This is a genomic window from Kitasatospora brasiliensis (assembly GCF_032654805.1).
GTDB classification, from domain to species: Bacteria; Actinomycetota; Actinomycetes; order Streptomycetales; family Streptomycetaceae; genus Kitasatospora; species Kitasatospora brasiliensis.
In genome coordinates this window covers 167,054-281,703 of the sequence record NZ_JAUOOW010000006.1, presented here as the reverse complement: position 1 = coordinate 281,703, position 114,650 = coordinate 167,054, and the positions used below count along the sequence as shown (strand labels likewise).

Sequence of the window (114,650 nt, the reverse complement as noted above, 5' to 3'; positions counted from 1 at the left end):
CCAGGAGGAGCCGCGGTACCCGACGTACGGCCCGGCGTACGGGATGCACCGGCTCACCGACCTCTCCGACTACCTGCGCGACGTCCTCGGCGCCCTCGGCCGGCAGGGGCTGGGCGTCCTCCAGATCCACCCCGAGTACTCCCAGGGCCAGTTCGAGGTCTCGGTCGCCGCCGAAGGCCCGATCGCCGCCGCCGACACCTCCGTCCTGGTCCGGCACACCGTCCGCGCCGTCTCCGCCCGGCACGGCCTGCGGGTCTCCTTCGCCCCGGTGGTCGAGGCCGGCGGCGTCGGCAACGGCGGGCACCTGCACCTCAGCCTCTGGCGCGACGGGCGCAACCTCGGCCACGGCGGTCCCGGCCCGCACGGTCTGACCGCCGAGGCCGAGGGCTTCCTCGCCGGGGTGCTCGACGCGCTGCCCGAACTGCTGGTGCTGGGCTGCTCCAGCCCTGCCGGGTACCTGCGGCTGGTGCCCTCGCACTGGGCCGGCGCCTACCAGTGCTGGGGCCTGGAGAACCGGGAGGCCGCGCTGCGCCTGGTGACCGGCTCCACCGGGGAGCGGGCCGCCGCCGCCAACGCCGAGGTCAAGTGCTTCGACGCGAGCGCCAATCCGTACCTGGCGGTCGGCGGGGTGATCGCGGCCGGTCTCGCCGGACTGGACCAACGCCGAGCGCTGCCACCGGAGTTCACCGGGGATCCGGCGGCGGCCGAGCCGGGCACGGTGCCCCGGCTGCCGGCGAGCCCGGCCGAGGCGATCGCCGCGTACGAGCGCTCCGGGGTGCTGCGCGAGGCGCTCGGCGAGCCGCTGTACCAGGCGGTGCTGGCGGTGCGCCGGGCGGAGGAGGAGCAGTACGCGGCCGTCACGCCCGAGGAGCTGGTCGCGGCCACCCGCTGGCGGTACTGAGCGGTGGCCCGGCCGGAGGGGCCCGGGGCGGCCTGGCAGGAGGGGGCGGGGCTGGTCGACCACCACTGCCACAGCGTGGTGGCGGCCGAGCTGACCGATGAGGCCCTGGCCGGGCTGCTCACGGAGTCCGACCGTCCGCCGGCGCCCGGCTGCTCGCCCTTCGACAGCGCGCTGGGCCTGGCGGTGCGGCGCTGGTGCCCGCCCGTGCTCGGCCTACCGGCGCACGCCCCGGCCGCCGACTACCTGGCCCGCCGACGGGAGTTGGGCGCGGCCGAGGCCACCCGGCGGCTGCTGGCGGCGGCCGGGCTGGACACCTGCCTGGTGGACACCGGGCTGACCGCCGCCGCGGGCTACGGGCTGCTGCCGCCGGCCGAACTCGCCGAGGCCGCCGGGGCGTCGGTGCGCGAGGTGGTCCGGCTGGAGTGGGTGGCGGAGGCGGTGACGGCCGGCGCCGAGGCCTGGCCGCGGGCCGTCGCGCAGGCGCTCGCCTCGGCCGCCGCCGGGGCCGTCGCGGTCAAGTCGGTGCTCGCCTACCGGCACGGCCTGGCCGTCCCCGCCGAACGCCCCACCGGTGCGGCCGTGGTGGCCGCGGCCGGTGCCCATCTGCGGGGCGGGAGCGGCCGGTTGACCGACCCGGTGCTGTTGCGCCACCTGCTCTGGACGGCCGTGGACGTCTGCGCCGATCTCGGCCTGCCGCTCCAACTCCACACCGGCTTCGGCGATCCCGACCTCACCCTGCACCGGGCCGACCCGTCGCTGCTGACGGACTTCGTCCGGGCGGCCGAGCCGAGCGGCGTCCCGCTGGTGCTGCTGCACGGCTATCCGTACCACCGGCAGGCCGCCTGGCTGGCCCAGGCCTTCCCGACGGTGTACACCGACCTCGGGCTGACGGCCTCCTACACCGGGCCGCGGGTGGCCGCGGTGCTGGGCGAGATGCTGGAGCTGGCCCCGTTCGGCAAATTGCTGTTCTCGACCGACGCCTACGGGCTGCCCGAGCTGTATGTGGTGGGCACCTGTCAGTTCCGGTACGGACTGGGTACGGTGCTGGCCGGCTGGCAGGCCGACGATGCCTGTTCCGCGGCCGACGCCGAGCGGGTGGCGCGGATGGTCGGGGCCGACAACGCGCGTCGGTTGTACGCGTTGTAACGGCACAGTCCGCGCTGGTGACCGACGCCGTGGTAGCAGCGGCCGCACGTCGGCGAACCATCACTTTTTAACAATCTTGAGCTCTGTTGCGCCTGTTGAAACGAGCCTCTCTAATCTCAACTGATGGTCAACATGTGACGATTAGATGACTACCTCTTGCGCTTATAAGCAAATATTCATTAGCGTCCCGGTCATTCCCTGGCGCACCTGCCCATCGCAGCTGCCGCCTGACGACTCGGGAGGCCAACCCTCATGCGTGTTCCTCGGATCAGCCGTACCCGGTACGCGGCCGTCGGCGTCGTGCTCGCCACCGCCGGTGCCCTCGCGCTGCCGGCCGGCACCGCCGTCGCGGCGCCCGTCGCCGACTCGACGACCGGTCCGCTGATGAGCTACGTCGTCAACACCAAGGCCAACCACGGTCAGGTGCAGAAGGTCGAGAAGGCCATCAACGGCCTCGGCGGCACGGTGGTCCAGTCGTACGAGCAGATCGGCGTCGTCGTCGCCCGCTCGACCGACACCAAGTTCGCCGAGAAGCTTCGCCTGGCCGGCGGGGTCGAGTCGGTCGGCGCCAGCCGCACCAAGGGCATCCAGGCCTCGGACCAGGGCAAGGCCGACGTCGCCGCCGAGCCCGCCGCCGCGGCCGCCCCGGGTGAGGACCCGTACGAGTCCTACCAGTGGGACATGCGTCAGATCGGCGCCGACAAGGCGCACAAGATCTCGCTCGGCAGCCGCAACGTCACCGTCGGCGTGCTGGACTCCGGCATCGACGCCACCCACGAGGACCTGGCCGCCAACGTGGACGCCTCGCAGTCGGTCTCCTGCATCGACGGCAAGCCGAACACCGACTGGAAGGCCTGGCAGCCGACCACCAGCGACCACGGCACCCACGTGGCCGGCACCATCGGCGCCGCCAAGAACGGCAAGGGCATCGTCGGCGTCGCGCCGAACGTGAAGCTGGCCGCCGTCAAGGTCGTCGACGACGGCGGGTTCATCTACCCGGAGAACGCGGTCTGCGGCTTCGTCTGGGCCGGCGAGCACGGCTTCAAGGTGACGAACAACAGCTACTTCGTCGACCCGTGGATGTTCAACTGCAAGACGGACAAGGACCAGGCCGCGATCTCGGACGCCGTCCGCAAGGCCGTCGCCTTCTCGCAGCGCAAGGGCGTCCTCAACATCGCCGCCGCGGGCAACGAGAACATCGACCTGGCGCACAAGACCGTCGACGTGGCCAGCCCGGACGACACCACCCCCGGCACCCGCCCGGTCACCAACGACTGCCTCTCGCTGCCGACCGAGCTGCCCGGCGTCGTCGCCGTCTCCGCGGTGGGCTCCGACGGCGTCAAGGCGTACTACTCCAGCTACGGCAAGGGTGTCGTGACCGTCACCGCGCCGGGTGGCGACCGCCGCTTCCAGTTCCCGAACACCCCGGACAAGGACGGCCGCATCCTGTCCACCATCCCCGGTGGCAAGTACGGCTACATGCAGGGCACCTCGATGGCCACCCCGCACGTCACCGGCGTGGTCGCGCTGCTCGCCAGCACCTTCCCGTGGGCCAGCCCGGACGAGCTGACCGAGATGCTGACCACCCACGCCGAGTCCGTCCCGTGCCCGAAGGGCGAGTTCAACCCCGGCGGTGCCGGTGCCTGGACCGCGAAGTGCGAGGGCAAGACGAACGACAACGGCTTCTACGGCGCGGGCCTGGTCAACGCCGAGAAGGCGGTCCAGTGGTGGCGCTGACGCGCTGACCGCGGACACCTCTGAACAGTAGAGCCGGGGAGCGGGACCACAGGGTCCCGCTCCCCGGCCGCGTTCGTGGCCCCGATGGTCGGCTCATCGGATCAGCGCACATCGGACCCGGTCCAGATAGGACCAGCCCACATTCGACCTAGTCCAGGTCGGACGGCTCCTCGTCGAAGTGGTGCTCCCAGACCGTCTCCACGGAGGGTTTGCCGTGCAGGTCCGGCACCTCCTGCAACCAGGCCGGCCGTCCGGCCCGGCTCCGGGCCGCCTGTCGCCGCTCCGCCTCGCGCAGCTGCTCGGGCGTGGCGAAGCCCTCCGGCAGCCACTGCTCGGAGAGCACCGCCCGGGCGGCCAGGTGGGTGACGTACGCGTGCCGGACGGCGTCCGCCGAGTCGAAGCCGGGCTCGTCGGCCAGCCACTCGTCCGGGACCAGTGCCAGCACCTCTTCCAGCAGCGGCACGGTGACCAGCGGGCCGAGCTCCTCGTCGGCCAGCCGGACGTCCGGGGCCGAGCCGCCGAGCGCGTGCGCACTGAGGTCGTACCGCTTGCCGACCGCCGCCTCGGCCCCCGCCCAGCGGTGGTGGAAGATCAGCGCGGCGCCGTTGTCGATCAGCCAGAGCCGACCGTGCCAGACCACCAGGTTGGGGTTGTGCACAGTGCGGTCGACGTTGCCGGTCAGGGCGTCCAGCCAGACCACCCGGCCGGCCTCGGCCGAGTTCACCGCGATCATCCCCGGCCGGAAGTCCCGCGCGCCGGGCAGCAGGTCCATCCCGAGGTTGAGGCCGGCGCTGGCCTTGAGCATGTCCTGGATCTCGGTGTCCGGCTCGTCCGCGGCGACGGCCGGGTCGAAGTCCACCAGTCGCAGCTCCGGCACCCGCAGGCCCAGGCGCCGGGCCAGTTCACCGACGATCACCTCGGCGATCAGCGCCTTGCGGCCCTGCGCGGCCCCGGTGAACTTGACCACGTACGTCCCCAGGTCGTCGGTCTCCACCACGCCGGGGACGGAGCCACCGGCCCGCAGCGGATCGACGTAGCGCACAGCAGTCACCAGATCGAGCACACCGGTCACCCTATCCCGCCGCGTCGTGGGCGCGACCCTGTGATTGGCTTGCCGGACAGAGCGGTACCCACCACACGAGGAGAGCAAGGTCATGGGACAGGTGCAGGCCACCACCGAGCGGGTCTACGACGCGGCCCCCGAGCGGGTGTACGAGGCGCTGGCCGACTACCAGGTGACCCGCCCGAAGCTGCTGCCCGCGCAGTACAGCGAGTACGAGGTGCGGGTCGGCGGCACCGGAGCCGGCACCCAGGTGCACTGGAAGCTCCAGGCCACCGAGAAGCGGGTGCGCGACTGCCTGTTCACCGTCTCGGCGCCCAAGCCGGACCAGCTGGTGGAGAAGGACGCCAACTCCAGCATGGTGATCACCTGGACGGTCTCGGCTGTCGGCGAGGGCCGCTCCAAGGTCACCGTGTCCGCCACCTGGCAGGGCGCGACCGGCATCGGCGGCTTCTTCGAGCGAACCTTCGCCCCGAAGGGCCTGAACCGGATCCACGACCAGGTGCTGGCCAACCTCGCCGCCGAGGTCCGCTGAGGCTCCCCCTCGTAAGAGCCCGGGAAGCCCCCTGGAAGACCCCCGGAAGAGCCCCCGGAATCGCCACCCGCGCGATTCACCCGGGTAAATCCACCGAAGCGATCGAATCGCCCGGGAATTCGAGCGGTTCGGTCTCCCGTACGAGCCGAAAGCCGTACGGGTGGCCGAACCGCCACCTGTGGGTGACAGCGGCCTTCCGGCACGGCGGAGCCACCCTAGGCTCGCCGCCGTGCATATGACGATCCTTCACATTTCCCAGCCGGTGGACGGCGGAGTCGCCCGCGTCGTCACCGACCTGGTCCGGGGCCAGCGGGAGGCCGGCCACCGGGTGCTGGTCGCCTGCCCGGACGGCGGGCGGCTGGCCGCGGAGACCGCCGCCGCGGGCGCGCTGGTCCAGGACTGGCCCGCTCGGCGTTCGCCCGGCCCGGGCACCCTCGCCGAGGCCTGGCGGCTGCGCCGGATCGTCCGGGCGGCCGCGCCCGACGTGGTCCACCTGCACAGCGCCAAGGCCGGACTGGCCGGCCGGCTCGCCGTGCGGGGCGCGGTGCCGACCGTCTTCCAGCCGCACGCCTGGTCCTTCGCCGCCGTCGACGGCGCGCTGGCCGCCGCCACCCTGCGCTGGGAGCGCTTCGCCGCCCGCTGGGCCCACCGGGTGCTGTGCGTCAGCGTCCAGGAGCGGGCCGACGGCGTGACGGCCGGGGTGCACGCCGACTGGGCGGTGGTGCCCAACGGCGTGGACGTGCGCCACTACGCGCCCGCCGACCGCCGCGCCGCCCGGATCGCGCTCGGCCTGGCCCCGGACGCCCCGCTCGCGGTGTGCGTCGGGCGGCTGTGCCGGCAGAAGGGCCAGGACGTGCTGCTGGCCGCCTGGCCCCAGGTGCTGCGCCGGGTGCCGCGGGCCCGGCTGGCGCTGGTCGGCGGCGGGCCGCAGGAGCAGCGGATCGCGGAGCTGGTGCGGGAGAGCGTCGAGCCGTCCCGGGTCCGGCTGGTCGGGGACGTGCCGGATCCGCGCCCGTGGCTGGCGGCGGCCGATTTGGTGGTGCTGCCCTCGCGCTGGGAGGGGATGGCGCTGGCCCCGCTGGAGGCGATGGCGGCGGCCCGTCCGGTGCTGCTGACCGACGTGCCCGGCGCCCGGGAGTGCCTGCCGCCGTCCGAACTCGCGCACGCGGTGGTGCCGCCCGAGGACCCGGATGCCCTCGCCACCCGAATGGGGGACGCGCTGTCCGATCCGATCGAATGCGAGCGGCGCGGCGCCCGGCTGCGCGACCACGTGGTCGGCCGTCACGACGTGCGCACCGTGGTCGAACAGGTGGACGTCCTGTACCGCCACCTGCTGGGCGCCGGCCCGGCGTCGGGGCGCCGTGGGGCCCGTGTCCCGGCGCGGATCTGATCGTTTCACATGCCGTGAATGCCCGCCGTTTCCGGCGCTGTCGTATTCGCACCCTCGACCGGATATCGAGGGCGAGGCGTCATATCCGAAATACCTATTAATGGGCGGCTGGAATGAAACGGCAAGTCAACTTCCGTCCTGTACCGCCTGGTTCTGTATTGTCGGATTTCGCCTGCTTCGTTCAAATTCCGTGCCGGAATTTCACGGCTGAGCCCCTCGCAACCGATTCCTCGGCCGTCGGCACCGAAGTGATCGGCCCCGCCACCGGACATTCGAAAGCGACCAGCGGCAGCAGGTGCTGTCAGGACCGCGCCCATCGAGCCGGGACGGCCGCCCCGCGCCAACCGGTGCCGGGGCAGCGTCACCCCGGGCACACAGCAGGGGAGATCGTGCGCTGATGACCATTGACCACGACAGTGTGCCGCGAGCGGGCGGGCCCCTCTTCGGTCCCCGCCGACCCGGCACCGGGCTGCTCGACCGCCCGGCGCAAGCCGCGCACTCCCGCGCGGTCCCGCCGCAGCACCGGCCCCGCGGCACGGTCCGCGCCCGGCTGGCCCTGTCGCTCGCCCTGGTCCAGGCCGACACCATCGCACTGTGCTCCGCCGCCGGCATCGCCAACCGCCTCGTCGACCCGGCCGCCCCGCTCGACCCGCTGCTCGGCGTCCCCGCCGTCCTGCCCCTGCTGCTCCTGCTCAACCTGGCCGCCGGCCTCTACCGCACCCGGCTCACCCTGTCCGTCCTGGACGAACTGCCCGCACTGGCCGCCCGGGCCGTGGTCGCCGCCGCCTTCGCCGTCACCCTGACCGCCTGCCTCGGCGGCCGCTGGCCCGACTGCGGCCCGGCCACCCCCGCCCGGCTCACCGTCCTGCTCGGCGCCCAACTGGTGATCGCCACCGTCGGCCGCGCCGTCCTCTACCACCTGGTCCGGCGGATCCGCCGCGGCCACCCCGGCGCCGTCCTGGTGCTCGGCGCCGGCCGGCTCGGCCGCCGGGTCGCCGCCGCCCTGCGCGAACACCGCGAGTACGGGATGCGCCCGGTCGGCTTCCTCGACGCCGACCAGCCGCTGCTGCCCGGCGACACCGCCCTGCCCGTACTCGGCGACACCGACCTGCCGGTGCTCGGCGGCCGCGAGGCACTGGAACGCGAGGTGCGCCGCCACCGCGTCCAGCACGTGATCGCCACCGCCGGCGGCGCCGACGAGGCCGAGACCGCCGCCACCCTGCGCGACGCCGCCCGGCTCGGCTGCCAGGTCTGGCTGGTGCCCGCACTGCGCGAGTACGGCTCGCTGCCCACCGCCCCGATCTCCGGCGGCGACCACCTGTGGGGCTTCCCCTGCCTGCGGGTCGGCCGCCCGGCCAGGCGCCGCCCCGGCTGGGCCGTCAAACGCGCCCTGGACGTCACCGCCGCCGCGATCGGCCTGCTGCTGCTCGCCCCCGTCCTGGCCCTGTGCGCCCTCGCCGTCCGCTTCGACACCGGCCCCGGCGTGCTCTTCCGCCAGCAGCGCACCGGGCTGGACGGCCGGGTCTTCACCGTCCTCAAGTTCCGCACCCTGCGCCCGAACAACGAGCACGAGTCCGCCACCCGCTGGAACATCTCCCAGGACCACCGGATGGGCACCGTCGGACGGCTGCTGCGCAAGAGCTCGCTGGACGAGCTGCCCCAGCTGTGGAACGTCCTGCGCGGAGACATGAGCCTGGTCGGCCCGCGCCCCGAACGCCCCTACTTCGTCATGCGGTTCGGCCAGGCCTACCCCGAGTACGCCGACCGCCACCGCGTCCCGGTCGGCCTCACCGGCCTGGCCCAGGTCAACGGCCTGCGCGGAGACACCTCCATCGAGGACCGGGCCCGGTTCGACAACCGCTACATCGAGAGCTGGAGCCTCTGGCAGGACGTCAAGATCCTGTGCCGCACCGCGGCCCTGGTGCTCCGCCCGGACGGGAGCTGACCCCGCGTGGCCCTGACCCTGCCCGCCTTCCCCCGCCCCGCCTTACCGAAGGCACTGCACGCCCTCGCGAACCGCACCAGCCCGCTGGCCGCCGCCACCGTCCTGCTGGTCTGCGTGCCCACGGGGGAGAAGGACGTCGCCGCCGCCGTCCACGTCACCGCCGCCGACCTCGCCTCGCTCGCCCTGGTCGCCCTCACCGCGCTCAACCTGCTGCGCGGACGGCTGCCCGCGATCAGTCGCACCACCTGCGCGCTGTTCGGCGCCGTCGTGGCCGCCGCCGCCGTCGCCACCATCGGCTCCACCGACCCGGCCGCCAGCGTCACCGGCTTCGTCCGGCTCACCCAGGTGTTCGTCCTGGTCCCCGCCGCCGTGCTCTGCTCGCTGCGCGACCGCACCGACCAGCGCCTGGTCCTCGGCTCCTTCGTCCTCGCCGCGCTGATCCAGGGCGCGGTCGGCGCCGAGCAGTACCTGACCCGCACCGGCGCCTCCTACACCGGCCAGCCGATCCGGGCCGTCGGCACCTTCGGCGCGCTCGACATCATGGCGATGTCCAGCGTGGTCAGCTACGGGCTGCTCGCCGCCCTCGCCCTGGCCCTCGCCGAGCGCGGCCCGGGCGGCAACGCCCCGCTGCGCCGCGCGATGTTCGCCGCCGCCGCCTTCCTCGCCTTCCCGCTGGCCGTCTCCTTCAGCCGCGGCAGCTGGATCGCCACCGGCCTCGCCGCCACCGTGCTGCTGCTGCGCGTCGACGCCCGGCTGCTGGTGCGCGGCGCCGTCCTCGGCCTGGCCGCCGGGGTCGTCCTGGTCGGCGGCCTCGACCTCGGCGGCTCCGGCGTCACCAAACGGCTCAGCTCGATCGGCTCCGTCTCCGCCGCCCCCGACCAGTCCGTCTCCGACCGCTACGACCTGTGGGCCACCGCCGTACGGATCTGGCAGGACCACCCCGTGCACGGCGCCGGACCCAAGGCCTTCCAGCAACTGCGCGACAGCCACGCCCCGCTGCGGCTGTCCTCCGGCAGCGACGCCGCCGACGCCACCATCGGCTTCCAGCGCGAACCGCTGCTCTCCCCGCACAACATGTACTTCCTGGTGCTCAGCGAACAGGGCCTGATCGGCATCACCGCCTACGCCGCGCTCTTCCTCGCCCTCCTGCTCGGCTGCCTGCGTCACCGCCGCGGCTCCGGGCCGGCCGCACTCGCCCTGCTCACCTGGGTGCTGTTCGACTTCCTGTACGCCGACATCGGCGGCACCACCACCGTGCTGACCTCCGTCGTCCTCGGCCTCGCCGCCCGCGCCGCCGCGAACGGTCCCGAGCACCCCGGCGACGCGCCCACCGGAGCGGCCCGGTGACCACCGACCGGCCCGCCGCCCTGGCCTCCTCCCTTCCGGCCCCCCGCGGCACCGCCCCCGCCGGCGGCCACGGCGACGGCTCGGCCCCGGCGCCCCACCCGGCCCCCCGGCGCGGCTTCCTCGCCAAGGCCTTCGGCATCACCGCCGTCCTCAGCGCCGCCGGCTCCGGCCTCGGTTTACTGCGCGACCTCCTGCTGGCCCGCTACTTCGGCGCCAACCAGGGCACCGACGCCTTCCTGGTCGCCTGGACCGTCCCCGAGACCGCCGCACCCCTGCTGATCGAGGACGCCATGTCCTTCCTCATGGTGCCCGCCTTCGCCCTCGCCCTGGTGCTGCGCGAGGAGGACCCGGACGCCCCCGACCCGGTCCGCCAACTGGTCCGCGCCACCCTGCCCTGGCTGCTGAGCGCGCTCGGCTGCCTCGCCCTGACCGTCGCCCTCGGCGCCCCGCGAGTGGTCGACCTGCTCGCCCCCGGCCTCCCCGACCCGGCCCTCGCCGTCACCTGCACCCGGATCACCGCGATCACCGTGCTGCCCTTCGGCGTGGCCGGCTACCTGGCCGCCGCGCTGCGCGCCCACCACCGCTTCACCGCCCCGGCCGGCATCTACGTCGCCCACAACCTCGGCATCCTCGCCGTCCTGCTCTGCCTCCACTCCGTCCTCGGCGTGCGCTCCGCCGCCCTCGGCGTCGCGGCCGGCAGCCTGCTGATGGCCGGACTGCTGATCGGCCCGTTCCTGCGCCGGCTGCGCCAAGGCCCGTCCGGCACCGGAACGGGCAGCGGCGCCGGCCGCAGCCGCCGCTCCCGCCGGGCCCTGGTACTGATGCCGCTCGCCCTGCTGCCGGTGGCCGCCTTCACCCTCATCCGCCAGGCCCAGGTCTTCGTCGAGCGCTACCTCGGCTCGGCGCTGCCCCCCGGCACCATCTCGCACCTCAACTACGCCGCCAAGGTCTCCCAACTCGCCATGACGGCGGGCATCCTGATCTGCACCATCACCTTCCCACTGGTCGCCCGGGCCCTCGCCGCCGGAGACCTCACCGCCGCCCGTGACCGGGTGGAGAAGGACCTCGGCCAGGCGGCCGCCGTCGTCCTGCTCGGCACCGCCTGCCTGGTGGCCTGCGCCCCCTCGGTGGTCTCGCTGCTCTTCGAACGCGGCGCCTTCGGCCCGCACGACACCGCCGCCACCGCCGACGTCATCCGGGTGTACAGCTTCGGCCTGCCCGCCCAGGCACTGATCGGTGTGATGATCCGCCCGTACTTCTCGCTCTGCCCGGTGGTCCGCCGCGCCGACGACCCGGGCACCGAGGACGGCCGCCGCCGACTGCTGGACTGGTACCCGGCCGCCGCGATGGTCCTCGGCCTCGGCGTCACCGTCACCACCGGCCTGCTCGCCACCCCCCGCTTCGGCGCCCTGGGGCTCGCCGCCGGCAACGCGGCCGGCATCACCGCCGTCGCCGCCCTGCTGCTGCGCGGCCTGGTCCTGCGCGGCATCCCGCTGCGGCTGCCCCGGGTGCTCGGCGGCCACGCCCGGCTGGTCATCGCCGCCGCCGGAGCCACCCTGCTCGGCACCGCCGCCGCCGGCCTGGCCGCCGACCCGCTGCTCTCGACCCTCCTCGGAGGCCTCACCGTGGCGCTGGCCTTCGCCGCCCTCGGCACCGGGCTCGGCGCCCGCGAGGTGCGCGGCCCGGTCCTCGCCGTCGCCCGGGCCCTGAAGCCCGTCCGGAACCCGGCAACCGTCGCCGAAGAAGGGAAGCGTCCCCATGGACAATGAACGGGGCACCGTCCGTTCGGCCCAGGCGAGCGTCAGCGACGCACCGCCGAACCTGGCACCACTGCCCAGGAGCCGCCCGGCAGGCGAACCACCCACCCCCGGCTGCGCCTCGCCGTGGATCCTGATGTACCACTCGGTGGCGGTCGAGAAGGAGGACCCCTACCGGCTCACCGTCAGCCCCGAACGGTTCGCCGAACAGATCGCCTGGCTGCACCGGCGCGGCCGGCGCGGCGTCTCGGTCCGCGAACTGATGCGCGCCCGCGCCCTCGGCCGGGACGACCGACTGGTCGGCCTGACCTTCGACGACGGCTACGCCGACTTCGCCCGGTACGCGGTGCCGATCCTCCAGGCGTACGGCTTCACCGCCACCGCGTACGTCGTCGCCGACCTGCTCGGCCGGGCCAACGACTGGGACACGAAGGGCCCGCGCAAGAAGCTGCTCACCGTCCAGGAAGTGACCGAACTCGCCGCCGCCGGCTGGGAGATCGGCTCGCACGGCCTCAGCCACCGGGCCCTGTCCGGCCTGCCGACCGAGGCCCTCGCCGTCCAGACCCGGGAGAGCCGGCGCCTGCTGGAGGAAGCCGTCGGCGGCCCGGTCACCGGCTTCTGCTACCCGTACGGCTCCGTCGACCTGCCCGCCACCCTCGCCGTGCGCGACGCCGGATACGACTACGCCTGCGCCATCGCCCACTCCCCGCTCACCGGCCGCTTCGCCCTGCCCCGCTGCTACGTCGGCGACCGCGACGGCGCCTGGCGGCTGCGCGCCAAGGAGGGCCGGCACCGGCTGCGCGACGCCGTCACCGAGCTGCGCCACGCGCGCGAGGGGCGCCGGCCATGAGGGTGCTGCACATCGTCACCGGCCTGGCCTCCGGCGGCGCCGAGCGCCAACTCCACCTGCTGCTGCGGCACCTGCCGGCGCACCAGCAGTGCGAGGTGCTCGCCCTGACCAACCCCGGCACCGTCGCCGCCGCGCTGCGCGCCGACGGCGTCACCGTCCACCACCTCGGCATGAGCGGCAACCGGGACCTCGGCGCGCTGCCCCGGCTGGTCCGGCTGGTCCGGGACGGCCACTACGACCTGGTGCACACCCACCTCTACCGGGCGCAGCTGTACGGCCGGCTGGCCGCGCGGCTGGCCGGAGTGCGCGCGGTGGTCTCCACCGAGCACTCGCTGCACGCCGGGGTGATCGAGGGCCGCCCGGTCACCCGCGGCGTCAAGGGCCTCTACCTGGCGGCCGAACGGCTCGGCAGCACCACCGTCGCGGTCTCCCGCCAGGTCGCCCAGACGCTGCGCTCCTGGGGCGTCCCGCCGGCCCGGATCGAACTGATCCCGAACGGCCTCGACCCCTCCCGCTACCTCCTCCCGCCCGCCGACCGGGCCGCCGCCCGCCGCCGGCTGCGGGCCGAACTCGGCCTGCCGCCGGGGAGCTGGGTGGTCGGCGGGGTGGGACGGCTCGTCCCCGGCAAGCGCTTCGAGGTGCTGGTCGAGGCGCTCGCCGACCTCGACCCGGCCACCCGGCTGGTGCTGGTCGGCGAGGGTCCGGAGCGCGCCGCGCTGGAGCGCCGGGCCGAGGAACTCGGCGTCCGGGACCGGCTGGTGCTCGCCGGCGAGCGCGACGACGTGCCCGAACTGCTGGCCGCCCTGGACGTGCTGGCAGCCCCCTCCGCCGCCGAGACCTTCGGCCTCGGCGTCCTGGAAGGCCTCGCGGCCGGACTGCCGGTGCGGCACAGCGCCTGCCCGGCGCTCGACGAACTGCCGCCCAGCGCCGCCCCGCAGGCCCGCCGCATCCCCTCCGAGCCCGCCGCCTACGCCGCCGCGCTGCGCGACCTGCGGCCGCTCAGCGGGCACACCGCCGACCCGCTGCCGCACCCCCCGGCCGTCGGCCACTACGACATCGTCCGGGTCGCCGCCGACCTGGGCGCCCTCTACGACCGGCTGGCCCGCGGCTGACCGCCCGCCACCGCCGGAACCGCCGTACCAGACCCAAGGAGCCACACCGATGACCACACCGCTGACCACACTGCGCCGAAGCGCCGCCCGCCGCCTGGTCCGCCGCTGGTGGCCGGTGGCGCTCGCGGTTCCGCTGGGCGCCGTGGCCGGCGGCGGGTACGCCGTCGTCGCGGACCCGTCGTACACCGCCAACGCCTACGTCCTCGTGGTCGCGCAGAACCCCGGGGAGGCCGCGCTCGCGACCAACTTCGCCCAGGCGTACGGCAGACTGGCCGGCCAGCCGCAGGTCCTCGCCGTGGCGGCCGCCGAGACCGGCCACAGCCGGACCGAGCTGGAGACCCTGGTGCACGGGACGACCTCCCCGGACGCCCCGATGATCGAGATCACCGGCACCGGGCGGCGCGCCCAGGACGCCGCCCGGACCGCCGACGCGGTGGCCCGCTCGCTGGTCGCCTTCGCCAACACCAGCAGCCGGGACACCAACGTCCGGCTGGTGACGCTGGCCCCGGCCGCCGCGCCGGACAAGCCGACCACGCCCTCCGCCAAGCTGGACATCGCGGTCGGCGGCGCGGCCGGGCTGCTGCTGGGCTCGCTGGCGATGATGACCCGCCGCCGGGGCGCGGCCGGGACGGCGCAGGCCGCCGGGAGCCCCGAGGTGCCCCAGACGCCGGCGGAGGCCGCAGAGGTCCCCGCGACTCCCGCCGCCGCTCCGGCGCCGGCCAAGGCCCCGACCGCACCGCGCCCGCGCAGCGGGGAGCCGGCCAAGGCCGAGCCCGAGATCGAGACCGCACCCAAGGCCAAGAGCGTGGCCAAGACCGCGGCGAAGGTCGAACCCCAGGCCGGGACCGAGGCCGAGCCCGAGGGCACGAAGGCGGAGGAGAGGACCGACCGGAAGGCCGCTCAGAAGCCCGCCGCCGCGCCCGACGGGACGAAGCAGCCCGCCGCGAAGAAGCAGTCCCCGGCGCAGGAACAGCCCCCCGCCGAGGAGAAGACCTCCCCCGAAGGGAAGCCCGCCGCCAAGGCCCAGCCCGCCGCCAAGGCCCAGCCCCCGGCCAAGGAGAAGACCGCCGCCGGGAGCGGCCGGTGAGTACCGAGACCCGCAGAGTCGGCCTGCCCGCCCAGGCGACCGCCCCGGCCTGGACCACCGAACTGCGCGGCGAGGACGACGCCCTGGACGCCCTCGCCGAGGAGTGGGACGACCTGGCCGCCCGCTGCCGGAGCGCCACCTTCTTCCAGGCCGCCGACTGGCAGCGCTCCTGGTGGCGCCACTACGGCCGCCCCGGCCGGCTGCTCGTGGTGCTGGTCCGCCGGGACGGCCGGCTGGTCGGGGCGGGGGCCTTCCAGCGGGGCGGCGCGCTCGGCGGCCTGACCGGCCTCGGCGACGGACTGATCGACTACACCGACGTCCTGCTCGACGACGAGTGCGCCGACCGCGCCGCCGCCGAGTTCGCCGCGGCCCTCCCGCTCACCCGCCCCTGGCACTGGCTGGAACTGCGCGAGGTGCACCCCGAGGCGGCGGTGCACCGGGTGTACGAGCACTGGCGCGGCAGCCGCCGCCGCTACCAGGACTCGCTCTGCCAGTACCTGCCGGCCGTCCCGATGGACCGGCTGCTCAAGCGGGTGCCCGGCAAGACCGCCCAGCGCAGCCGGGTGAAGCTCCGCAAGATCGCGGAGGCCGGGGTGAAGGTCCGCTCGACCCCGGTGGCCGAGGTGCCGCAGGCGCTGGAGGGGCTGCTGGAGCTGCACTTCCTCCAGTGGCAGGCGCGCGGCGTCACCCCCGAGCACCGCACCGAGCGGTTCGCCCGGCACCTGACCGAGTCCACCACCGGCCTGGTCGCGAGCGGCAGGGCCGCCGTCCACCAGTTCCACCTGGACGGCCGGCTGGTCGCGGTGAACCTCCTGCTGCTCTGCCCGTCCTTCGGCGGGCTGTACATGTACGGCGCGCACCCGGTGCTGCGCGAGCGGCTGGACATCGCCGGGCTGCTGTTCAGCGCGGCGCTGGACGAGACGGTCGCGGCGGGCGTCCCGGTGCTCGGGCTGCTGCGCGGCCAGGAGCCGTACAAGCAGCGCTGGCGACCGGACCAGCTGCCCAACCAGCGGCTGCTGCTCGGCCCGGCGGGGGCGGCACCGGCCGCCGCCGTCCGGGCCGGGGCGGTGCGCGCCCGGCAGGCGGCGGCCCATCAGCTGCGTACCCGCTTCCCCCGGCTGAAGGAGGCGCTGCTGGCCCGCCGCCGCAGCCGAACGCCCGGCTGACCGCCCGGCGGACAGCTCAGTGCCGGGCCTGTTTCGGGCTCGCCGACCTGCCCGCCGACGGATGCGCCGACGGCCGGGCCGACGGGCTCGCCGCCCGGCTCGGCGCGGCGGGCGCGTTCGGCGGCCCGGGCGGGACCGGCGCCGCCGGGGCGACCGGAGGGGCGGCGGGCGGCGCGGCGGGCGCCGGTGCCACCTCCGTCGGCGCCCCCTTCGAGCCGGACATCAGCTGCTTGAACGCCGCGGCCGAACGCGGATTGCGCTCGCACTGGAAGAAGCCGTGCGGACAGTAGTCGGTGACGGTCTGGTAGGCGGTGTCGTGGGTGCGGATCCAGTCGACCATCCGCTGCACGAACTCGGGGTTGTCGCCGTTGCGGAACAGCCCCCACTCCGGGTACGAGACCGGCTTGCCGCGCTTGGCGGCGAACTCCACCTGGTCCTGGAGGCCGTACGGCTCGCGCACGTAGTCGTCGAAGGTGGCCCCGGCGGGCTGGTCGTAGCTGTCCATGCCGATGATGTCGACCACGTCGTCGCCGGGGTAGCACCTGGTCCACGGGATGGCGTCCAGGCCCCGGCTGGGCGCGAAGTCGAAGCGGAACCGCTGCCCGGGCACCGAGCGCATCACCCCGACGATCCGCCGCCAGTACGCCTTCCAGGCGGACGGGTCGGGCTTGCAGCGGTGGGTGTAGGTGGTGCCGTTCATCTCCCAGCCGAGAGTGAGCACGGTGTCCGCGCCGCCCAGCGCGACCAGCCGGCGCGCGAGCTTGAGGAAGTGCCCGTCGTAGTCCCCGCGCGCCCCCTCGCCGAGCAGCCTGGCCACCTCGCCGTCCGGTACGTCCGCCTCACTGGGCACCAGCATCGGCACCCCGAGCACCAGCAGCCGGGACGAGTCGGCCTGCCGCCACTGCGACCACAGGCCGAGCACCAGCGGCTCGCCCTCGATGTCGCTCCAGCCGTTGCCCGCCAGATAGGTGTGGCCGACCTGCATGTTCGCGTCGCCCAGCCACCGGGCGTACCGGCTGATCTGCGGGATGTGGTCGTCCCAGGACCCGACGAAGGCGCCGAACGGCGGCTCGTGCTTCGGCCGCTGGACCGGCGGACGGGCGGCCGCCCCGCGCGGCTCGATGGCCTCCGAGGAGAGGGTGTGCCGTTCGGTCTGGCTGAACGGCGTCCCGGCCGGGACGCTGGCCGTGGCCATCAGCAGCAGGGTGGCGGCGGCCAGCGTCAAGCGGCCGATTCGCATGGTCTCTCCTCCGGACGTCGCATGGGCGGGGCGCACGGTCTCGGCGTGGACGGACCGTGGCGCCCCGCTCGCCGACAGTAGGCCCGACGAGGGACGAAAAACCCGGATGTCACCCTAAAGTGGGCGCTCTTCGAACGCCGTCTGCCGCAACCGGCGGCGGCCGAAGATCAGGTCACAGCTCCGTAACGGTCCCGCCGGGCCCGTCCGGCCCGCTTCGGCAAGCCCTCCGGAGCGGCCGAAAGCCCCGACGGCGCAGGTGGGCGGGCGGTCGTACGGGGACGGCGCACGGGGCCGGGCGCGCGCTCGGCCGGACGGACGCGCGGTACAACCGGGCTGACTCCCGCGCCCCCCGAAAGGTACGCTCCGGCCGTGTCCTGGAAGCCTCTGCGTGTACTGACCCCCCGCTCGATCCTCCCTGCCTCGGCGGTGATGCTGGTCCTTGCGGCCGGAGCGGCGGCGCACGCGAACAAGCCGGTGCCGTTCGGCGACCGGGTGGCGGGGCCGGGCGACGCGGGCGCCACGCCGGTGAACTCCGAATCCCTCAGCTCGGCCGACCTCGACCTCCGAGTCGGCCCGGGCCTGGAGGCCTTCCACAAGCAGACCGGCGAGCAGGCCTGGTCCTACCGCCGCGAGGGCGCCGAGGCGCTCTACCTGGCGATGGCCGGGGACAACGCCATCGTGGTCTGGGACGACGGCATGGTCACCTCGGTGCGCCCGGGCGACCACGAGGTGCGCTGGCACCGCGCGGTGCCGGGCCTGGCCGACTGGCTGCGCGGCGACGGCGAGCCCGGCGCCGACAAGCGGACCGACGCCCAGCGCAAGGCGCTCGCCAAGCAGCGGGCCGCGGCCGCGCTGCACACCGTCCAGCGGGACGGATCGCCCTGGCTGGCCCTGGTCACGCCGAACCTCACCATGGGCCTGCGCGACGCCGACGGCGACCTGCGCTACAACGACCGGCCCTCCGGGAACTGCGTCTACGACCCGCTGCGCACCGTCCACACCGACTACGCCGTGCTCATCCCGCGCACCTGCGCCAACAGTGCCGGGCAGCCCGTCTCCGGCGGCATCACCGGCTACCGGCTGGACAGCAACGGCTGGGCGATGAGCACCGGTCCGGCGGTCTCGGCCAAGGTGCTGGACCGCAGCCGGGTGGAGATCACCGACGGCCCGATCGTCCCGCCCAAGGTGTACGACACCAAGGCGGCCGCGCCCGAGACGGCCTGCGGCAGCCTGGACGCGCCGTTCGCCGCCGTCCGGCCGCAGGGCGGCTGCGTGGACCCGGCGGCGGACCCGGCGACCCCGACGGCTCCGCAGACCCCGGCGGGCGCGGACGCCGCCCCGGGCGCCCCGGCGGACACCGACGCCCCCGCGGGGGACCAGCCGGACGCGCAGCCGCAGTAGCCGCGGCGGGCCGGGCGCCACGGGCGGCGGGCCGGTGTCCGGCCGTGGGCGTTACTCCGTTGGGGGTAGCCCGGGGCCCGGTAGACTTGCCGCCATGGCTATTTTCTCCGGGCAATAGCGGGCGGCGGCGCCACGAGGGTCGCGCCGACCGCCGATGAAGCCCCCCTCACGCTGCCTCGGCCCCGGGTCCATCCCGCCCGGCCGCCCGCCCACGTCCCAGGAGTAGTTCCCAGCCATGATTTCCGCCAACGCCCTAGAGCTGCGCGCCGGTGCCCGGATCCTGATCGAGTCCGCGAGCTTCAAGGTCGCCGCCGGAGACCGGATCGGCCTGGTCGGCCGCAACGGCGCCGGCAAGACCACCCTCACCAAGGTGCTGGCCGGGGAGGGCCTGCCCGCCGCCGGTACCGTCACCCGTTCGGGAGAGGTCGGCTACCTCCCGCAGGACCCCCGCACCGGTGACCTGGACGTCCTCGCCAAGGACCGCATCCTGTCCGCCCGCGGCCTCGACACCGTGCTGAAGAAGATGCGCGAGAACGAGGACCGGATGGCCAACGGCAAGGGCGCCACCCGCGACAACGCGATGAAGAAGTACGCCCGGCTGGAGACCGAGTTCCTCACCAAGGGCGGGTACGCCGCCGAGGCCGAGGCCGCCACCATCGCCGCCGCGCTGGGCCTGCCGGACCGCATCCTCAACCAGCCGCTGCACACCCTCTCCGGCGGTCAGCGCCGCCGCGTCGAGCTGGCCCGGATCCTCTTCTCGGACTCCGACGTGCTGCTGCTCGACGAGCCCACCAACCACCTGGACGCGGACTCGATCGTCTGGCTGCGGGACTTCCTGAAGACGTACAAGGGCGGCTTCATCGTCATCTCGCACGACGTCGACCTGGTCGAGACGGTCGTCAACAAGGTCTTCTACCTGGACGCCAACCGCTCCTGCATCGACGTCTACAACATGGGCTGGAAGCAGTACCAGCAGCAGCGCGAGGACGACGAGAAGCGCCGCAAGCGCGAGCGGGCCAACGCCGAGAAGAAGGCCGCGACCCTCAACGCCCAGGCCGACAAGATGCGCGCCAAGGCGACCAAGACGGTGGCCGCGCAGAACATGGCCCGCCGCGCCGACAAGCTGCTGTCCGGACTGGAGCAGGTGCGCCAGAGCGACAAGGTCGCCAAGCTGCGCTTCCCGGAGCCGGCCCCCTGCGGCAAGACCCCGCTGACCGCCAGCGGGCTGTCCAAGTCCTACGGCTCGCTGGAGATCTTCACCGACGTCGACCTGGCGATCGACCGCGGCTCCCGGGTCGTCGTGCTGGGCTTCAACGGCGCCGGCAAGACCACCCTGCTGCGGATGCTGGCCGGGGTGGAGGAGCCGGACACCGGCGAGGTGATCCCGGGCCACGGCCTGAAGATCGGCTACTACGCCCAGGAGCACGAGACGCTCGACCCGGACCGCAGCGTGCTGGAGAACATGCGCTCGGCCGCCCCGGACACCGACCTGGTGCAGATCCGCAAGATCCTCGGCTCCTTCCTGTTCTCCGGCGACGACGTCGACAAGCCGGCCGGGGTGCTCTCCGGCGGGGAGAAGACCCGTCTGGCGCTGGCCACCCTGGTGGTCTCCTCCGCCAACGTGCTGCTGCTCGACGAGCCCACCAACAACCTCGACCCGGCCAGCCGCGAGGAGATCCTGGGCGCGCTGCGCGAGTTCTCCGGCGCGGTCGTGCTGGTCACCCACGACGAGGGCGCGGTCGAGGCGCTCGACCCGGAGCGGATCATCCTGCTGCCGGACGGCGTGGAGGACCTGTGGAACCCGTCGTACGCCGATCTGGTCTCCTTGGCCTGACCGGAAGTAGACACGACATCCGCTATTCGGATGAGAATATCTAGTCCTTTCGGCGTGTCTGGGAATGAAGTAGACCCGGATTCCGTTTAAGGACTTTCCGTCGGCCCGCCACGTGATCGTGGCGGGCCGACGCTGCTGATCAGCTATTTCGCAGCGAACGGCGCTATCCGCCCGGGGGCGTGCACTCTGTGTGAGCGCCCTGATGCGCTCGGATCACCACCGGCTGACCACCCTTTTGCGACATGGACCTTGTCGAATGGGTGGCCAGGACGAGAGGGATGGGTGATCATGGGAATCTGACCGAGCAACGCTACGAGGAGGCACGGGTGGCCGAGACTCTGAAAAAGGGCAGCCGGGTGACCGGTGCCGCGCGTGAGAAGCTCGCGGCCGATCTCAAGAAGAAGTACGACTCCGGGGCGAGCATTCGCGCTCTCGCGGAGGAGACCGGTCGTTCGTACGGCTTCGTGCACCGCATGCTGAGCGAGTCCGGAGTGATTCTCCGGGGCCGCGGCGGTGCCACGCGGGGCAAGAACAAGGCGACTGCCGGGGCCGGGTCCTGACGGTTCGTCAGCTGAGGGGCTGAATGGCGCGGCGGCAGGACGCCGGTCGAGGAGACGACAATCGGTCATCGATTGGGTGTCCGCCCTCGGATCGTGTGGACCGGCCGCCGATCGTCATGTCCGGGGGCGACTCGCCCCCTTTTCGGCTTTTCATCGCTCTTTCCTTTCGTTCTTCGCCGATTCCGGCGGGCCCGTCGATCTTTCCCGGCCGGGGCCCTGCCCTCGCGCGTCGAGTTTTGTTACTCTCCGGTAGCCAAGTCCCTCGCCACCGGAGGTCCCCGCATGACCGCCCCCGCCACCGACCCGCAGGCCCCGAGCTGGGAGCGGGACGGCGTCCGCCTGGAGATCGAAGGCGAACTCGCCGTCATCACCCTGTGTCAGCCCAAGCGGCGCAACGCCCAGTCGCCCGCGCTCTGGCGCGCCCTCACCGACGCCGGCCGTGACCTGCCCGGCAGCGTCCGGGTGGTGCTGCTGCGCGCGGAGGGGGTCTCCTTCTCCGCCGGGCTGGACCGGGCCATGTTCACCGCCGAGGGCATCCCGGGTGAGCCCACCTTCCTGCAGCTCGCCGCGTCCACCGACCGCGAGCTGGACGACGCCATCGCCTCGTACCAGGAGGCCTTCACCTGGTGGCGCCGTCCGGACCTGATCTCCATCGCGGCCGTCCAGGGCCATGCCGTCGGCGCGGGCTTCCAGCTGGCCCTCGGCTGCGACCTGCGGGTGGTCGCCGAGGACGTGCAGTTCGCCATGAAGGAGACCTCGCTGGGCCTCGTCCCGGACCTGGCCGGGACCAAGCCGCTCACCGAACTCGTCGGCTACGCGCGGGCGCTGGAGATCTGCGCGACCGGCCGCTGGGTGGGCGCCGAGGAGGCCGCCGCGATCGGGCTGGCCAACCTGGCCGTCCCGGGGGAGGAGCTGGACGGTGCCGCCCGTGACCTCGCGGCGGCCCTGCTGGGCGCCCCGCGCGGCGCGGTGATCGAGACCAAGGCCCTGCTGCAGGGAGCCGCCGGACGCTCCTTCGACGAGCAGCGCTCGGCCGAACGGGCGGCGCAGGCCCGTCGGCTGCGCGAGCTCGCCGGGATCGGCGACTGACCGTACGGCATCGACGCAGGGCCCGGCCCCGGGGGACCACCCCGGGGCCGGGCCCTGTCCGTTACCCGGGGTCGGGCCGCCGCCGCTCGACGGGCGGGGATCGTGGCGAAATGCCAGAGTTGTGGAGGTTTGCGATATAGCTGGACCCGCACGACGGGAGATGCGCCCATGCCTGACACTCCGACGCCCGCGACCATGCACAAGCACCCCGGCAGCGGCGGTGCGCCGACCCCCGGCTCGCCGCCGGGCGCCGTCGGCGGCGCCACGCCGTCGGCGGAGCGCGGCCGCACCGCGCTGGCCGTCGGTGTGGTGGAGAAGATCGCCGGGATGGCCGCCCGCGAGGTCACCGGAATCCACGCGCTCGGCTCCGGGCTGGCCCGGACCTTCGGCGCGATGCGGGACCGGGTGCCTGGCGGCAAGCCCAGTGTCGGGCGGGGCATCAAGGCCGAGGTCGGCGAGAAACAGACCGCGATCGACATCGCCCTGGTGGTGGAGTACGGCGTGGTCATCCCCGAACTCGCCCGCCAGGTACGGGAGAACATCATCGGCGCGGTCGAACGGATGACCGGCCTGGAAGTCGTCGAGGTCAACATCGCGGTCAACGACGTCCACCTCCCGGACGAACCCGAGTACGAGGAGGAAGAGGAGCCGGTGGCGACGCCCGGGCAGCGGCCGAAGCTCAAGTAGGACGTCAGGGGGAGCGGGGGCCGGACCGGACGAGGCAGCGGGAGACGAGGGAGTAGCGGATGAACCTGGCCATCGTGGGCCTGGTGGTGGGCATGGCCCTCGGCTTCGCCGGGTACTTCGGCGGCTTCGCGGCCTTTCTGCTGGTGGCCGCGCTCGGGCTGGTCGGCTTCGTGGCCGGGCGCCTGCTGGAGGGCGACATCGAGCTGGGCGACCTGGGAGACCTGCTCCGCGGCCGCGACCGGCGCCGCTGATGGCGGCCGCCGCGCCCGCCTCCGCCACCGCTTCGGTTCCCGCGCCGGGGCGTCGAGGGCGGCTGCGGGTCGCCGACCGGGTGTACGCCCGGATCGCGGCCCGGGCCACCCGGGAGGTGCTGGCCGGCGCCTGGCCCGCCGGGCGGGAGAAGGGGGCGCCGCCGCAGGTCTCGGTGACCGTACCGGGGAGCACGGTGACCGTCCGGGTCGCGGTCGAGCTGCCCTTCCCGTCGGACATCGCGGCGCTGGCCGGCGCGGTGCGGGAGCGGATCGCCGAACGGGTCGCGGGGCTGACCGGGACGAGGGTGTCGGACGTGGTGGTCGTGGTCGAGAAGCTGGTGACGGGGAGCACCTCGTGAGCGCGCAGGACCCCGGGGCGCGGGACGAGCCGGCGCCGGAGCCGGAGGCGGCATCGGACCCGCGGCCGAGGAAGGCCCGCAGGCTGCGGGCATCCCGTACGGCCGCGGCGGCGGTGGTGGCCACGGGGGTGCTGGTGGTGGCGGGGGCGTTGCTGTACGACGTGGTCGCGGTGCGGGTGGGGCAGCCGGCCCGGCGGTGGCGGGCGCAGATCGCCGACGAGCTGGCGGCGCGGCACCTCGACGATCTGGCGGTGCTGGTGGGAGCCGGAGCGGTGACGGTGCTCGGCGGGTGGCTGCTGTGGCTGGCCGTCGCACCCGGCTCCCGTCGGTGGCTCGCCCTGCGGCCCTACGGGGGGACGACCGCGGCCATCGACCGGGCCGGGGTCGGACACCTGCTGGCGGACCGGGCGGCGGGGCTGGACGGGATCGACCGGCTGCGGATCCGGGTCGGGCGGCGGCGGGTGCGGGTCTCACTGGAGGGGGTGGCCGATCCGGCGCTGGTGCAGCGGCAGTTGCGCGACGAGCTGGCGCGGGTGGGGCTGGGGCGGCCGCCGCGGCTGGACGTGCGGACGGCGCGCGGGGCCGCCCGTGGCGCGGGGCCGGGGGCGGGGGCGGCGGGGTGAGGCGGTCGGTCGTCAACCGGGTGCTGCTGGGGGTGGTGGGGGCGGTGCTGCTGGCCGTCGGGGTGCTGGTGCTGGCGGGCGGACTCGACCTGTACCGGCGGCTGGGCGTCCGTCCGCCGGAGTGGTGGCCGCTCACCTCGCCGGACCAGCCGGTGGTCAGCGCGCGCTCCCGGGGGCGATGGGTGGCGTCGACCTGGTGGTGGCCGACGGTGATCGGCGGACTGTCCGTACTGGTGGCGGGGACGGCGTGGTGGCTGGTGGCGCAGCTGAGGCGCACCGGGCTGTCGAGCATCGCGGTGCCGACGCCGGGGGTGAGCGGGCTACGGCTGCGGGTCGGCGCGCGGGCGCTGGAGGAGGCGCTGGAGAACGGGACGGCGGTGCTGCCGGAGGTGGAGCGGGCCGGGGTGCGGCTGGTGCGGGCGCCGGGGCATCCGCGGCTGCGCGGGGCGGTGCGGTTGAGACCGGGCGGCGATCCGGCCGCGCTGGTGGAGCACTTCGAGGACGGGCCCCGGAGAGACGCCCGGGGGAGCCTGCGACTGGCCGAGCTGCCGGCCGATCTGCGGATCCGGGTCCTGCAGGCGGCCCCCGCCGAGCCCCGGCACGGGCGGGCTCGGCGCGGGCGGCGGCCGTCGAGAGTGGAGTAGGGGGAGTGGAGCAATGGGAGTGGAACGGCCGGAGGGGAGCGGACCGGGTCAGAGCGGGCGGGTGGCGCCGCCGTCGACGGGGACCATGACGCCGGTCAGGTAGGAGGCGGCGGGGGAGAGCAGGAAGGCGGCGACCTTGCCGAACTCCTCGGGGGCGCCGTAGCGGCGGAGCGGGATGGCGGCGCCGGCCCGGGCGCGGGCGGCGTCCGGGTCGGGGGCGAGGGCGTCGAGCTCACGGACCCGGTCGGTGTCGATCCGGCCGGGGAGCAGGCCGAGCACGCGGATGCCGCGGGGGCCGAGTTCGTCGGCGAGGGACTTGGCGGCCATGGCGAGACCGGGGCGCAGGCCGTTGGAGATGCCCAGGCCGGGGATCGGCTGGCGGACCGAGCTGGAGAGCACGAAGGCGATCACCCCGCCGTCGGAGAGCGCGGCGGCGCCGGCGCGGGCGAGCCGGAGGGCGCCGAGGAAGACGCTCTCGAAGGCGTCGCGCCAGGCCTCCTCGGGGGTGGTCTCGACCGGGCCGGCCTGGGGGCCGCCGACGCTGATCAGGATGCCGTCGAGACGGCCGAAGTGCTCCCGGGCCTCGGCGATCAGGCGTTCGGGGGTGTCGGCGTCGGCGTTGTCGGCGACGAGGCCCCGGGCGGTGCCGAGGGTCCCGAGTTCGGCGACGGCGGTGTCGACGGCCTTCTGGGTGCGGCCGCTGATCAGCACCCGGGCGCCGTCGGCGGCGAGTTCACGGGCACTGGCGAGGCCGAGGCCCCGGGTGGCGCCGGTGACGATGTAGGCCTGGTCTTTCAGTCCGAGATCCATGGGAGACATCTTGCCGGGCCGGGTGGCGGGCGGGTGTGTCCGGGGGCGCGGCTCCCGGGAGGGGGCTGGCGTTGACGCCCGGGGGAAGGTTTACGGTCGTCGCCGGACGTGCGGGAGGAGTGGTTCGGCATGCGGATCGGGGAGTTGGCGGAGCGGGCGGGGACGACCACGCGGGCGTTGCGGTACTACGAGCAGTTGGGACTGCTGCCGGCCCGGCGGGCGGGCAACGGGTACCGGGCCTACGACGAGGGTGATCTGCGGCTGCTGCGGGAGATCCGGATGCTGCAGGACTTCGGGTTCGGACTGGAGGAGACCAGGCCGTTCGTGGAGTGCCTGCGGGCGGGGCACCCGGAAGGGGACTCGTGCCCGGCCTCTCTGGAGGTGTACCGCCGGAAGTTGGCGGAGCTGGACGAGTGCGTCGCCCGGCTCCAGGACGTGCGGGCGCGGGTGGCGGGGCAGTTCGAGCGGGCGCGCAAGGCCCGGGACGAGCTGGCCGCCACCGAGCTGCCGCCGCTGTGTGAACTGGTGAAGGAGTAGACGGTGGTGCGGATCACGGGCGTGCCGGCGGTGACGGACGAGACGTTCGCCACGGAGGTGCTGGCGGCCGAAGGGCCGGTGCTGGTGGACTTCACGGCGGACTGGTGCCCGCCGTGCCGGATGATGGCGCCGGTGCTGGCGGACATCGCGCGGGAGGAGGCGCACCGGCTGCGGGTGGTGACCGTGGACGTGGACCGCAACCCGCGGGCCCCGGCGGCGTACGGGGTGCTGTCGATGCCGACGCTGATCGTGTTCCGGGACGGGCAGCCGGTGCGGTCGGTGGTCGGGGCGCGGGCGAAGGCGCGGCTGCTCAGGGAGCTGGCGGACGTGCTCTAGGGCCGGACGCGCTCTAGGCGGGGACGGCGTCCAGCGGGACCTCGGCCTCGGCGGCCTGCTTGGCGCGGTCCTTGGCCTCGCGGCGGGCGAGGACCCAGACGCCGACCGGGATCATCGCGGTGAACAGCCACCACTGGACGGCGTAGGCCATGTGCGGCCCGATGTCGGAGTGGTTCGGCTCGGGGATCAGCTGGGGCTGGTCGGCCGGGGCCGGCGCGGTGCCGGTGAGTTCGAGGTAGCCGCCGAGCAGGGACGCGCCGGTCCGCTTGGCCTGTTCGTCGGTGTTGATCAGGTTGAACTGGCGGTCGGGCAGGCCGGAGCGGTCCTTGATACCGCTGGCGCCGTAGGTCTCCTCGGCGCGCAGGCGGCCGGTGAGGGAGACCTCGCCGGTGGGGGCGGTGGGAACCGGCGGGTAGTCGGCGGCCCCGGCACCGGAGGCGACCCAGCCGCGGTTGACCAGGACGGTTCCCTTGCCGTCGGAGAGCCGGAACGGGGTCACCACGAAGTAGCCGATGGTCCCGCTGGAGTCGGTCCGCTTGCGGACCACGAACTCGTGCGCCGGGTCGTACTCCCCGATGGCGGTCGCGGTGCGCCAGGTGAGGTCCTTGGGGACCGCGAAACCCGGCGTCGGAGAGAGCGTGTCGAACGGGACCGGCGCGGCCGTGAGGGCCTGGCCGATCAGCTCGTTCCGGGCCACCCGGGCCTCGTGGCGGTGCAGCTGCCAGAAGCCCAGCTTGATCGTCGCGGGGATCAGCAGCAGCGCGATCAGCATGGTGATCAGCCACTGTCGGGTCAGCAGAAATCGGTACACATGGGAACGGTACGCCGACCTCACAAGCGGCTCACGCACCGGGGTGCGGGGCGACCTCGCGCAGCAGTTGGAGGAAGGCGTCCTCGCCGACCACCGGGGTGCCGACCTCTCGGGCCTTGCGGGCCTTGCCGCTCCAGCTGTCCGAGTCATTGGTGACCAACAGGCTGGTGAGGCGGCTCACCGAGCCGGCGATGTGCAGCCCGGCCTCGACCGCGCGGTCCTCCAGGACCTCGCGGTCGGTGGCGGTGTCGCCGCTGATGGCCACCCGCATGCCCTGGACCAGCGGCTTGCCGTCCTCCCAGCGCCCCGGGTTGGGGTACGGGCAGGGCGGGCGCTTCTTGCTCTGGCGGTAGGTGGCGCCGGTCCAGCCGCTGCGCCCGGGGGTGGCGGGCTCCTCCTCGCCGAGGTCGGTGACCGCCACGCAGTGCTGGAGCGGCAGCGGCACCCCGCCGTCGCGGGCGAGGTGCAGGCTGGGGCGGAAGGCCTCGGCGAGCACCCGGGCGTCGTCCAGGGCGTTGTGGGCGTGGCGCTGCTGGACCCCGAAGTGGGCGGCGAGCGAGGACAGTTTGCCGTTGGGCAGCGGCAGGCGAAGGTCGCGGGAGAGGACCATGGTGCACAGCCGCTGCTCGACCGGGGCGCGCAGGCCGGCCCGGGAGAACTCGCGGGAGATCATGTTCCAGTCGAAGAGCGCGTTGTGCGCGACCAGGACGCGGTTCTCCAGGCGCGTGGCGAACTCGTCGGCGATCTGGGGGAAGGTCGGGGCGGAGGAGAGCAGATCGGCGGTCAGGCCGTGGATCCAGACCGGGCCCGGGTCCCGCTCGGGGTTGACCAGGGTGTACCAGTGGTCGGTGACGTCGCCGTCCGCGTCCAGCTGGTAGACGCCCGCCGAGATGACGCGGTCGGAGCGGCCGAGGCCGGTGGTCTCGACGTCGACGACCGCGAAGCCCTCGGCGGGGGCGGCGGAGCGCTGGGCGGGAACCGGGGCGGTCCGCGGCGCTCCGTACGTCTCGGTCTGGATCGGTCGCATGGTCCAACAGGATAAGGGGCCGGGCGGGGGGCTCCGGCCGGAACGGTCCGACCGACCTGCCGGAATAAGGTGACCGGCGGGGGGTGTCGTATACCTGGTCAAGATCGTTTCAGCTAAGGAAAAGCCATGCGCGCCACCGTCATTCACGGCCCCAACGACATCCGGATCGAGGACGTACCGGACCCTGTGATCCAGCAGCCGACGGACGTGGTGCTCCGGGTGGTCAACGCCTGTATATGCGGCAGCGACCTGTGGGCCTACCGCGGGGTGGCGCGGCGGGTGGCCGGGCAGCGGATCGGGCACGAGTTCCTGGGCGTGGTCGAGGAGGTCGGCGCCGAGGTGCGCGGCTTCGCCAAGGGCGACCTGGTGGTGGCTCCGTTCGTCTGGTCGGACGGGGTGTGTGACTTCTGTCTCGAAGGCCTCCAGACCTCCTGCCCGCACGGCGGGTTCTGGGGGCAGGTCGGTTCGGACGGCGGCCAGGGAGAGGCGGTGCGGGTGCCGTTCGCGGACGGGACGCTGGTGAAGCTGCCGAAGGAGGCGGCGGGCGACGAGAAGCTGCTGCCCGGGCTGCTGGCGCTGTCCGACGTGATGGCGACCGGGCACCACGCGGCGGTCTCGGCGCGGGTGCGGCCCGGCGCGACGGTCGCCGTGGTCGGCGACGGCGCGGTGGGCCTGTGCGGTGTGCTGGCGGCGCACCGGCTGGGCGCGGGCCGGATCATCGCGCTGGGCCGGCACGAGGCCCGTACCGAACTGGCCCGCCGCTTCGGTGCGACCGACGTGGTGGCGGAGCGCGGCGAGGCCGCCGTCGAGGCGGTGAAGGAACTGACCGGCGGTCAGGGCGCGCACGCGGTGCTGGAGGCGGTCGGCACCGAGGAGTCGATGCGTACGGCCATCTCGATCGCCCGGGACGGCGGCGCGGTCGGTTACGTCGGGGTGCCGCACGGTGGCAGCGCGGGCGTCGACATCGGCCAGATGTTCGGCCGGAACGTTTCGCTGAACGGCGGCGTCGCCCCGGCCCGCGCGTACATCCCCGAGCTGCTGCCGGACGTGCTCTCGGGCGCGATCGAGCCGGGCCTGGTGTTCGACCGCACCGTCGACCTGGACGGCGTTCCGGACGGCTACCGCGCGATGGACGACCGCTCGGCCCTGAAGGTGCGGATCGCGTTCTGAGGCGTCGGCCTTCGTGGCACCGGCCCGTGCCGCCCCGCGTGGGGTGCGGCACGGGCCGGTGCCGTTGGCGCCCGGTGCCGCTGTCGCCCGATGTGGCTGCCGCTCGGTGCCGTTGTCGCCAGATGGACTGCTTTTCGGCCAATCGGATGGTGCGAGAGGGTGAACGGTCGACTGATCGCGGTCAACCCCTTCCGGGGCGGGCAGGACGCTCCTAGCATTGCGCGGCGCGCAATGGGCATGTGATGCCCCTCACGTTCGATCATCCCCCACCCGTGCGACAACGTACGCCGAAGGAGTGAGGCGAGAGTGGATTCGCCGCCGATCAGCACCGCCGCCACGGAAGCCCGACTCATCGACGACAGCGAGGAGTTCCGCACCCTGCGGCGCTCGTTCCGGAGCTTCGCCTTCCCCGTCACCATCGGCTTCGTGCTCTGGTACCTGCTCTACGTCCTGCTCTCCTGCTATGCCCCCGGGCTGATGCGCACCAAGGTCCTCGGGCACGTCAACGTGGCCCTCCTGCTCGGGCTGCTCCAGTTCGTGACCACCTTCGCCATCGCCGCCTGGTACGCCCGCTACGCGGACCGGCGGATCGACCCGGCCGCCGCGGCGATCCGCGACGCGCACGGCGCCGTCGTCCACGCCCCCCGGGAGTCCGCCGAATGACCGTGCTCGCCAGCTCCGCCACCGAGCACCGCGGCCTGACGATGGCCCTGTTCGGCTTGTTCGTCCTGGCCACTCTCGGCATCACCGTCTGGGCCGGGCGGCAGACCAAGAGCGCCTCCGACTTCTACGCCGGCGGCCGTGGCTTCACCGGCTTCCAGAACGGCCTGGCCATCTCCGGCGACTACATGTCCGCCGCCTCCTTCCTCGGCATCGCCGGGACCATCGCGCTCAGCGGCTACGACGGCTTCCTCTACTCGATCGGCTTCCTGGTCGCCTGGCTGGTCGCGCTGCTGCTGATCGCCGAACCGCTGCGCAACTCCGGCCGCTTCACGATGGCGGACGTACTCGCCTTCCGGATGCGCCAGCGCCCGGTGCGCACCGCGGCGGGCGTCTCCACCATCGTGGTGTCGATCTTCTACCTGCTCGCCCAGATGGTCGGTGCCGGCACCCTGGTGGCCCTGCTGCTGGGAGCCGAGGGGAACGCCGCCAAGCGCTGGACCATCGTCGGCGTCGGCGCGCTGATGATCGTCTATGTGGTCATAGGCGGAATGAAGGGCACCACCTGGGTGCAGATCGTCAAAGCGGTGCTGCTGATCGCCGGCGCCGCGCTGATGACCGTCCTGGTGCTGGCCAAGTACCACTTCAACCCCTCCGAACTGCTCGGCGCGGCGGCGAGCGCCAGCGGCAAGGGCGAGGCCTTCCTCCAACCAGGGCAGAAGTACGGCAGCGGCACCGCCAAACTCGACTTCATCAGTCTCGGCATCGCACTGGTGCTCGGCACCGCGGGCCTGCCGCACATCCTGGTCCGCTTCTACACCGTCCCCACCGCCAAGGCGGCCCGGAAGTCGGTGCTCTGGGCGATCGGCATCATCGGCGTCTTCTACCTGATGACCCTGGCGCTCGGCTTCGGCGCGACCGCGCTGGTCGGCCCCAAGGCCATCAAGGCGGCGAACGCGGCGGGCAACACCGCGGCCCCGCAGCTGGCCGAGGCGCTCGGCGGCGGCACCGGCACCACCGGCGGCGCGATCCTGCTCGCGGTGATCTCGGCGGTCGCCTTCGCCACCATCCTGGCCGTGGTCGCCGGACTCACCCTCGCCTCCTCGGCCTCCTTCGCGCACGACCTCTACGCCAACGTGATCCGGCGCGGCAAGGCCTCCGAGAAGGAGGAGGTGTCATCGGCGAAGTGGGCCGCGGTCGCGATCGGGGCGGTGGCGATCGTGCTCAGCCTCTTCGCCGACAAGCTCAACACCGCCGCCCTGGTCGCCCTGGCCTTCGCGGTCGCTGCCTCGGCGAACCTGCCCACCCTGCTCTACTCGCTGTTCTGGAAGCGCTTCACCACCGTCGGCGCGGTCAGCTCGGTCTACGCCGGACTGATCACCTCGGTGACCCTGGTGGTCTTCTCCCCGGTGGTCTCCGGCGCGAAGAACTCGCTCTTCCCGCACTCCGACTTCCACTGGTTCCCGCTGGAGAACCCCGGCCTGGTCTCGATCCCGGCCGGCTTCCTGGCCGGCTGGATCGGCACCCTGCTGTCCAAGGAACGTCCCGACCCGGCGAAGTACGCTGAACTGGAGGTCCGCTCACTGACCGGGTTGGGCGCCCACTGACCGTCCGACGATGACTATGCTGGCCCGGCCCGCCGTGACGGTGGCCGGGCCGGCCGCATCTCGGGGAAGGACGCACGTGCTGCTCGACACCTTCGGACGACAGGCCGTCGACCTGAGGGTCTCCCTCACGGACCGCTGCAACCTCCGCTGCACCTACTGCATGCCGGAGGAAGGCCTCCAGTGGCTGGCCAAACCGGACCTGCTGACCGACGAGGAGATCGTCAGGCTGGTCGGCGTCGCCGTCCGCGACCTGGGCGTGCGCGAGGTCCGCTTCACCGGCGGCGAGCCGCTGCTGCGCCCCGGGCTGGTCGCCGTCGTGGCCGCCTGCTCCGAACTGGAACCGCGCCCGGAACTCTCGCTGACCACCAACGGCATCGGGCTGGCCCGCACCGCGACCGCGCTGCGCGAGGCCGGGCTCGACCGGGTCAACGTCTCACTGGACACTCTCGACCCCGAGGTGTTCCACACCCTCACCCGCCGCCACCGCCACCAGGACGTGCTGGACGGGCTGGCCGCCGCCGAGGCCGCCGGGCTGGCGCCGGTCAAGCTGAACGCGGTGCTGATGCGCGGGGTCAACGACCACGAGGCGGCCGACCTGCTGGCCTGGTGCCTGGAGCGGGACTACCAGCTGCGCTTCATCGAGCAGATGCCGCTCGACGCCCAGCACGGCTGGGACCGCGCGTCGATGGTCACCGCGACGGAGATCCTGGAGCTGTTGCGGGCCCGCTTCACGCTCACCCCGGAGCCGTCCGAGCGCCGGGGCGCGGCACCCGCCGAACGCTGGCTGGTGGACGGCGGCCCGGCCCGGGTGGGCGTGATCGCCTCGGTCACCCGTCCGTTCTGCCGGGCCTGCGACCGCACCCGGCTGACCGCCGACGGCCAGGTGCGCAACTGCCTGTTCGCGACCGGCGAGACCGATCTGCGCACCGCGCTGCGCTCCGGCGCGGACGACGCGGAGCTGGCCGCGCTGTGGCGGGCGGCGATGTGGGGCAAGAAGGCCGGGGCCGGAATCGACGACCCGGAGTTCCTCCAGCCCGACCGGCCGATGTCGGCGATCGGCGGCTAGACCGGCTTCTCCGAGCCGGACCGCCTCTGGGGCCAGGCCGATCTCTCGGAGGTCAGGCCGGCTTCTCGGTGGCCTCGGCGGCCTCGGGGGTCCAGTCGGCGAAGGCGACGACCTCCTTGAGGAAGCCGCGCACCCCGAGGAACTGGGACAGGTGCTCGCGGTGCTCGTCACAGGCGAGCCAGGTCTTGCGGCGGTCCGGGGTGTGCAGCTTGGGGTTGTTCCACACCAGCACCCAGCCGGCGTCCGCCCGGCAGCCCTTGGCGGAGCAGATCGGCGTCTGCGGGGTGTCCATCGGGCCGTCCTCAACGATTGGCGGGTGAGTCTGCACCGCCAGTCTGTCACGCCCTCAGCGCGGCCGGAGCCGGGCATGGCGACGCCGGGCAGCCACGGGGGGAGCCGCCCGGCGTCGGTCCGTCGCTCCGACGGGGGATGCGGAGCGCGTACGCAGTATGTCACGCCACCACCCTCGGATGGGGAGGTCTTGCATGATTAATCTGAGCTTCTTTTGAGCTTTCGTCGGCCCGGACAGGGGCGAACTGGCCTGAAAAGGACGGTCAGTCCACGTCCTGTGAAGGATCGGTGGCCGAGGGCTTTGCCTCTCCTGTACCGGCTGTCGCACCCGCCCCACCCGTCCCGCCGGGGCCGAGCATCAGCGGGGTGTCGAGCGGGATGTCGAAGGTGCTCGGCAGCCCCGGGGCCCGCTCCCGGCCAGCGTTGGCGATCAGCACCGCGAAGTACGGCAGCAGCACGGCGCCCGCCAGTGCGGTGAACGCCAGCACCCGCTGGACGTCCCAGAGCACCACCGCGAGCAGCACACAGGCCGTACGGACCAGCATCGAGACGACGTAGCGGCGCTGGCGCCCCCGGACGTCCTCGGTGAGGCTGCTGCGCGCTCCCGTGATCCGGAAGACCCGCCCGCCGTCGGCGCTCTTGCCCATGTGTCCTACCGCCCTCGTCGCGCACCCGCGCGCCTGGCCGCGCGGCCTCCTCACGGTACGCCCGGACCGGGGCCGCGACGAGACCGGGTGCGCCGGACCCACCCGCCCGGGTGCGCGAAGGGCCTGTCCGGCGGAGCGGACAGGCCCTTCGGTTCGCGTGGGCGCCGGCGCGGCGCGGCGGGAGTCGTCGGACAGGCCTACGAGCGCCGGGAGAGGTACCGCGGGGGCACGGCGTCGGTCAGCCAGACGCCGTTCTCGCTGAGCCGGAACTCGTGGCCGGCCGCCGCCATCGCCGACGCGTGCACGGTCAGCACCACCGGACGGCCGTGCCGCGCGCCGACCTTGGTCGCCGTCTCGGTGTCCGCCGAGAGATGGACGTCCCGGCGGGCCATCGGACGCAGGCCCTCGCGGAATATCGCCGCCAGGTGCCGGTCGGCGGTGCCGTGGTAGAGCACGGGCGGCGGCACGGCGGCGGCCAGACCGAGGTCGACCGCCACCGTGTGGCCCTGGTTGGCGCGGATCGAGAGACCGTCCGGCGAGTAGCCGAAGCGGCGCTTGTCGTTGGTCGCCACGATGTGGTCCAGCTCGTCCCGGGTGAGCGGCCTGCCCCGCGCGGCGAACCCGGCGAGCAGTTCGTCGACCCGGACCCAGCCGGACCCGTCCGGTGTGACCCCCACCAGAGCGGGCTCGTGCCGCAGCACGCGCGACAGCATCTTGCTCGACCTGACCAGGCGCTTCTCGTCCATCATGTCTCTCGTATCCCCCGTGGGTCAGCGGCTAAGAGGCCTGGCTGACCGAACTCATGTTGAAGTCCGCGACACGCACGGGTGGCATCGCGGTGCGGGTGACGTAGTCGTTCCACTCGCGGGGCAGACAGCGCTCGGTGCGGCCCACCTCGGTGATCCGGTCCAGCAGGTCCACCGGGGACTCGTTGAACCGGAAGTTGTTGACCTCGCCGACGACCTCGCCGTTCTCCACCAGGTAGACGCCGTCCCGGGTGAGGCCGGTGAGCAGCAGCGTCGCCGGGTCCACCTCGCGGATGTACCAGAGGCAGGTGAGCAGCAGACCGCGCTCGGTGCGGGCGATCATCTCGTCCAGGGTCGGCGCCGACTCCTGGTCCGCCGTCTCCAGCACGAGGTTGTCGATCGCCGGGCGCAGCGGCAGGCCGGTGAGGGCGGCCGCGTGGCGGCTGGTGATCAGGTCGTTCAGCACGCCCTCGCGGATCCACTCGGTGGCGCCGACCGGCTGGCCGTTGTCGAAGACCGAGACGTCCTCGCCGCTGACATGGGCGAGCACGAACGGCGCGGCCTCCAGACCGGGCTCGTACGGGTCGGAGCGCAGCGTCAGCGGCAGGCCGCTGAGCTTGTCGCCGAGCCGGGTCCCCCCGCCCGGCTTGGAGAAGACCGTCCGGCCCTCGTGGGCGTCCCGGCCGCCGGAGGCCCAGTTGAGGCAGACCACCAGGTCGGCGATGGCCGCGGGCGGCAGCAGCGTCTCGTACCGCCCGGCCGGCAGGTCCACCTTGCGGGCGCCCCAGCCGAGCCGCTTGGTCAGCTCGGCGTGCAGGGCGGCGACGTCGATGTCGGTGAAGTCCCGGGTGCCGGCGCCCACCCAGGCTGAGCTGGACAGGTCGGCGGTCTTGGCGTTGATCTCGACCATGCCGGTGGGCTGGTCGTGGCGCAGCCGCAGGCCGGTGGAGCTGCCCAGGTAACTGGACGTCACCCCGTGCCGGGCGAAGCCGTACAGCAGTTCGCCCTGGGCGGCGGCGCGGGCGAAGGCCTCGCCGAGGGCCGGGCCGAAGGCGTCGAACACCTCGATGGAGGTCTCGGCGGGCGGCTCGGTGAAGCCGGGCGAGGAGGGCTGGTCGGCGATCAGCGGCTGGGCGTCCTCGGCCGGGCCGGCCGCGCGCGCGGCCTCCTCGGCGGCCCGCACCAGGCCCTCCACCTCGTCGGCGGTGACGGCCGAGCGGGAGACCACACCGGAGGCGGTGCCCTGGGCGCCGGCCACGGTGGCGATCACGGTGAGGCTGCGGCCGCGGGTGACGCCGTTGGTGGTCAGCGCGTTGCCCGCCCAGCGCAGGTTGGCGCTGGACGTCTCGTCGGCGATCACCACGCAGCCGTCGGCGCGGGAGAGGCCGAGCGCCAGCTCGACGAGTTCGTGGGGCTGCTTCGCGGTCATCAGTGACCCGCCTCCTGCTGGGTGTTGAGCACGTTGACGTTGCGGAACAGCGCCGACGGGCAGCCGTGGCTGACCGCCGCGATCTGGCCGGGCTGCGCCTTGCCGCAGTTGAAGGCGCCGCCGAGCCGGTAGGTCTGCGGGCCGCCGACCGCGGCCATCGAGCCCCAGAAGTCGGTGGTGGTGGCCTGGTACGCGAAGTCCTTGACCTGTCCGGCGAGTTCGCCGTCCTTGATGGCGTAGGCGCGCTGTCCGGTGAACTGGAAGTTGTAGCGCTGCTGGTCGATCGACCACGACCGGTCGCCGACGATGTACAGGCCCTTCTCCACGCCGGCGAACAGGCCTTCGGTGTCCGGGCCGTCGGCCGCGGGCCGGAGCGAGACGTTGGCCATCCGCTGCACCGGGACGTGCGCGGGGGAGTCGGCGAAGGCGCAGCCGTTGGAGCGCTCGAAGCCCTTCAGCCCGGCCATGGCGCGGTCGAGTTGGTAGCCGACCAGGACGCCGTCCTTGACCAGGTCCCAGGACTGGGTGGCCACGCCCTCGTCGTCGTAGCCGATGGTGGACAGGCCGTGCTCGGCGGTGCGGTCGCCGGTGACGTGCATCAGCTCGGAGCCGTACTTGAGCGAGCCGAGCTGGTCGAAGGTGGCGAAGGAGGTGCCGGCGTAGGCGGCCTCGTAGCCGAGGGCGCGGTCCAGTTCGGTGGCGTGGCCGATCGACTCGTGGATGGTCAGCCAGAGGTTGGTCGGGTCGACGACCAGGTCGTAGCGGCCCGCCTCGACGCTCGGCGCCTTCATCTTCTCGGCCAGCAGGACCGGCAGCTCGGCGAGTTCGGCGTCCCAGTCCCAGCCGGTGCCGGTCAGGTACTCGTAGCCGCGGCCGACCGGCGGGGCCAGGGTGCGCATCGAGTCGAAGGCGCCGGTGCGCTCGTCGACCGAGGTGGCCTCCAGCTCGGAGTTGACCCGGATCCGCTGCTGGGTGGTCACCGTGCCCGCGGTGTCCGCGTAGAACTTGTTCTCCTGGACGGTCTCCAGGGCCGCCTGGACGTGCGAGACCCCGGCGGCGGCCAGCAGCCGGGAGCTGCGCTCGGCGAGCAGCGCGGTCTTCTCGGCGTCCGGCACCTCGAAGGGGTTGAGCTCGTACGCGGAGACCCAGCTGACGTCCCGGTGCACCGGCTCGTCGGCCAGCTCGACCCGCTCGGTGGAGCCGGACGCCCGGCTGATCCCGCCGGAGAGCCGGGCCACCGCGACGGCCTGCGCGGCGACCTCGGCCGCCGCGCCGGGGGTGAGGTCGACACCGGCGGCGAAGCCCCAGGCGCCGTCCAGCAGCACGCGGACGGCGAAACCGAGCCGCACGCTGTCGGAGGTGCCGGCCGGACGTGCGTCGCGCAGCCGCCAGGAGGCGCTGCGGATCCGCTCCAGGCGGAAGTCGGCGTGGCTCGCGCCCAGTTCGCGGGCCCGGGTGAGCGCGGCGTCGGCGAGGGAGCGCAGCGGCAGGGCGAGGAACAGCGGGTCGACGGCGCGCCCGTGCGGGGCGCCGGAGCTGTCGGCCGGAAGGATCGGAGGCAATCGGGCTCCCAGGTCGCGGAGGGTGGCGGTGCGGACGCGCAGGGGCGCCCGCACCGCATCATTTCCCGTCCACCGGGTTTCCGGCCAGCGCATTTCGACCACTGCGCCGCGTTTTCGGCCGGTACCGCCCACGCCTGCCGACGAGTGGCGGGGCCGTCAGCCGACGGTCTCCCACCAGCCGTCCGGCTCCGGCGGGTTGTCGACGTCCACCCGCTCGCCCGGACGCGGTACGGCCAGCGGTACGGCCTGCTCCTTCGCCGCCTTCACCAGTCGTTCGATCGGCTCGGACCACGGGTGCAGGCCCAGGTTGAAGGTGCACCAGTGGACGGGCACCAGCAGACCGGCCGTCAGGTCCCGGTGCGCGAGCACGGCGTCCTCGGGGGTCATGTGGATGTCCGCCCAGGCCGCGTCGTAGGCGCCGATCTGGACCAGCGCGGCGTCGAACGGGCCGTGCTGCCCGCCGATCCGGGCGTAGCCCTCGAAGTAGCCGGAGTCGCCGGTGTAGAAGACCTTGCGGCGCGGGCCGGCGATCACCCAGGAGCCCCACAGGGTGGTGTTGCGAGTCAGCCCGCGGCCGGAGAAGTGGTGTGCGGCGGTCAGGGTGAGCACCAGGTCGCCCAGGGTGCAGGTCTCGTCCCAGTCCAGTTCGATGATCCGGTGCTCGGGGACACCCCAGTGGCGCAGATGGGCGCCGATGCCCAGCGGCACCGCGAAGGGCGCGGACTGGCTGCGCACCAGGCGCTTGACCGTCGCCATGTCCAGGTGGTCGTAGTGGTCGTGCGAGATCAGCACCGCGTCGACCGGCGGCAGCTCCTCCAGTTCCACCGGCACCGGGTGCAGCCGCTTGGGGCCGACGTGCGCGGCGGGGGAGCAGCGCTCGCTCCAGACCGGGTCGAGCAGCACCCGGAAGCCCTCGATCTCCACCAGTGCGGAGGCGTGCCCGTACCAGGTGACCTCCACGCCCTCGGCGGCCGGGCCGGGCGGGGTGGCGGGGCGCACGGTCGGCACCGGGTGGTCGGGGACGCGGCCGGCCCGCTCGAACAGCATCCGGCGGGCGGTGGCGCCGTCGAAGCCGGGCGCCCCGGCGGCGCGGGCGAGGGTGGAGGGCGCGTTGTGGAAGACGCCGTCGCGGTACTGCGGGGAGTTGCGCACCCGCTCCTCGCGCTCGCCGTCCGGCCGTCGCCCGAACGCTGCCGGCATGTCGCGCAGCGCCCAGGCGGCCGCGCTCAGGCCGGCCGCCAGGGCGGTGAGGGCCAGCAGTCGTCCGCGTCGGTGGGTGCTCCCGGGGCGTGCCTTGGTCATCCGCTCTGCCTTCGTCGCTCGCCGGGATGGTCGGGGATCGGTACGGCCGATCCCGGGCCGGCCGGCACCACGGGGGCAACGGGTGTGCCTGTCCGTGTTGTTCCCGTACAGTCGCCCCGATCCGGGCGGCGCCCCGGCCTGGGCGATGTCCGCCACCGTGTGGCCCCGGCGGGTAAGGATTTGTCGGATTGCGACAGATCCATCGGTGCGGCGCTGTGGGGGCCCGATGCGCCGCCACCGCCGAGCGCCCGATAGCGTCACACTGCGTACGCGTTCCTGTGTACGTGCTCACACACGGAGAGAGGTGGATCGTTGAGCCGCTCGGTTCTCGTCACCGGAGGAAACCGGGGCATCGGCCTCGCGATCGCCCAGGCTTTCGCCGAGGCGGGCGACAAGGTGGCCATCACCAGCCGCTCGGGCGAGGTGCCCGAGGCGCTGGCCAAGTACGACGTCCTCGCGGTCCGCTGTGACATCACGGACGCCGCGCAGGTGGACGCCGCTTTCACCGAGATCGAGCAGAAGCAGGGCGCGGTCGAGGTGCTGGTCGCCAACGCGGGCATCACCAAGGACACCCTGATGCTGCGGATGTCCGAGGAGGACTTCACCTCCGTCCTGGACACCAACCTGACCGGCACCTTCCGGGTGGTCAAGCGCGCCTCCAAGCTGATGATGCGCGCCAAGAAGGGCCGCGTCGTGCTGATCTCCTCCGTGGTGGGCCTCTCCGGCTCGCCGGGCCAGGCCAACTACGCCGCCTCCAAGGCCGGCCTGGTCGGCTTCGCCCGCTCGCTGGCGCGCGAGCTCGGCCCGCGCAACATCACCGTCAACGTGGTCGCCCCCGGCTTCGTCGACACCGACATGACCGCCGTGCTCAGTGACGAGCGCCGCGCGGAGATCGTCGCGGGCGTGCCGCTGGGCCGCTACGCGGCGCCCGCCGAGGTCGCCTCCACCGTGCGGTTCCTCGGGTCGGACGAGGCCGCGTACATCACCGGAGCCGTCATTCCCGTCGACGGCGGATTGGGCATGGGTCACTGATCATGAGTGGAATCCTCGAAGGCAAGCGGATCCTGATCACCGGTGTGCTGATGGAGTCCTCCATCGCCTTCCACACCGCCAAGCTCGCTCAGCAGCAGGGCGCGGAGATCATCCTCACCGCCTTTCCGCGCCCGAGCCTGACCGAGCGGATCGCCAAGAAGCTGCCGCACCCGGTCAAGGTGCTGGAGCTGGACGTCTCCAACCCGGAGCAGCTGGCCGGCATCGCCGACCAGGTCCGCGAGCACCTGCCGACCCTGGACGGCATCGTCCACTCGATCGGCTTCGCGCCGCAGGACGCGCTGGGCGGCAGCTTCCTGGACACCCCGTGGGAGTCCGTGGCCACCGCGATGCACGTCTCGGCGTACTCGCTGAAGTCGCTCACCACGGCGCTGCTGCCGCTGATGCAGGACGGCGGTTCGGTGGTCGGCCTGACCTTCGACGCGCAGTTCGCCTGGCCGCAGTACGACTGGATGGGCCCGGCCAAGGCCGCCCTGGAGTCGACCAACCGCTACCTGGCGCGCTACCTGGGCGAGCGGAACATCCGCTGCAACCTGGTCTCGGCCGGTCCGATCGGCTCGATGGCCGCCAAGTCCATCCCGGGCTTCGGCGAGCTGGCCGACACCTGGAACCACCGCTCCCCGCTGAAGTGGGACCTGAGCGACCCGGAGCCGGCCGGCCGCGGCATCGTCGCGCTGCTGTCGGACTGGTTCCCGAAGACCACCGGCGAGATCGTCCACGTCGACGGCGGTCTGCACGCCATCGGCGCCTGACGCTCCTGCCGTACGCCGCTGCCCGGTCCTCCTTCGCGGGAGGGCCGGGCAGCGGCGTTTCGGCGGTGGGGCGTTTCGGCGGATGGGTGGGTGCCCGGACCTCGGCTGCTCAGACCTCGGCGGTGGCGCAGGCGCCGATCGCCCGGCCGGCCTCGACCGAGGCGCGCTGGGCGTCGCCGTCCCGGATGGCCTCCAGGATGGTGTGGTGGCCGATGTAGCGCTCGGCGATCAGCTCGGGGCCGACGTCGTGCCGCAGGTGCTCGCGGGTGACCTCGCCGAGGTCGGCGTAGACGGCGAGCAGGACGTCGTTGTGGGCGGCGGCCACCACGGCCTGGTGGAAGGCGGCATCGGCCTGGACGAAGTCCTCGGCGTCGCCGGAGTGCCAGGCGCTCTCCCGGCGGGCCAGCGAGCCGTCCAGCAGTTCGAGGTCGCGCGCGGTACGGCGGTGGGCGGCGAGGCCCGCGGCGGAGGTCTCCAGCGCGGCTCTCAGCTCGGCGACCTGGGCCTGGTCGGCGTCGGCGAAGCGGCGGTGCATCACCCCGGCCAGCTCGCTGGTGGCCAGCACGTAGGTGCCGGAGCCCTGCCGGATGTCGAGCAGGCCGTTGTGGGCGAGGGCGCGGACGGCCTCGCGGACGGTGTTGCGCGCGACGCCGAGCTGCTCGACCAGGGCGGCCTCGGTGGGGATGCGTGAGCCGACCTGCCACTCCCCGGACGTGATCTGGGCACGCAGTTGTGCGATCACCTGATCGGACAGCGGGGTGCGCCTCGGCGAGGACAGCGCCACGGGGACTCCTTGCGACTACGGCTCGGGTGGGGCCTGGGTGGAAGGTGGCCGGTGGATGAACGTGAACGGTCGGAACATCATGCCAATTCCAGGGTGCATCAATTCATCCCATCATTCTATGATGACCCTCATGCCCGCAGCTGACACCACCGCTTCCTCCTCCCGAACCGAGGCCCCGCCACAGCCGAACGAGCGGCCCGCCGCCGGCTCCACCAAGTACCTGGGCTGGCTGTTCGCCGTCGCGATCGCCGCCGCCGCCTTCAACCTGCGCCCCGTGGTCACCAGCCTCGGGCCGCTGCTCGACCAGGTCCGCACCGACCTCGGGATGAACCCGACGCTCGCCGGGCTGCTCACCGCCGTCCCGTCGCTGTGCTTCGCGCTGTTCGGCTTCGCCGCGCCCGCCGCGGCCCGCCGGATCGGCCCGATCGCGGTGATCACGGCCGGGATGGGCGCTATCACCGCGGGCGTGCTGGCCCGATCCTTCGCCGGCGGCACCGCGGTCTTCCTGCTGTTCACCGCGCTCGCCCTGGCCGGGGTCGCGGTCTCCAACGTGCTGCTGCCGGTGGTGATCAAGCGGTACTTCCCGGAGAAGGTCGGTCCGATGATCGGCCTGTACTCCATGGCACTGTCCGCCGGCACCGCGCTCGCCGCCCTGGTCAGCGTGCCGCTGACCAGCACGCTGGGCGGCGACTGGCGCTACGGCCTGGGCGTCTGGGCCGCCCTGGGCGCGCTCGCCCTGCTGCTCTGGCTGCCGGTGCTGATCGCCAGGCGCGAACGCGGTGAGCGCGCGGGCGGCGCGGCGGCCCCCGCCAGGCTGCCGATCACCCGCAGCCGTACGGCCTGGGCGCTGGCCGGCTTCTTCGGCCTCCAGGCCACCGGCGCGTACGTGGTGATGGGCTGGCTGCCGAAGATCTTCCAGGACTCGGGCATCGACAAGGGCACCTCCGGGGTGCTGCTCGCGGTCACCATGGTGATCGGCGTGCCGGTCTCCTTCGTGCTGCCCAACCTGGCCGCCCGGCGCGGTGACCAGCGCCTGTTCGTGGTGGTGCTGGCCGCCTGCGGCATCGCCGGGTACGCCGGACTTGCCCTCGCCCCGGCCGGGGCGCCGTGGGTCTGGGCGGTCCTGGTGGGCCTGTCCAACTGCGCCTTCCCGCTGGTGCTGACGATGATCGGGCTGCGTGCCCGGACCGCGGGCGGAGTGGCGCAGCTGTCCGTCTTCGCCCAGGGCGTCGGCTACCTGATCTCCGTCCCGGGCCCGATCCTGATCGGCCGGATCTACCAGGTCACCGGCGAGTGGTACTGGCCGCTGGGCTTCCTGGCACTGCTGCTGGTGCCGCAGATGCTGTTCGGCCTGCGCGCGGCGCGGGCCCGGCACATCGAGGACGAGGCGGTGCATCCGGCTCGGTCGGCGGGTCGGGCCGAGGCGTAGGCGTCCACCACGGGGGCGTGACGGCGGGAGGCGGGGCGCGGTGGTGCAGACCGAGGTCGCGCTCTGTCGGGGAAGGCCAAGGCCGGACCGCGCTCTGAGAGGGAAGGTCAAGGCCCGGCCAAGACGGCGGGGCCAGCGGATGGCGGGCATGTTCGGGATGGAAGAATTCCGGACATGCCCGTTCTCGATCCCAATCCCACCGACGGCCGCAAGCAGCTCGGCCGTATCGCCCTCGCCATCGTCGCCATCGCGGTGCTGGTGTCGGTCATCGCCACCGTCGCCTCCTCGATGGGCTGACGGACGCCCGTACGCCACCTGGCGCCCTGGTGAACGGGGCGTGATGACACTCGTCGTCCCTCGGAGTGGCGGCATCCGGGAGCATCGCGCCCCCGGGCCGCTTTTCTGCCAAGCTTGCTGGGTATGAGCGCCGACACACCCCGCAGGATCATCGTTCTCCGCCATGCCAAGGCCGACTGGCCGAACGGGGTGGACGACCACGAGCGGCCGCTGGCCGACCGGGGCCGCCACCAGGCCCCGGACGCCGGCCGCTGGCTGGTCGACTCCGGCATCAACCCCGACTACGTGCTCTGCTCCACCGCGCTGCGCACCCGAGAGACCTGGAAGCTGGCGGCGCACGAGCTGCCCAAGCGCGCCCGCAAGACGGTGTACGAGGACCGGGTCTACGAGGCCAGCCCCGGTGAGATCATCGCCGTGCTCCAGGAGACCCCGGAGGAGTACTCGGACCTGGTGCTGGTCGGACACAACCCGGGTGTGCTGGGCCTGACCCAGGTGCTGGCCGGGGACGCCGGTGACCGGGACGCGCTGGAACGGCTGCGGCTCGGAGGCTTCCCGACGGCGGCGATCGCGGTGCTGAGCTTCAGCGGTTCCTGGAAGGGCGTCGAGCCGGGTGTGGCCGAGCTGGTCTCGTACTACACGCCGCAGGACTGACGACCGGGGGAACGCACCTGAGGGGCGCGCGGATCGTCCGCGCGCCCCTCGGAGAGCCGATCGGGTGCTACTCGGTCGGGGTGCCGTACAGGGCGTCGGCCGCCTCGACCTCCTCGCGGGTGATGCCCAGCAGGTACAGCACGGTGTCCAGGAACGGCACGTTCACCGCGGTGTCGGCGGCCTCGCGCACCACCGGCTTGGCGTTGAAGGCCACCCCGAGACCGGCCGCGTTCAGCATGTCCAGGTCGTTGGCACCGTCGCCGATCGCCACCGTCTGCTCCAGCGGCACCTTGGCCCGCTCGGCGAAGCGGGCCAGCCAGCGGGCCTTGCCCGCCCGGTCCACGATCTCGCCGACCACCCGGCCGGTGAACTTGCCGTCCACCACCTCCAGGGTGTTCGCGGCCGCGAAGTCCAGCCCCAGCTGTTCCACCAGGTGGTCGGTGACCTGGGTGAACCCGCCGGACACCACCGCGACCTGGTAGCCGAGACGCTGGAGCGTACGGATCAGGGTGCGCGCGCCCGGGGTGAAGCGGACCTCGGCGCGCACCTTCTCGGTCACCGAGGCGTCCAGCCCGGCCAGCAGCGCCACCCGGGCGCGCAGCGACTCGGCGAAGTCCAGCTCGCCACGCATCGCCGCCGCCGTCACCTCGGCGACCTTCTCCTCGCAGCCCGCGTGGGCGGCGAACAGCTCGATCACCTCGTCCTGGATGAGCGTGGAGTCGACGTCCATGACCACCAGGCGCTTGGCCCGGCGCTCCAGACCGGCGGCGACCACCGCGACGTCCACCCGCTGGGTGGCCGCTTCCTGGGCCAGCGCGGCCCGCAGCTCGTCGGTGGCCACACCGGAGACGGCCAGCTCGACCGCCGTCACCGGGTACTTGGCGAGTCGGAAGACACGGTCGATGTTGCCGCCCGAGGCGGTGATCCGGGAGGTGAGCGCGCAGACGGCGGCGGCGGTCAGCGGGTTGCCGAGCACCGTGACGTGCGAGCGGCCCTCGCGGCGCGGCCGGTTGTCACCGATACCGGAGATGATCTCGGCCTGCAGCTTCTGCTCGTCGGCCCAGCGGTGGACGGTGGCCCGCAGGCCGCCCTCGGCGCCGGGTGCCGTAGGAGGGGTGACCAGGGCGCACAGCGTGATGCGGCCGCGGGTGACGACCTGCTCGATGTCGATGACGTCGACGCCGAAACCGGCCAGCGTCGCGAAGAGTCCGGCGGTGATGCCGGGGCGGTCCTTGCCGAACACCTTGACGAGCAGGGTGCGCTCGTCCGTGGTCCGGTGCTGGGCGGCGGGGAGAGGCTCAGCGGCCAGGGGCGATGCGTTCATGGTGCCTCCCACGCTACCGGGCGCGAGGTGGCCCGGGAGCACCCGTCCCACCTCGCGGGACGCGGCGGCTCCGGGGTCGGTAGCAGCCTGGTCACAGTCACCCGGGGTGGCTTTCACCGGCGGTCGGCGGGCTGGAATGATTCCCCCCGTCAGTCAGAGGAACATCGCACCCCCGGCCGGGGGCCACAATTCGGGGGAACCGAGAGAGCGGGGCAGGCGAGCAGTGCCGCAACTCGTCATTGAGATCAACGGACAGCAGCGGACTCTGGAGCCCGGGCGGTCCTACACCATCGGGCGCAACCCGCAGTCGGACTTCCTGTTCGACGACGCCAGGGTCTCCTGGCAGCACGGGACCATCAGCTTCAACGGCAGCGGTTGGCAGCTGGACGACCACGGCAGCACCAACGGAACGTACGTGGCCGGCGCCCGCACCATGCAGGCCCAGCTGTTCCCCGGTGCCGTGGTCAACCTCGGCAACCCGGAGAACGGCCCCCGGCTCGGCTTCTCCGCACCAGCGCACGCCGCCGCTCCACACTCCGGTGCTCCGCATGCCGGTGTACCGCAGGCGAGTGCTCCGCAGGCCACCCCGATGCACGAGGCCGCCACCAGCCGCGGCCCGGTGCCCACGCCGCAGCAGCCCGGCCCGCAGCAGGGCTGGCCGCAGCACGACCCGTACCAGCAGCCGCAGCAGCAGGCCTGGCCCGGTCAGCCGCAGGCCCAGCAGGCGTTCCCGCAGCAGCAGTACGCGCCGCCGCAGGCGCAGCCGGCACCGCGGCAGCAGCCCCAGCACGGCGGCTTCCCGCAGCAGGGCTTCCCGGCTCCGCCGCGGCACGGGGACGGCGGTCCGCAGCCGACCATGATCCGCAACCTGACGTCGGCCATGCGCACCGTCCGGATCGGCCGTGCGCTCGACAACGACATCGTGGTGTCCGACCTCCAGGTCTCCCGCCACCACGCCGAGCTGCGTCAGCTCCCGGACGGCCGCTACGAGATCGTCGACCTCGGCAGCCACAACGGCATCTACCTCAACGGCCAGCGGGTGCAGCGTCAGCTGATGGGCCCGCAGGACCGGCTGACCGTCGGTCACTCCGGCTTCGTCCTGGTCGGCGACCAGCTCCAGGAGTTCGTCGACACCGGCGCGGTCTCCTTCTCCGCCCGCCGCCTGACCGTCGAGGTCGAGCACAAGGGCGCCAAGAAGATCCTGCTCAACGACGTCAGCTTCGGCGTCCCGGAGAAGTCCCTGGTCGCGGTCATCGGCCCGTCCGGCTCCGGCAAGTCCACGCTGCTGCGCGCCCTCACCGGCTACCGCCCGGCCGACCGAGGCGAGGTCCTGTACGACGGCCGCAACCTCTACAAGCAGTTCGCCGAGCTCCGCTCGCGCATCGGCCTGGTGCCGCAGTCCGAGATCCTGCACCGCGAACTCACCGTCCGGAAGGGCCTCAAGTACGCGGCCCAGCTGCGCTTCCCCGGCGACACCGAGGCCCGCGAGCGCGAGGCCCGGATCGACGAGGTGCTGTACGAGCTGCGCCTGGACAAGCGCGCCGACAACAAGATCACCGCACTCTCCGGCGGCCAGCAGAAGCGTGTCTCGGTCGCTCTGGAACTGCTCACCAAGCCTTCGCTGATCTTCCTGGACGAGCCCACCTCGGGCCTCGACCCGGGCATGGACCGCGAGGTCATGCAGATGCTGCGCGGCCTCGCCGACGACGGCCGCACGATCTTGGTCGTCACCCACTCGGTGGCCGAACTCGCACTCTGCGACCGGCTGCTGGTGATGGCGCCGGGCGGTTCGGTGGCCTACTTCGGTCCGCCGGACGAGGCGCTGCACTTCTTCGGGTACGAGACCTGGGCGGACGTCTTCCAGGCTTTCGAGAACTACCCGGACCACGACTGGGCCGGCCGCTACCGGGGCTCCGTGCACTACCAGCAGTACTCCGCGCCCACCGCGGAGGCGGGCGAGGTGCAGCACGCCCAGGTCGCCCAGGAGGCCGTCAAGCCGCCGAAGCCGCAGAGCTGGGGCTCACAGCTGTGGACGCTGATGCGTCGCTACATGTCGGTGCTCGCCTCGGACCGCGGCTTCCTCGCGCTGTCCGTGCTGCTGCCCGCCGTCATCGGCGCGGTCAGCGTGCTGATCCCCAACGAACCGGGGCTCGCACCCAACCCCAAGACGCAGCTCCACCTCAACAGCGGCGCCGCGACGATCATGCTGATCCTGGCGATCGGAGCCTGCTTCTCCGGAGCGGCCAACTCGGTGCGTGAGTTGATCAAGGAGCGGGCGATCTACGAGCGAGAACGAGCCACCGGGCTCTCCCGCTCGGCGTACATGATGTCCAAGATCATCGTGCTGGGCTTCTTCAGCGTGATCCAGGGCGCCATCATCTCCGCCGTCGGCTTCCTGCCGCGCAAGCTCCCCGAGCACGGCCTGATCGTCAAGAACCTGCCGGTCATCGAGATGACCATCGGCATGATCCTGCTGAGCTTCGCCGCGATGATGTTCGGCCTGATGATCTCCGCACTGGTGAAGACCGCCGAGAAGACCATGCCGTTGCTGGTCATGTTCGCCATCGTGCAGGTCGTCTTCACCGGCTGTCTCTTCCAGATCTTCAGCAAGCCCGGACTGGAGCAGGCCGCCTGGCTGATGCCCGCCCGCTGGGGCACTGGCGTCGTGTCCACCACGCTCGACCTGTCCGTGCTCATGGGCCCCTGGAACAAGGACTTCCAGAACCCCAATTACGACCCGCTCTGGAAGCACAGCGTCGCCCAGTGGGCGATCGACGCGGGTGTGCTGATCGCCATCTCGATCGTCATCGGCGTCCTCGTGACCCGGCTCCAGCGCCGGCACGAGCCCGAGGTCATGCAGAAGGGTTGAGTCCTTCTCCGACAGGCCGAGGGGCGGCTCTCCCACTGGGGAGGGCCGCCCCTCGGCGTTCCGGGCGGTCCCGTGCCGTTCCGGGAGGGCCCTGAGGGCCCTGAGGCCTAGGTCCCCGGACCTGGGCCCGGGGCGGCCACAGGCGGACGCGGCGCTGCTTCCTACGGCGGTAGTTTGGCGGTATGCCCAGCACCACCGGAGACCACCGGGCCCACTGGGGCCCGCTGCCCGCCTGCGAACCGTGCTTGTCCGGGATCGAGGCCGTCAGCCAGGCGCTGCTCGCCATGAGCCGACACCTGGAGGTCCGCGAGGTGCTGCGCCGCATCACCGCCTCCGCCCGCGGCCTGCTCGGCGCCGAATACGCGGCCCTGGGCGTACCCGACGACCATGGCGGCTTCGCCCAGTTCGTGGTCGACGGCGTCACCGACGAGCAGTGGCGGGCGATCGGCCCCCTGCCCCGGCAGCACGGAGTGCTCGCCGCGATGCTGCACGAAACCGGGCCCACCCGGCTCGTGGACGTCCGCAAGGCACCCGCCTTCGAAGGGTGGCCCGCCGCCCACCCCGACATGGACGCATTCCTGGGCATGCCGATCCTGGACACCGACGCGGCCGAGGACGAGCCGCAGGTGATGGGTGTCATCTTCCTCGCCAACAAGCGTGGCGGCGGCCTCTTCACCGACCACGACGAGGAGCTGTTGCGGATCCTTGCCGCGCACGCCGCTCTCGCCCTGTCCAACGCCCGGCTGTACGAACGCAGCCGTGAGCTCACACTCGCCGGCGAGCGTGCCCGGATCGCCCACGATCTGCACGACGCCGTCTCGCAGAAGCTCTTCTCGCTCCGGCTCACCGCCAAGGCCGCCGCGAAGCTCGTCGACCGCGACCCGGCCCGCGCCCGCGCCGAGCTCGCCGAAGTCGCCCGGCTGGCCGCCGAGGCCGCCGACGAGCTGCGCGCCGTCGTCGTCGAGCTGCGTCCCGCCGCTCTGGAGGAGGACGGGCTGAGCGCCACCCTCGCTTCCCAGGTGCAGGTCCTCGACCGGGCACACGCCGCCGACGTGGCCTTCGCCGCCGATGGTGTCCGGGCGCTGCCGCCGGCCCAGGAGGCCGCACTGCTACGGGTCGCCCAGGAGGCGCTGCACAACGCGCTGCGCCACTCCGGCGCCCGCCGAGTCACCGTCACCCTGGCCGGGACGCCCGCGCGCGGCGCCGTACTGCGGGTGCGCGACGACGGGCGCGGCTTCGATCCGGAGTCCGTTCGTCGGGCCGGTCGCCACCTGGGCCTGGTCTCGATGCGCGACCGCGCGGCCGCTGTCGGCGGCACGCTCACCCTGGAGTCGGCCCCCGGCCGGGGGACGCTAGTCGAGATGGAGGTCCCCGGTGCCTGAGAGCACACCGTCGATCCGTGTCCTTCTGGTCGACGACCACCAGGTGGTCCGACGTGGGCTGCGCACCTTCCTGGAGGTCCAGGACGACATCGAGGTGGTCGGGGAGGCGGCCGATGGGGCAGAGGGCATCGAGCGGGCGCGTGAACTCGACCCCGATGTCGTGCTGATGGACCTCAAGATGCCTGGTGTCGACGGCATCGAGGCGCTGCGCACTCTCAAAGGGGAGGGCAGCCGGGCCCGGATCCTGATCGTCACCAGTTTCACCGAGCACCGCACGATGGTTCCCGCGCTGCGGGCCGGTGCGGCCGGCTACGTCTACAAGGACGTGGACCCGGAGGCGTTGGCAGGGGCGATCCGATCGGTGCACGCGGGCCATGTCCTGCTCCAGCCCGAGCTGGCCGAAGCACTGCTCTCCGACGAAGGCCCGCGCGCTCCGCAGGGCCGAGGCGGAACTCTCACCGAGCGAGAACGCGAAGTGCTCGGCCACATTGCCGACGGCCGTTCCAACCGCGAGATCGCCCGCAGCCTGCACCTCTCCGAGAAGACGGTGAAGACCCATGTGTCCAACATCCTCATGAAGTTGGACCTGGCCGACCGAACTCAGGCGGCGCTCTGGGCTGTTCGTCATGGGGAGACCCGCGAGGGGTAGTGCGACGGGGCGCGAGAACCCAGTGCGAACGCCGTGCCGATCAGCAGGGTTTTGGCCACGAAGGGGACCAAACGGGGGTCCGGCATGTGCCGTTCGGCATAGGTGGTCCGAATTGCGGTGGTGTGTTGTCAGTCGGCTGTGTCAGGCTGACCGCCGACACCGATCCCGAGGGAGGGCCGAGTGGACGCGATGCGCCATGGGTGCGGGCCTGCCGTGCTCGCCGATGAGTTTGAGTTGACGTGCCGTCTGGTCGACGAACCTCCGCTGTCCGGGCCCGGGTCGAGATCTGCCGCCGAGGGCAGAAGAGGAGGGTGGGAGCCCGACGGGCACTTGTCCGGATGCCAGGAGACGCGAACGGACTCCTGTGCGGTAGAGCCCGTCGGGCGCAGAGCGAACTCGACGCGGACGGCAGTCCGGGACGACCGGGAGTCCTACGGGCCTGAGCTGTTGAGGTGTCGGCTGCGGATGCGGCGTTGGCAGTTCAACCTGGCACGGGAACGTGAACTGATCCCCGAGCCGGACCTCGGTAGCGGTGCATGGTCGGCCCTCGTCGAGATGCAACTGAAGGCCCGTGCCGAGGAGATCATCCTCGCGCTGGGCGCGGTCCCGCCAATGGGCGCGACCAAAGCGGCCACGGTTCTGTGCCACACCACCGGCCTGTTGGTGATCGCCGAGGACGTCAGGCGGCTTGCCGCCGCAGGGGAGCTCCGACCGTGCGGCGGATACCGAGGCTGGCCGACGTACAGCCGAGAGGCTTTGGCCGCCGTCCAGCATGCCGCGGTGGAGCAGGTCGTCATGGAACGTATCCGCAAGGCTGCGGCCACAGCGCGGGCCGCAGCCGAGGCGCTGCATCAGCGGCTTGCGGAGAGCTACTCGGTGGAGGAGGCAGCCGAAGTCCTGGGGTGGCCGCAGTGCCGACTGGCGGCCGCCACGGCGAGGGGAGACCTGGCCGTAGGGCCCGACGGCAGGTACGAGCGCGCCGAGGTGATCGCGCTCGCCGCTGCCCCCGGAGCCCAGCAGCTCTCAGCGGTCGTCTCGCTCGTCGACGAGGGCGTTGTAGGCGGCCACCTGGGCGCGCCGGGTGGTGCGCCGCAGCGGGGCCAGGACGGACTGGCGGGCTGCCATCTCCGAGGCGCTGACGGCAGCGCCGTGCCCGCCGGAAGCGATCGACAGCAGGGCGGACACCTGACGGGCCGACTCCAGGACGCGGACCGCCCGGGGCGGGTAACCGGGGGCGAGCAGCTTGCTGTGGCCCTGACGACGGTAGGCATCGAGGGCGCGCAGGGCCTCAGGCCCTGCGCCGGCCACATCGAGGCGGGTGAGCATGACGGTGGCCTCTCGCAGCCCGTCCGCGAGCTCACGTTCGGCTTCGTGCAGCGAAGGTACGTCCGCCGGCGGTGCCTCGTTGACCGTGGAACAGTGCCACAGCACGGTGGCCGAGCGATCACCGGCAGGGCCGTACACCTGCACCTCCGGCACCAGTCCCAGCGGTGCACCCACAGCCAGGACGGCCTCGCCCGCAGCCATGGCCTGCTCGTTGAAAGCCCTCGGGCCGGTCAGCCCGAGCGGATGCCCGGCTGAGGGCAGCGCGAGACGCAGGCCCTTCACGCCGAGCACCCGAAGCCGGCCCAGCGCCCAGGTCAGCCCATGCTGCTCGCCGGGTTCGTCGCCGGGCAGCCCGGTCACCCGATGGGTCTCGTCCGCGCCCAAGACGGCCGCAGCGGCGTCATCCGGAGGCACCAGTCCCGCCAGCAGGGCATTGCCCCATGCGGTGAGCCGCCCCGAACGGGGCTCTTCGTACGGATTGTCGGCAGGAGTCGCGAGCATCCGGCCAGCCTACGGAATCGGCGGTCATCCGCGTGGCGTAGGTTTGCCCATGCGTGTGCGGCGCACCCATCCCGTGCCCACCGGCTGCCGGAGTAGGCTCGCCGCCCGCACCGACGGCCGAGAATCTTGTTTTTTGGGGAAGGCATAGGCATGAGCGACGTGCTGGAGCTGGTGGACGTATCCGTGGTCCGAGAGGGGCGCGCGCTGGTCGACCAGGTCTCGTGGTCCATCTCCGAGGGCGAGCGTTGGGTCATCCTGGGCCCGAACGGTGCCGGCAAGACCACGCTGTTGCAGATCGCCTCGTCGTACCTGTTCCCGACCTCGGGCAAGGTCACGGTTCTGGGCGAGAAGCTCGGCGAGATCGACGTCTTCGAGCTGCGTTCCCGGATCGGCCTGGCCGGTGCCGCCATGTTCGACAAGCTTCCGGCCGAGCAGACGGTGCTCCAGACCGTGCTCACCGCCGCGTACGGCATGACGGTCAGCTGGCAGGAGAGCTACGAGCAGTCGGACGAGGCCCGCGCCCTCGCTCTGCTCGACCGCCTCGGTATGGCCAATCTCACCGGCCGCAAGTTCGGCACCCTCTCCGAGGGCGAGCGCAAGCGCACTCTGATCGCCCGCGCCCTGATGACCGACCCTGAGCTGCTGCTGCTCGACGAGCCCGCGGCCGGCCTGGACCTCGGCGGCCGCGAGGACCTGGTCCGCCGGCTCGGCGCGCTCGCCCAGGATGAGTTCGCCCCGGCGATGGCCATGGTCACCCACCACGTCGAGGAGATCGCGCCCGGCTTCACCCATGTCCTGATGATCCGCCAGGGAAAGGTGCTCACGGCCGGCCCGATCGACACCGAGCTGACCGCCCGGAACCTCTCCAAGTGCTTCGGCCTGCCGCTCACCCTGGAGCGGCACGGAGACCGCTGGTCGGCCCAAGGCCTGCCGCTGGGCTGAGGCCCTGTCCGTCCGTCATTCGGAAGGTCGTCGGAAACCGGTCGCACGCGCGACCGGTTTCCGTCCGTCGACCTGCGGGAACTGTCCGCTTCGAAGGCCTTCGCTCCCTAGGATGGACGTGTGGACAGTTGGATCTGGTGGCTCCTGGCCGCCGCCGCGCTCGGCATACCGCTGGTGCTCACCGCGGTGCCTGAGTTCGCCATGTTCGCGGTCGGCGCGCTGGTCGCCGCCGGCGTGGCCGCACTGGGCGGGGGAGTGGTCCTGGAGACCTTGACCTTCGTCGCGGTCTCGGCCGCGATGGTGGTCTTCGTCCGCCCGATCGCCCGTCGGCAGCTGGAGAAGGGTCCGCAGGTCAAGATGGGCATCGAGGCGCTCCAGGGCGCCACCGCGGTCGTCGCGGAAACCGTCGACGGGGAGGGCGGGCGGATCAAGCTGAACGGCGAGATCTGGTCGGCCCGTGCGCTCCACCCGGGCCAGGTGTACCAGCCTGGACAGCAGGTCGACGTCGTCGAAATCCAGGGCGCGACCGCCCTGGTCGTCTAGGGGAGAGTCCGTGGAACCCGTCCTTATCGTTTTGGTCGTCCTGGTCGTGGTGGCCTTCATCGCGCTGATCAAGACGATCCAGGTCATCCCGCAGGCCAGCGCCGCGATCGTGGAGCGCTTCGGCCGCTACACCCGGACGCTCAACGCAGGGCTGAACATCGTCGTCCCGTTCATCGACCGCGTCCGCAACCGGATCGACCTGCGCGAGCAGGTCGTGCCGTTCCCGCCGCAGCCGGTGATCACCCAGGACAACCTGGTCGTCAATATCGACACCGTCATCTACTACCAGGTGACCGACCCCCGCGCCGCGACGTACGAGGTCGCCAGCTACATCCAGGCGATCGAGCAGCTGACCGTCACCACACTGCGCAACATCATCGGTTCGATGGACCTGGAGTCCACCCTGACCTCGCGCGAGGTCATCAACGCCGGCCTGCGCGGCGTCCTGGACGAGGCCACCGGCAAGTGGGGCATCCGGGTCAACCGCGTCGAGCTGAAGGCGATCGAGCCGCCGACCTCCATCCAGGACTCGATGGAGAAGCAGATGCGCGCCGACCGTGACAAGCGCGCCGCGATCCTCACCGCCGAAGGCCAGCGCCAGGCCCAGATCCTCAAGGCCGAGGGTGAGAAGCAGGCCGAGGTGCTCAAGGCCGAGGGTGAGGCACAGGCCGCGGTGCTGCGCGCGGACGGTGAGGCGGCCGCGATCCGCACGGTCTTCGAGGCCATCCACGACGGTGACGCCGACCAGAAGCTGCTCGCCTACCAGTACCTCCAGACCCTGCCCGAGCTGGCCAAGGGCGACTCCAACAAGCTCTGGATCATTCCCAGCGAGGTCGGCGACGCGCTCAAGGGCCTCGGTGGCGCCTTCACCGGTCTGACCGGCAACGGCGGGGTGAACGGCGGCGCGGTCGCGGCGCCCAGCGTCCCGCAGGCGGCCCCGGCGGCCACCCAGGTGCCGCTCGACCCGGCGTCCGGTCCGCGGCCGGTGGACACCGAGAAGGGTGCCGCCCGTCCCCGGGTGGACCCGGCGCGGGAGTACCCGAAGATCGACCCGGAGTGACCGGTCGGATCGTGCTTCGCCGGGGGCCCGTCGCCGAGAGGTGGCGGGCCTCCGGCCTTTCGCGGTGCGGAAGCCCCCGCACCGGGCGCTGTGGCGTGCATCCCGAATCGTGGGCGGGTCTGGTCGGTCCGCGAGGCGGTCCGGCATGATCCCTCGGACAGGACCGAGAGGAGAGGTGACCCATGACGCTCTGGGAGTCGATCGCCGTTCTGGTGGCCGGTGCCGGCGCCGGGATGATCAACGTGATCGTCGGCTCCGGGACGCTGATCACCTTCCCGGTCCTGCTCGCCGTGGGCATCCCACCGGTCACCGCCAACGTCTCCAACTCCTTCGGTCTGGTACCCGGTTCGCTCAGCGGCGTGATCGGCTACCGCCGCGAACTGGCAGGCCAGGGCCGTCGAGTGCTGCGCATGGGCAGTGCTTCGCTGCTCGGGGGGCTGGTCGGCGCGCTGTTGCTGATCAAGCTGCCGAGCGGCGCCTTCGACGCGATCGTCCCGGTGCTGATCCTGCTCGCGCTCGTCCTGGTGGTGATTCAGCCTCGGGTGGCCAAGGTCGTCGCCGCCCGTCGCCGCCCCGGCGGTGATCCGGACGGCAGCTTGCTGCTGCTGGTCGGGGTGTTCCTCACCGGCATCTACGGCGGCTACTTCGGTGCCGCGCAGGGCGTCCTGCTGATGGCGCTGATGGGCATGCTGCTCCAGGAGGACCTCCAGCGGATCAACGCGGTGAAGAACGCCTTGGCGATGATCGTCAACGGTGTTGCCGCGCTCTTCTTCCTGTTCACGTCGACGGTGAACTGGGCCGCGGCCGGTCTGATCGCGGCGGGCTCACTGGTCGGTGGCCTGGTCGGGGCGAAGGTCGGCCGCCGCCTCTCGCCGACCGTGCTGCGTGGTGTCATCGTGGTGGTCGGCCTTGCGGCCGTCACCAAGCTGCTGCTCAATTGAGTGACCGTCAGTCCGCATGAAGATCGGAGAATGGTGCCATGGCCCTGGAGATGCGTGAGACCTGCGAGCGCTGCGCGGTGTCGCTGACCGCCGACGGCGCCGCCTCGATATGTTCCTACGAGTGCACCTTCTGCTCGGACTGCACCGAGGCCATGGCCGCCACCTGCCCCAACTGCGGAGGCGAGCTGGTGACCCGTCCGCGCCGGAAGGTCGCCTGACACCGGAATCCCGGACATCCCGGAGTCCCGGCACCCGGACCGACGAGCCACCAGGAGCGCGGCGATGAGCAGCAGGGCACGGCTGAACGAGGACGAGATCACGGCGGCGCTGGCAGCATTGCCCCAGTGGACGCGGGAGGCCGACAGCATCGTCCGCAGCGCCGACGCCCCGGACTTCCCGGCCGCGATCCGGGTGGTGGTCGCGGTGGCCGAACAGGCCGAGGCGCTCGACCACCACCCTGACATCGACATCCGCTGGCGCACTCTGCGCTTCGTCCTGTCCACTCACAGCGCCGGCGGCCTCACCGGGCTGGACTTCACTCTCGCTGCCCGGATCGACGAGGCCCTGCGCGCCGAGTCGGCGGCCTGACACGGCTCGACCGAGAGGGCCGGGCCGTGCGGCGGAGGGCCCGGCCCGCGCCTTCGGGTGGGCGTGAGATGCTGACTGCCGCATCGGCAGGCAGGCAGGCAGGGCTCGGGAGGGACGGAACGGATGGCGCAGGAGCCCTTCGAAGACGCCCGTTCCCAGCAGCCGTGGCAGCCCCAGGGCCACCTTGACTGGCAGAACGGCGGGTACGGCGAATCCTCCGAGCAGGAGCAGACGCCGCAGCAGCCGTCGCAGTGGCAGCAACAGTCGGCCTACGGCTCGGCCGAGTACGGGCAGCAGCAGTCGCAGTACGGTCAGTTCGGCCGGGACGCCTACGGGCACGGGTACACCGGCTATGACCAGACCGGCTATGACCAGGGCGGATACGGCCAGAACGGGTACGGCCGGACCGGCCACGTCGAAGGCGGCCACGTCCAGGGCCAGTACGGCGGCCAGGAGCAGTACCAGCCGTATCCGCAGTACCCGGACCACGCGCAGCAGCAACACCCCTACCTGCCGTACGCCGATTCTCCTCAACCTGCCGGGGAAGGGCTGTACGTCCCGGAGGGGGCGGAGTACTCGACGGACGGCTACGTGCGCATCGAGGAGGCCGAGGCGGCGCCCGCGCCCGGCCCGGAGAAGCCCGAGGTGGCTCCTCTGTCACGGGATTCCGAGCCCCAGGCCGTTCCCGCCGCGTCGTCGCGGGCCGCCACCCGTCGAGGTGCCGCCGGCGGCACCTCCGGCTCCGATGTCGGCTCATCCCTCTCCGCGAAGGCCCGGAAGGCCGCCGACGCGGTGCTGACCGGCGAACACGTGCCCAGCCGCAGGGCCTTGCTGGTGCGGACCGGTGCCGGGGTGGCCGCGCTGGGCGTGCTGGTGGCGGCCGGGCTGATGGTGGGCGCCGAGAGTGGGGGCAGCGCGGCGGCGAGCAGCGGCGGTGAGCCGGGCTTCGCGGTGGCGCACACCCGGACGTGGGCCGCGCAGCCCGCCGCGGCCGGTACGTCCGCGAGCGACGACACCCTGATCGGCAGCTGGTTGCTGGCCGACGCGGTGGTCCGGGCCGACGGTTCCGGGGTGCGCGCGTACGACCGGACGGGCGGCAAGCCGACCTGGTCGGTGGAGCCGCCGGCTGCCGGGGCCGTCCCGTGCGGGCTGTCGGCGGGAGTGAACCAGGCGGGCCTGGGTGCGGCGCTGTTCCGTCCGCAGGGCGATCCGAAGGGCCCCTGCGCCCTGCTGTCCGTCGTGGACACCAAGACCGGTAAGACCGCTTGGACCAAGACCCTCTCGGACACGAAGGGCGTCTATTCCGCCCAGGTCGGAGTCACCGAGGACAAGGTGGTCGCCGTCGGCGACGACCGGGCGCTGGCCTGGGAGTCGGTCGACGGGAAGGACGTCTGGCAGTACACCGGGCAGGGCAGGTTCTGCACACTCTCCGGCGGCGTCAGCGGCAAGACCGTGCTCGTCGCCTCCTCCTGCGCCGATTCGACCCCCACCGACCAGGCCGTCTCGCTGAACGTCGCGGACGGCAAGGTCAGCTGGTGGCGGGGCCTGAACAACCAGCCGAAGACGGTGACCGTGCTGTCCGCGGAGCCGTCCGTGGTGCTCACCACCGGGGAAAAGCCCGAGAACGACCGGGTGTTCGCCTGGGGTCCGGGCGGCGACCCGGCCGCCGAGATCCCGGTGGTCGGCGACAGCGGTCGGCTCGATGTCGCCCACGGTGCGTTTTCGGCCACTCCCGAGGTGTACTTCGAGGGCCGCACGATGGTCACCACTCTCGCCCCGTCGAACGGCAGCGGGCCGGTGGCCGCGGTCGGCTACGACCTGGACACCGGCAAGCAGCGCTGGAAGGTGCCGACCGCCGCCAAGGGCGCCGTCCGGGCGGTCGGCGTCGACGGCGGATCACTGGTGCTCGCCGCCGACGAGCGCCGCGACCAGCCCGCCCGCCTCAGCCGTTTCCCCTTGGCGGGCGGCGAGGAGGCCGTTGGCGGGAACTTCCCGCTGGGCACCGGCTCGCTGCTGATCTCCGGACGGGTGCTGATCGGCGGCGGGCAGGTGGTCGTGGTGCCCGAGCACTCGGCCAACTACGGCACCGCGGCGGAGTACCGGGCGAAGGACTGAGGCCCTCGGTCCTCTCCCCGCGCACCGTCGCCCCCACCCGCCGCCGCTCTCGGATCGAGAGTGCCTTCAGGTCGAGAGTGTCCTCGTTTCCCGGCGTTCTCCGGCGACGCCTCACGCCGCGGAGACGGGCCGACCTGCTACGGCCGGCAGCCAGTCGGCGAGGTCCCGGGCCTCCGAGTCGCGCAGGCCGAGCGCCAGCATCAGGCTGGCTTGCGGCGTCGGCACGAACGGGCGGCGCAGCAGCCTCATCCCGGCCTGTTCCGGTGTGCGGTCCGCCTTGCGCTGGTTGTCCTCCGCGCACGCCGCCACGGTGTTCATCCAGCTGTCAGCGCCACCGCGAGACCTGGGCTGGAGGTGGTCCACGGTGGTGGCTCGCCGGTCGCAGTACGCGCACAGGTGTTGGTCCCGGGCCAGGACACCCCGCCGCGACCACGGAGCCTGTTGTCGGAACGGCACCCGTACGTACCGTTGCAGTCTGATCACCCGTGGCACCGGGAGGGCCATGCCCGCCCCCCGGATCGAGCGCAGCGGGTGCGCCTGCTCCACCACCGCCTTGTCCTGGAGCACCAGGACGACGGCGCGCTGGAGCGGCACCGTCGTCAGGGGCTCGTAGCTCGCGTTCAGAACCAGCGTGTTGCGCACTCGGCACACCCTTCCCGCGGGCGTGCCACGGCGGCACGACCGTCTCCACACACGTCACTGCCGCCGCACGGCGGTGGAACCACTCTGAATGGGCCCACAGCCGTCGAACAACGGAATTTCCGGTATCGGGGGAGGGGCGTGGGGGAGCGGGCGGGGGCCACGAGAGGTAGCCCGGCGGTGTCAGCGGGATGCCTGCAGAGTGCCTGTGGGGTGCCGTCGGGGTGCCTCGGGGAAAACTCGCTGGCCGGGACCGCGTAGGCTCTATCAGGCTGGAGTCGTACCGACCCGGGACCCGATCGAACCGGGCCATCGCCGGGCGGACGCCCGATCGAAGGAGAATCGTGACCGTGACGGACATCGTCGACGAGCTGCGGTGGCGTGGGCTGATCGCCCTGTCCACTGACGAGGACGCACTGCGCAAGGCGTTCGCGGACGGCCCGGTCACGTTCTATTGCGGCTTCGACCCGACGGCGCCCAGCGTGCACCTCGGCAACCTGGTGCAGATCCTCACCATGCGCCGCATCCAGCAGGCGGGGAACTTCCCGCTCGGTCTGGTCGGCGGCGCCACGGGCCTGATCGGTGACCCGAAGCCCACCGCCGAGCGCGTGCTCAACGACCCCGAGACGGTGGCCGGCTGGGTCGAGCGCCTGCGAGGCCAGATCTCGCGCTTCCTCGACTTCGAGGGCCCGTACGCGGCCCGCATGGTCAACAACCTGGACTGGACGTCCGGGATGTCGGCGATCAGCCTGCTGCGTGACGTGGGCAAGTACTTCCGGGTCAACAACATGATCGCCAAGGAGGCCGTCGCCCGACGGCTCAACTCCGACGCCGGCATCAGCTACACCGAGTTCAGCTACCAGATCCTCCAGGGCATGGACTACCTGGAGCTGAACCGCCGCTACGGCTGCTCCCTGCAGACCGGCGGCAGCGACCAGTGGGGCAACCTGACCGCCGGCGCGGACCTGATCCGCAAGGCTGACGGCAAGTCCGTCCACGCGCTCGCCACGCCGCTGATCGTCAAGGCCGACGGCACCAAGTTCGGAAAGACCGAGTCCGGCACCGTTTGGCTCGACCCCGAGCTGACCACCCCGTACGCCTTCTACCAGTTCTGGCTGAACGCGGACGACCGGGACGTCCCCACCTTCCTGCGGATCTTCAGCTTCCGCTCGAAGGAGGAGATCGAGGAGCTGGAGCGCGAGACCACCGAGCGCCCCGCCGCCCGCCTCGCCCAGCGCGCTCTCGCCGAGGAGCTCACCACGCTGGTACACGGCGCGGAGCAGTACGAGCGCGCGGTCGCCGCGTCCAAGGCACTGTTCGGCCAGGGCGACCTCGCCGACCTGGAGGCCCCGACCCTGGCCGCCGCCCTGGCCGAGGTTCCGAAGGCCGAGGTGCCCGAGCTCCAGTCGGTGGTGGACCTGCTGGTCGCCGTCGGCCTGTCGCCGAGCCGCTCGGCCGCCCGCCGGACGATCAAGGAGGGTGGCGCCTACCTCAACAACGTCAAGGTGACGGACGAGGAGGCCGTGCCGACCGAGGCCGACCTGCTGCACGGCCGCTGGCTCGTGCTGCGGCGCGGCAAGCGGAACCTCGCAGCGGTGGAACTGGTCGCCGCCGGCTGACCGGTCGGCTGACGCCTGGCTGAAAGCGCACCTGCTCTGACCTGCGGCTCAGAGCGTCGAGGGCCGGATCTGGACAGATCCGGCCCTCGACGTTTGACGACGTCGTCCAGGTGGCCTAGTGTTGAACGAGTCGCTGGAGCGGCCACCTCATTCAGCAAGACCCACTCTCACTCTGATCCCCATGAATATGGGTTCGGCGGCGTTGCCGCCGACGGGGCGAGAGTGAATTTCGAGTGAAACTCGAAATGCGGTAATGTGGTGGACGTCGCGAAAGTGACCTCGACCAGTTCGGGAAATCCGATGAATGAAACTCCGGAAAACGGAGCGGAAAACGTCTGATAAGCTGGGAACACGAAAGAACGAAGCCCGGAGGGTCTGCTGGAAGGCAGTCCGAAGGAAGCGTCCGTTCCTTGAGAACTCAACAGCGTGCCAAAAGTCAACGCCAGATATGTTGACATCCCCGGCCTCAGGTTTCCTGGGGTTGGAGATTCCTTTTGAAGTAAAACACTAGCGAGGACGCAGTGCGCGGGGCCGCCCTATTCCGGTGGTTGCCGTGCCGCTCAACGCGGGTGTCGACCCGATTACGGGTAAACATTCACGGAGAGTTTGATCCTGGCTCAGGACGAACGCTGGCGGCGTGCTTAACACATGCAAGTCGAACGGTGAAGCCCTTCGGGGTGGATCAGTGGCGAACGGGTGAGTAACACGTGGGCAATCTGCCCTGCACTCTGGGACAAGCCCTGGAAACGGGGTCTAATACCGGATATGACCTTCCTCCGCATGGGGGTTGGTGTAAAGCTCCGGCGGTGCAGGATGAGCCCGCGGCCTATCAGCTTGTTGGTGGGGTAATGGCCTACCAAGGCGACGACGGGTAGCCGGCCTGAGAGGGCGACCGGCCACACTGGGACTGAGACACGGCCCAGACTCCTACGGGAGGCAGCAGTGGGGAATATTGCACAATGGGCGAAAGCCTGATGCAGCGACGCCGCGTGAGGGATGACGGCCTTCGGGTTGTAAACCTCTTTCAGTAGGGAAGAAGCGCAAGTGACGGTACCTACAGAAGAAGCACCGGCTAACTACGTGCCAGCAGCCGCGGTAATACGTAGGGTGCGAGCGTTGTCCGGAATTATTGGGCGTAAAGAGCTCGTAGGCGGCCTGTCGCGTCGGATGTGAAAGCCCGGGGCTTAACCCCGGGTCTGCATTCGATACGGGCAGGCTAGAGTGTGGTAGGGGAGATCGGAATTCCTGGTGTAGCGGTGAAATGCGCAGATATCAGGAGGAACACCGGTGGCGAAGGCGGATCTCTGGGCCATTACTGACGCTGAGGAGCGAAAGCGTGGGGAGCGAACAGGATTAGATACCCTGGTAGTCCACGCCGTAAACGTTGGGAACTAGGTGTTGGCGACATTCCACGTCGTCGGTGCCGCAGCTAACGCATTAAGTTCCCCGCCTGGGGAGTACGGCCGCAAGGCTAAAACTCAAAGGAATTGACGGGGGCCCGCACAAGCAGCGGAGCATGTGGCTTAATTCGACGCAACGCGAAGAACCTTACCAAGGCTTGACATATGCCGGAAACACCTGGAGACAGGTGCCCCCTTGTGGTCGGTATACAGGTGGTGCATGGTTGTCGTCAGCTCGTGTCGTGAGATGTTGGGTTAAGTCCCGCAACGAGCGCAACCCTTGTTCTGTGTTGCCAGCATGCCTTTCGGGGTGATGGGGACTCACAGGAGACTGCCGGGGTCAACTCGGAGGAAGGTGGGGACGACGTCAAATCATCATGCCCCTTATGTCTTGGGCTGCACACGTGCTACAATGGTCGGTACAAAGGGCTGCGATGCCGTGAGGCGGAGCGAATCCCAAAAAGCCGGCCTCAGTTCGGATTGGGGTCTGCAACTCGACCCCATGAAGTTGGAGTTGCTAGTAATCGCAGATCAGCATGCTGCGGTGAATACGTTCCCGGGCCTTGTACACACCGCCCGTCACGTCACGAAAGTCGGTAACACCCGAAGCCGGTGGCCTAACCCGTAAGGGGAGGAGCCGTCGAAGGTGGGACCAGCGATTGGGACGAAGTCGTAACAAGGTAGCCGTACCGGAAGGTGCGGCTGGATCACCTCCTTTCTAAGGAGCACATAGCCGCTTGCAGGCGAATGTCCTGCACGGTTGCTCATGGGTGGAACGTTGACTATTCGGCACAGGAAGAGACCAGAGGTTAGTACTGCTTCGGCGTGGAACGCGTTCTGGGATTGACTGTGTCGGGCACGTTGTTGGGTCCTGAGGGAACGGGTTGAACCGTTGTCTCAGTGCCGGCCTCACTTGAGGTGGTCTTCGGATCATCGAGGGTGTGTGACTGGTCGTTGTTTGAGAACTGCACAGTGGACGCGAGCATCTGTGGCCAAGTTTTTAAGGGCGCACGGTGGATGCCTTGGCACTAGGAACCGATGAAGGACGTGGGAGGCCGCGATAGGCCCCGGGGAGCTGTCAACCGAGCTTTGATCCGGGGGTGTCCGAATGGGGAAACCCGGCAGTCGTCATGGGCTGTCACCCGCTGCTGAACACATAGGCAGTGTGGAGGGAACGCGGGGAAGTGAAACATCTCAGTACCCGCAGGAAGAGAAAACAACCGTGATTCCGGGAGTAGTGGCGAGCGAAACCGGATGAGGCTAAACCGTATTGGTGTGAGACCCGGCAGGGGTTGCCAATGCGGGGTTGTGGGAATGAGCTTCAGTCGTCTGCCGGCGGCTGGGCGAGTCAGAAACCGTATGGGTAGTCGAAGGACATGCGAAAGGTCCGGCGTAGAGGGTAAGACCCCCGTAGACGAAATCTGTACGGCTTGCTTGCTCATCTCCCAAGTAGCACGGGGCCCGAGAAATCCCGTGTGAATCTGGCGGGACCACCCGCTAAGCCTAAATATTCCCTAGTGACCGATAGCGGATAGTACCGTGAGGGAATGGTGAAAAGTACCGCGGGAGCGGAGTGAAATAGTACCTGAAACCGTGTGCCTACAAGCCGTGGGAGCGTCGTTCATCAGCTTGCTGGTGGGCCGTGACTGCGTGCCTTTTGAAGAATGAGCCTGCGAGTTTGCGGTGTGTAGCGAGGTTAACCCGTGTGGGGTAGCCGTAGCGAAAGCGAGTCCGAATAGGGCGGTTGAGTTGCATGCCCAAGACCCGAAGCGGAGTGATCTAGCCATGGGCAGGTTGAAGCGCGGGTAAGACCGTGTGGAGGACCGAACCCACCAGGGTTGAAAACCTGGGGGATGACCTGTGGTTAGGGGTGAAAGGCCAATCAAACTCCGTGATAGCTGGTTCTCCCCGAAATGCATTTAGGTGCAGCGTCACGTGTTTCTTGCCGGAGGTAGAGCACTGGATAGGCGATGGGCCTTACCGGGTTACTGACCTTAGCCAAACTCCGAATGCCGGTAAGTGAGAGCGTGGCAGTGAGACTGTGGGGGATAAGCTCCATGGTCGAGAGGGAAACAGCCCAGAACACCGACTAAGGTCCCTAAGCGTGTGCTAAGTGGGAAAGGATGTGGAGTCGCAGAGACAACCAGGAGGTTGGCTTAGAAGCAGCCACCCTTGAAAGAGTGCGTAATAGCTCACTGGTCAAGTGATTCCGCGCCGACAATGTAGCGGGGCTCAAGCACATCACCGAAGTCGTGTCATTGCAGCATGAAGGGCCAACGCCTGCTGTGATGGGTAGGGGAGCGTCGTGTGCCGGGTGAAGCGGCGGTGGAAACCAGTCGTGGACGGTATACGAGTGAGAATGCAGGCATGAGTAGCGATACAAGAGTGGGAAACTCTTGCGCCGATTGACCAAGGGTTCCTGGGTCAAGCTGATCTGCCCAGGGTAAGTCGGGACCTAAGGCGAGGCCGACAGGCGTAGTCGATGGACAACGGGTTGATATTCCCGTACCCGCTTTGAAGCGCCAACGCTGAACCTCTTGATGCTAAGCCCGTGAAGCCGTCCTGGAGCCTTCGGGCAAAGGGAAGTGGTGGAGCCGGTGACCCAACGGGGTAGTAGGTGAGCGATGGGGTGACGCAGGAAGGTAGTCCAGCCCGGGCGGTGGTTGTCCCGGGGTAAGGGTGTAGGCCGAGTGATAGGCAAATCCGTCACTCATTGAGGCTGAGACCTGATGCCGAGCCGATTGTGGTGAAGTGGATGATCCTATGCTGTCGAGAAAAGCCTCTAGCGAGTTTCATGGCGGCCCGTACCCCAAACCGACTCAGGTGGTCAGGTAGAGAATACCGAGGCGTTCGGGTGAACTATGGTTAAGGAACTCGGCAAAATGCCCCCGTAACTTCGGGAGAAGGGGGGCCATTCCTGGTGACGAGTCTTGCACTCTGAGCTGGGGGTGGCCGCAGAGACCAGCGAGAAGCGACTGTTTACTAAAAACACAGGTCCGTGCGAAGCCGTAAGGCGATGTATACGGACTGACGCCTGCCCGGTGCTGGAACGTTAAGGGGACCGGTTAGCTCCACTTCGGTGGGGCGAAGCTGAGAACTTAAGCGCCAGTAAACGGCGGTGGTAACTATAACCATCCTAAGGTAGCGAAATTCCTTGTCGGGTAAGTTCCGACCTGCACGAATGGCGTAACGACTTCTCGACTGTCTCAACCATAGGCCCGGTGAAATTGCATTACGAGTAAAGATGCTCGTTTCGCGCAGCAGGACGGAAAGACCCCGGGACCTTTACTATAGCTTGATATTGGTGTTCGGTTCGGCTTGTGTAGGATAGGTGGGAGACTGTGAAGCAGCAACGCCAGTTGTTGTGGAGTCGCCGTTGAAATACCACTCTGGTCGTGCTGGATGTCTAACCTGGGTCCGTGATCCGGATCAGGGACAGTGTCTGGTGGGTAGTTTAACTGGGGCGGTTGCCTCCTAAAGGGTAACGGAGGCGCCCAAAGGTTCCCTCAGCCTGGTTGGCAATCAGGTGTTGAGTGTAAGTGCACAAGGGAGCTTGACTGTGAGACTGACGGGTCGAGCAGGTACGAAAGTAGGGACTAGTGATCCGGCGGTGGCTTGTGGAAGCGCCGTCGCTCAACGGATAAAAGGTACCCCGGGGATAACAGGCTGATCTTCCCCAAGAGTCCATATCGACGGGATGGTTTGGCACCTCGATGTCGGCTCGTCGCATCCTGGGGCTGGAGTAGGTCCCAAGGGTTGGGCTGTTCGCCCATTAAAGCGGTACGCGAGCTGGGTTTAGAACGTCGTGAGACAGTTCGGTCCCTATCCGCTGTGCGCGTAGGAGTGTTGAGAAGGGCTGTCCCTAGTACGAGAGGACCGGGACGGACGAACCTCTGGTGTGCCAGTTGTCCTGCCAAGGGCATGGCTGGTTGGCTACGTTCGGGAGGGATAACCGCTGAAAGCATCTAAGCGGGAAGCCTGCTTCGAGATGAGCACTCCCACCTCCTTGAGAGGGTAAGGCTCCCAGTAGACGACTGGGTTGATAGGCCGGATATGGAAGCCCTGTGAGGGGTGGAGTTGACCGGTACTAATAGGCCGAGGGCTTGTCCTCAGTTGCTCGCGTCCACTGTGTTGTTCTGAAACAACGACCCGCCCGAATCCGGGTGTGCGGTGCACAGTTTCATAGTGTTTCGGTGGTCATAGCGTGAGGGAAACGCCCGGTTACATTCCGAACCCGGAAGCTAAGCCTCATAGCGCCGATGGTACTGCAAGGGGGACCTTGTGGGAGAGTAGGACGCTGCCGAACAATTCTTCTGAAGAACCCCCATCCGGGATCCGGATGGGGGTTCTTCGCATTTCCGGGGGCTTGTCGACGTATTGTCACTGCATGGACGATCAGACAGCGGTCATTGCGAATGATGTGCTCCGGCCCGAGCAGCGTGACGGTGCCGTGCGGGTGCTGGCGGAGGCCCAGGTGGTGGACGGTCGGGCCGCCGTGTCCGAGCAGGGCCGGCTCCGGCTGAGGAACGCGGAGACTCCGCGCCCGGGCATCATCCACCTCATCGAGGCAGAGACAGAGGCGGAGGCAGAGACCGGGACCGGGACGGAGGCCGTCCTCGGCTACGGCCAGCTCGAAGTGCCGGAGAATCCGACCGCCAACCCGGCGGCCGAGCTGGTGGTCGACCCGGCCGCCCGCGGCCGCGGCCTGGCCCGCCCGCTGGTGGACGCCGTACTGGAGCAGGCCCACCGGGCGGGGCGGGACGCGGTGGACTTCTGGGTGCACGGGGGCCATCCGGCGGCCCGGCACCTGGCCGGGGCGTACGGCGCCGAGCTGGTCCGCGAGCTGCGGCAGATGCGTCGCACCGGTCGGCAGACCGAGGCGGTGGCCGTCCCCGAGGGCATCGAGCTCCGCACCTTCCGTCCGGGGGAGGACGACGCCGAGTGGCTGCGGCTGAACGCCCTGGCCTTCGCCCACCACCCGGAGCAGGGCGCCTGGACCGAGCAGGACCTGGCCGAGCGGATCGCCGAGCCCTGGTTCGACCCGGCCGGCTTCTTCCTCGCCACCCGGGACGACAAGGTGGTCGGCTTCCACTGGACCAAGGTGCACCCGACCACCGCCACCGAGCCCGAGCTGGGCGAGGTGTACGTGGTGGGGGTGGACCCGGCCGAGCAGGGCAGCGGCCTCGGCCGCGCGCTGACCGCGGCGGGCCTGCGCCACCTGACCGGCACCGGCCCCGGCGAGCGCGGACTCGAAACCGTTCTCCTCTACGTCGACGCTGACAATCCGGCCGCCGTGCGGGTATACGAACGATTGGGATTCACCATTCACGAGGTGGACCTCATGTACCGAGCCCCGTACCGGGCGAACCGGCCGTCCTGACCGTCGCGGACGGCCCCCGAGCGGTCGTGGGCGAGGGACGGGACGGCGCCGCCCCTTGCTCCGACCGACTCAGCTTTCCTCCTGGCCATGCGGTGTTTACCGTGGATTCAATTGCTGCCGCGAAGATCACAGGATGAAGTCCGTAGTGTCTCGCTCGTGCAGAGTCGACCGCCACGCAACGGCCGGTCCTGTAGAGACCGCGCCCGGAGGGTGGGCGCTGTCCCCGGGTCCGGCCCGGGGCGAGGGCGACGGCCCGCAGAGCCATTCGCGTCCGGACGTCGTCCTGCTGCTGGAGGAGCTGGAGCCCATGAGCATCCCCCGCCCCGTCTCTGCCCCGCTGTCGCCCACGGCCCGGATGTCCGGCGCGCTGGGCGTTCCGCCGGAGCTGCCGGCCACGGACGAGGACGAGTTCGAAGCACTGCCGCAGGGCCGTTTCCTGGACCGCGAGCGCAGCTGGCTCGCGTTCAACGAGCGGGTCCTGGAACTGGCCGAGGACCCGGGCATCCCGCTGCTGGAGCGGGCGAAGTTCCTGGCGATCTTCGCCAGCAACCTGGACGAGTTCTTCATGGTCCGGGTGGCCGGCCTCAAGCGTCGGATCGCCACCGGCGTCGCCCAGCGCAGCGCGTCCGGCCTCCAGCCGCGCGAGGTGCTGGACCTGATCTGGACCCGCTCGCGCGAGCTGATGGCCCGGCACGCCGCCGCCTTCCAGCAGGAGGTGCTGCCGGACCTCGCCGCCGAGGGCATCGAGGTGGTCCGCTGGTCGGAGCTGGCCGAGAAGGAACAGGCCCGGCTGCACACGCTGTTCCGGCAGAAGATCTTCCCGGTGCTGACCCCGCTGGCCGTCGACCCGGCGCACCCCTTCCCGTACATATCGGGACTCTCGCTCAACCTGGCCGTCGTGGTGCGCAACCCGGTCTCCGGGCACAAGCACTTCGCGCGGGTCAAGGTGCCGCAGTCGCTGGCCCGCTTCCTGGAGGCCTCGCCCCAGCGGTACGTCCCACTGGAGGACGTCATGGGCGCGCACCTGGAGGAGCTCTTCCCGGGGATGGAGGTGCTGGCCCACCACGCCTTCCGCGTCACTCGCAACGAGGACCTGGAGGTGGAGGAGGACGACACCGAGAACATCCTCAAGGCCCTGGAGAAGGAGCTGATGCGGCGGCGCTTCGGCCCGCCGGTCCGGCTGGAGGTCGAGGAGTCGATCGACCCCTACATCCTGGACCTGCTGGTGCGGGAGCTGAACATCACTGAGGCGGAGGTCTTCCCGCTGCCCGGGCCGCTGGACCTCACCGGGCTGTTCGGGATCTCCGAGCTGGACCGCCCGGAGCTCAAGTACCCGAAGTTCGTGGCCGGCACGGCCCGCGGGCTGACAGACGTCGAGTCGGCCTCCCAGCCGGACATCTTCGCCGCGATGCGTGAGCGGGACGTGCTGCTGCACCACCCGTACGACAGCTTCTCCACCTCGGTGCAGGCCTTCCTGGAGCAGGCCGCCGCCGACCCGGACGTGCTGGCGATCAAGCAGACCCTGTACCGCACCTCCGGTGACTCGCCGATCGTGGACGCGCTGATCGACGCGGCCGAGTCCGGCAAGCAGGTGCTGGTGCTGGTCGAGATCAAGGCGCGCTTCGACGAGCAGGCCAACATCAAATGGGCCCGCAAGCTGGAGGAGGCCGGCTGTCACGTGGTGTACGGCCTGGTCGGGCTGAAGACGCACTGCAAGTTGTCGCTGGTGGTCCGGCAGGAGGGTGACACCCTGCGCCGTTACTCGCACGTCGGCACCGGCAACTACCACCCGAAGACGGCCCGGCTGTACGAGGACCTCGGTCTGCTCACCTCCGACCCGCAGGTCGGCGCGGACCTCTCGGACCTGTTCAACCGGCTCTCCGGCTACTCGCGCCGCGAGTCCTACCGCCGCCTGCTGACCGCCCCGCGCGGCCTGCGGGACGGCCTGGTCTCCCGGATCCACAGCGAGATCGCCCACCACAAGGCGGGCCGCCCTGCCTACGTGAAGCTCAAGGTCAACTCGATCGTCGACGAGGCCGTGATCGACGCGCTGTACCGGGCCTCCCAGGCCGGGGTGCCGGTGGACGTCTGGGTGCGCGGGATCTGCGCGGTCCGCCCGGGCGTGCCGGGGCTGAGCGAGAACATCCGGGTCCGCAGCATCCTGGGCCGCTTCCTGGAGCACTCCCGGGTCTTCGTGTTCGGCAACAACGGCGATCCGGAGGTCTGGATCGGCAGCGCCGACATGATGCACCGCAACCTGGACCGCCGGATCGAGGCGCTGCTGCGGATCACCGATCCGGCGCACCGCGCCGAGCTGTCCGGGCTCATCGACCTCGGGGTGTCGGACGAGACCGAGTCCTGGCACCTGGGGGCGGACGGCGCCTGGACCCGTCACTCGCAGGACGGCGAGGGCCGGGCACTGCGACACGTCCAGGACCTGCTGATCGATTCGCGCCAGCGCCGCAGGGCAGCCGCCTCGCGCTGACACGTCCACTGATGCGAAGCCGCCGGAACGGACAGGGGACACCCGTTCCGGCGGTCGGCCACCAGCTTCGGGGGAGCGCCCCCGGGGGAACGGGGATCTACCACGCCATGACCGAAGCGCCGATGACGGCCCAGGCGGCCACCACAGCCACCGCCGGGGACATCCTTGCCCGCCACCTCACCGCCCAGGCCGGCGCGTTCCTGCGCGCCCTGCCGCTGGCGGTGGGCGAGGTCGGCGCCAGACCGGGGACGGCCTCGCTCGTCCCGTCGGCGGGCACCTCGGACCTGCTGCGGTCCGTCCGGCGGATCGGCGGGCTGCTGCACACCTTCGGCTCGGTCTTCGAGCAGGTCTGGGCTCAGGAGTCGCGCACCGAGCTGCGCTGGCTGCTCAACCTGCTGGCGCTGGAGCCCGGCTACGTCCGCCGCTCGGCCCGGCTGCTGGGCGCGCTGGACTCGCTGAGCGGCACCGACCCGGAGGGCACGGGCATGCTGGCCGGCCACGCGGGCGCCCCCAAGGCGCGGGCACTGCTGGACCGGCAGCTGACCCTGGCCCGCACCAGGGCCCACTCCTCCGTGCTCCAGGAGCTCCGCTCCGCCCGGCTGCACGCCCTGGCGGACCGGATGACCCTGCTGGTCGGCGAGGCGCCGCTGCTGGAGTCGGCGGCCGGCCGCGCCCCCGCCGTCCTGCTGCCGCAGGCCGCCGCCGCGTTCGCCGCGCTGTCCGCGGGCGCCCAGAAGCTGCCGCTCCAGCGGGCCGCGACGCCGTACGGCGGGGACGGGCTGCGCCGACTGGGCACGGTGCCGGCGGCCCGTGGCGCGACGGACGCGGACACCGCGCTGGCGGCCGACGACGCGCCCTGGGCCCGGCTGCGGATCCTGGTGAAGCGGGCCCGGTACGCGCTGGAGGTGTGCGGCCGCCCGTTCTCCGAACTGGACGAGCTGGACGCGGTGCTGGCCCGGCAGCAGGAGGCGGCGGACGCCGCGACCACCGCCGCCACCGCGGCGCGCACCCCGCGGATCACCCCGGCGACCGCGTACGTGCTGGGCGTGGTGCACGCCGACCAGCGGCTGGAGGTGGAGTCGGCGCGGTACGCCGTCGGCCGCCGCTGGCCCGACCTGCCGCCCGGCCCGGACGGCTGGCTGGCGCTCCTGCCGGCCGACGCCTGGGAGCACTCCGCCGCACCCCGGACGGTCTGAGGTGGGGACCGCGGCCCCCGTGGTGCTGGCGGCGGGCGCGGTGCTGTGGCTGCCGGGCCGGCTGAAGAAGAGCGGCCGGCTGGGGCGGCCGCGGATCGCGGTGATCCACCGGCCCAAGTACGACGACTGGAGCCTGCCCAAGGGCAAGCTCGAACCCGGCGAGGGGATGGCCGAGGCGGCGCTGCGCGAGGTCCGGGAGGAGACCGGGTTCCGCTGTCTGCTGGGCCCGGAGCTGCCCGCCCGGCACTACCGGGTGCAGGGCAGGGCGAAGGAGGTCCGCTACTGGGCGGCGGTGCCGTCGGGCGGGTCCTTCCGGCCCAACCGGGAGGTGGACCGGCTGGAGTGGCTGCCGGCCGGAAAGGCCCGGGCGCGGCTCAGTCATGACCACGACCGGGTGCTGGTGGACGCCCTGCTGGCGCTCCTGGGTGCCAGGCCGGTGCGGGCGGCCGGAGCGGCAGCGGTGTGAAGGAACGGTGGAAGTGATCTCCCCGCGCCCTTGCCGTGACGCAACCGTTACTACCTGGTGTAGTTTCCTGCCATCCGTTCGAGGTTCACTCTCCGTTCACTTGTGACCGGCTGTCGTGTCACTTACCCGGCCTAACTTCGGGACCACCGGAGGGCCGAACAGGCCCCGGACCACAGCAAAACCCGTGCTCAGCCGTACTCGTACGGCCTGTGCGAAGGGCAATGCCACAGAAAGGGAACCCCTGTGAAGCTCCAGCGGAACGGCCGCACCAAGGCCCTCGCGATCGGTGCCGTGGCGCTCGTCAGCTCGCTGTCGCTGACCGCGTGCGGGTCGGACAACAACACCAACACGACCGCGACCGGCGGCGGCAGCGGCTCCGCCGCGCCCGCCGGCGCGATCAACTGTGGCAAGGCCGGTTCGCTGATCTCCGCCGGTTCGACCGCCCAGGGTGCGGCGATGGACGTCTGGAAGACCAGCTTCAACGCCGCCTGCTCCGGCACCACGATCAACTACCAAGGCGGCGGCTCCGGCGCCGGCATCCAGCAGTTCAACCAGGGCAAGATCCAGTTCGCCGGCTCCGACTCGGCCCTGAAGCCGGCCGAGGTCGACGCCTCCAAGGCGGTCTGCACCGGCGGCCAGGGCATCGACCTGCCGATGGTCGGTGGCCTGATCTCGCTGGTCTACAACATCGACGGCGTCGACAACCTGGTCCTGGACGGCCCGACCGCCGCCAAGATCTTCGACTCGCAGATCACCAAGTGGAACGACCCGGCGATCGTCGCCCTGAACCCGGGCGCCAAGCTGCCGGACGCGGAGATCCAGACCTTCCACCGCTCGGACGACTCCGGCACCACCGAGAACCTGACCAAGTACTTCGCCGCCACCAGCGGCGGCGCCTGGTCCTACCCGGCCGCCAAGGCCTGGGCGGGCAAGAACGGCCAGTCGGCCAACGGCAGCGCCGGTGTCGCGGCCCAGGTGAAGCAGGTCAAGAACTCGATCAGCTACGCCGAGCTGGCCTACGCCCAGAGCAACAACCTGAAGAGCGCCGCGATCAACACCGGTGCCGCCAAGCCGGTCGAGGCCACCGCCGCCAACGCCGCCAACACCTTCGCCAAGGCGCAGATCGCCGGCACCGGCGCCGACCTGGCGCTGAAGCTCGACTACGCGACCAAGGACGAGGGCTCCTACCCGCTGGTCCTGGTCACCTACGAGATCGTCTGCGACAAGGGCAACAAGGCCGACACCCTCGACACCCTGAAGTCCTTCCTGACCTACACGGCCAGTGACGCGGGCCAGAAGGCCATCGGCGAGAAGGGCTACGTCCCGCTCCCGAAGAGCCTGACCGACAAGGTCAACGGCGCCATCACCGCCCTGGCCTGATCCGATCAGGCCCCCGGTGGGGCGGCCCCGTGAGCGAGGGGGGCCGGGGCCGCCCCACCGGAAAGCACCACATCCAGCACCACGTCCGGGGCACCGCCGCCATGGTGCCGACCCCCTTCCGGGGCGGCGCCACCAGACCGGAGTAGACCAATGACTTCATCCTCCCCTGCCGCCCCGCGAGGCAGGGAACGCCGGCCGCGCGACAGCCGGGTCGGCGACAAGATCTTCCTGAACTTCGCCCGGGGCTCGGGCATCCTGCTGCTGGTCATCATGGGCGCCATCGCCGCGTTCCTGACCTGGCGGTCGGTCATGGCCCTGAGCACCAACGAAGGCAACTTCCTCACCACCTTCGAGTGGACGCCGGACGCCCCGAAGCCGGTCTTCGGCATCGCCGTCCTGGCCGTCGGCACCATCGTCAGCGCCATCATCGCGATGGTGATCGCCGTCCCGGTGGCCATCGGGATCGCGCTGTTCATCTCGCACTACGCGCCGCGCCGGATCGCCCAGCCCTTCGCCTACCTGGTCGACCTGCTCGCCGCCGTCCCCAGCATCGTCTACGGCCTGTGGGGCGCGCTCTTCCTGGTGCCGCACATGGACGGCCTGACCAGCTGGCTCAACGAGTACCTGGGCTGGACGTACATCTTCGACCAGACCAGGACCGGCACCCCGCGCAACCTGTTCACCGTCGGCATCCTGCTGGCGATCATGATCCTGCCGATCATCACCGCGGTCTCCCGCGAGGTGTTCCGCCAGGTGCCGCGGATGCACGAGGAGGCGGCGCTCGCGCTCGGCGCGACCCGCTGGGAGATGATCCGCACCGCGGTGCTGCCGTTCGGCCGCCCCGGCATCATCTCGGCCTCGATGCTCGGCCTCGGCCGCGCGCTCGGCGAGACCATCGCGGTCGCGGTGGTGCTCTCCGCCAGCAACGTCCTGTCGCTGCACATCCTCGACGCCGGCGGCGGCACCTTCGCGCAGAACATCGCGCTGAAGTTCGCCGAGGCCGGTGAGAACGGCCGAGACGCGCTGATGGCCTCCGGCCTCGTCCTGTTCGTCATCACCCTGCTGGTGAACGGTGCCGCGCGACTGATCATCGCCCGCCGCAAGGAGTACTCGGGGGCCAACGCATGACCGCCACCGTCGTCATCGAGGACGCCCGGCCCGTCGGCCGTCCCCTGACCGCCAACCGACTGCCCAAGTGGGCCCCGGCGGGCGTCGCGCTCGGCTCGATCGCCCTCGGCTGCGGGATCGGCGCGGCCGGCGGGCTGGCCAGCCACCTTCAGTGGGGCCTGATCTCGGCGCTGCTCTTCGTCCTGATCAGCTACGTCCTCTCGGCCCGGATCGAGGGCCGCCGGCAGGCCAAGGACCGGCTCGCCACCTCGGTGGTCTGGGTCGCCTTCATCCTGGCCGTCGTCCCGCTGGTCTCGCTGATGGCCTACACCATCCAGCAGGGCATCGGCGTGGTCAACGGAAACTTCCTGAGCCACTCGATGAAGGGCGTGATCCAGTCCGGTCCCGGCGGTGGCATCTACCACGCGCTGATCGGCACCCTGGAGCAGGTCGGCCTGGCCACCGCCGTCGCCGCCCCGATCGGTCTGCTGACCGCCGTCTACCTGGTCGAGTACGGCCGCGGCCCGCTCGCCAAGGCGGTCACCTTCTTCGTCGACGTCATGACGGGCATCCCGTCGATCGTCGCCGGCCTGTTCGTCCTCTCGCTCTGGAACCTCGCGCTGGGCTTCGGCTACTCCGGGTTCTCCGGCAGCCTCGCCCTGGCGATCCTGATGATCCCGGTCGTGGTCCGGTCCACCGAGGAGATGCTGAAGCTCGTCCCGAACGAGCTGCGCGAGGCCTCCTACGCGCTCGGCGTGCCGAAGTGGAAGACCATCCTGCGGATCGTCCTGCCCACCGCGATCGGCGGCATCACCACCGGCGTGATGCTCGCGGTCGCCCGCATCACGGGCGAGACCGCCCCGGTGCTGATGCTGGTCTTCGGCGCGGACGCCATCAACAGCAACCCGTTCGACGGACCGCAGCAGTCCCTGCCGATGTACATCTGGCTCCAGTACTCGCAGGTCAACAACGACTACGGCTACGCCCGTGCCTGGGGTGCGGCGCTGGTGCTGATCGCCTTCGTGATGGGGCTCAACCTCATCGCCCGGGGCATCGCACGCTGGCGCTCGCCCAAGGGCGGACACTGAGCGACCGACTGACGTACGAGACAGACGAGAGAAGCAACGATCATGGCCAAGCGCATCGACGTCAGCGGACTGTCGGCCTACTACGGCACCACCAAGGCCATCGAGGACATCTCGATGAGCATCGAGCCCCGCTCCGTGACTGCCTTCATCGGCCCCTCCGGCTGCGGCAAGTCCACCTTCCTGCGGACCCTCAACCGGATGCACGAGGTGATCCCCGGCGCCCGGGTCGAGGGCAAGGTCCTGCTGGACGACGAGAACCTGTACGCCTCCAACGTCGACCCGGTCGCCGTGCGCCGCTCGATCGGCATGGTCTTCCAGCGCCCGAACCCGTTCCCGACCATGTCGATCTACGACAACGTGGTCGCGGGCCTGCGGCTCGCCGGCGTGAAGAAGAAGTCCGTGCTGGACGAGGTGGTGGAGCGCTCGCTGAAGGGCGCCAACCTCTGGAAGGAGGTCCACACCCGGCTGAACAAGCCGGGGGCCGGCCTCTCCGGCGGTCAGCAGCAGCGCCTGTGCATCGCCCGCGCCATCGCGGTCGAGCCCCAGGTCCTGCTGATGGACGAGCCCTGCTCGGCGCTCGACCCGATCTCCACCCTCGCCATCGAGGACCTGATCGGGGAGCTGAAGGAGCAGTTCACCATCGTCATCGTGACCCACAACATGCAGCAGGCGGCCCGCGTCAGCGACCGCACCGCCTTCTTCAACCTGGCCGGCGTCGGCCAGCCGGGCAAGCTGATCGAGCTGGACGACACCCAGCGGATCTTCTCCAACCCGTCCGTCCAGGCGACCGAGGACTACATCTCCGGCCGCTTCGGCTAGACCGGCCCCCCGTCACGGGCGTCGCCGAGACGCGTGACGGACCGCGAGCTGTCCCGTGGTGCTGCATGGCGGTGCCGCCGCGGGACATGAAGAAGGGCCCGCCCCCGAGATGTGGGGGCGGGCCCTGTTCGTTCCTCGCTGCTTCGGGGCCGTCAGCCCCAGAACAGGTGGACGAACCAGTACATCAGCGCTGCGACGATGGCGGCCGCCGGCATCGTGATGAACCAGCCGAGCACGATGTTCTTCGCGACGCCCCAGCGCACCGCGCGGATCCGCTTGGTGGCCCCCGCGCCCATGATCGCCGCGGTGATTACGTGGGTGGTGGAGATCGGCGCCTTGAAGACGAACGAGGTGATGTACATGACCGCGGCGGAGGTGGCCTCGGCGGCGAAGCCCTGCGGCGGGTCCAGCTCGATGATCTTGCGGCCGAGCGTCCGCATGATCCGCCAGCCACCCGCGTAGGTGCCCAGCGAGAGCATGGTCGCGCAGGAGATCTTCACCCAGACCGGGATGCCGTTGCCGGACTGGTGGCCGGAGATGGTCAGGGCCAGGACCACGATGCCCATGGTCTTCTGGGCGTCCTGGAGGCCGTGGGCCAGCGCCATCGCGGCGGCCGAAGCGGTCTGGGCGACCCGGAAATTGCGCTTGGCCTTGTGCGGGTTGGCCCGGCGGAAGATCCACAGGATCGCCAGCATCACCAGGAAGCCGCCGACCAGGCCGACCACCGGCGAGATGATCATCGGGATGACGATCTTGTCGATCACCCCGCTCCAGATCACGTCCACGCCGCCGGCCAGGGCCGCGCCCACCATGCCGCCGAACAGCGCGTGCGAGGAGGAGGACGGGAGTCCGAAGTACCAGGTGACCAGGTTCCAGGCGATCGCCCCGACCAGGGCGGCGAACAGGATCGCCATCCCCTGGTTGCCGACGGGCGTCGCGATGATCCCCTTGGAGACGGTGTGCGCCACGCCGCTGCCGAGGAACGCGCCGGCCAGGTTCATCACCGCGGCCATCGCCAGCGCCGCCCGGGGGGTGAGCGCCCGGGTGGAGACCGAGGTGGCGATCGCGTTCGCCGAGTCGTGGAAGCCGTTGGTGTACGTGAAGAAGAACGCAACGCCGACGACGGCGATGAGTGCTGCCATGTCCACGAGGGTCAGGACTCCTTGACGGCGATGGTCTCCACCGTGTTGGCGACGTGCTCGAAAGCGTCGGCCGCCTCCTCAAGGACGTCCACGATCTGCTTGAGCTTGAGGACCTCGATGGCGTCGTACTGACCGGAGAACAGGTGGGCGAGCAGCTTGCGGTGGATCTGGTCGGCCTGGTTCTCCAGCCGGTTGACCTCGATCCAGTACTCGGTGAGGTTGGACATGCTGCGCAGGTTCGGCATCGCCTCGGCGGTGAGTTCCGCGGCGCGCGCCAGCACCTCGATCTGCTGCTCGACGCCCTTCGGCAGGGTCTGGACGTCGTAGAGGACGACCAGGTCGACGGCCTCCTCCATGAAGTCCATGATGTCGTCCAGCGACGAGGCGAGGCTGTAGATGTCCTCGCGGTCGAAGGGCGTGATGAAGGACGAGTTCAGCTGATGGAAGACGGCGTGGGTGGTGTCGTCCCCGGCGTGCTCGGCGGCGCGCATGCGCTCGACGATCTCCGCGCGGGCCGACACGTCTGATCCCAGCAGCTCCAAAAGGAGCTTCGATCCGACGACAAGGTTCTCCGCCGCGGCGGCGAACATGTCGTAGAAGCTCGTCTCCTTCGGGGTCAGGCTAAAACGCACGGAAATCTCCGATGTGCGGGGTAGGGACTGAACGATGCTAGGTGCAACCAAGCGCAATCACGCAAACGGGGTGTCGGGGAAGGAGCCGGAACCTCCCCTTCCGTTCGGCCGCCGCACCGGCTGATCCGGGCCGCACCGCGACGCATGGACACGGGCCCCCAGTCTGACGGAACCTCGCCCGGATTGTCCCCGTCGTGCGCGCGGAAGACCGGGGCGCCGCTCAGACGGGTGAACCGCCGGGCGCCCCCGCCCGGGCACCGCGGCACATGCCGGGTGGGCCGCCGGAACACCACGCGAGGCCCCGGTGTTGGACACTGGAGGCCGACGCAGCCACCAGGCACAGAGACGAAGGCGGGCCGATGACCACGACGCAAGCGCGCACCGAGCCGGAGCACGCGCAGGGGAGCGACCCGCACGCCGGCCACGCCGCCGCGCCCGCGGCCGCCGGACACGGCGGGGGCCACGGCCCGCACGGCTACAGCGCGCAGAAGGACGCCCACCTCAAGCGGCTTCGCCGGATCGAGGGCCAGATCCGCGGCCTCCAGCGCATGGTCGACGAGGACGTCTACTGCATCGACGTGCTCACCCAGGTCTCGGCCAGCACCAAGGCGCTCCAGTCCTTCGCGCTCTCCCTGCTGGAGGAGCACCTGCGGCACTGCGTCGCCGCGGCCGCCGAGGAGGGCGGCGCCGAGCTGGACGCCAAGGTGGCGGAGGCCACCGCCGCGATCAGCCGACTGCTGCGCAGCTGAACCGGGCGCCCGTCGGCCCGTCAGCCCTCGGCGTCCCGGTCGCCCCGCCCGGGGTCGGACCGGTCCAGCAGCACCTCGTCGATCCGCTCGGTCGGCAGCCGGTCGCCGGAGCTGGCCGTCGCGGCGATCATCAGTTCGCCGGCCAGATCGATCTCGTCGAGGGCCGCGTCGTCGTGGCCGCCGCTGCGGCCGCCCGTGGACGACACCACCTGCACCACCCCTTCAGTGCCTCGCCCGCCCGGGCGGCAGCCACCCGGAATCCAGCCTAGGCACTTCGGGGCCCGTCCACATGGCACGGACGGGCCATCTCGGCGCCGCCGAAACGGGTGGCCGTCGCTCCCCGGACGGCCACCCGCCCCGTCGGCGCCCCGTCTCGCCCCGGCTCCGGAGCGCTACCCGGGGGCCCGGGGCGCGGATGACCCGCGCTACTTGGGGCTCTCCGTGGGCTTCATCTGGAAGATGTCCGAGGCCGGGGGCTCGGCGGCCTCCACCGGCTTGCCGAAATCCCGCAGCGAGGTCGTCGACGTCACCTTCACCTGGTCCTTGGGCTCCTTCGACCCGGCCACCCCGGCGAAGGTGAACACCTCGACCACCTTGTGCAGCCGGCCCTGGTCGTCCAGCCAGGCGTCGTACGGGACCTCCTTGACCGTGAAGGTCTGCGCGCCCATCCGCAGGCCGGCCCCGCCCTGCCCGCCGGTCGCCTCGGCCGCCTTCGCCAGGTCCAGGGTGCCCCGGTAGTGGTGCAGCGCGACGCCGTCGACCGTCTCGGTGCCGACCGCCTCCGCCTTCTGCGCCCCGCGCAGCGCCCCCGCCGCCGAGGCCGGGTCGGTGGCACCGCTGCTGACCAGGTTCCCGTCCGGCAGCTGACGCACATCCAGCTTGACCCACTTGCCCTCGGGGACCTTGGCGCCGCTGTTCTGGAGGTAGACGGTGCCCGGCAGGACCACTTCGACGATCTTCCCGGTGGTCGCCGCGCCCGGTGGCACCTGGACCTCCAGCCGGCCGATCCGCTTCACGTAGTCGTAGCCGCCGGTGCCGCTGAACGACGCCTTCTTCTCGGCGGACTCGGTGACCAGCTCGGTCGCGGTGTGCGCGGAGCCGGTGCGGCCGGTGATGTCGGCGGCGTTGCGCACCGCCGTCAGCGGGTCCGCGGCGAGCTGGTCGGGGGCCGTCGATCGCTGGTCGGAAGAGCCGCCGCCGGAGCCGGCCGAACAGCCGACGGCCCCCGCGGTCAGGGCGGCGGCGAGCAGGGCGGCCCCGGCCGCCGAGCGCAGGTGCGGACCCGGACGGCACCCCGGCCGTCCGGTGCGCTGCTGGTCGGTCATCTTCATCCTCGCGACAACCCCCTAGGGCCCGATGCCCCGCCGCACCCCACCGGGTGGCAGAGCTCTTTCCGGGCAAACGAGTTGGGGCGCGACGGGTTACGGGTGCCGGTGTTCCGGGTGCGTCGCGCGAGGGCCGCCGGGCGCGTTACGGTGAACCACGTGCACAGTGAGCTGCCGGCCGCGCCCGGCACCACCCGGATGCCCGAACACCACCTCGTGGTCAGCGAACGCGGCTCCTTCGCCTTCGCGACCTGTAGCTGCGGCTGGTACTCCCCGGCCCGCCGCTCGCGCGACCTGGCCCGCCGTGAGGGGGCCGAGCACCTCGCCGAGAGCGGTGCCGAGCCGGACTGATCCCGTCGGGTCCCGTCAGGTCCCCTCGGTCCCGGCCTGCCTCAGGCCGCGAGGTCGGACTCCGGCGGCTGCTCCCCGGCCCGTACCGCCCCGCGCCGACGGCCGCGCGCACCGGCCCCGGCCCTGGCACCTGTCCCGGCTCCGGCGCGGGCCGCGCCGTCCTGCCCGGAAGCCCGGATCAGCGGGGCGACGGCCGTCCGGCTCAGCGCGTGGCAGAACGGCACCAGCACCGCCATCGCGATCGGTGCCAGCAGCAGCACCACGGCGACGGCGAGCGCGAAGCCGCCGATCACGTCGGTCGGGTAATGGACGCCCATGAACATCCGGCAGAAGCCCTGGAGCAGGGCCAGCCCACCGGCGATCCAGCCGAGCCTGCGGTTCACCAGGAACAGCGCCACCGCGACGCCCATGGTCATGGTCGAGTGATCGCTGACGAAGGAGTGGGTGTCGGCCTTGCCGTCCACCAGCACCAGCAGCCCGGGGTGGTCGACGAAGGGGCGCGGACGGTTCACGATCGCGGCGATCGGCAGGTTGGCCAGCTCGGCGACGGCCACCGAGAGCGGCACCCAGAGCAGCCCGGCCATCGCCACCGGCGCGTCCGGCCGGCGTCTGGCCTGGAGCCAGGCCACCAGGCCGAGCATCGCCAAACCGATCAGGATGCCGTACTCACCCACCCAGGAGACCAGGTGGTCCAGCCACTGCGGGGAGCGCTTGGCCAGGCCGTTGACGGCGTAGAGCAGCTCAAGGTCGGGGTTGGTCGTGTCGGCAAGCGGCGTCGACACGCCGCACCTCCTTCTGGTCCGCTGCACCTGATCGTCGTGGCCGGGGCCCGCCCGGTGCGGGGAGCTGACGATGGGCCACCGGAGGAAACGTCATTTCCGGGGCACAGCGTTCCACGGAAACGCGCGGTTATCGAAACTTGACTCAGCGTCCACAGCGCGCACACAGGTCACGGCCGCACCGGGCCTACCGCCCCGCGCCGGCGGGGCTCGGCCCGGCCGGCGCGGGCGGGGCCGCCTGGGCGGCCCGGGCGGGTGTGGCGGGCGTCGCGGCCTGTGTGGGGGCCTGTGTGGAGGGAACGGTCGCCGTCGAGCCCGGGCGGGTCGGGGCGTTCACCGCACCCTCGTTGTTGCGGGTCGGCAGCGCCTGGGCGCCGTCCGTGGTGACCCGGGTCGCGCCGATGTACTCCCGGCTGTCGATCTTGTCGTAGCGGATCACCGCCCCGGTGTGCGGCGCGTTGATCATGTACCCGCCGCCGACGTAGATCCCGACGTGGTGGATGCTCCGCGGATCGCTCAGGTCCGTCGCCCAGAACACCAGGTCCCCCGGCCGCAGCTGATCGCGAGACGGGTGCGGCCCGGCGTACCACTGGTCGTTGGCCACCCGGGGCAGCTGGATGCCCACGCTCTCGAACGCGGCCTGGGTCAGCCCCGAGCAGTCGAACCGCCCGTTCTGCGAGGGCAGGCCCTCACCGCCCCACAGGTACGGGGTGCCGAGCTTGGTCTGGGCGAAGTAGATCGCGGCCGACGACTGCGGGGACACCTCCAACGGCGCGCTCGGCGCCGCCGGTGCGGTGAAGCTGCGGGCCATCGCCTGGATGTTCCGCACGTAGCCCTGGGTCTCCCGGTACGGCGGGATGCCCCCGTTCCTGGTCACCGCGTACGGCCCGGCGTTGTAGGCGGCCAACACGTTGGCCTGCGGATCGCCCGGGACGTTCGCGACGTCCTTGGCGAGCGCGCAGTCGTAGACCGCCGCCGAGGCGATCGCGTCGTACGGGTTCCAGACGTCCTTGCGCCCGTCCCCGTCCGCGTCCGTCCCGTACGTCGCCCAGGTGCCCGGCATGAACTGCGCCATGCCCTCGGCCCCGACCCCGGACCTGGCCCTGGGGTCGAACCCGCTCTCCTGGTACAGCTGCGCCGCGAGCATCGGAGGGGAGATCGCCGCACAGAGCGAGCCCCACTTCTGGATCGCCTCCTGATAGGCCGCGGGGACCGTCCCGGGAGAGAGGGCGGAACGATTCGCCGACTGCTGCGGCGTCCCACTTGCCGCATAAGTCCCCATCGTCACCAGCCCGATGAACCCGAACGCGACAACTCCCGCAGCGGCGGCGGCCGTCCCGGCCTTCCGGAGTACCATCAGCACCATCCCGACGAATCGTCAGTCGAAGTGTCCCGGAAGGCGTTGCTCACCGCAATCATCAGAGATACGAACAGTGAGCGCTATCCTTCGTACGGTGTACATCCTCGCGCACATGCCCGGCGCCTCACGACCAATCTGCGAGAAGTAGCCAAGTCGACATCAGATCTGGCCAAGAATAGGTACCGACCCTTCGCGCGGGACGGGTCCGGGCCCTTGAATTTGCCTGATCGGGCGGTGAGATGGAAATGAAGCTGAGCAGCGTGCACACCTATGCGGTCGGCCACCTGGCCGAGGACCCCCCCAAGAAGCCGAACATCGACACCATCATCGGCGGGATCGCCCCGGACTGGGGGCCGTTCGCGACCCTCGGGTCGGAGGCCCGGGTGATGGTCGAGGTGATCATGGCCGTCGCCATCCTCGTCTGCCTCGGCATCGCGGTCTGGGGTGCGGCCAAGCAGCGGATCGGCGCGACCGCGATGCGCGACAGCTTCGGCGCCGAACAGGGCAAGGGGCTGATCGTCGCCGGGTTGACCGGCGTGTTCATCATCGGATCACTCGGCACTCTGTTCACCATTGTCTACGGCATGGCGATCTGACGATCTGACAGCTCGTTCGGCCTGTCTGTCCGGTTTGTCCTTCGGTCGGGCTTTGGGCCTTCGGTCGCCGGTTTTCGGCCTTGAGGCCGGCCCGAGGTCGGATCCCCGTCCGGACCCCACTCCGGCGGCCGCCCCGCCAGGAATCCACCCCCGTCCCCACCCCCCGTCCGCGCCCGCCACGGGCGGAGGGCCCCCGGAGCCGCCCCGGCTCCCCGCACCAGGAGGGCCGCCGTGCCGTTGTCCGACGACCAGCCGCACACCCGTACGCGGCTGCCGGTCGGTGAACAGCCCTTCCCCCAGCCGACCTACCGTCAGTCCCGCCCACTGCGCGCCCTGCTGACCGTCCTGGTGGTCGTCACCCTGCTCGTGGTGGCCATCGCCATCGCCAACCGCGTCACACCCGGCACCGGATCCGGTGCCGGCAACGACGGCGGAGGCGCCTCCGTCGACCGGGCCGCCCCCAGCGCGGCCTCCGGCGCCGGCCCCGCCCCCAGCGGCGACCAGCCCGTCGGCACCACCGTCAACGGCATCGCGTCCGGCTTCCCACACACCGACCAGGGCGCCCAGTCCGCCGCCACCAACTACGCGGTGGCGATCGGCTCCGCGGACATGTTCCGCACCGACAGTCGCCACGGCATCGTCGCCACCATCGCCGACCCGGGCGCACTGGCGGGCCTCCAGAGCCGGCTGGACCAGGGCTTCGGCGGCGACACCGCCACCCGCTACGGCCTCGACGCCCAGGGCCGCGCCCCCAAGGGCCTCACCTTCGTCAGCCGCACCGTCCCGGTCGGCACCAAGACGGCGGGCTACAACGACGGCGACGCCAAGATCGAGGTGTGGTGCACCGGCCTCACCGGCCTCGCCGGCGAGCGCTCCGTCCAACCGGTGACCACCAACTGGTTCACCCTCACGCTCTCGCTGCACTGGACGGGCGGCGACTGGAAGCTCACCGACTTCACCAGCAGGCAGGGCCCAGCGCCGATGCCGGGAGACCAGCAGGCAGCCACCGCCGACGAGATCACCGGCGCCGTCCAGCAATTCGGGGGGTACCGCTTTGCGCGTTGACCAGACCTCACGCCGTTCCGGCACACGCCGCCGTGTGGGCACCGTCGTCGGCGTGCTGACCGCCTTGCAGGTGGCGGCGCTGTCGGCGGCTCAGACGGTGTTCGCCGAACCGTCGCCGACAGCCACTCCGACCTGCCAGAAAGTCGATCTTCCGATTCCTGGCAGTGATGCGGGCTGTGCTCCTGGGGGCGCAGTCGTCATCCCCGGGAGTGGCACCGTGGGCACCGTGACCGATCCGCTCGGGTCGTTGGCCAAGAGTTGTGCGCAGGCCGCGGCGTGGGTGGTGCGGAAGTTGTCGGGGGCGATCGACGGGACGACGCAGGTGGACTTCACCAATGCGTCGTTCTTGCAGCAGTACGCCGTGGTGTTCGCCGTGTCGACGGTGATCACGTTGGTGCTGTGGCTGCTGGCGGTGGCGAAGCGGGCGGTGCGGGGGGCGCCGTTGACGACGGCGTTCTCGGAGGCGATCGGCTTCCTGTGGCTGACGGTGGTGGCGTCGGCGTTCACGCCGTTGATCCTGTTCACCGTGGTGAGCGTGACGGACGGGCTGACCAAGGCGATAGCGGTCGGGACGAAGACGGACACCGGGTCGTACCTGGGTGGGTTCGCCGACACGTTGGAGAAGGGGGATGTGGGCGGCGGTCCGCTGATCCTGGTGATCGTGTCGCTGGTCGCGGTGCTGGCGGCGGCGGTGCTCTGGATCGAGCTGTTGATCCGGGCGGCGATGCTGTACGTCGGGGCGTTGCTGGGTACGGCGGTGTACGCGGGGCTGGTGGACCGGCAGCTGTGGAAGCACGTGCGGCGCTGGGCGGGGGTGATGCTGGCGGTGGACCTGGCGAAGCCGATCATCGTGGTCATCTTGGGTCTGGCGGGTGCGGTGGCGACCGGGGCCGGGGCCGATGACGACTTCGCCCGGGTGTTGTCCGGGTTGGCGATCCTGTTCCTGTCGATCTTCGCGAGCGCCGCGGTCTACCGCTTCGTGCCGGGCTTCGGCGACGAGATGCTGAACCTGCGGGGGGCCCGGGCCAACGCCGTGCAGGCGGGTTCGGCGATGATCAACGGGACCGCGAACCTGATGAAGCAGGGCATCAGCACCCATGGCGACCGCGGTCCGCAGGGGGCCGGCGGGGGTGGCGGTGGTGGTGCCGGCGGCGGTTCGGTCGCGCCGGGCATCGCCGCGCACGCGGGCCGGACGCCGGCCCCGCCGCAGCAGGCCGGGCCGCCGTCGGCTTCGGTTCCGATCCGTGACAGCAATCCAGCGAAGGGAGGGTGACGGGTAAGTGAGCAGTGAACCGCTCGGCCAGTACGGTGCCCAGTACGCCCAGCCGTACGTGCACCAGCGCCGCACCTACCTGATCGGCAAGGCCCGCCCGAACGCGCCGATCGGCCGGAACCGGGAGTCCGGCGAGATCATGCTGATCATCTTCGGGGCCTTCCTCGGCATGCTCTGGGGCCTGATGATGCCGATCCTGCCGTTGCGGATCGGCGGGCTGGTCGGTCTGCCGGCGCTCGCCATCGCGGCGGTGTACGTGCCGTACCGCAAGCGGACGTTCTACAAGTGGGTGGAGATCAGCCGCACCTACCGTCGGACGGTTCGCAGCGGGCGGGCGGTGTGGCGTTCGGACGTGATGGACGCCGGCACCCGGTTGGACGGTCGGGAGGTGGAGGTCGGTCCGCCGCCCGGGGTGGGGCGGCTGCGCTGGCTGACGGCGCCGTTCGGGCCGGACGAGGTCGGGGTGCTGATGCACCTGGAGCGGCGGACGGTGACGGCCGCGATCGAGATCGAGGGCCCGGGCGTCGGGCTGCGCGACTCGGAGGACCAGGAGGCGCTGGTCGACCGCTTCGGGACGCTGCTGAAGCACGTGGCCAACGGCGATGGTTTCGTGACCCGGCTCCAGATCCTGGCGCGGACGCTGCCGGCGGACCCGGACGCGCACGCCAAGGACGTGGAGCGGCGCGGCGACCCGGCTTCGCCGCGCTGGTTGCAGGATTCGTACGACCAGCTCCAGTCGATGGTGTCGACCTCCTCGGAGCAGCACCGGGCGTATCTGGTGGCCTGCATGCACTACACCCGTGACCTGGCCGCCGAGGCGCACGCGATGGGTCGCAGTGTCGACGGGCAGCGGGTCGGTGGCCGGCGGGCGCGGGACGACGAGGGGCTGGCGGCCGTGATGGCGCGCGAGCTGACCGACATCTGCGCCCGGCTGGCCGAGGCGGACATCCGGGTGCGCCAGCCGCTGGGCCAGGCCCGGCTCTCTTCGCTGCTGCACTCGATGTACGACCCGGATCACCCGATCGACCACATCCAGGCGATGTCCCGGCGCAACGCCTGGCCGGCCGAGTTGGACGCGACCAACCCGCAGTACCTGCAGGCGAAGACCCGGGAGTCGGCGACCCGGGAGCCGTGGTGCCACGCCACCGCGTGGATCAAGGAGTGGCCGCTCACCCCGGTGGGCGTGAACTTCCTGGCGCCGCTGCTGGTGCACACCCCGGACGTGATCCGGACGGTCGCGGTGACGATGGACCTGGAGCCCACCGACGTCGCGATCGAGCGGATGCTGACCGAGAAGACCAACGACGAGGCCGAGGCCAGCCGTGCGGCCAAGATGAACCGTACGGTCGACCCGCGCGACCTGGCCCACACCGGCCGGGTGGACCAGCGCGGTGACGACCTGGCCTCCGGTGCGGCCGGGGTGAACCTGGTCGGCTACATCACGGTCTCCTCGCGCAACCCCGACGCGCTGGCCCGCGACAAGCGGACCATCCGGGCCTCGGCCGGCAAGAGCTACCTCAAGCTGGAGTGGTGCGACCGCGAGCACCACCGGGCCTTCGTCAACACCCTCCCGTTCGCCACCGGCATCCGCCGCTGAGCGACCGGCACGTCCGCCCGTCCGCACGTCCGTCCACCGCTGACCCGTCAGGAGGCCGCACATGGCCCTCGGCAACCTCTCCGAGGCGTTCACCAGCCTGATGTTCGGCAAGGTGGAGACCACCCGCCTGCCGGTGCGCACGTCCACCGGCCAGGCGCAGGCCGTCTACCTGCCCACCGCCGCTCCGGGGCTGGGCGACTCCGGCGTGATCATCGGCCGCGAGGTGTACAGCGGCAAGGGGTACGTCTACGACCCCTTCCAGCTGTACGGGCAGCAGCTGCCGGCCCCGCACTGGCTGGTGCTCGGGGAGTCCGGCAACGGCAAGTCGGCGCTGGAGAAGACGTACGTGCTGCGGCAGTTGAGGTTCCGCGACCGCCAGGTCGTGGTGCTGGACGCGCAGGGCGAGGACGGTGTGGGCGAGTGGAACCTGATCGCCAACGCGCTGGGCATAAAGTCGATCCGGCTGGACCCGATGGCGGCTCGGGACGGCGGGGTGAAGCTCAACCCGCTGGATCCGGCGATCACCCAGACCGGCCAGCTGTCGCTGCTGCGCACCATCGTCGAGGTGGCGATGGGGCGTGGGCTGGAGGAGCGGGCGGGCTTCGCGCTGAAGGCGGCGCACGCCCATGTGGTGGCCTCGGTGAAGGATCGCCAGCCGGTGCTGGACGACATCATCGACACTCTGCGCAACCCCGAGCTGTCCTCGGTGGAGTCGCTGGGCGTGGCGGTGGACGAGGTGCAGTCCTGGGGCCTGGACGTGGCGCTGGTGCTGGACCGGCTGGTCGACGGTGACCTGCGCGGGATGTTCGACGGGTCGACCACCGAGGGCATCGACCTGGACGCGCCGCTGATCGTCTTCGACCTCTCGCACATCGACCGCAACTCGATCGCGATGCCGATCCTGATGGCGATCGTCGGGGTGTGGCTGGAGCACACCTGGATCCGGCCGGACCGGAAGAAGCGCATCTTCCTGGTCGAGGAGGCCTGGCACATCATCAACAGTCCGTTCGTGGCCCAACTGTTCCAGCGGCTGCTGAAGTTCGGCCGCCGGCTCGGCCTGTCCTTCGTCGCGGTGGTGCACCACCTGTCCGACGTGGTGGACGGCGCGGCCGCCAAGGAGGCCTCGGCGATCCTGAAGATGGCCTCCACCCGGACGATCTACATGCAGAAGGCCGAGGAGGCGCGGGCCACCGGCCGGGTGCTGGGCCTGCCGCGCTGGGCGGTGGAGATCATTCCCACACTTTCGCCGGGCATCGCGGTCTGGGATGTCAACGGCAACGTCCAGGTGGTGAAGCACATCATCACCGAGGCGGAGCGCCCGCTGGTCTACACCGACCGCGCGATGACCGAGGACGCGGTGGCCGAACGGGTGCGCGCGGAGCGGCAGTTGGCCGCCGAGCCGGGGGTCTGACGGGGCGCCCGCACCGGCTCCCCGGCGGCTCCGTACGGGCTTCGCACCGGCTTCGCCGGGGGCCGGCGCCGGCTTCGCACCCCGGCGGACGGCGGCGGTTCGTCAGGAGGTAATCCTCTTGTTACGTCCGACGTCCTGACGGCTACGCGCGTTGACCATAGGCTTCGCAGTCGCAACACATGCCCGTACGCCGATGCTGTCCGCAGCCGGTGCTCCTCCGAGGTGCAGGGGAACCCTTCATGCTCACCGTCAGATCCCGACGGACGGCGCTCGCCGTCGTCGCCGCCGCAGGTCTGTTCGGCACGGTGGTCGTGCCGACGGCCGCTCAGGCCGCCGACGCCAAGGCCCACAAGACCGTCGACCTCCAGCTGCTGGCGATCAACGACTTCCACGGCAACCTGGAGCCCCCGGCCGGCTCGTCCGGCACGATCAAGGAGATCGACCCGGCCACCGGCAAGGAGGTCGCCACCCCGGCCGGCGGCATCGAGTACCTGGCCACCGAGCTGCGCAAGGCGCGCATCCCGGCCGACGACTCGATCACCGTCGCGGCCGGCGACATCATCGGCGCCAGCCCCCTCACCTCGGCGCTCTTCCACGACGAGCCGACCATCGAGGCGATGGACAAGCTCGGCCTGGACGTCACCTCCGTGGGCAACCACGAGTTCGACGAGGGCGCGCAGGAGCTGCGCCGGATGCAGGACGGCGGCTGCCACCCGACCGACGGCTGCTACGAGCCCGGCCGCAAGTTCAAGGGCGCCAACTTCAACTACCTGTCGGCGAACGTCACCGACGAGAAGACCGGCAAGCCGCTGCTGGCGCCGTACTGGATCACCAAGTCCCAGGGCGTGAAGATCGGCTTCATCGGCGTCACCCTGGAGGGCACGCCGAACATCGTGACCGCCGAGGGCGTCAAGGGCCTGAAGTTCGCCAACGAGGTCACCACGATCAACAAGTACGCCGCCGAGCTCAAGGCCAAGGGCGTCAACTCGATCGTCGCGCTGATCCACGAGGGTGGCTACCCGGCCAGCAGCGTCTACAACTACGACTGCGGCGCGGCCGGCCAGGGCGTCTCCGGCCCGATCGTCGACATGGCGAAGAAGATCGACCCGGCGGTCGGCGCCATCGTCACCGGCCACACCCACAACGCGTACGCGTGCAGCATCCCGGACCCGAACGGCGTGCCGCGCTCGGTGACCAGTGCCGCCTCCTTCGGTCGGCTGTTCACCGAGATCGACATGAAGCTGGACAAGACCACCGGCGAGATCGTGCGCCCCTCGGTCAAGGCCGAGAATCACGTCGTGCGCCGCACGGTCGAGAAGGCGCCCGACATGACGGCGCTGGTGGACCACTACTCCAAGCTGGCCGCCCCGATCGCCAACCGTCCGGTCGGCTACATCGCCGCGGACGTCAACGGCCGTGGCAGCGGCGACCCGGAGAAGCCGCTCGGTGACCTGATCGCCGACTCGCAGCTCGCCGGGCTGGCCCCGGCCGACAAGGGCGGCGCGCAGGTCGCCTTCATGAACCCCGGCGGCATCCGCTCCGACCTGGTCTACAAGGCCTCCGGCGCCGAGGGCGACGGTGTGGTGACCTACGGCGAGGCGTTCACCGTCCAGCCGTTCACCAACATGATGCAGGTCAAGACGCTGACCGGCGCCCAGCTGATCCAGGTGCTCCAGCAGCAGGTCAGCGGCTCCAACGACGCGGCGCCGAAGATCCTCCAGATCTCGTCGAACCTGCACTACACCCTGGACATGCGCAAGACCGGCGCGGACCGGGTGGTCCTGGACTCGGTCCGGCTGAACGGCGCTCCGGTCGACCCGGCCGCCACCTACCGGGTCGCGGCGAACGAGTTCCTGGCCGGCGGCGGCGACGGCTTCCCGGCCTTCGCGGCCGGCACCGACAAGCTGGTCGGCGCCTCGGACCTGGACGTCTTCGTGGCCTACCTGAGCGCCCACAGCTCGGCGGCCTCGCCGCTCCAGGCTCCGGCGCAGGACCGGATCAAGATCATCGGCCCGGGCAGCATCATCGACTGACCGTGAGCCGGCCCTGAGGAGGGCGGGTGGGGGCGCTGTCGGGGCGCTCCCCACCCGCCCTTCCGTCATTCCGGGGCGGGGCCGCCGGGCAGTCGGACGGTGGCCAGCGCGCCCGGACCGCCGTCGGCGGCCGGCCCGAGGGTGACCTCGCCGCCCGCCTCCCGGACGCTCTGCGCCACGATCGACAACCCGAGCCCGGAGCCCGGCAGTTGGCGGGAGGAGGGGGAGCGCCAGAACCGGTCGAAGACGTACTGGAGCTCGTCCGGCGGGATGCCGGGCCCGTGGTCGCGGACGGTCAACACGCCCTTCCGGAGCAGGACTTCGATGGTGCCGCCGGGCGGGCTGTACTTGACCGCGTTGTCCAGCAGGTTGATCACCGCCCGTTCCAGTCCGGCGGCGTCGCCGTGCACGTACCAGGGTTCGGTGCTCGTCTCGAAGACCAGCCCCGGGCCGCGCAGTTCGGCCCGTTCCACGGCCCGCCCGGCGATCTCGTGCAGGGCGACGACGGTCGGCGCCGGGCCGCTCTTCGGGGTGTCCGGGCGGGAGAGCTGGAGCAAGTCGCCGATCAGGACGGTCAGTTCCTGCATCTGCGCCTTCATGTTGCCGAGCAGCTTGGTCTTGGTCGCGGCGGGCAGCGGGCGGCCGGTGTCGTTGCTGCGGATCAGCAGGTCGACGTTGGTGCGCAGCGAGGTCAGCGGAGTGCGCAGCTCGTGGCCCGCGTCGGCGATCAACCGGGTCTGCCGCTCACGGGAGTTGGCGAGGGCGGTGCTCATCGAGTTGAACGAGGTGGACAGGCGGGCGATCTCGTCGTCCCCCTGGACCGGGATGGTGGTGCCGACCTCCTCGGTCCGGGCGATGTGCTCGACGGCTTCGGTGAGTTGGTCGACGGGCTTGAGGGCGGAGCGGGCGACCAGGCGGCCGGCCAGGGCGGCGAGCAGGATGCCGCCGGCGGAGACGGAGCCGAGGAGGATGGCGAGGCCCCGGAGGGAGTCCTCGATGGGCTGGGTGGAGGCGGCCACCATGACGACGACCGGCACCGTGTAATGGTCGTCCGAGGTCAGCCGGACCAGTGCGGGCTCCCCGTTGGTGTACCGGCCCTCGCGGATGACCGACTGGCCGGGATTGAGCGCGAAGGCGGCCGAGTCCTTCGGCACGGTCACGATCGCCTTGGTGGCGCCGGGAAGCAGACAGACCCCCCTCCCGAGCGCGAGGAACTGGGTGTCCCGTGCGGCGGCCACGCCGTTCTCCGGAAAGTTGCCGACGGGCTGGCGCTCCAGCGCGTGTTCCGGGGTGTCGAAGCAGGTGAGCTTCTTGCCCGGCGCGCCAGAGGGCGCGCTCGCGAGGTCCGCCCGCACCTGCCCGTACAGCTGCTTCTCGACGATGAACCAGCAGGCCAGCGCGGACAGCGCGATCGCCACCGCCACCGCCGCCGCGCTCAGGAAGGTGAGGCGGCTGCGCAGCGAGCGCGAGCGGAACCAGCGGACCAGGCGGCGGCTCCGCCCCGGCGTGCGGGGCGGAGCCAGTGGCGGGGCCAGCGGAGGGGGCGGAACGTTGTTCACGCGCCGGAACCGGCGGCCGGGCGCAGGGCGTAGCCGACGCCGCGTACGGTCTGGATCAGGCGGGGCATGCCGCCCTGCTCGGTCTTGCGGCGCAGGTACATCACGTACACGTCCAGGGAGTTGGAGGACGGCTCGAAGTCGAAGCCCCAGACCGCCTTGAGGATCTGCTCGCGGGTGAGGACCTGCCGGGGGTGGGCGAGGAACATCTCCAGCAGCATGAACTCGGTGCGGGTGAGCTCGATCGGCTTGCCGGCTCGGGTGACCTCGCGGGTGGCGGTGTTCATCCGCAGGTCGGCGAAGGCGAGCACCTCGCTCTCGTCCTCGGCGGCGGCGCGGGCGGCGGCCTCGGCGGCGAGGGCGTTGCGGCGCAGCAGGGCGCGGACGCGGGCGAGCAGCTCGTCGAGTTCGAAGGGCTTGGCGAGGTAGTCGTCGGCGCCGACGTCGAGGCCGGTGACCCGGTCGCCGACGGCGTCGCGGGCGGTGAGCATCAGCACCGGGACGGTGTCGCCGCGCGAGCGCATCCGGCGGACGGCGGTGAGGCCGTCCATCCGGGGCATCATGATGTCCAGCAGGACGAGGTCGGGCCGGTCGCGTTCGACGGATTCCAGGGCTTCGTAGCCGTCGGTGGCGGTGGCGACCTCGTAGCCCTCGAAGGCGAGGCTGCTCTCCAGGGCGTCCCGGAGGGCGGGTTCGTCGTCGACCACGAGGAGCCGGGCGCAGGGGTGGGCGGCCTCGGCGGTGGTGCGGTCGTCGGCGGACGGGGTCATGGGCGGGTGCCCTTTCTCGTCGGTGGAGGGCCAGCTGGAGTGCCTGCTGGGAGCAATTGTCCGTCCCAGCGCGTGTGTCTCACAGGTTTTGGCCGGCTTCGAGCTTCGGCAGGACCTGCTTGACGGCGTCGATCGGGATGGCGAAGCCGAGTCCGACGCTGCCGGCCTCGCCGCCGCCGGAGGAGCCGGAGCCGTTGGGCGCGTACATCGCCGAGTTGATGGCGATGACCTGGCCGTTGGCGTTGATCAGCGGGCCGCCGGAGTTGCCGGGGTTGAGCGCGGCGTCGGTCTGGAAGGCCTTGTAGGTGGTGCTGCTGCCGTTGCCGGACTGCGGGGCGGTGCCGCGCGTGCCGGGCAGGAAGGGGAGGCCGAAGCCGCCGTTGCCGCGGGTGGTGCCCTCGTCGAGCTGGACGGTGACGTCGCGGTTCTCGGCGCTGATGATGCCGGAGGTGACGGTGCCGGTGAGGCCGTCGGGGTTGCCGATGGCGACGACCGGGTCGCCGATCGCCACGGAGGCGGAGTCGCCGAGGACGGCGGGGGTGAGGTTCTTCGCGCCGGTCGCGGTGATCACGGCGACGTCGAGGGACTTGTCGGTGCCGGTGACGGTGGCCTGGGCGGTGGAGCCGTCCTTGAAGGTGACGGTGATCCGGCCGCCGTCGGCCGCGGTGGCGATCACGTGGTAGTTGGTGAGGATCTGTCCGTCGGTGTTCAGGACGACGCCGGTGCCGGTGGCGGTGCCGTTGGCGTTCTTGACGGTGATCTGGACGGTGCTGGGCGAGACCGTGGCGGCGATGGCGGGCACGTTGGCGCTGCCGTCGGAGCGGGCGGAGACCGGGCTGGCGATGGTGCCGACGCGGTTGTCGGGGCTCTGCCGGTCGGCGGCGATCAGCCCGCCGGTGACCCCGCCGAGGACGGCGGCGACGGCGGCGACGGCGGTGACCAGGGCGAGCCGGCCGCGCAGCAGTCCGCGCCGGGCCCGGCTGCCGTGGTGGCCGGGGCCTTCGGGGGAGCCCGGGGCGGGGGTCGTGGGCGGCTCGGGCGGGATCGGCGGGGGTGGCGGCGGTCCGTCGTAGCCGCCGTCGGAGTGGTCCTCGCGGTGGGTGTACCCGGACGGGGCGCCGTTCCCGACGCCGAGCACGGTGCCCTCGATCACCCGGGGTTCGTGGGCCTGGTGGGTGTCGTACCGCTCGTCGGTCCCGTACGCGCCGTGGGCCTGGTGGGCGCCGTACCGCTCGTGGGGCTCGTACGGGCCGTACTGCTCGCTGGGGTGATGCTGCTGTCCGCTCATGCGGAACAAGCTCCGCCCGGTGCATGAGGAGCGCATGAGAACGGGCTCAGAAGGGGGAGAGAAGCCCGTTGGGTTCTCATAAAGCCTGGTCAGGCCGCCTGCCGAGCGGACCCGGCTACTCCGGTACGGGCCGGCCGGGGGCCTCGCCGGGGCAGCCGCAGGAGCGGCGGATGACCAGCCGGGACGGGAAGGTGCGGACCCGCTCGGTGTCGGAGCCGGGCACCATCAGCGAGTCGTCCAGCACCAGGTCCACGGCGGCCCGGGCCATCGCGTCGCGGTCGGAGGCGACGGTGGTCAGCGGCGGGTCGGCGAGTGCGGCCTCCGGGATGTCGTCGAAGCCGGCCACCGCGAGGTCCTCCGGGACCCGCAGGCCGACCTCGCGGGCGGCCCGCAGCACGCCGATCGCCTGGTCGTCGGTGGAGCAGAAGACGGCGCGCGGCCGGTCCGGCGAGCGCAGCAGGTCGAGCGCGACGTCGTAGGCGCCGTAGCGGTGGAAGGGCGCGTCGATCAGGTGCGGCTCGGTGGGGATGCCGTGCGCGTCCATGGCGCGCTGCCAGCCTTCGACGTGGTCGATCACCGGGTCGCCGGGGGCGGGGGACTCGACCGGGCCGCCGAAGCAGGCGACGTACGGGTGTCCGTGCACCTCCAGCAGGTGGCGCACGATCGCCTCGGCGCCGGCCACGTCGTCGGTGACCACCGCGACGTCGTCTATCGCCTCGGGCCGGCGGTGCAGCAGCACCACCTTGGCGCCCTCCATCGCGGCGAACTCCTCGGCGGCGCGCTGCGAGGGGCCCTGGCTGACCAGGATCAGGCCGGAGACGCGCATCCCGAGGAAGGCGCGGACGTAGTGCACCTCGCGGTCGTCCACGTAGTCGGAGTTGCCGATCAGCACGAGCTTGCCGCGCTCGGAGGCGGCCCGTTCCACGGCGTGCGCCATCTCGGCGAAGAACGGCTGGCGGGCGTCCGGGACGACCATGCCGATCAGGTTGGTGCGGCGCGAGGCCATCGCCTGGGCGACGCTGTTCGGCCGGTAGCCGAGCTGCTCGATCGCCGCGAGGACCTTCTCCTTCGTCGCGGGCGCGACCGGGCGCGGTCCGTTGTTGATGACGTAGCTGACGACCGCGGTCGAGGTACCAGCCAGCCGGGCTACATCGTCGCGCGTCACTTTGGCCACGGGGGGAGTCTACGCGTGTGGTCTCCGGGGCGGCAGAGGGCCCTGGGGCCCGCTACGACGGGCCTGTGGGCGGCTGTGGGACGGAATCGGACAAGCCGGGCGGGGGGTGGTCCGCCCGGCTTCCGGTCTCATGCGTCCAGGGGGGTGGAGGGGCGCGCGGAGAGCTCCGGGCGCTCGCCCTTCTCGGGCTTCTCCGGGACGACGAAGCGGTAGCCGACGTTGCGCACGGTGCCGATCAGCTGCTCGTGCTCCACGCCGAGCTTGGCGCGCAGCCGTCGGACGTGCACGTCCACCGTCCGGGTGCCGCCGAAGTAGTCGTAGCCCCAGACCTCCTGGAGCAGCTGGGCCCGGGTGAAGACCCGGCCGGGGTGCTGGGCGAGGTACTTGAGCAGCTCGAACTCCTTGAAGGTGAGGTCGAGCGCCCGGCCCCTGAGCTTGGCGGAGTAGGTGGCCTCGTCGACCGAGAGCTCGCCGCTGCGGATCTCCATCGGGCTGTCGTCGGTGGCGACCTGGAGCCGGCCCAGGGCGAGCCGCAGCCGGGCCTCGACCTCGGCCGGGCCGGCCGTGTCCAGCAGGACGTCGTCGATGCCCCACTCGGCGGTGACGGCGGCCAGGCCGCCCTCGGTGACCACCAGGATCAGCGGGCAGCCGATGCCGGTGGAGCGCAGCAGCTGGCACAGGCTGCGGATCTGCGGCAGGTCGCGCCGGCCGTCGACCAGGATGACGTCCGCACTGGGCGTGTCCACCAGGGCGGCGCCCTCGGCGGGGGCCACCCGGACGTTGTGGAGCAGCAGGCCGAGGGCGGGCAGTACCTCGGCGGAGGGTTGCAGCGCGTTGGTGAGGAGGAGGAGAGAACTCATACCCGGTGGTCCCCTTTCCGGTTCGTCGCGGTCGCTTGACGGCTGCCGCCACAGCCGGATGGCGCAGGTGCTGAGGAAGGGGGGAGGAGGACGGTTGCCCACGGCGGGCCGGGGGAGCGGACGGCGTGCGGGGTGCGGCGGGTCCACCCGGGGTCGCCTGACCCCTGGCGCACCGTTGCTGCCCTGTTCATCACCGTAACCCTCCGGTCTGGTCCGGTGCCGGGTGGCGGCCCGGTGCCGGGTGGCGACGCCCCGGGCCGGCCGGGGCACGTCGTTGTGCCGCGTCGGGCGGGGGCGGTTCCTGCGGCGCGCCGGGGGTGGGCCGACGATTCGCAAGAACGTCCGTACTGGCGTCCTGGAAGCACAAAAGGACCCGGGGGCGACTCTGCCCGGATCCCTCGTTGGTGGTTGAGAATAGCCGACCGGGCCCCGGTGTCGGGAGTGCGCGAATCCGGCGGTTCGTACAAATCGGGCGTACGCCTGGTGAGGCTGGCCACAGCGTCGTGCGCCCTCCGGTGGCGTCCCGGTAGGAGGGCGGTGCACGCTCCGTGTCCGTCCGGCGAGGGCGATTGCCGTCCGTGGTGGCGGACACGCCATCATGGGAGGCGCATCGTCGGCGCTGTACCGGGTCCATCGTTCGGGTGGTCGGGCGGCCGCCGTGGTGGCGAGCCGGACCGGGTCACCGGGGCCGGGCGAGGACGACGAGAAGGGGTGGCCCGATGGGTGCGACCACCGAGCCCGCGAGCGGCGCCCGGGTGCGCGGGACGATCCGCTACTGGGCGGCGGCGAAGTCCGAGGCCGGGCTGGCCGAGGAGCCGTACGAGGCGGCGACCCTGGCGGAGGCGCTGGCGGCGGCCAGGGAGCGGCACGCCGACCGGCCGAAGCTCGTCGAGCTGCTCGGGTACTGCTCGTACCTGGTCGACGGGGCGCAGGTGGGCGGGCGGGACCATGCGGCCGTCGCCCTGACCGAGGGCGGGACGGTCGAGGTCCTCCCGCCGTTCGCGGGAGGCTGAGCGGCGTGACGAACATGAACAACCCGAACCACGGCGGTCATGGCGAGTGGCCGCAGGAGCGGCCGCACTTCCCGCCGCAGCAGCCGGGGTACCAGCCGCCGTACGGCTACCCGGTGGACGACGCGGCGGCGACCACGGTGCTGCCGCCGGTGCCGACCTTCGACGACCCGGCCGCGACCACCGTGCTGCCGCCGGTGCCGGCGGCGGGCGACGCCGAGGCGACGGCGCTGCTGCCGCCCGTGCCGCCGCTGGACGACGCCGCGGCCACCGCGCTGCTGCCGCCGGTGCCGGCGTCCGGTCCGATGCCGGCCGCGTCACAGCGGCCCCAGCGTCACCAGCAGCCTCAGCGTCACCAGCAGCCTCAGCACCAGCCGCAGCCGATGCGGCCCCAGCACCAGCACCAGCAGCCGCAGCAGCAGCCGCACCAGCAGCCGCAGCAGCAGTGGTCGCAGCAGCCGGTGCAGCCCCAGCCGGATCCGACGATCCAGCTCCAGCAGCCGCCGCGGCCCCGGGCCCGGCACGCCGCCCCGGCCGCCGCCCCGGCGCCGCGGCCCGCTCCCGCACAGCAGCCGGCCCAGGGCTTCGATCCGCCGACCATGACGCTGAAGCGCCCGGCCGTCCCCGGCCCGCCGGCTGCCCCCGCTCCCGTCGCGCCGCCCGCGGGCCCGCGCCGGACCGGCTCGCCGATCATCGACCCGGGCCTCCAGCCGGCCCTGATCACGGCCGGCGCGGCCGCGTTGCTGGCCGGTGGCGCCGCCCTCGGCCAGGTCGCGCTGGCCCTGGTGGTCGCGTTGCTCCAGCTGCTGACGGCGGCCGGCTGGTTCCGGCTGAACGGCATGTGGCCGGCCCGGCAGGGCATCCTGCTCGCCGCGCTGGCCGGGCTCACCGCGGACGCGGCGGTGCTGCTGGCGGACTCCGACGGCGGCGTGGCGGCCGTGGTGGGCACCCTGGGCGGGTTCTTCCTGCTGGTGCTGGTGCTCCAGACGTTCCGTCCGTCGGACCCGAAGGAGCGGTTCTACGCGCTGACCGTGCTCGGCTCGGCGACCGTGGTGACGGCGCTGTGCACCACGCTGCTGCTGGCCGGCTGGGTGCCGGCCGGGGTGGGCGCGGTGGCGCTGGCCACCCTGCTGGCCGCGGCGCCGCTGCCCGGTCCGAAGCAGCTGGGGCCGGTGCTGGGCCTGGTCGCGGCGGTGGCGCTGGGCCTGGCGGTCGGGGCGCCGGTGGCGCTCGGCGCGCTGGCCGGGCTGGGTGCGCTGGTCGGCCGCCGGGTCGCCGCGTACGACTTCCCGTCCCGCTTCGTGCACATGACGGCGGGCGTGGCGCTGCCGCTGGCGGTGGCCGCGCCGCTGATCTGGCTCGCCACCGGCCTGCCGGCCTGATCCGGCGCCCGGCGCGGATTCCCGCCCCGGAACCATGGTCCGGGGCGGGACGTCGTACGGTCGTGCGAGAGCGGGCGCGTCCGGCGTCCGCCACGGAACGACACGCAACGACTCGCAACGACACAGGACGACCGGAGACGACGGGGGACACGATGCGCGGATGGCTGAAGGCCACGATCGGCCTGGCGGTGCTCTCCGGCCTGCTGCTGGGCGCCGACCGGATCGCGGTCGGCGTGGCCGAGGACGAGGCCGCCGACCGGATCGTGAAGAGCGGCCGGATGAGCCAGCGCCCGGACGTCTCGATCGAGGGCTTCCCGTTCCTCACCCAGGTGCTGTCGATGAAGCTGGACGACGTCCGGATCTCCTCCGACGGCCTGACCGTCGGCGACGGCAGCCACCAGGTGGCGCTGCACTCGTTCAAGGCCAGGCTCTCCGGGGTCAAGGTCAGCGACAGCATGAACAGCGCCACGGTGGCCGGCGGCACCGGCAGCGGGGTGATCTCCTACCCGGACCTCGCCCAGCTGCTGCCGCCCGCCTCCCAGCTGCTGCACGGGGTCAAGCTGCCGGTGGGCGGCAACTCCCGGCTGACCCTGGGCTACGCCGGGCCGGGCAAGATCAAGGCCTCGCTGGGGCCGATCGCGATCGGCGAGGGCAGCGTGCACAACAAGGGGAACACCGTCACGGTGGACGGCTTCCAGCTGAGCTCGCTGGCGGGGATGGTGGCGGGCTTCTCCAACCAGCAGATCGAGCCGATGAGCTTCACCCTGGACTCGCTGCCGGCCGGGCTGAAGCTGGCCGACCAGGAGGGCGGCAGCGGCGGGGTGACACCGCTGCCGGAAGGCCTCCAGCTGACCTTCGACGGCAAGGACGTCAAGCTGCTGGGCTGAGCCACCGCACGGCGGCCCGTCCGCCGAAACGTTCCGCTCCGCGAGACGCGCTGTCCAGCGCGGACCGCGGAGCGGTGTCGTTTCGGCCCCGTACGGGCCCGCGGAGGGCCTGCCGAGGGCCCGTGGCCGGGCCCCGACGGGCCAAGCCCAGGCCAAATCCCATCATCCGATCGTTTCGATCCCACTATTCGATACGCTGATGACAGCGGGCCTTCGGTGTCCCTAGCATCGTCGGCATGAAGCGACAGACGGACCTCACGAAGCGGCGGGCGGTAGACCTGTGCCGCGTGGCCGCCTGTCTGTGTCGAATGCGCTGACTCGGCATCCCGGCAGGGCAGTTGACGCCCGCCGCCGATCTTCCCGGCGACCGCGCCCGGCTCTGTGAGCGGGTTTTCGCCGATGTACCCCGCAGTTCCCGGCCCGGTCGCCGGTCCACCCCTCGTCCCGGTATTCGGACAGGATTTCGGACCGCACCCTTTCCGGGCACCTCTTCAGCACTCTCCTGAGCAGCACCTTCCGCACAACCGCCCTCGGATGGAGAACACCACCATGAGCCGCAGCGACGTCCTGGTCGACGCCGACTGGGTCCAGGCCCACCTGGACGACCCGAAGGTCGTCATCGTCGAGGTCGACGAGGACACCTCCGCGTACGAGAAGAACCACATCCGCAACGCCGTGCGCATCGACTGGAAGCAGGACCTCCAGGACCCGGTCCGCCGCGACTTCATCGACCAGGCCGGCTTCGAGGCGCTGCTCAGCGCCAAGGGCATCGCCAACGACGACACCGTCGTCCTGTACGGCGGCAACAACAACTGGTTCGCCTCCTACGCCTACTGGTACTTCAAGCTGTACGGCCACGGCGACGTCCGCCTGCTGGACGGCGGCCGCAAGAAGTGGGAGCTGGACTCCCGCGACCTGGTCGTCGAGGTGCCGGCCCGCCCCGCCACCGCGTACACGGCGCAGGCCGTCGACTCCTCGATCCGCGCCTTCCGCGACGACGTGATCGCCGCCATCGGCACCCTGAACCTGGTCGACGTCCGCTCGCCCGACGAGTTCTCCGGCAAGCTGCTCGCCCCGGCCCACCTCCCGCAGGAGCAGTCGCAGCGCCCCGGCCACGTGCCGAGCGCCCGCAACATCCCGTGGGCCAAGAACGCCAACGACGACGGCACCTTCAAGAGCGACGACGAGCTCAAGGCGCTGTACGAGGCCGAGGGCATCGACCTGGCGAAGGACACCATCGCCTACTGCCGCATCGGCGAGCGCTCCGCGCTGACCTGGTTCGTGCTGCACGAGCTGCTCGGCCAGGAGAACGTCAAGAACTACGACGGTTCGTGGACCGAGTACGGCAGCCTGGTCGGCGTGCCGATCGAGCTCGGCAGCAACTGAGCCCCGGCTCGACCGTAAGAAGGGAAAACAGACATGTGCGGTGCGAAGGCCGGCGGCCCGGACCTGGCAGGAGTTGACGTGGCGAACGAGACGATCATCCAGGGTTCGGTGACCCGCGACGGTGAGCCGGTCAACGGCTACGTCCGACTGCTGGACGAGAACAACGAGTTCACGGCCGAGGTGCCCACCTCGGCGACCGGCCAGTTCCGGTTCTTCGCCCGCCCGGGCAAGTGGACCCTGCGCGCGCTGGTGCCGGGCCAGACCGTGGACCGTCAGGTGGTGGCCTCCCAGGGCACCGCCGTCGAGGTCGCGATCGCGGTCTGAGCCTGAGTGATCGATGAGGGCCCCTGCCGCGCAGGGGCCCTCGGCCGTACCGTGGAGGGGTGCAGGGAAGGCGGCGGCGTCGCTACTACTTCGCCATGATGGGCGTGTGCCTGGGCCTGTTCGTCACGGCCTGGGGCGTGGTGCGGTTCTTCTCGGTCGGCGCGGCGATCGGCATGTGCGTGGTCGCGATGGTGATCCCGCCCGCCGCCGCGGTGTTCGCCAACAAGCGGGACCCGGACGACGACTGGTGGGACGACCCGCGCTGGGACGACCCGAAGTGGGACGAGCCCGGCCACGACCGGGACCGCCCCGACCACGAGGAACACCCGTAGGCGTCAGTACACGAGCGCCTGGGCGTTGTCCGCCATGATCTCGCTGACGAAGACCTGGGCGCCCGCGATCCGGACGCCCTCGACGGTGTCCTTCTGCTCGATCCCGCGCCGGACCGCGCACTGGGTGCACAGCGTCACCGAGCCGGCCGCCAGGATCGACTCCAGCAGGTCCGGCAGCGGAGCCGCGTGCGGCAGGTCGAACTCCGCCGCCCGGCCCGGCAGCGCGAACCAGGACGACTCCCCGGTCAGCCACAGCGAGACCTCGATCCCGCTGGCGACGGCCACCGCCGCCACCGTGAACGCCTGCGAGCACCGCTCCGGCGCGTCCGCTCCTGCGGTGACCTTGATGACCAGTTTCTTCGACATGGCGCCACCATAGAGCGCCCGCCGCCCCGCCCGTCCGGCATCCCCGGAAGCCTTGGACAAAGCTTGGGCAGCCGCGGCGGGACGGCGCGAAAGGCGACGTGGTGGGGCTCACCGCGACCGCCCGGAGGCCGCCGGATAGAGTGAGCGGAGCAAAATCCACCACACTGTCGCCGCCTGGGAGCCCCCCGTGTCCGGTCTGGAAATCTTCTTCGACGGTCTGCTGGCCCTCATGGCCGTGCTGATCACCTGGTTCGCCATCTTCTCGGTGATGAAGCTGTACCAGGGCCAGCGCTGAGCCTGCCGTACGGTTGAGGCAGTCCCACACCGACGACGACAGCGACCAGGAACATGATCGAGATCCCCTCTGACCTCCACAAGGACGTCGTGCCGCTCGCCTTCCTCCTCGGCACCTGGGAAGGCGCGGGCGTCTACGACTTCCCGGGCACGGAGAAGTGCAACTTCGGCCAGGAGATCGTGATCCGGCACGACGGCCGCCCCTTCCTGGAGTTCCGCTCCCGCACCTGGGTGCTGGACAACGAGGGCGAGAAGGTCCGTCCGCTGGAGAACGAGCACGCGTTCTGGCGCATCACCAGCAACCACGACGGCACCAGCGGCGTCCGCGGGATCGAGATCTCCTCCGTCCGCGACGACGGCACGGTCGAGATCTGGTACGGCGAGCTCGCCGACGGCAAGCCGCAGGTCGACGTCTCGACCGACGCGGTGGCCCGGATCGAGGGCTCGCCGGAGTACTCCGGCGGCAAGCGGCTGTACGGCTTCGTCAACGGCGAGCTGCTCTGGGTCGGCGAGAAGGCCGCCCCGAACGTGCCGCTGCGCCCGTACATGTCCGCGCAGCTGAAGAAGGTGCTCAGCCCGGCCCAGCTGATCAAGGACATCAACGACCTGCCGGACGACGGCATCGCCTTCTTCAAGTAAACGGTCTTCGAGGAATCGGCGAACGACCGGTACCGGTGACCGGTCGGGCGGCCGGCACTTTCCGTGCACGAGGTAGGGACCGGCCATAGGGCCGGTCCCTACACTTGCATCAGGACCCCCGACCTTGGCAGGGACAGCAATCGTGGCGGACACCGGCACCACCGACTGGCAGCTCTCCGGCGACTGGAAGGCCGACCTGCGCGAGCGCGGCTACCGGCTCACCCCGCAGCGGCAGCTCGTGCTGGAGGCCGTCGACGAACTCGACCACGCGACCCCCGACGACATCCTCTGCCACGTCCGCCGGACGGCCAGCGGTGTCAACATCTCCACCGTCTACCGGACCCTGGAGCTGCTGGAGGAGCTCGGCCTGGTCTCGCACGCCCACCTCGGCCACGGCGCCCCGACCTACCACCTGGCCGGCCGCCACCACCACCTGCACCTGGTCTGCCGGGACTGCGAGAAGGTCACCGAGACCGGCACCGAGATCGCCCAGCCGCTGATCGACAGCCTGCGCGAGCGGCACGGCTTCGACACCGACCTCAAGCACTTCGCCATCTTCGGCCGCTGCGCCGACTGCACCGCCAAGCTCGCCGGGGAGCGGCCGTAAGCTGGCCGGTATGACCGGTGTGAAGAGCCCGCTGCTTTCCCTGCCCGGAGCCGTCCCCGCCGAGGGGGCCGACGAGGGTGTCGCCGCCCACTACGGCGACATCTTCCGCGAGCAACGCAACCTGTCCCAGGGCGTCGGCTTCGTCGACCTCTCGCACCGCGGCGTGGTCACCGTCACCGGATCGGACCGGCTCTCCTGGCTGCACCTGCTGCTCACCCAGCACGTCAGCGAGCTGCCGCCGCAGCAGGCCGCCGAGGCGCTGGTGCTCTCCCCGAACGGGCACGTCGAGCACGCCCTCTACCTGGTGGACGACGGCACCACCACCTGGGCGCACGTCGAGCCGGGCACCCAGGAGGCGCTGGTGGCCTACCTGGAGAGCATGAAGTTCTTCTACCGGGTGGAGGTCGCCGACGCGACCGCCGAGTACGCCGTGGTGCACCTGCCGGCCGGCTCCACCGGCTCCGTCGAGGGCGTCGCCGCCGTCCGCGAACTCCCGTACGGGCGCGACCTGTTCGTGCCGCGCGGCGAGCTGGAGCGGCTCACCGCCGGGTATGGTCCGGCGGCCGGGGTCTGGGCGTACGAGGCGCTGCGGATCGAGGGCCACCGGCCCCGGCTGGGCTTCGAGACCGACCACCGGACCATCCCGCACGAGGTGGACTGGCTGCGCACCGCCGTCCATCTCCAGAAGGGCTGCTACCGCGGCCAGGAGACCGTCGCCCGGGTGCACAACCTGGGCCGCCCGCCGCGCCGGCTGGTCTTCCTGCACCTGGACGGCACCGAGGAGACGCTGCCCCCGCACGGCACCGAGGTGCGGCTGGCCGCCGACCCGGACGGGCGGGCGCTGGGCTTCGTGACCTCCTCGGCCCGGCACCACGAGCTGGGGCCGATCGCGCTGGCCATCGTCAAGCGCAACGTCCCGGTGGACGCGGTGCTGCTGGCCGGGACGGTGCCGGGCACCCAGGACGTGATCGTCCCGCAGTGACCCGTGCGGTAGCGGGGATCAGACCTCGACGAGGACGGTGAACGGGCCGTCGTTCACCAGCGCCACCCGCATGTCGGCGCCGAACCGGCCCGTCTCCACCTTGGCGCCCAGCGCCCGCAGCCGGGCCACCACCTCGTCCACCAGCGGCTCGGCGACCGGGCCGGGGGCGGCGGCGTTCCAGGTGGGACGGCGGCCCTTGCGGGCGTCTCCGTAGAGGGTGAACTGGCTGATCACCAGCAGCGGCGCGCCGAGGTCCGAGCAGGACTGCTCGACGCCCTCGTCGTTCGCCGGCAGCAGCCGCAGGGTCCAGAGCTTGCGGGCCAGTTGGGCGGCCTTGGCGGGGGTGTCGTCATGGGTGACGCCGACCAGGACGCAGAGTCCGGGCCCCTCGATCGCGCCGACGGTCTCACCGGCCACGGTCACCCGGGCCTCGGTCACTCGCTGCACCACTGCTCGCATGCCGCCCATTGTGCCGGAGCGCCGTACGGCCCCCGGAGGGCCCTCGGAGGACTCCCCGGCGGCCCTTCACGGCGCACACCAGGGGCGCGCACGGAGGTTCTGCACGCCGTGGCGCACGCGCCTGCGCTGAATCGGGCGCCGCTCTTCCTGCGGAAAGGGCCGGTCATATCAGCCACCCCCGTTCGCCAGGGGGCCGTTCGGGTGCACGGGCGGTGCGCGTGCGCCGGGAGGGGTGGCACGCTGGTGGACCGTACGAAGGTCCGGGGCGCCAGGAGGTCCGCCGCGCCGGGCCGGCCGCCCGCCCACCGGTGGACGCGCGGCCCGTCGGGGGACGGGACGGACCGGCGGCAGCGACGGGGTGCCGCGAGCGGGCGGGATCGGACGACGTCAGGTGGTTGGGTGATGGACGCGAGCAGCGCGGCGCGGGACCGGTCCGGTTCGGTGGCGCAGGCCCTCGGGGGCCCGTACGGCCCGGCGGCGGGCGCGGAGGACGAGCCCGACCTGGAGCGGCTGGGCCTGGACCAGCTGCGGGTGCTGCGCCGGGAGACCTTGGAGCTGGAGGCCGACCTGTCCTACCTGCGGCGGCTGCTGCACGGGCGGATGGACATCCTGCGCGCCGAACTCGACCGGCGGCCCGGCGTGGGCCCGGTCCGTACGGTCGGCGCGTCCGGCCTCGGCCCGGACCCCGGGGACCTGCTGGACCGGCTGCCGGCCATCCTGGCCGACGCGCCCTCCAGCGTGCGGCTCTCGGCCCGGCACGTCACCCTCGGCCCGCCGCGCACCCAGGAGTCCCAGCTGGAGGCGGACGCGCTGATGGGCGACGTCCAGCTCGCCGACCTGGCGGCCCACCCGGCCGAGGAGCTGCTGGCCGCCCTGGAGCGGCTGCGGGCGCACGAGCGCGAGGTGTCCGGACGGCGCCAGCGGCTGCTTCGTACGGCCGACGATTGCAGTGCCGAAATCACCCGCAGGTACCGTGATGGGGAAGCGCGGGTCGACGACCTGCTCGCAGGGGGGCCGCTCTGACCGGGTGAGCCACCGCGGGCGGTGGGCCCGGCTTCCTCCCGGCCCCACCCTCGCCCCCGGAAGGCTCATCCGTCATGTCCCAGTCCGTCACCGCGCCCGTTCTCGCCGAGGTCGTGCGCTCCGGTTTCGTCGAGGGCCGCCACCGCGGCTCCCTGGTGCTGCTCGCGGCCGACGGATCGGTCGAGTTCGCGCTCGGCGACCCGGACCTGCCGGTCTTCCCGCGGTCGACCGCCAAGCCGTTCCAGGCGGTGGCCACGCTGCGGGCCGGGCTGGCGATCGAGGGCGAGCTGCTGGCGCTGGCGGCCTCCAGCCACTCCGCAGAATCGTTTCACCTCGGTGGCGTGCGGACCATCCTCGGCTCCGCCGGGCTCGACGAGTCGGCCCTGCGCACGCCGGCCGACCTGCCCCTGGACGAGGCCGAGGCGGAACTGCTGCTCGCCTCCGGCGGCGGCCGCGCGCCGATCCTGATGGACTGCTCCGGCAAGCACGCCGGCTGGCTGGCCGCCTGCGTGGCCAACGGCTGGGACACCGCGAGCTACCTCGACCCGGCCCACCCGATCCAGCGGCTGGCCCGCGAGGCCCTGGAGGAGGGCACCGGCGAGAGCGCCGCCCACGCCGGGGTGGACGGCTGCGGCGCGCCGCTGCTGGCCGTCACGCTGACCGGCCTGGCCCGCGGCTACCGCGCCCTGCTGCTGGCCGCCGAGGGCACCGAGCAGCGCCGGGTGGCCGACGCGATGCGTGCCCACCCCGAGTACGTGGCCGGCACCCGCCGGGCCGACACCTGGCTGATGCGGGCGGTGCCGGGCGCGCTGTCCAAGATGGGCGCCGAGGCCGTCCAGGTGGTGGCGCTGCCGGACGGGCGGGCGCTGGCCTTCAAGATCGAGGACGGCAACGAGCGGGCCCGCGGCCCGGTGCTGGCGGCCGCGCTGCGCCGGCTCGGGGTGACCGGGGCGGACGAGACCGTCGAGCGGATCGGCGCGGCCCCGCTGCACGGCGGCGGCGTGCCGGTCGGCGAGGTGCGGGCGGCGTTCTGACGCTCTCCGGGGTGCGGGCGGCTCCCGGTCGGTGCACGGTGGACCGGGGGCCGTCGCACCGCGGAGGGAGTCCGCCATGACCGACCACGTGTACCGGGTGACCGAGATCGTCGGGTCCTCGACCGAGAGCGTCGACGCCGCGATCCGCTGCGGGGTGGAACGGGCCTCGCGGACGCTGCGCCATCTCGACTGGTTCGAGGTCTCGCAGGTCCGGGGCCACCTGGAGGACGGCCGGATCAAGCACTACCAGGTGTGCCTCAAGGTCGGCTTCCGGCTGGACGACTGACCGGCCCGGAGGACCACCCCTGGACCCGGCCCCGGACTCGCCCCCGGAAACGGGCGAGGCCGGGGCCCGCGGACGAATCCGTGAACCCCGGCCCCAGACTGTCCCGACCTACCTCGAACTGCCCTGGCATCGAACGAGATCGGAACGACGGCTCAGTGGCCGCCCTGCTCCGCCAGACGCTTGATCGAAGCGGTGACCTCGGCCTCGGCCTCGGCGCGGCCGACCCAGTCGGCGCCCTCGACGGACTTGCCCGGCTCCAGGTCCTTGTAGACCTCGAAGAAGTGCTGGATCTCCAGGCGGTCGAACTCCGACACGTGGTGGATGTCGCGCAGGTGCTCCCAGCGCGGGTCCGTCGCCGGGACGCAGAGCAGCTTGTCGTCGCCGCCGGCCTCGTCCGTCATCTTGAACATGCCGATGGCGCGGCACTTGATCAGGCAACCGGGGAAGGTCGGCTCGTCCAGGATGACCAGGGCGTCCAGCGGGTCACCGTCGTCCGCGAGGGTGCCCTCGACGTAGCCGTAGTCGGCCGGGTAGCGGGTCGAGGTGAAGAGCATCCGGTCGAGCCGCAGACGGCCGGTCTCGTGGTCGACCTCGTACTTGTTGCGAGAGCCCTTAGGGATTTCGATAAGGACGTCGAATTCCAACGGTTCCTCCAAGGTAGGGACTGACAGAATCCAAGTGTCTCCTACGGGAGTGAGTGCTTGGGAAAGGGGCCGGTCGGTGGGAGCAGGGGGAGGGGCGGCGCGCCGCCGCGGGGGGACGGCCGCGGGGCTGTTCGGGGCGGGCCTGCTGGTCGCCGGTACGGTCCTGGCCGCGGGCGGTGCGCACGCCCAGCCGTCCGCCGCGCCCACCGCTCCCCCGCCCGCCCCCGTCGGCGTCCTGGCGGCCGTGGACGGCGGCCCGGGCACGGCCGTGCCCACCGCGCAGGGCCTCCAGCAGGCGCTCGCCACCGCCCTCGCCGACAAGAGCCTCGGCGAGGTCACCCTCGCCGTCGCGGACGCCGCCACCGGGCAACTCCTGTACGGCGCGGGGGAGAACACCCCGGCGACCCCCGCCTCCACCACCAAGCTGGCCACCTCGATCGCGGCCCTGTCGCTCATCCCGGGCGACACCCGGCTGACCACCCGGGTGGTCCGGGGCGCCGACCCGGGAACCATCACGCTGGTCGGCGGCGGGGACCCGACGCTCACCGCGCTGCCCGCCGACCAGGTGCGGATCGGCGGGCAGCCGGCCGACGCCGACACCGCCCCCGCCTCCCTGGACGTCCTCGCCCAGCGGACCGCCGCCACCCTCAGGAGCCTCGGCACCACCGAGGTGCGGCTGGACTACGACCTGTCGATGTACGGCGGCAACCCGCAGCACCGGAACCACGACGCGCAGAACATCGCCCTGGTGCAGCCGCTGATGGTGGACGAGGGCAGGGTCGACCCGAAGAGCCGGGACGACGCGCCGGACCGGGTCGCCGACCCGGCGGCGGCCGCCGCCGAGGCCTTCGCCGCGCTGCTCCGGGCGCAGGGCATCACCGTGACGGGCGGCGCCAAGCCCGCCGCCTCGCCCGCCCCCGCGCCGAGCGCCCCCGGCACGGTCGTCCTCGGCGAGGTCGACTCGCCGACCGTCGCCCGGCTGGTCGAACGCCTGCTGACCACCTCCGACAACCAGCTCGCCGAGGCGATCGCCCGTCAGGTCGCCGTCGCCGCCCACCAGCCGGCGAGCTTCGAGGGGGCGGCGGCCGCCGTCAGCCAGGAGCTCACCCGGCTCGGCGTGCCGATGGGCAACGCGGTCCTCAACGACGGCAGCGGCCTGCACCCGGGCAACGCGATACCGCCCGCCGTCCTGGTCCGCCTCCTCGCCCTGGCCGCCTCCGAACAGCAGCCCGCGCTGCGCCCGGTGCTCACCGGCCTCCCGGTCGCCGGTTTCACCGGCACCCTCGACAAGCGCTATGGCTCCGGGTCCGGCTCCGCCGACGCGGCCGGCCTGATCCGCGCCAAGACCGGCACCCTCAGCGGCGTCAACACCCTGGCGGGCACCGCCGTCGACGCCGACGGCCGCCTCCTCGCCTTCGCCGTCATGACCCGCACCACCGCCCCCGCCGACACCGCCCGCGCCGCCATGGACCGCCTCGCCGCCCGCCTGACCACCTGCGGCTGCCGCTGACCCGGGGCGGCTCGCGGTACCGGGGGGAAGAGCGCTTCGCGGCGGTGTGGCGGTCGGCTGCGGCGGGTGGCTGCCGTTGGTGGTGGGGAGCACGTACGGTGAGGGCATGACGAGCGCGAGTGGCGGTGCTGACATGGTCGACTGGAACCTCGCGGTCGCAACCGCGACCAGGTTGGTGCGGCCGGGGCCGGAAGTGAGCCGGGAGGAAGCGGCGGCGGTGGTCGCCGAGCTGCGTCGGCATGCCCTGGCGGCGGAGGAGCACGTGCGGGCGTTCACGGGCATGCGCTCGTCGAGCCTGTCCCAGGCCGCGGCGACGCCGGTGCTGGTGGTGGACCGCCCCGGGTGGGTGCGGGCCAATGTGGCGGGCTTCCGGACGGTCGTCCAGCCGCTGGTGGAGAAGCTCCAGGCGCGGCGGGCGAACAGCGCGGCGGCCGGGGTGTTCGGCGCGGTGGGGGAGAAGGCCACCGGGATCGAGGTCGGGGCGCTGCTGGCGTTCCTGGCCACCAAGGTGCTGGGCCAGTACGAGACCTTCGCGCCGGCCGAACCCCCGCTGGAGGCGCCGGACAGCCCGGCGGCGCTGTTCGACAAGCCCCGGCTGGGGCCGGACGGCCCCGGGCCGGGCCGGCTGCTGCTGGTGGCGCCGAACATCGTGCACGTGGAGCGGGAGCTGGACGTCGATCCGTCGGACTTCCGGCTCTGGGTCTGCCTGCACGAGGAGACGCACCGGACGCAGTTCACCGCGGTGCCGTGGCTGCGCGACCACATCCAGTCCGAGGTGCAGGCCTTCCTCGCCGAGACGGACGTCGACCCGGGCGCCCTGCTGGAGCGGCTGCGGGACGCGGCGGGCGCGTTCGGCGGTCTGCCGGGCGGCGGCCGGGAGAGCGCCTCGTCCGGGAACCTGCTGGAGATCGTCCAGTCGCCCGCGCAGCGCGAGATCCTCGGCCGGCTGACGGCCGTGATGTCGCTGCTGGAGGGCCACGCGGACGTGGTGATGGACGGCGTCGGGCCGGCCGTGGTGCCGACGGTCGCCGAGATCCGGGAGAAGTTCCAGCAGCGCCGGGACCGCGGTGCCAACCGGCTGGACCTGCTGCTGCGCCGGCTGCTCGGCATGGACGCGAAGCTGCGCCAGTACCAGGACGGCGCGGTGTTCGTGCGCGGGGTGGTGGACCGGGTCGGCATGGAGGGGTTCAACCGGGTGTGGACCTCCCCGAACACCCTGCCGACCAAGGAGGAGATCCACGACCCGGCCGCCTGGGTGGCCCGGGTGGCCCACTGACCGCGCGGTGGTGACGGCGCGCCGCGAGCCGTGCGGCAAGCGGCGCGCGCCCGTCCGACCCGCTCGTACGGGTGGCCCAATCAGCCGGACGACGGGTGAAGAAGCGTTTCTTCATTCACCCGAACGTGGGACGGTGGTCGTACCGGGCGCGCGGGGGGCATACCTGGTGGCCACTATCTGCCACCATCTGTGAGCGCCCGGTAACAGGGCGCTACGCGGGTGCGCGGTCCCGCCGCGTCCACCGCACGTCCTGTCCCCCCTCCGCCGAGGAGTCGTCCGCCGTGGGCCCTCACCCCGCCGTCGCCGCGATACGCCTGGCCGTTCGCCGTACCCTCACCGACCTCGCCGCCGAGGCCGGTTCCACCTTCACCGCGCCCGTGCGCCGGCCCCGGGAGCGCCCGGCCGAGGCGCCACTGGTGGGTGCCGCGGTCGGCACCACCCTGATCGGCAACGCCGCGCGCCACCCCTCCGGGCTGCCCCGCACGCCCGCCGCGCCCGGCTCGCCGCTGGTCCTGGTCGCGGTCAGCGGCGGCGCGGACTCGATGGCGCTGGCCATCGCCGCCGCCTTCGAGGCCCCCAAGATCGGCCTGCGGGTCGGCGCCGTCACCGTCGACCACGGCCTCCAGGCCGGCTCCGCCGAGCGCGCCACCCAGGTGGCCGACCGGCTGCGCTCGCTCGGCCTCGACCCGGTGGAGGCGGTCCCGGTGCGGGTCGGCCGCGCCGGAGGCCCGGAGGCCGCCGCCCGGGACGCCCGCTACGCCGCCCTGGACGAGGCCGCCGAGCGCCACGGCGCGGTCGCGGTGCTGCTCGGCCACACCCGGGACGACCAGGCCGAGACGGTGCTGCTGGGCCTGGCCCGCGGCTCCGGCGCCCGCTCGCTGGCCGGGATGCCGGCCCAGAAGGGCCGCTACCGCCGCCCGCTGCTGGAGCTGGACCGGGCGGCCACCCGGCAGGCCTGCACCGCCCAGTCGATCCCGGTCTGGGACGACCCGCACAACTGTGATCCCGCCTACACCCGCTCCCGGGTCCGCCACGAGGTGCTGCCGGTCCTGGAGAAGCACCTGGGCGGCGGGGTGGTCGAAGCGCTGGCCCGTACCGCCCGGCTGTTCCGCGACGACGCCGACGCCCTCGACCAGTGGGCCTCTTTGGCCGAACGCGACCTCCGTACGGGCGACGGCGCCCTGGACGTCGCGAAACTGGCCGAACTGCCGCCCGCCGTGCGCCGTCGGGTGCTTCGCCGGGCCGCGCTGCGGGCCGGGTGTCCGGCCGGGGACCTCTTCGCCCGGCACCTGGAGACGATCGACCTGTTGGTCACCGGATGGCGCGGACAGGGCCCGCTGCACCTACCCGGGGGAGTCGAGGCCACCCGCAGGTGTGGCACGCTGGTCTTTCGGCGGCAGGGTGACTGACGGGCGAGGCATGCCCCGGGGTAGCCGGCCGCCGGCCACACAAACCCCGAACGTTTGAGGACGTATCCCCGGTGGACCAGAACGACATGGGCGCTGACCTCGCGAAGGTGCTCATCAGCAAGGACGAGATCGACGCCAAGCTCCTGGAGCTGGCCGAGCGCATCGACCGGGACTACGCAGGCAAGGACCTGCTGATCGTCGGCGTCCTCAAGGGGGCCGTGATGGTCATGGCCGACCTCGCCCGGACCCTGCACTCGCAGGTCACCATGGACTGGATGGCCGTCTCCTCGTACGGCATGGGCACCAAGTCCTCCGGCGTGGTGCGCATCCTGAAGGACCTGGACACCGACATCGCCGGCCGTGACGTCCTGATCGTCGAGGACATCATCGACTCCGGTCTGACGCTGTCCTGGCTGCTGGGCAACCTGGGCTCGCGCGGCCCGGCCTCCCTGGAGGTCTGCGCCCTGCTCCGCAAGCCGGACGCGGCCAAGGTCGAGATCGACGTGAAGTACGTCGGCTTCGACATCCCCAACGAGTTCGTGGTCGGCTACGGCCTGGACTACGCGGAGAAGCTCCGCAACCTGCCCTTCATCGGCACCCTCGCGCCGCACGTCTACGGCGGCTGAGGCCCGTTCGGGCTACGGGCGGGAACAGTGAGCCGTTCCCGCCCGTTGCTCCGGGGGACAGAGAACCAAACCGTGTCGCCGTGCTCCCGCCATGGGTGGGTCCGACTGCGGTACGGTCCAATAAACCGCTCTTCACATGAGCATCAACCGGATGCGCCGGCGGCCCTGAGCCCCGCGGCGCCGTTGAGTGGCAGGAGGGACGGGGCGGCAACGCCCCGCATGGATGGACGTCAAGCGATACTTCCGTGCGCCGATCATGTGGATCGTGCTGGCCGTCCTCGCCGTCATCGTACTGATGCAGGTCGTTTCGGACTCGAACGGCTACAAGACGGTGGACACCGGCCAGGTGGTCGCGGCGATCGACGCGCACAATGTCAAGTCGGCGGCGATCACCACCGGTGATTCGAACACCATCAAGATCCAGCTGAAGGACGGCGCCACGCTGCCCAGTTCCGGTACGGGCAAGACCCCGTCCGGGACCAAGTTCCAGGCCTCGTACATCGGCGACCAGGGCGTCGCCATCGCCGACAAGCTCCAGGCCCAGGTCAACGACAAGGACCCGAGCACGCTCGCCGAGGGCTACACCGTCAGCCCCGAGAAGCAGAGCACCTTCGTCAGCCTGCTGCTGTCGATGCTCCCGATCGTGATCATCGTTCTGGTCTTCCTGTTCCTGATGAACCAGATGCAGGGCGGCGGTTCCCGGGTCATGCAGTTCGGCAAGTCCAAGGCCAAGCTGCTCACCAAGGACACCCCGAAGACCACCTTCGCCGACGTCGCCGGCGCGGACGAGGCGGTCGAGGAGCTCCACGAGATCAAGGAGTTCCTCCAGGAGCCGGCCAAGTTCCAGGCCGTCGGCGCCAAGATCCCCAAGGGCGTGCTGCTCTACGGCCCGCCCGGTACCGGCAAGACCCTGCTGGCGCGCGCCGTCGCGGGCGAGGCCGGGGTGCCGTTCTACTCCATCTCCGGCTCGGACTTCGTCGAGATGTTCGTCGGTGTCGGCGCCAGCCGCGTCCGCGACCTCTTCGAGCAGGCCAAGGCGAACGCCCCGGCGATCGTCTTCGTCGACGAGATCGACGCCGTCGGCCGGCACCGCGGCGCGGGCCTCGGCGGCGGCCACGACGAGCGCGAGCAGACCCTCAACCAGCTGCTGGTCGAGATGGACGGCTTCGACGTCAAGGGCGGCGTGATCCTGATCGCCGCGACCAACCGCCCCGACATCCTGGACCCGGCGCTGCTGCGCCCGGGCCGCTTCGACCGCCAGATCGCGGTGGAGCGCCCCGACCTCCAGGGCCGACTGGACATCCTCAAGGTGCACCAGAAGGGCAAGCCGATCGCGCCCGACGTCGACCTGTCGGCCGTCGCCAAGCGCACCCCCGGCTTCACCGGTGCGGACCTGTCGAACGTCCTGAACGAGGCGGCGCTGCTGACCGCCCGCTCGGACAAGAAGCTGATCGACAACGGCATCCTGGACGAGGCGATCGACCGCGTCGTGGCGGGTCCGCAGAAGCGCACGCGGATCATGTCCGACAAGGAGAAGAAGATCACCGCGTACCACGAGGGCGGTCACGCCCTGGTCGCGGCGGCCTGCCAGTACAGCGACCCGGTGCACAAGATCACCATCCTGTCCCGCGGTCGGGCCCTCGGCTACACCATGGTGCTGCCGGACGAGGACAAGTACTCCACCACCCGCAACGAGATGCTCGACCAGCTCGCCTACATGATGGGCGGGCGCGCGGCGGAGGAGCTGGTCTTCCACGACCCGACCACCGGCGCCTCGAACGACATCGAGAAGGCCACCGCGACGGCCCGGGCCATGGTCACCCAGTACGGCATGACCGAGCGCCTCGGTGCCATCAAGTTCGGCAGCGACAACTCGGAGCCGTTCCTGGGCCGTGAGATGGGCCACCAGCGCGACTACTCGGAAGAGGTCGCCGGGCTGGTGGACGAAGAGGTCAAGAAGCTCATCGACACCGCGCACAACGAGGCCTGGGAGATCCTGGTCGAGAACCGCGACGTGCTCGACAACCTGGTGCTGGAGCTCCTGGAGAAGGAGACCCTGAACAAGGAGCAGATCGCCGAGATCTTCTCGACGATCGTCAAGCGCCCGACCCGGCCGGCCTGGACGGGCTCCTCCCGTCGTACGCCGTCCACCCGTCCGCCGGTGCAGTCCCCGAAGGAGCTGGCGCTCACCAACGGCGCCGCCTCCGTGGACGGTGCCCCGGTGGACATCGTGAAGCTTCCGCCGCGGCCGGTCATCGAGCCGCCGACCGAGGGCTGATCCCCGCTTCCGTACGGAATGGATGCCGCGTCACCAGGGTTTGTACCCTGGAGGCGCGGCATCCGTGCTGTTCAGCCAGAGTCTTCCCACACTAAGCGAGGCCCGCATGATCGATCCGGTGACGCTCGACGGTCCGCCCGCCGTCGGTACCTTCGACCAGAAGCGGGCCGAGAACGCCATCCGCGAGCTGCTGCTCGCCGTCGGGGAGGACCCGGACCGCGAGGGCCTGCTGGAGACGCCGGCCCGGGTGGCCCGTGCCTACCAGGAGATATTCGCGGGCCTGTGGCAGGAGCCCGAGGACGTCCTCACCACCACCTTCGACCTCGGCCACGACGAGATGGTGCTGGTCAAGGACATCGAGCTGACGTCGGTCTGCGAGCACCACCTGGTGCCGTTCCGCGGCGTCGCGCACGTCGGGTACATCCCGTCCA

106 protein-coding genes, 3 rRNA genes and 1 pseudogene (2 of these 110 running past the window's edge) are annotated in these 114,650 nt (G+C 71.7%); 81 read left to right on the top strand and 29 right to left on the bottom strand.

Translation table 11 applies throughout. The annotated features are described in order from the left end of the window. The 3 genes from QWJ13_RS24085 to QWJ13_RS24075 all read left to right on the top strand — a co-directional run. Positions 1-901, top strand: the 3' portion of a protein-coding gene (locus QWJ13_RS24085; RefSeq protein ID WP_316526997.1) for a type I glutamate--ammonia ligase. Its footprint begins 551 nt before the window's first position; 901 of the gene's 1,452 nt are visible here — the last part of the coding sequence; the start codon falls outside the window, past its left edge; its stop codon occupies positions 899-901. A 3-nt stretch (positions 902-904) separates the two neighbouring features. After that, positions 905-2,047, top strand: coding sequence for an amidohydrolase family protein (locus QWJ13_RS24080; protein WP_316526996.1), 1,143 nt, complete (start codon positions 905-907; stop codon positions 2,045-2,047). 252 nt (positions 2,048-2,299) lie between these two features. After that, positions 2,300-3,784, top strand: coding sequence for a S8 family peptidase (locus QWJ13_RS24075; protein WP_316526995.1), 1,485 nt, complete (start codon positions 2,300-2,302; stop codon positions 3,782-3,784). 148 nt (positions 3,785-3,932) lie between these two features. On the opposite strand, the gene QWJ13_RS24070 is transcribed toward QWJ13_RS24075, so the two are convergent. After that, positions 3,933-4,847 (bottom strand): HipA family kinase, encoded by a 915-nt coding sequence (locus QWJ13_RS24070; RefSeq protein WP_316526993.1) that lies wholly within the window; start codon positions 4,845-4,847, stop codon positions 3,933-3,935. A 91-nt stretch (positions 4,848-4,938) separates the two neighbouring features. Between QWJ13_RS24070 and QWJ13_RS24065 the strand changes: the two genes are divergently transcribed. The 9 genes from QWJ13_RS24065 (at position 4,939) to QWJ13_RS24025 (ending at position 16,033) form a co-directional block, all read left to right on the top strand. Then, on the top strand, positions 4,939-5,379 hold the full coding sequence (locus QWJ13_RS24065; RefSeq protein ID WP_316526992.1) for an SRPBCC family protein: 441 nt from the start codon (positions 4,939-4,941) through the stop codon (positions 5,377-5,379). 235 nt (positions 5,380-5,614) lie between these two features. Next, complete coding sequence (locus QWJ13_RS24060) at positions 5,615-6,769, top strand: glycosyltransferase (RefSeq protein WP_316526991.1); 1,155 nt, start codon at positions 5,615-5,617, stop codon at positions 6,767-6,769. Between the two features lie 397 nt (positions 6,770-7,166). Further along, complete coding sequence (locus QWJ13_RS24055) at positions 7,167-8,714, top strand: sugar transferase (protein WP_316526990.1); 1,548 nt, start codon at positions 7,167-7,169, stop codon at positions 8,712-8,714. Between the two features lie 6 nt (positions 8,715-8,720). After that, entirely contained in the window at positions 8,721-10,061 is a 1,341-nt protein-coding gene (locus QWJ13_RS24050; protein ID WP_316526989.1) for an O-antigen ligase family protein, read from the top strand. Beyond that, complete coding sequence (locus QWJ13_RS24045) at positions 10,058-11,830, top strand: lipid II flippase MurJ (protein ID WP_316526987.1); 1,773 nt, start codon at positions 10,058-10,060, stop codon at positions 11,828-11,830. The genes QWJ13_RS24050 and QWJ13_RS24045 overlap by 4 nt, the downstream gene beginning before the upstream one ends. After that, a complete protein-coding gene (locus QWJ13_RS24040) occupies positions 11,820-12,668 on the top strand; it encodes a polysaccharide deacetylase family protein (RefSeq protein WP_316526986.1) in 849 nt (282 codons plus the stop codon). Before QWJ13_RS24045 ends, QWJ13_RS24040 begins: the two co-directional genes overlap by 11 nt. Next, complete coding sequence (locus tag QWJ13_RS24035) at positions 12,665-13,780, top strand: glycosyltransferase (RefSeq protein ID WP_316526985.1); 1,116 nt, start codon at positions 12,665-12,667, stop codon at positions 13,778-13,780. The genes QWJ13_RS24040 and QWJ13_RS24035 overlap by 4 nt, the downstream gene beginning before the upstream one ends. Positions 13,781-13,829: 49 nt before the next feature. Continuing rightward, positions 13,830-14,867, top strand: a complete 1,038-nt coding sequence (locus tag QWJ13_RS24030; protein WP_316526984.1) for a YveK family protein — start codon at positions 13,830-13,832, stop codon at positions 14,865-14,867. After that, positions 14,864-16,033 carry a GNAT family N-acetyltransferase gene (locus tag QWJ13_RS24025; RefSeq protein WP_316526983.1) on the top strand — a complete coding sequence of 390 codons (1,170 nt, stop codon included), beginning with the start codon at positions 14,864-14,866 and terminating at the stop codon, positions 16,031-16,033. Before QWJ13_RS24030 ends, QWJ13_RS24025 begins: the two co-directional genes overlap by 4 nt. Positions 16,034-16,049: 16 nt before the next feature. Here QWJ13_RS24025 and QWJ13_RS24020 read toward each other — a convergent pair whose 3' ends face one another. Beyond that, a complete protein-coding gene (locus tag QWJ13_RS24020) occupies positions 16,050-17,273 on the bottom strand; it encodes a glycoside hydrolase family 26 protein (protein WP_316526982.1) in 1,224 nt (407 codons plus the stop codon). Positions 17,274-17,642: 369 nt separating this feature from the next. On the opposite strand from QWJ13_RS24020, the gene QWJ13_RS24015 reads away from it, so the two are divergent. The 9 genes from QWJ13_RS24015 to QWJ13_RS23975 all read left to right on the top strand — a co-directional run bounded on the left by QWJ13_RS24015 (position 17,643) and on the right by QWJ13_RS23975 (position 24,721). Next, a complete protein-coding gene (locus tag QWJ13_RS24015) occupies positions 17,643-18,674 on the top strand; it encodes a PQQ-binding-like beta-propeller repeat protein (protein ID WP_316526980.1) in 1,032 nt (343 codons plus the stop codon). Between the two features lie 235 nt (positions 18,675-18,909). Beyond that, a complete protein-coding gene (locus QWJ13_RS24010; RefSeq protein ID WP_316526979.1) occupies positions 18,910-20,508 on the top strand; it encodes an ABC-F family ATP-binding cassette domain-containing protein in 1,599 nt (532 codons plus the stop codon). Positions 20,509-20,834: 326 nt separating this feature from the next. Next, entirely contained in the window at positions 20,835-21,068 is a 234-nt protein-coding gene (locus tag QWJ13_RS24005) for a helix-turn-helix domain-containing protein (protein ID WP_030059940.1), read from the top strand. Between the two features lie 282 nt (positions 21,069-21,350). Next, on the top strand, positions 21,351-22,157 hold the full coding sequence (locus QWJ13_RS24000) for an enoyl-CoA hydratase/isomerase family protein (RefSeq protein WP_316526977.1): 807 nt from the start codon (positions 21,351-21,353) through the stop codon (positions 22,155-22,157). Positions 22,158-22,325: 168 nt separating this feature from the next. Beyond that, positions 22,326-22,844: an Asp23/Gls24 family envelope stress response protein gene (locus QWJ13_RS23995; protein WP_432277590.1), complete on the top strand. Its 519-nt coding sequence runs from the start codon at positions 22,326-22,328 to the stop codon at positions 22,842-22,844. A gap of 59 nt (positions 22,845-22,903) precedes the next feature. Continuing rightward, positions 22,904-23,095 (top strand): hypothetical protein, encoded by a 192-nt coding sequence (locus QWJ13_RS23990; protein WP_063349611.1) that lies wholly within the window; start codon positions 22,904-22,906, stop codon positions 23,093-23,095. After that, positions 23,095-23,454, top strand: a complete 360-nt coding sequence (locus QWJ13_RS23985) for an Asp23/Gls24 family envelope stress response protein (RefSeq protein WP_316526975.1) — start codon at positions 23,095-23,097, stop codon at positions 23,452-23,454. Before QWJ13_RS23990 ends, QWJ13_RS23985 begins: the two co-directional genes overlap by 1 nt. Then, positions 23,451-24,077, top strand: a complete 627-nt coding sequence (locus QWJ13_RS23980) for a DUF6286 domain-containing protein (RefSeq protein WP_316526974.1) — start codon at positions 23,451-23,453, stop codon at positions 24,075-24,077. Before QWJ13_RS23985 ends, QWJ13_RS23980 begins: the two co-directional genes overlap by 4 nt. Beyond that, on the top strand, positions 24,074-24,721 hold the full coding sequence (locus QWJ13_RS23975; RefSeq protein WP_316526973.1) for an alkaline shock response membrane anchor protein AmaP: 648 nt from the start codon (positions 24,074-24,076) through the stop codon (positions 24,719-24,721). Before QWJ13_RS23980 ends, QWJ13_RS23975 begins: the two co-directional genes overlap by 4 nt. Before the next feature lie 48 nt (positions 24,722-24,769). Here QWJ13_RS23975 and QWJ13_RS23970 read toward each other — a convergent pair whose 3' ends face one another. Beyond that, positions 24,770-25,531, bottom strand: a complete 762-nt coding sequence (locus tag QWJ13_RS23970; RefSeq protein ID WP_316526972.1) for an SDR family oxidoreductase — start codon at positions 25,529-25,531, stop codon at positions 24,770-24,772. Between the two features lie 129 nt (positions 25,532-25,660). On the opposite strand from QWJ13_RS23970, the gene QWJ13_RS23965 reads away from it, so the two are divergent. Then, positions 25,661-26,068 (top strand): MerR family transcriptional regulator, encoded by a 408-nt coding sequence (locus QWJ13_RS23965; protein ID WP_316526971.1) that lies wholly within the window; start codon positions 25,661-25,663, stop codon positions 26,066-26,068. Between the two features lie 3 nt (positions 26,069-26,071). Continuing rightward, positions 26,072-26,404, top strand: a complete 333-nt coding sequence (gene trxA, locus QWJ13_RS23960; protein ID WP_316526970.1) for a thioredoxin — start codon at positions 26,072-26,074, stop codon at positions 26,402-26,404. Between the two features lie 13 nt (positions 26,405-26,417). Here trxA and QWJ13_RS23955 read toward each other — a convergent pair whose 3' ends face one another. Further along, positions 26,418-27,215, bottom strand: a complete 798-nt coding sequence (locus tag QWJ13_RS23955; RefSeq protein WP_316526969.1) for an SURF1 family cytochrome oxidase biogenesis protein — start codon at positions 27,213-27,215, stop codon at positions 26,418-26,420. A gap of 31 nt (positions 27,216-27,246) precedes the next feature. Continuing rightward, positions 27,247-28,242 carry a DEDDh family exonuclease gene (locus QWJ13_RS23950; protein ID WP_316526968.1) on the bottom strand — a complete coding sequence of 332 codons (996 nt, stop codon included), beginning with the start codon at positions 28,240-28,242 and terminating at the stop codon, positions 27,247-27,249. Positions 28,243-28,368: 126 nt separating this feature from the next. Here QWJ13_RS23950 and QWJ13_RS23945 point away from each other — a divergent pair, with 126 nt between their 5' ends. The 4 genes from QWJ13_RS23945 (at position 28,369) to moaA (ending at position 32,745) form a co-directional block, all read left to right on the top strand. Beyond that, on the top strand, positions 28,369-29,412 hold the full coding sequence (locus tag QWJ13_RS23945; protein ID WP_316526966.1) for a zinc-dependent alcohol dehydrogenase family protein: 1,044 nt from the start codon (positions 28,369-28,371) through the stop codon (positions 29,410-29,412). A 306-nt stretch (positions 29,413-29,718) separates the two neighbouring features. Beyond that, the gene (locus QWJ13_RS23940; RefSeq protein WP_316526965.1) at positions 29,719-30,075 is read left to right on the top strand and encodes a DUF485 domain-containing protein; all 357 of its coding nucleotides are present in this window, start codon (positions 29,719-29,721) and stop codon (positions 30,073-30,075) included. Beyond that, positions 30,072-31,679, top strand: coding sequence for a solute symporter family protein (locus QWJ13_RS23935; protein WP_316526964.1), 1,608 nt, complete (start codon positions 30,072-30,074; stop codon positions 31,677-31,679). Before QWJ13_RS23940 ends, QWJ13_RS23935 begins: the two co-directional genes overlap by 4 nt. A gap of 76 nt (positions 31,680-31,755) precedes the next feature. Beyond that, positions 31,756-32,745, top strand: coding sequence for a GTP 3',8-cyclase MoaA (moaA, locus tag QWJ13_RS23930; protein ID WP_316527385.1), 990 nt, complete (start codon positions 31,756-31,758; stop codon positions 32,743-32,745). 52 nt (positions 32,746-32,797) lie between these two features. On the opposite strand, the gene QWJ13_RS23925 is transcribed toward moaA, so the two are convergent. The 6 genes from QWJ13_RS23925 to QWJ13_RS23900 form a co-directional block, all read right to left on the bottom strand. Beyond that, positions 32,798-33,037 (bottom strand): hypothetical protein, encoded by a 240-nt coding sequence (locus tag QWJ13_RS23925; protein ID WP_316526963.1) that lies wholly within the window; start codon positions 33,035-33,037, stop codon positions 32,798-32,800. Between the two features lie 262 nt (positions 33,038-33,299). Beyond that, complete coding sequence (locus QWJ13_RS23920) at positions 33,300-33,683, bottom strand: DUF3099 domain-containing protein (protein WP_316526962.1); 384 nt, start codon at positions 33,681-33,683, stop codon at positions 33,300-33,302. 197 nt (positions 33,684-33,880) lie between these two features. Next, positions 33,881-34,429 carry an RNA 2'-phosphotransferase gene (locus QWJ13_RS23915; RefSeq protein ID WP_316526961.1) on the bottom strand — a complete coding sequence of 183 codons (549 nt, stop codon included), beginning with the start codon at positions 34,427-34,429 and terminating at the stop codon, positions 33,881-33,883. Positions 34,430-34,460: 31 nt separating this feature from the next. Then, the gene (locus QWJ13_RS23910) at positions 34,461-35,858 is read right to left on the bottom strand and encodes a metallopeptidase TldD-related protein (protein WP_316526959.1); all 1,398 of its coding nucleotides are present in this window, start codon (positions 35,856-35,858) and stop codon (positions 34,461-34,463) included. After that, positions 35,858-37,411 (bottom strand): TldD/PmbA family protein, encoded by a 1,554-nt coding sequence (locus QWJ13_RS23905; RefSeq protein ID WP_432277603.1) that lies wholly within the window; start codon positions 37,409-37,411, stop codon positions 35,858-35,860. The genes QWJ13_RS23910 and QWJ13_RS23905 overlap by 1 nt, the downstream gene beginning before the upstream one ends. A 165-nt stretch (positions 37,412-37,576) precedes the next feature. Then, entirely contained in the window at positions 37,577-38,722 is a 1,146-nt protein-coding gene (locus QWJ13_RS23900) for an MBL fold metallo-hydrolase (protein WP_316526958.1), read from the bottom strand. A gap of 312 nt (positions 38,723-39,034) precedes the next feature. Between QWJ13_RS23900 and fabG the strand changes: the two genes are divergently transcribed. Both fabG and fabI read left to right on the top strand, forming a co-directional pair. Further along, entirely contained in the window at positions 39,035-39,754 is a 720-nt protein-coding gene (gene fabG / locus QWJ13_RS23895) for a 3-oxoacyl-[acyl-carrier-protein] reductase (RefSeq protein WP_316526957.1), read from the top strand. Between the two features lie 2 nt (positions 39,755-39,756). Next, on the top strand, positions 39,757-40,524 hold the full coding sequence (gene fabI / locus QWJ13_RS23890; RefSeq protein ID WP_316526956.1) for an enoyl-ACP reductase FabI: 768 nt from the start codon (positions 39,757-39,759) through the stop codon (positions 40,522-40,524). 109 nt (positions 40,525-40,633) lie between these two features. Here fabI and QWJ13_RS23885 read toward each other — a convergent pair whose 3' ends face one another. Then, the gene (locus tag QWJ13_RS23885) at positions 40,634-41,308 is read right to left on the bottom strand and encodes a FadR/GntR family transcriptional regulator (RefSeq protein WP_316526955.1); all 675 of its coding nucleotides are present in this window, start codon (positions 41,306-41,308) and stop codon (positions 40,634-40,636) included. Positions 41,309-41,429: 121 nt separating this feature from the next. On the opposite strand from QWJ13_RS23885, the gene QWJ13_RS23880 reads away from it, so the two are divergent. The 3 genes from QWJ13_RS23880 to QWJ13_RS23870 all read left to right on the top strand — a co-directional run bounded on the left by QWJ13_RS23880 (position 41,430) and on the right by QWJ13_RS23870 (position 43,685). Continuing rightward, on the top strand, positions 41,430-42,737 hold the full coding sequence (locus QWJ13_RS23880) for a CynX/NimT family MFS transporter (protein WP_432277589.1): 1,308 nt from the start codon (positions 41,430-41,432) through the stop codon (positions 42,735-42,737). A gap of 174 nt (positions 42,738-42,911) precedes the next feature. Continuing rightward, positions 42,912-43,034 (top strand): SGM_5486 family transporter-associated protein, encoded by a 123-nt coding sequence (locus QWJ13_RS23875; protein WP_316526953.1) that lies wholly within the window; start codon positions 42,912-42,914, stop codon positions 43,032-43,034. Between the two features lie 123 nt (positions 43,035-43,157). Beyond that, complete coding sequence (locus tag QWJ13_RS23870) at positions 43,158-43,685, top strand: SixA phosphatase family protein (RefSeq protein ID WP_316526952.1); 528 nt, start codon at positions 43,158-43,160, stop codon at positions 43,683-43,685. 67 nt (positions 43,686-43,752) lie between these two features. Here the strand turns inward: QWJ13_RS23870 and serB are convergent, their stop codons facing one another. Further along, complete coding sequence (gene serB, locus QWJ13_RS23865; RefSeq protein ID WP_316526951.1) at positions 43,753-45,009, bottom strand: phosphoserine phosphatase SerB; 1,257 nt, start codon at positions 45,007-45,009, stop codon at positions 43,753-43,755. Between the two features lie 223 nt (positions 45,010-45,232). On the opposite strand from serB, the gene QWJ13_RS23860 reads away from it, so the two are divergent. From QWJ13_RS23860 to QWJ13_RS23850, 3 genes are all read left to right on the top strand, one after another. After that, a complete protein-coding gene (locus QWJ13_RS23860; protein ID WP_316526950.1) occupies positions 45,233-47,878 on the top strand; it encodes an FHA domain-containing protein in 2,646 nt (881 codons plus the stop codon). 284 nt (positions 47,879-48,162) lie between these two features. Beyond that, positions 48,163-49,260: a GAF domain-containing sensor histidine kinase gene (locus QWJ13_RS23855; RefSeq protein WP_316527382.1), complete on the top strand. Its 1,098-nt coding sequence runs from the start codon at positions 48,163-48,165 to the stop codon at positions 49,258-49,260. After that, positions 49,253-49,909 carry a response regulator gene (locus QWJ13_RS23850; protein ID WP_316526949.1) on the top strand — a complete coding sequence of 219 codons (657 nt, stop codon included), beginning with the start codon at positions 49,253-49,255 and terminating at the stop codon, positions 49,907-49,909. The genes QWJ13_RS23855 and QWJ13_RS23850 overlap by 8 nt, the downstream gene beginning before the upstream one ends. 1,023 nt (positions 49,910-50,932) lie before the next feature. Here QWJ13_RS23850 and QWJ13_RS23845 read toward each other — a convergent pair. Then, entirely contained in the window at positions 50,933-51,736 is an 804-nt protein-coding gene (locus tag QWJ13_RS23845) for an Rv1486c family protein (RefSeq protein ID WP_316526948.1), read from the bottom strand. Between the two features lie 150 nt (positions 51,737-51,886). Between QWJ13_RS23845 and QWJ13_RS23840 the strand changes: the two genes are divergently transcribed. The 7 genes from QWJ13_RS23840 (at position 51,887) to QWJ13_RS23810 (ending at position 57,925) form a co-directional block, all read left to right on the top strand. Further along, positions 51,887-52,678 (top strand): ABC transporter ATP-binding protein, encoded by a 792-nt coding sequence (locus QWJ13_RS23840; RefSeq protein ID WP_316526946.1) that lies wholly within the window; start codon positions 51,887-51,889, stop codon positions 52,676-52,678. Between the two features lie 120 nt (positions 52,679-52,798). Next, positions 52,799-53,221, top strand: a complete 423-nt coding sequence (locus QWJ13_RS23835) for an NfeD family protein (protein WP_316526944.1) — start codon at positions 52,799-52,801, stop codon at positions 53,219-53,221. Between the two features lie 10 nt (positions 53,222-53,231). Then, the gene (locus QWJ13_RS23830) at positions 53,232-54,281 is read left to right on the top strand and encodes an SPFH domain-containing protein (protein WP_316526943.1); all 1,050 of its coding nucleotides are present in this window, start codon (positions 53,232-53,234) and stop codon (positions 54,279-54,281) included. Positions 54,282-54,463: 182 nt separating this feature from the next. After that, positions 54,464-55,222 carry a sulfite exporter TauE/SafE family protein gene (locus QWJ13_RS23825; protein ID WP_316526942.1) on the top strand — a complete coding sequence of 253 codons (759 nt, stop codon included), beginning with the start codon at positions 54,464-54,466 and terminating at the stop codon, positions 55,220-55,222. 38 nt (positions 55,223-55,260) lie between these two features. Next, on the top strand, positions 55,261-55,440 hold the full coding sequence (locus QWJ13_RS23820) for a DUF1272 domain-containing protein (protein WP_316526941.1): 180 nt from the start codon (positions 55,261-55,263) through the stop codon (positions 55,438-55,440). Positions 55,441-55,504: 64 nt separating this feature from the next. Beyond that, complete coding sequence (locus tag QWJ13_RS23815; RefSeq protein WP_316526940.1) at positions 55,505-55,810, top strand: 4a-hydroxytetrahydrobiopterin dehydratase; 306 nt, start codon at positions 55,505-55,507, stop codon at positions 55,808-55,810. Between the two features lie 123 nt (positions 55,811-55,933). Then, a complete protein-coding gene (locus QWJ13_RS23810; protein ID WP_316526939.1) occupies positions 55,934-57,925 on the top strand; it encodes a PQQ-binding-like beta-propeller repeat protein in 1,992 nt (663 codons plus the stop codon). Positions 57,926-58,036: 111 nt separating this feature from the next. On the opposite strand, the gene QWJ13_RS23805 is transcribed toward QWJ13_RS23810, so the two are convergent. Next, positions 58,037-58,567 carry an HNH endonuclease gene (locus tag QWJ13_RS23805; protein WP_316526938.1) on the bottom strand — a complete coding sequence of 177 codons (531 nt, stop codon included), beginning with the start codon at positions 58,565-58,567 and terminating at the stop codon, positions 58,037-58,039. A gap of 347 nt (positions 58,568-58,914) precedes the next feature. On the opposite strand from QWJ13_RS23805, the gene tyrS reads away from it, so the two are divergent. The 12 genes and pseudogenes from tyrS to pstB all read left to right on the top strand — a co-directional run bounded on the left by tyrS (position 58,915) and on the right by pstB (position 75,504). Then, a complete protein-coding gene (gene tyrS, locus QWJ13_RS23800) occupies positions 58,915-60,183 on the top strand; it encodes a tyrosine--tRNA ligase (RefSeq protein WP_316527381.1) in 1,269 nt (422 codons plus the stop codon). Positions 60,184-60,777: 594 nt separating this feature from the next. Beyond that, positions 60,778-62,301, top strand: a 16S ribosomal RNA gene (locus QWJ13_RS23795). A 272-nt stretch (positions 62,302-62,573) separates the two neighbouring features. After that, positions 62,574-65,694 (top strand): 23S ribosomal RNA (locus tag QWJ13_RS23790). Between the two features lie 78 nt (positions 65,695-65,772). Further along, positions 65,773-65,889, top strand: a 5S ribosomal RNA gene (gene rrf / locus QWJ13_RS23785). Together the 16S, 23S and 5S rRNA genes form the textbook arrangement of a ribosomal RNA operon. A gap of 81 nt (positions 65,890-65,970) precedes the next feature. After that, positions 65,971-66,963, top strand: a complete 993-nt coding sequence (mshD, locus tag QWJ13_RS23780; RefSeq protein WP_316526937.1) for a mycothiol synthase — start codon at positions 65,971-65,973, stop codon at positions 66,961-66,963. A 210-nt stretch (positions 66,964-67,173) separates the two neighbouring features. Beyond that, positions 67,174-69,448: pseudogene (locus tag QWJ13_RS23775) on the top strand (RNA degradosome polyphosphate kinase). A gap of 107 nt (positions 69,449-69,555) precedes the next feature. Then, on the top strand, positions 69,556-70,644 hold the full coding sequence (locus QWJ13_RS23770) for a CHAD domain-containing protein (protein ID WP_316526935.1): 1,089 nt from the start codon (positions 69,556-69,558) through the stop codon (positions 70,642-70,644). Between the two features lies 1 nt (position 70,645). After that, positions 70,646-71,110, top strand: a complete 465-nt coding sequence (locus QWJ13_RS23765) for an NUDIX hydrolase (protein WP_432277588.1) — start codon at positions 70,646-70,648, stop codon at positions 71,108-71,110. A gap of 243 nt (positions 71,111-71,353) precedes the next feature. After that, positions 71,354-72,490: a phosphate ABC transporter substrate-binding protein PstS gene (pstS, locus tag QWJ13_RS23760; protein WP_316526934.1), complete on the top strand. Its 1,137-nt coding sequence runs from the start codon at positions 71,354-71,356 to the stop codon at positions 72,488-72,490. 150 nt (positions 72,491-72,640) lie between these two features. Continuing rightward, positions 72,641-73,618: a phosphate ABC transporter permease subunit PstC gene (gene pstC / locus QWJ13_RS23755; protein ID WP_316526933.1), complete on the top strand. Its 978-nt coding sequence runs from the start codon at positions 72,641-72,643 to the stop codon at positions 73,616-73,618. Then, positions 73,615-74,685 carry a phosphate ABC transporter permease PstA gene (gene pstA, locus QWJ13_RS23750; RefSeq protein WP_316526931.1) on the top strand — a complete coding sequence of 357 codons (1,071 nt, stop codon included), beginning with the start codon at positions 73,615-73,617 and terminating at the stop codon, positions 74,683-74,685. The genes pstC and pstA overlap by 4 nt, the downstream gene beginning before the upstream one ends. Before the next feature lie 42 nt (positions 74,686-74,727). Beyond that, positions 74,728-75,504, top strand: coding sequence for a phosphate ABC transporter ATP-binding protein PstB (gene pstB / locus QWJ13_RS23745; protein ID WP_316526930.1), 777 nt, complete (start codon positions 74,728-74,730; stop codon positions 75,502-75,504). Between the two features lie 152 nt (positions 75,505-75,656). On the opposite strand, the gene QWJ13_RS23740 is transcribed toward pstB, so the two are convergent. After that, the gene (locus QWJ13_RS23740; RefSeq protein ID WP_316526929.1) at positions 75,657-76,652 is read right to left on the bottom strand and encodes an inorganic phosphate transporter; all 996 of its coding nucleotides are present in this window, start codon (positions 76,650-76,652) and stop codon (positions 75,657-75,659) included. Between the two features lie 5 nt (positions 76,653-76,657). After that, positions 76,658-77,278 (bottom strand): DUF47 domain-containing protein, encoded by a 621-nt coding sequence (locus tag QWJ13_RS23735; protein WP_316526928.1) that lies wholly within the window; start codon positions 77,276-77,278, stop codon positions 76,658-76,660. Positions 77,279-77,637: 359 nt separating this feature from the next. Between QWJ13_RS23735 and QWJ13_RS23730 the strand changes: the two genes are divergently transcribed. Continuing rightward, positions 77,638-78,027 carry a metal-sensitive transcriptional regulator gene (locus QWJ13_RS23730; RefSeq protein WP_316526927.1) on the top strand — a complete coding sequence of 130 codons (390 nt, stop codon included), beginning with the start codon at positions 77,638-77,640 and terminating at the stop codon, positions 78,025-78,027. A 20-nt stretch (positions 78,028-78,047) separates the two neighbouring features. Here QWJ13_RS23730 and QWJ13_RS23725 read toward each other — a convergent pair whose 3' ends face one another. Next, a complete protein-coding gene (locus QWJ13_RS23725; protein WP_316526925.1) occupies positions 78,048-78,236 on the bottom strand; it encodes a hypothetical protein in 189 nt (62 codons plus the stop codon). A 216-nt stretch (positions 78,237-78,452) separates the two neighbouring features. Then, on the bottom strand, positions 78,453-79,352 hold the full coding sequence (locus QWJ13_RS23720; RefSeq protein WP_316526924.1) for an SCO4651 family lipoprotein: 900 nt from the start codon (positions 79,350-79,352) through the stop codon (positions 78,453-78,455). A gap of 159 nt (positions 79,353-79,511) precedes the next feature. Here QWJ13_RS23720 and QWJ13_RS23715 point away from each other — a divergent pair, with 159 nt between their 5' ends. Continuing rightward, positions 79,512-79,703, top strand: coding sequence for a hypothetical protein (locus tag QWJ13_RS23715; RefSeq protein WP_316526923.1), 192 nt, complete (start codon positions 79,512-79,514; stop codon positions 79,701-79,703). A 41-nt stretch (positions 79,704-79,744) separates the two neighbouring features. On the opposite strand, the gene QWJ13_RS23710 is transcribed toward QWJ13_RS23715, so the two are convergent. Beyond that, on the bottom strand, positions 79,745-80,485 hold the full coding sequence (locus tag QWJ13_RS23710; RefSeq protein ID WP_316526922.1) for a phosphatase PAP2 family protein: 741 nt from the start codon (positions 80,483-80,485) through the stop codon (positions 79,745-79,747). Between the two features lie 184 nt (positions 80,486-80,669). Further along, positions 80,670-81,839 (bottom strand): C40 family peptidase, encoded by a 1,170-nt coding sequence (locus QWJ13_RS23705; RefSeq protein WP_316526921.1) that lies wholly within the window; start codon positions 81,837-81,839, stop codon positions 80,670-80,672. A gap of 248 nt (positions 81,840-82,087) precedes the next feature. Between QWJ13_RS23705 and QWJ13_RS23700 the strand changes: the two genes are divergently transcribed. From QWJ13_RS23700 to QWJ13_RS23675, 6 genes are all read left to right on the top strand, one after another. After that, positions 82,088-82,438, top strand: coding sequence for a DUF8827 family protein (locus tag QWJ13_RS23700; protein ID WP_316526920.1), 351 nt, complete (start codon positions 82,088-82,090; stop codon positions 82,436-82,438). A 231-nt stretch (positions 82,439-82,669) separates the two neighbouring features. Continuing rightward, complete coding sequence (locus QWJ13_RS23695; RefSeq protein ID WP_316526918.1) at positions 82,670-83,503, top strand: DUF8175 domain-containg protein; 834 nt, start codon at positions 82,670-82,672, stop codon at positions 83,501-83,503. A 34-nt stretch (positions 83,504-83,537) separates the two neighbouring features. Further along, positions 83,538-84,776 carry a hypothetical protein gene (locus QWJ13_RS23690; protein ID WP_316526917.1) on the top strand — a complete coding sequence of 413 codons (1,239 nt, stop codon included), beginning with the start codon at positions 83,538-83,540 and terminating at the stop codon, positions 84,774-84,776. Between the two features lie 7 nt (positions 84,777-84,783). Then, entirely contained in the window at positions 84,784-86,373 is a 1,590-nt protein-coding gene (locus tag QWJ13_RS23685; RefSeq protein ID WP_316526916.1) for an SCO6880 family protein, read from the top strand. A gap of 61 nt (positions 86,374-86,434) precedes the next feature. Next, positions 86,435-87,784 carry an ATP-binding protein gene (locus QWJ13_RS23680; protein WP_316526915.1) on the top strand — a complete coding sequence of 450 codons (1,350 nt, stop codon included), beginning with the start codon at positions 86,435-86,437 and terminating at the stop codon, positions 87,782-87,784. Between the two features lie 239 nt (positions 87,785-88,023). Next, entirely contained in the window at positions 88,024-89,817 is a 1,794-nt protein-coding gene (locus QWJ13_RS23675) for a bifunctional metallophosphatase/5'-nucleotidase (RefSeq protein WP_316526914.1), read from the top strand. A 65-nt stretch (positions 89,818-89,882) separates the two neighbouring features. Here QWJ13_RS23675 and QWJ13_RS23670 read toward each other — a convergent pair whose 3' ends face one another. The 5 genes from QWJ13_RS23670 to QWJ13_RS23650 all read right to left on the bottom strand — a co-directional run bounded on the left by QWJ13_RS23670 (position 89,883) and on the right by QWJ13_RS23650 (position 95,465). Then, entirely contained in the window at positions 89,883-91,376 is a 1,494-nt protein-coding gene (locus tag QWJ13_RS23670; protein ID WP_316526913.1) for a HAMP domain-containing sensor histidine kinase, read from the bottom strand. After that, positions 91,373-92,143, bottom strand: a complete 771-nt coding sequence (locus QWJ13_RS23665) for a response regulator transcription factor (RefSeq protein ID WP_316526911.1) — start codon at positions 92,141-92,143, stop codon at positions 91,373-91,375. The genes QWJ13_RS23670 and QWJ13_RS23665 overlap by 4 nt, the downstream gene beginning before the upstream one ends. A gap of 79 nt (positions 92,144-92,222) precedes the next feature. Continuing rightward, complete coding sequence (locus QWJ13_RS23660) at positions 92,223-93,431, bottom strand: S1C family serine protease (RefSeq protein WP_316526910.1); 1,209 nt, start codon at positions 93,429-93,431, stop codon at positions 92,223-92,225. Between the two features lie 115 nt (positions 93,432-93,546). Next, complete coding sequence (locus tag QWJ13_RS23655; RefSeq protein WP_316526909.1) at positions 93,547-94,605, bottom strand: LacI family DNA-binding transcriptional regulator; 1,059 nt, start codon at positions 94,603-94,605, stop codon at positions 93,547-93,549. A 128-nt stretch (positions 94,606-94,733) separates the two neighbouring features. Continuing rightward, positions 94,734-95,465, bottom strand: a complete 732-nt coding sequence (locus tag QWJ13_RS23650) for a response regulator transcription factor (RefSeq protein ID WP_316526908.1) — start codon at positions 95,463-95,465, stop codon at positions 94,734-94,736. Positions 95,466-96,184: 719 nt separating this feature from the next. Between QWJ13_RS23650 and QWJ13_RS23645 the strand changes: the two genes are divergently transcribed. From QWJ13_RS23645 to QWJ13_RS23620, 7 genes are all read left to right on the top strand, one after another. Then, a complete protein-coding gene (locus tag QWJ13_RS23645; RefSeq protein WP_316526907.1) occupies positions 96,185-96,478 on the top strand; it encodes a MoaD/ThiS family protein in 294 nt (97 codons plus the stop codon). Positions 96,479-96,483: 5 nt separating this feature from the next. Next, a complete protein-coding gene (locus QWJ13_RS23640) occupies positions 96,484-97,857 on the top strand; it encodes a hypothetical protein (RefSeq protein WP_316526905.1) in 1,374 nt (457 codons plus the stop codon). 152 nt (positions 97,858-98,009) lie between these two features. After that, positions 98,010-98,744 carry an LmeA family phospholipid-binding protein gene (locus QWJ13_RS23635; RefSeq protein WP_316526904.1) on the top strand — a complete coding sequence of 245 codons (735 nt, stop codon included), beginning with the start codon at positions 98,010-98,012 and terminating at the stop codon, positions 98,742-98,744. Positions 98,745-98,980: 236 nt separating this feature from the next. Next, positions 98,981-99,061: an Ms5788A family Cys-rich leader peptide gene (locus QWJ13_RS34390; RefSeq protein WP_350517234.1), complete on the top strand. Its 81-nt coding sequence runs from the start codon at positions 98,981-98,983 to the stop codon at positions 99,059-99,061. A gap of 232 nt (positions 99,062-99,293) precedes the next feature. Further along, positions 99,294-100,130 (top strand): sulfurtransferase, encoded by an 837-nt coding sequence (locus QWJ13_RS23630; RefSeq protein ID WP_316526903.1) that lies wholly within the window; start codon positions 99,294-99,296, stop codon positions 100,128-100,130. 33 nt (positions 100,131-100,163) lie between these two features. Continuing rightward, the gene (locus tag QWJ13_RS23625; protein ID WP_030288989.1) at positions 100,164-100,454 is read left to right on the top strand and encodes a DUF1416 domain-containing protein; all 291 of its coding nucleotides are present in this window, start codon (positions 100,164-100,166) and stop codon (positions 100,452-100,454) included. A gap of 59 nt (positions 100,455-100,513) precedes the next feature. Beyond that, positions 100,514-100,786 (top strand): DUF3099 domain-containing protein, encoded by a 273-nt coding sequence (locus tag QWJ13_RS23620; protein ID WP_316526901.1) that lies wholly within the window; start codon positions 100,514-100,516, stop codon positions 100,784-100,786. Positions 100,787-100,789: 3 nt separating this feature from the next. On the opposite strand, the gene QWJ13_RS23615 is transcribed toward QWJ13_RS23620, so the two are convergent. Continuing rightward, positions 100,790-101,152: a DsrE family protein gene (locus QWJ13_RS23615; protein ID WP_316526900.1), complete on the bottom strand. Its 363-nt coding sequence runs from the start codon at positions 101,150-101,152 to the stop codon at positions 100,790-100,792. 348 nt (positions 101,153-101,500) lie between these two features. On the opposite strand from QWJ13_RS23615, the gene QWJ13_RS23610 reads away from it, so the two are divergent. From QWJ13_RS23610 to ygfZ, 3 genes are all read left to right on the top strand, one after another. Then, positions 101,501-102,085 (top strand): heme-binding beta-barrel domain-containing protein, encoded by a 585-nt coding sequence (locus QWJ13_RS23610; RefSeq protein WP_316526899.1) that lies wholly within the window; start codon positions 101,501-101,503, stop codon positions 102,083-102,085. A 124-nt stretch (positions 102,086-102,209) separates the two neighbouring features. Next, a complete protein-coding gene (locus QWJ13_RS23605; protein WP_316526898.1) occupies positions 102,210-102,692 on the top strand; it encodes a Fur family transcriptional regulator in 483 nt (160 codons plus the stop codon). Positions 102,693-102,711: 19 nt separating this feature from the next. After that, positions 102,712-103,674, top strand: coding sequence for a CAF17-like 4Fe-4S cluster assembly/insertion protein YgfZ (gene ygfZ / locus QWJ13_RS23600; protein ID WP_316527378.1), 963 nt, complete (start codon positions 102,712-102,714; stop codon positions 103,672-103,674). 18 nt (positions 103,675-103,692) lie between these two features. Here the strand turns inward: ygfZ and dtd are convergent, their stop codons facing one another. Further along, positions 103,693-104,133, bottom strand: coding sequence for a D-aminoacyl-tRNA deacylase (gene dtd, locus QWJ13_RS23595; RefSeq protein ID WP_316526897.1), 441 nt, complete (start codon positions 104,131-104,133; stop codon positions 103,693-103,695). Between the two features lie 402 nt (positions 104,134-104,535). Here dtd and QWJ13_RS23590 point away from each other — a divergent pair, with 402 nt between their 5' ends. The 3 genes from QWJ13_RS23590 (at position 104,536) to QWJ13_RS23580 (ending at position 106,476) form a co-directional block, all read left to right on the top strand. Continuing rightward, positions 104,536-105,156, top strand: coding sequence for an RsiG family protein (locus QWJ13_RS23590; RefSeq protein WP_316526896.1), 621 nt, complete (start codon positions 104,536-104,538; stop codon positions 105,154-105,156). 74 nt (positions 105,157-105,230) lie between these two features. Next, entirely contained in the window at positions 105,231-106,190 is a 960-nt protein-coding gene (locus tag QWJ13_RS23585) for an asparaginase (protein WP_316526895.1), read from the top strand. Positions 106,191-106,266: 76 nt separating this feature from the next. Continuing rightward, on the top strand, positions 106,267-106,476 hold the full coding sequence (locus QWJ13_RS23580; RefSeq protein WP_316526894.1) for a dodecin: 210 nt from the start codon (positions 106,267-106,269) through the stop codon (positions 106,474-106,476). 152 nt (positions 106,477-106,628) lie between these two features. Here the strand turns inward: QWJ13_RS23580 and QWJ13_RS23575 are convergent, their stop codons facing one another. Next, positions 106,629-107,120 (bottom strand): inorganic diphosphatase, encoded by a 492-nt coding sequence (locus QWJ13_RS23575; RefSeq protein WP_316526893.1) that lies wholly within the window; start codon positions 107,118-107,120, stop codon positions 106,629-106,631. A 76-nt stretch (positions 107,121-107,196) separates the two neighbouring features. Here QWJ13_RS23575 and dacB point away from each other — a divergent pair, with 76 nt between their 5' ends. From dacB to folE, 6 genes are all read left to right on the top strand, one after another. Then, a complete protein-coding gene (gene dacB / locus QWJ13_RS23570) occupies positions 107,197-108,630 on the top strand; it encodes a D-alanyl-D-alanine carboxypeptidase/D-alanyl-D-alanine endopeptidase (RefSeq protein ID WP_316526892.1) in 1,434 nt (477 codons plus the stop codon). A gap of 106 nt (positions 108,631-108,736) precedes the next feature. After that, positions 108,737-109,906 carry a zinc-dependent metalloprotease gene (locus tag QWJ13_RS23565; protein ID WP_316526891.1) on the top strand — a complete coding sequence of 390 codons (1,170 nt, stop codon included), beginning with the start codon at positions 108,737-108,739 and terminating at the stop codon, positions 109,904-109,906. Between the two features lie 281 nt (positions 109,907-110,187). After that, entirely contained in the window at positions 110,188-111,315 is a 1,128-nt protein-coding gene (gene tilS / locus QWJ13_RS23560) for a tRNA lysidine(34) synthetase TilS (RefSeq protein ID WP_316526890.1), read from the top strand. 71 nt (positions 111,316-111,386) lie between these two features. After that, on the top strand, positions 111,387-111,941 hold the full coding sequence (hpt, locus tag QWJ13_RS23555; RefSeq protein ID WP_049654051.1) for a hypoxanthine phosphoribosyltransferase: 555 nt from the start codon (positions 111,387-111,389) through the stop codon (positions 111,939-111,941). 223 nt (positions 111,942-112,164) lie between these two features. Further along, positions 112,165-114,219, top strand: a complete 2,055-nt coding sequence (gene ftsH / locus QWJ13_RS23550; RefSeq protein ID WP_316526886.1) for an ATP-dependent zinc metalloprotease FtsH — start codon at positions 112,165-112,167, stop codon at positions 114,217-114,219. A 106-nt stretch (positions 114,220-114,325) separates the two neighbouring features. Beyond that, a protein-coding gene (gene folE / locus QWJ13_RS23545; RefSeq protein WP_316526885.1) for a GTP cyclohydrolase I FolE crosses the window boundary here: on the top strand, positions 114,326-114,650 show its 5' portion. Its footprint extends 281 nt past the window's final position; the window shows 325 of its 606 coding nt (coding positions 1-325); its start codon is at positions 114,326-114,328; its stop codon lies off the right edge, out of view.

Bases quoted from the DNA above. Each gene is read 5' to 3' on its own strand.
- dtd (WP_316526897.1), bottom strand. From the start codon at position 104,133: ATGCGAGCAGTGGTGCAGCGAGTGACCGAGGCCCGGGTGACCGTGGCC.
- QWJ13_RS24060 (WP_316526991.1), top strand. From the start codon at position 5,615: ATGACGATCCTTCACATTTCCCAGCCGGTGGACGGCGGAGTCGCCCGC.
- QWJ13_RS23625 (WP_030288989.1), top strand. From the start codon at position 100,164: ATGTGCGGTGCGAAGGCCGGCGGCCCGGACCTGGCAGGAGTTGACGTG.
- QWJ13_RS23720 (WP_316526924.1), bottom strand. From the start codon at position 79,352: ATGACCGACCAGCAGCGCACCGGACGGCCGGGGTGCCGTCCGGGTCCG.
- QWJ13_RS23840 (WP_316526946.1), top strand. From the start codon at position 51,887: ATGAGCGACGTGCTGGAGCTGGTGGACGTATCCGTGGTCCGAGAGGGG.
- QWJ13_RS23950 (WP_316526968.1), bottom strand. From the start codon at position 28,242: ATGCGACCGATCCAGACCGAGACGTACGGAGCGCCGCGGACCGCCCCG.
- pstA (WP_316526931.1), top strand. From the start codon at position 73,615: ATGACCGCCACCGTCGTCATCGAGGACGCCCGGCCCGTCGGCCGTCCC.
- QWJ13_RS24035 (WP_316526985.1), top strand. From the start codon at position 12,665: ATGAGGGTGCTGCACATCGTCACCGGCCTGGCCTCCGGCGGCGCCGAG.
- QWJ13_RS23610 (WP_316526899.1), top strand. From the start codon at position 101,501: ATGATCGAGATCCCCTCTGACCTCCACAAGGACGTCGTGCCGCTCGCC.
- QWJ13_RS23770 (WP_316526935.1), top strand. From the start codon at position 69,556: ATGACCGAAGCGCCGATGACGGCCCAGGCGGCCACCACAGCCACCGCC.
- QWJ13_RS23660 (WP_316526910.1), bottom strand. From the start codon at position 93,431: ATGAGCGGACAGCAGCATCACCCCAGCGAGCAGTACGGCCCGTACGAG.
- QWJ13_RS24020 (WP_316526982.1), bottom strand. From the start codon at position 17,273: ATGCGAATCGGCCGCTTGACGCTGGCCGCCGCCACCCTGCTGCTGATG.
- QWJ13_RS23665 (WP_316526911.1), bottom strand. From the start codon at position 92,143: ATGACCCCGTCCGCCGACGACCGCACCACCGCCGAGGCCGCCCACCCC.
- QWJ13_RS23880 (WP_432277589.1), top strand. From the start codon at position 41,430: ATGACCCTCATGCCCGCAGCTGACACCACCGCTTCCTCCTCCCGAACC.
- QWJ13_RS23810 (WP_316526939.1), top strand. From the start codon at position 55,934: ATGGCGCAGGAGCCCTTCGAAGACGCCCGTTCCCAGCAGCCGTGGCAG.
- QWJ13_RS23680 (WP_316526915.1), top strand. From the start codon at position 86,435: ATGGCCCTCGGCAACCTCTCCGAGGCGTTCACCAGCCTGATGTTCGGC.
- QWJ13_RS23585 (WP_316526895.1), top strand. From the start codon at position 105,231: ATGTCCCAGTCCGTCACCGCGCCCGTTCTCGCCGAGGTCGTGCGCTCC.
- QWJ13_RS23815 (WP_316526940.1), top strand. From the start codon at position 55,505: ATGAGCAGCAGGGCACGGCTGAACGAGGACGAGATCACGGCGGCGCTG.
- QWJ13_RS23965 (WP_316526971.1), top strand. From the start codon at position 25,661: ATGCGGATCGGGGAGTTGGCGGAGCGGGCGGGGACGACCACGCGGGCG.
- QWJ13_RS24055 (WP_316526990.1), top strand. From the start codon at position 7,167: ATGACCATTGACCACGACAGTGTGCCGCGAGCGGGCGGGCCCCTCTTC.
- QWJ13_RS23565 (WP_316526891.1), top strand. From the start codon at position 108,737: ATGACGAGCGCGAGTGGCGGTGCTGACATGGTCGACTGGAACCTCGCG.
- pstC (WP_316526933.1), top strand. From the start codon at position 72,641: ATGACTTCATCCTCCCCTGCCGCCCCGCGAGGCAGGGAACGCCGGCCG.
- QWJ13_RS23990 (WP_063349611.1), top strand. From the start codon at position 22,904: ATGAACCTGGCCATCGTGGGCCTGGTGGTGGGCATGGCCCTCGGCTTC.
- QWJ13_RS23900 (WP_316526958.1), bottom strand. From the start codon at position 38,722: ATGACCAAGGCACGCCCCGGGAGCACCCACCGACGCGGACGACTGCTG.
- QWJ13_RS23970 (WP_316526972.1), bottom strand. From the start codon at position 25,531: ATGGATCTCGGACTGAAAGACCAGGCCTACATCGTCACCGGCGCCACC.
- QWJ13_RS34390 (WP_350517234.1), top strand. From the start codon at position 98,981: ATGAAGCGACAGACGGACCTCACGAAGCGGCGGGCGGTAGACCTGTGC.
- QWJ13_RS23705 (WP_316526921.1), bottom strand. From the start codon at position 81,839: ATGGTACTCCGGAAGGCCGGGACGGCCGCCGCCGCTGCGGGAGTTGTC.
- QWJ13_RS23700 (WP_316526920.1), top strand. From the start codon at position 82,088: ATGAAGCTGAGCAGCGTGCACACCTATGCGGTCGGCCACCTGGCCGAG.
- QWJ13_RS23650 (WP_316526908.1), bottom strand. From the start codon at position 95,465: ATGAGTTCTCTCCTCCTCCTCACCAACGCGCTGCAACCCTCCGCCGAG.
- QWJ13_RS24040 (WP_316526986.1), top strand. From the start codon at position 11,820: ATGGACAATGAACGGGGCACCGTCCGTTCGGCCCAGGCGAGCGTCAGC.
- QWJ13_RS23875 (WP_316526953.1), top strand. From the start codon at position 42,912: ATGCCCGTTCTCGATCCCAATCCCACCGACGGCCGCAAGCAGCTCGGC.
- QWJ13_RS23945 (WP_316526966.1), top strand. From the start codon at position 28,369: ATGCGCGCCACCGTCATTCACGGCCCCAACGACATCCGGATCGAGGAC.
- QWJ13_RS23910 (WP_316526959.1), bottom strand. From the start codon at position 35,858: ATGACCGCGAAGCAGCCCCACGAACTCGTCGAGCTGGCGCTCGGCCTC.
- QWJ13_RS23855 (WP_316527382.1), top strand. From the start codon at position 48,163: ATGAGCCGACACCTGGAGGTCCGCGAGGTGCTGCGCCGCATCACCGCC.
- QWJ13_RS23870 (WP_316526952.1), top strand. From the start codon at position 43,158: ATGAGCGCCGACACACCCCGCAGGATCATCGTTCTCCGCCATGCCAAG.
- QWJ13_RS23915 (WP_316526961.1), bottom strand. From the start codon at position 34,429: ATGGACGAGAAGCGCCTGGTCAGGTCGAGCAAGATGCTGTCGCGCGTG.
- serB (WP_316526951.1), bottom strand. From the start codon at position 45,009: ATGAACGCATCGCCCCTGGCCGCTGAGCCTCTCCCCGCCGCCCAGCAC.
- mshD (WP_316526937.1), top strand. From the start codon at position 65,971: ATGGACGATCAGACAGCGGTCATTGCGAATGATGTGCTCCGGCCCGAG.
- QWJ13_RS24000 (WP_316526977.1), top strand. From the start codon at position 21,351: ATGACCGCCCCCGCCACCGACCCGCAGGCCCCGAGCTGGGAGCGGGAC.
- QWJ13_RS23615 (WP_316526900.1), bottom strand. From the start codon at position 101,152: ATGTCGAAGAAACTGGTCATCAAGGTCACCGCAGGAGCGGACGCGCCG.
- QWJ13_RS23635 (WP_316526904.1), top strand. From the start codon at position 98,010: ATGCGCGGATGGCTGAAGGCCACGATCGGCCTGGCGGTGCTCTCCGGC.
- QWJ13_RS24030 (WP_316526984.1), top strand. From the start codon at position 13,830: ATGACCACACCGCTGACCACACTGCGCCGAAGCGCCGCCCGCCGCCTG.
- QWJ13_RS23580 (WP_316526894.1), top strand. From the start codon at position 106,267: ATGACCGACCACGTGTACCGGGTGACCGAGATCGTCGGGTCCTCGACC.
- QWJ13_RS23925 (WP_316526963.1), bottom strand. From the start codon at position 33,037: ATGGACACCCCGCAGACGCCGATCTGCTCCGCCAAGGGCTGCCGGGCG.
- QWJ13_RS23825 (WP_316526942.1), top strand. From the start codon at position 54,464: ATGACGCTCTGGGAGTCGATCGCCGTTCTGGTGGCCGGTGCCGGCGCC.
- QWJ13_RS23920 (WP_316526962.1), bottom strand. From the start codon at position 33,683: ATGGGCAAGAGCGCCGACGGCGGGCGGGTCTTCCGGATCACGGGAGCG.
- QWJ13_RS23820 (WP_316526941.1), top strand. From the start codon at position 55,261: ATGGCCCTGGAGATGCGTGAGACCTGCGAGCGCTGCGCGGTGTCGCTG.
- QWJ13_RS24010 (WP_316526979.1), top strand. From the start codon at position 18,910: ATGATTTCCGCCAACGCCCTAGAGCTGCGCGCCGGTGCCCGGATCCTG.
- QWJ13_RS23630 (WP_316526903.1), top strand. From the start codon at position 99,294: ATGAGCCGCAGCGACGTCCTGGTCGACGCCGACTGGGTCCAGGCCCAC.
- QWJ13_RS23645 (WP_316526907.1), top strand. From the start codon at position 96,185: ATGGGTGCGACCACCGAGCCCGCGAGCGGCGCCCGGGTGCGCGGGACG.
- ftsH (WP_316526886.1), top strand. From the start codon at position 112,165: ATGGACGTCAAGCGATACTTCCGTGCGCCGATCATGTGGATCGTGCTG.
- QWJ13_RS23845 (WP_316526948.1), bottom strand. From the start codon at position 51,736: ATGCTCGCGACTCCTGCCGACAATCCGTACGAAGAGCCCCGTTCGGGG.
- QWJ13_RS23730 (WP_316526927.1), top strand. From the start codon at position 77,638: ATGACCACGACGCAAGCGCGCACCGAGCCGGAGCACGCGCAGGGGAGC.
- QWJ13_RS23935 (WP_316526964.1), top strand. From the start codon at position 30,072: ATGACCGTGCTCGCCAGCTCCGCCACCGAGCACCGCGGCCTGACGATG.
- QWJ13_RS24065 (WP_316526992.1), top strand. From the start codon at position 4,939: ATGGGACAGGTGCAGGCCACCACCGAGCGGGTCTACGACGCGGCCCCC.
- QWJ13_RS23675 (WP_316526914.1), top strand. From the start codon at position 88,024: ATGCTCACCGTCAGATCCCGACGGACGGCGCTCGCCGTCGTCGCCGCC.
- QWJ13_RS23995 (WP_432277590.1), top strand. From the start codon at position 22,326: ATGCCTGACACTCCGACGCCCGCGACCATGCACAAGCACCCCGGCAGC.
- QWJ13_RS24075 (WP_316526995.1), top strand. From the start codon at position 2,300: ATGCGTGTTCCTCGGATCAGCCGTACCCGGTACGCGGCCGTCGGCGTC.
- QWJ13_RS23590 (WP_316526896.1), top strand. From the start codon at position 104,536: ATGGACGCGAGCAGCGCGGCGCGGGACCGGTCCGGTTCGGTGGCGCAG.
- QWJ13_RS23985 (WP_316526975.1), top strand. From the start codon at position 23,095: ATGGCGGCCGCCGCGCCCGCCTCCGCCACCGCTTCGGTTCCCGCGCCG.
- pstB (WP_316526930.1), top strand. From the start codon at position 74,728: ATGGCCAAGCGCATCGACGTCAGCGGACTGTCGGCCTACTACGGCACC.
- fabI (WP_316526956.1), top strand. From the start codon at position 39,757: ATGAGTGGAATCCTCGAAGGCAAGCGGATCCTGATCACCGGTGTGCTG.